This window comes from Aeromonas salmonicida (assembly GCF_028355655.1).
Classification (GTDB): domain Bacteria; phylum Pseudomonadota; class Gammaproteobacteria; order Enterobacterales; family Aeromonadaceae; genus Aeromonas; species Aeromonas salmonicida.
Window position 1 is genome coordinate 2,602,912 of the sequence record NZ_CP110645.1, and the last position, 115,343, is coordinate 2,718,254.

90 protein-coding genes, 1 tRNA gene and 1 pseudogene (1 of these 92 running past the window's edge) are annotated in these 115,343 nt (G+C 59.1%); 54 read left to right on the top strand and 38 right to left on the bottom strand.

The window, feature by feature from the left end; genetic code table 11:
* Nucleotides 1-39: 39 nt before the first annotated feature.
* Complete coding sequence (locus ONZ54_RS12420) at nt 40-1,443, top strand: DEAD/DEAH box helicase (RefSeq protein WP_271786300.1); 1,404 nt, start codon at nt 40-42, stop codon at nt 1,441-1,443.
* A gap of 69 nt (nt 1,444-1,512) precedes the next feature.
* On the opposite strand, the gene ONZ54_RS12425 is transcribed toward ONZ54_RS12420, so the two are convergent.
* The 4 genes from ONZ54_RS12425 to ONZ54_RS12440 all read right to left on the bottom strand — a co-directional run bounded on the left by ONZ54_RS12425 (nt 1,513) and on the right by ONZ54_RS12440 (nt 3,688).
* A complete protein-coding gene (locus ONZ54_RS12425) occupies nt 1,513-1,959 on the bottom strand; it encodes an acetyltransferase (protein ID WP_271786301.1) in 447 nt (148 codons plus the stop codon).
* Nucleotides 1,960-1,991: 32 nt separating this feature from the next.
* Nucleotides 1,992-2,324 carry a GNAT family N-acetyltransferase gene (locus tag ONZ54_RS12430; protein ID WP_271786302.1) on the bottom strand — a complete coding sequence of 111 codons (333 nt, stop codon included), beginning with the start codon at nt 2,322-2,324 and terminating at the stop codon, nt 1,992-1,994.
* A 46-nt stretch (nt 2,325-2,370) separates the two neighbouring features.
* The gene (locus ONZ54_RS12435) at nt 2,371-2,703 is read right to left on the bottom strand and encodes a YnfA family protein (RefSeq protein ID WP_059167499.1); all 333 of its coding nucleotides are present in this window, start codon (nt 2,701-2,703) and stop codon (nt 2,371-2,373) included.
* A gap of 139 nt (nt 2,704-2,842) precedes the next feature.
* Nucleotides 2,843-3,688, bottom strand: coding sequence for a DUF5718 family protein (locus tag ONZ54_RS12440; protein WP_271786303.1), 846 nt, complete (start codon nt 3,686-3,688; stop codon nt 2,843-2,845).
* Nucleotides 3,689-4,086: 398 nt separating this feature from the next.
* Here ONZ54_RS12440 and cyaB point away from each other — a divergent pair, with 398 nt between their 5' ends.
* The 5 genes from cyaB (at nt 4,087) to ONZ54_RS12465 (ending at nt 7,579) form a co-directional block, all read left to right on the top strand.
* Nucleotides 4,087-4,662, top strand: coding sequence for a class IV adenylate cyclase (gene cyaB / locus ONZ54_RS12445; RefSeq protein ID WP_271786304.1), 576 nt, complete (start codon nt 4,087-4,089; stop codon nt 4,660-4,662).
* Nucleotides 4,659-5,051, top strand: coding sequence for an NUDIX hydrolase (locus tag ONZ54_RS12450; RefSeq protein ID WP_005311066.1), 393 nt, complete (start codon nt 4,659-4,661; stop codon nt 5,049-5,051). The genes cyaB and ONZ54_RS12450 overlap by 4 nt, the downstream gene beginning before the upstream one ends.
* A 196-nt stretch (nt 5,052-5,247) precedes the next feature.
* The gene (locus ONZ54_RS12455) at nt 5,248-5,754 is read left to right on the top strand and encodes a GNAT family N-acetyltransferase (protein ID WP_271786305.1); all 507 of its coding nucleotides are present in this window, start codon (nt 5,248-5,250) and stop codon (nt 5,752-5,754) included.
* Nucleotides 5,755-6,001: 247 nt separating this feature from the next.
* Nucleotides 6,002-7,120: a glycerol dehydrogenase gene (locus ONZ54_RS12460; protein WP_131730623.1), complete on the top strand. Its 1,119-nt coding sequence runs from the start codon at nt 6,002-6,004 to the stop codon at nt 7,118-7,120.
* 117 nt (nt 7,121-7,237) lie between these two features.
* Nucleotides 7,238-7,579, top strand: coding sequence for an antibiotic biosynthesis monooxygenase family protein (locus tag ONZ54_RS12465; protein WP_271786306.1), 342 nt, complete (start codon nt 7,238-7,240; stop codon nt 7,577-7,579).
* 24 nt (nt 7,580-7,603) lie between these two features.
* Here ONZ54_RS12465 and pdxY read toward each other — a convergent pair whose 3' ends face one another.
* The 3 genes from pdxY to ONZ54_RS12480 all read right to left on the bottom strand — a co-directional run bounded on the left by pdxY (nt 7,604) and on the right by ONZ54_RS12480 (nt 10,242).
* Nucleotides 7,604-8,467 (bottom strand): pyridoxal kinase PdxY, encoded by an 864-nt coding sequence (pdxY, locus tag ONZ54_RS12470; RefSeq protein ID WP_058394442.1) that lies wholly within the window; start codon nt 8,465-8,467, stop codon nt 7,604-7,606.
* Nucleotides 8,468-8,844: 377 nt separating this feature from the next.
* Nucleotides 8,845-9,600 (bottom strand): DUF429 domain-containing protein, encoded by a 756-nt coding sequence (locus ONZ54_RS12475; RefSeq protein ID WP_271786307.1) that lies wholly within the window; start codon nt 9,598-9,600, stop codon nt 8,845-8,847.
* A gap of 78 nt (nt 9,601-9,678) precedes the next feature.
* Nucleotides 9,679-10,242 carry a VC2662 family protein gene (locus tag ONZ54_RS12480; protein WP_271786308.1) on the bottom strand — a complete coding sequence of 188 codons (564 nt, stop codon included), beginning with the start codon at nt 10,240-10,242 and terminating at the stop codon, nt 9,679-9,681.
* Nucleotides 10,243-10,559: 317 nt separating this feature from the next.
* Here ONZ54_RS12480 and ONZ54_RS12485 point away from each other — a divergent pair, with 317 nt between their 5' ends.
* The 4 genes from ONZ54_RS12485 to ybcJ all read left to right on the top strand — a co-directional run bounded on the left by ONZ54_RS12485 (nt 10,560) and on the right by ybcJ (nt 13,598).
* Entirely contained in the window at nt 10,560-10,910 is a 351-nt protein-coding gene (locus ONZ54_RS12485) for a phasin family protein (protein ID WP_021138288.1), read from the top strand.
* A 93-nt stretch (nt 10,911-11,003) separates the two neighbouring features.
* Nucleotides 11,004-12,788, top strand: a complete 1,785-nt coding sequence (locus ONZ54_RS12490; protein ID WP_271786309.1) for a class I poly(R)-hydroxyalkanoic acid synthase — start codon at nt 11,004-11,006, stop codon at nt 12,786-12,788.
* On the top strand, nt 12,785-13,189 hold the full coding sequence (locus ONZ54_RS12495; protein ID WP_058394446.1) for a MaoC family dehydratase: 405 nt from the start codon (nt 12,785-12,787) through the stop codon (nt 13,187-13,189). The genes ONZ54_RS12490 and ONZ54_RS12495 overlap by 4 nt, the downstream gene beginning before the upstream one ends.
* Nucleotides 13,190-13,364: 175 nt before the next feature.
* Entirely contained in the window at nt 13,365-13,598 is a 234-nt protein-coding gene (ybcJ, locus tag ONZ54_RS12500; protein ID WP_010674882.1) for a ribosome-associated protein YbcJ, read from the top strand.
* 145 nt (nt 13,599-13,743) lie between these two features.
* Here ybcJ and ONZ54_RS12505 read toward each other — a convergent pair whose 3' ends face one another.
* The 4 genes from ONZ54_RS12505 to ONZ54_RS12520 all read right to left on the bottom strand — a co-directional run bounded on the left by ONZ54_RS12505 (nt 13,744) and on the right by ONZ54_RS12520 (nt 20,881).
* Complete coding sequence (locus ONZ54_RS12505; protein ID WP_271786310.1) at nt 13,744-14,217, bottom strand: DUF4442 domain-containing protein; 474 nt, start codon at nt 14,215-14,217, stop codon at nt 13,744-13,746.
* A 156-nt stretch (nt 14,218-14,373) separates the two neighbouring features.
* Complete coding sequence (locus ONZ54_RS12510) at nt 14,374-16,125, bottom strand: ABC transporter transmembrane domain-containing protein (RefSeq protein ID WP_265430997.1); 1,752 nt, start codon at nt 16,123-16,125, stop codon at nt 14,374-14,376.
* Nucleotides 16,126-16,201: 76 nt separating this feature from the next.
* Nucleotides 16,202-17,938 carry an ABC transporter transmembrane domain-containing protein gene (locus tag ONZ54_RS12515; RefSeq protein ID WP_271786311.1) on the bottom strand — a complete coding sequence of 579 codons (1,737 nt, stop codon included), beginning with the start codon at nt 17,936-17,938 and terminating at the stop codon, nt 16,202-16,204.
* 141 nt (nt 17,939-18,079) lie between these two features.
* Complete coding sequence (locus tag ONZ54_RS12520; protein WP_058394450.1) at nt 18,080-20,881, bottom strand: response regulator; 2,802 nt, start codon at nt 20,879-20,881, stop codon at nt 18,080-18,082.
* A gap of 141 nt (nt 20,882-21,022) precedes the next feature.
* Between ONZ54_RS12520 and trxC the strand changes: the two genes are divergently transcribed.
* Together trxC and ONZ54_RS12530 are read left to right on the top strand one after the other, a co-directional pair.
* Complete coding sequence (gene trxC, locus ONZ54_RS12525; protein ID WP_271786312.1) at nt 21,023-21,451, top strand: thioredoxin TrxC; 429 nt, start codon at nt 21,023-21,025, stop codon at nt 21,449-21,451.
* A gap of 164 nt (nt 21,452-21,615) precedes the next feature.
* Complete coding sequence (locus ONZ54_RS12530; protein ID WP_271786313.1) at nt 21,616-23,001, top strand: SLC13 family permease; 1,386 nt, start codon at nt 21,616-21,618, stop codon at nt 22,999-23,001.
* A gap of 63 nt (nt 23,002-23,064) precedes the next feature.
* Here the strand turns inward: ONZ54_RS12530 and ONZ54_RS12535 are convergent, their stop codons facing one another.
* Together ONZ54_RS12535 and ONZ54_RS12540 are read right to left on the bottom strand one after the other, a co-directional pair.
* On the bottom strand, nt 23,065-25,542 hold the full coding sequence (locus tag ONZ54_RS12535; RefSeq protein WP_058394452.1) for a glycogen/starch/alpha-glucan phosphorylase: 2,478 nt from the start codon (nt 25,540-25,542) through the stop codon (nt 23,065-23,067).
* A gap of 387 nt (nt 25,543-25,929) precedes the next feature.
* Nucleotides 25,930-26,127 (bottom strand): DUF4250 domain-containing protein, encoded by a 198-nt coding sequence (locus ONZ54_RS12540; protein WP_005311031.1) that lies wholly within the window; start codon nt 26,125-26,127, stop codon nt 25,930-25,932.
* Nucleotides 26,128-26,359: 232 nt separating this feature from the next.
* Between ONZ54_RS12540 and ONZ54_RS12545 the strand changes: the two genes are divergently transcribed.
* Nucleotides 26,360-26,851, top strand: coding sequence for a cell division inhibitor SulA (locus ONZ54_RS12545; protein WP_005311027.1), 492 nt, complete (start codon nt 26,360-26,362; stop codon nt 26,849-26,851).
* 291 nt (nt 26,852-27,142) lie between these two features.
* Here the strand turns inward: ONZ54_RS12545 and ONZ54_RS12550 are convergent, their stop codons facing one another.
* The gene (locus tag ONZ54_RS12550) at nt 27,143-28,666 is read right to left on the bottom strand and encodes a fumarate hydratase (RefSeq protein ID WP_005311025.1); all 1,524 of its coding nucleotides are present in this window, start codon (nt 28,664-28,666) and stop codon (nt 27,143-27,145) included.
* Between the two features lie 295 nt (nt 28,667-28,961).
* Between ONZ54_RS12550 and pabB the strand changes: the two genes are divergently transcribed.
* The 3 genes from pabB to ONZ54_RS12565 all read left to right on the top strand — a co-directional run bounded on the left by pabB (nt 28,962) and on the right by ONZ54_RS12565 (nt 32,431).
* On the top strand, nt 28,962-30,254 hold the full coding sequence (pabB, locus tag ONZ54_RS12555) for an aminodeoxychorismate synthase component I (protein ID WP_271788282.1): 1,293 nt from the start codon (nt 28,962-28,964) through the stop codon (nt 30,252-30,254).
* A 95-nt stretch (nt 30,255-30,349) separates the two neighbouring features.
* Nucleotides 30,350-30,916: a CoA pyrophosphatase gene (locus ONZ54_RS12560; protein ID WP_271786314.1), complete on the top strand. Its 567-nt coding sequence runs from the start codon at nt 30,350-30,352 to the stop codon at nt 30,914-30,916.
* A gap of 216 nt (nt 30,917-31,132) precedes the next feature.
* Nucleotides 31,133-32,431, top strand: coding sequence for a serine/threonine transporter (locus ONZ54_RS12565; protein WP_271786315.1), 1,299 nt, complete (start codon nt 31,133-31,135; stop codon nt 32,429-32,431).
* Nucleotides 32,432-32,946: 515 nt separating this feature from the next.
* On the opposite strand, the gene sstT is transcribed toward ONZ54_RS12565, so the two are convergent.
* Nucleotides 32,947-34,197 carry a serine/threonine transporter SstT gene (gene sstT / locus ONZ54_RS12570; protein WP_271786316.1) on the bottom strand — a complete coding sequence of 417 codons (1,251 nt, stop codon included), beginning with the start codon at nt 34,195-34,197 and terminating at the stop codon, nt 32,947-32,949.
* Between the two features lie 338 nt (nt 34,198-34,535).
* On the opposite strand from sstT, the gene ONZ54_RS12575 reads away from it, so the two are divergent.
* The 4 genes from ONZ54_RS12575 (at nt 34,536) to ONZ54_RS12590 (ending at nt 41,778) form a co-directional block, all read left to right on the top strand.
* Nucleotides 34,536-36,461, top strand: coding sequence for a RecQ family ATP-dependent DNA helicase (locus tag ONZ54_RS12575; RefSeq protein WP_271786317.1), 1,926 nt, complete (start codon nt 34,536-34,538; stop codon nt 36,459-36,461).
* Between the two features lie 569 nt (nt 36,462-37,030).
* Nucleotides 37,031-38,953, top strand: coding sequence for a PrkA family serine protein kinase (locus ONZ54_RS12580; RefSeq protein ID WP_021138270.1), 1,923 nt, complete (start codon nt 37,031-37,033; stop codon nt 38,951-38,953).
* Nucleotides 38,954-38,978: 25 nt separating this feature from the next.
* Nucleotides 38,979-40,250, top strand: coding sequence for a YeaH/YhbH family protein (locus tag ONZ54_RS12585; protein ID WP_271786318.1), 1,272 nt, complete (start codon nt 38,979-38,981; stop codon nt 40,248-40,250).
* Between the two features lie 10 nt (nt 40,251-40,260).
* Complete coding sequence (locus ONZ54_RS12590; RefSeq protein ID WP_005311011.1) at nt 40,261-41,778, top strand: SpoVR family protein; 1,518 nt, start codon at nt 40,261-40,263, stop codon at nt 41,776-41,778.
* A gap of 58 nt (nt 41,779-41,836) precedes the next feature.
* Here ONZ54_RS12590 and fadR read toward each other — a convergent pair whose 3' ends face one another.
* The gene (gene fadR / locus ONZ54_RS12595; protein WP_042869993.1) at nt 41,837-42,550 is read right to left on the bottom strand and encodes a fatty acid metabolism transcriptional regulator FadR; all 714 of its coding nucleotides are present in this window, start codon (nt 42,548-42,550) and stop codon (nt 41,837-41,839) included.
* A 333-nt stretch (nt 42,551-42,883) separates the two neighbouring features.
* Here fadR and nhaB point away from each other — a divergent pair, with 333 nt between their 5' ends.
* Together nhaB and dsbB are read left to right on the top strand one after the other, a co-directional pair.
* Complete coding sequence (gene nhaB / locus ONZ54_RS12600) at nt 42,884-44,464, top strand: Na(+)/H(+) antiporter NhaB (protein WP_005310998.1); 1,581 nt, start codon at nt 42,884-42,886, stop codon at nt 44,462-44,464.
* A 392-nt stretch (nt 44,465-44,856) separates the two neighbouring features.
* Nucleotides 44,857-45,378: a disulfide bond formation protein DsbB gene (gene dsbB / locus ONZ54_RS12605; RefSeq protein ID WP_125599965.1), complete on the top strand. Its 522-nt coding sequence runs from the start codon at nt 44,857-44,859 to the stop codon at nt 45,376-45,378.
* A gap of 207 nt (nt 45,379-45,585) precedes the next feature.
* Here dsbB and ONZ54_RS12610 read toward each other — a convergent pair whose 3' ends face one another.
* The 3 genes from ONZ54_RS12610 to uvrB all read right to left on the bottom strand — a co-directional run bounded on the left by ONZ54_RS12610 (nt 45,586) and on the right by uvrB (nt 48,693).
* Nucleotides 45,586-46,239 carry a DedA family protein gene (locus ONZ54_RS12610; protein ID WP_005310994.1) on the bottom strand — a complete coding sequence of 218 codons (654 nt, stop codon included), beginning with the start codon at nt 46,237-46,239 and terminating at the stop codon, nt 45,586-45,588.
* A gap of 175 nt (nt 46,240-46,414) precedes the next feature.
* Nucleotides 46,415-46,639, bottom strand: coding sequence for a YkvA family protein (locus ONZ54_RS12615; protein WP_271788283.1), 225 nt, complete (start codon nt 46,637-46,639; stop codon nt 46,415-46,417).
* A 41-nt stretch (nt 46,640-46,680) separates the two neighbouring features.
* Nucleotides 46,681-48,693, bottom strand: coding sequence for an excinuclease ABC subunit UvrB (gene uvrB / locus ONZ54_RS12620; RefSeq protein WP_125606855.1), 2,013 nt, complete (start codon nt 48,691-48,693; stop codon nt 46,681-46,683).
* 133 nt (nt 48,694-48,826) lie between these two features.
* Between uvrB and ONZ54_RS12625 the strand changes: the two genes are divergently transcribed.
* The 6 genes from ONZ54_RS12625 to ONZ54_RS12650 all read left to right on the top strand — a co-directional run bounded on the left by ONZ54_RS12625 (nt 48,827) and on the right by ONZ54_RS12650 (nt 56,425).
* Nucleotides 48,827-48,902: transfer RNA gene (locus tag ONZ54_RS12625), tRNA-Asn, on the top strand.
* Nucleotides 48,903-49,675: 773 nt separating this feature from the next.
* Nucleotides 49,676-51,361: an aspartate:alanine antiporter gene (locus tag ONZ54_RS12630; protein ID WP_011898784.1), complete on the top strand. Its 1,686-nt coding sequence runs from the start codon at nt 49,676-49,678 to the stop codon at nt 51,359-51,361.
* Between the two features lie 293 nt (nt 51,362-51,654).
* On the top strand, nt 51,655-53,172 hold the full coding sequence (locus ONZ54_RS12635; protein ID WP_058394465.1) for an MltF family protein: 1,518 nt from the start codon (nt 51,655-51,657) through the stop codon (nt 53,170-53,172).
* Between the two features lie 241 nt (nt 53,173-53,413).
* Entirely contained in the window at nt 53,414-54,379 is a 966-nt protein-coding gene (locus ONZ54_RS12640) for a tripartite tricarboxylate transporter substrate binding protein (RefSeq protein WP_265430991.1), read from the top strand.
* A gap of 42 nt (nt 54,380-54,421) precedes the next feature.
* Nucleotides 54,422-54,883, top strand: a complete 462-nt coding sequence (locus tag ONZ54_RS12645) for a tripartite tricarboxylate transporter TctB family protein (RefSeq protein WP_058394467.1) — start codon at nt 54,422-54,424, stop codon at nt 54,881-54,883.
* Between the two features lie 9 nt (nt 54,884-54,892).
* Nucleotides 54,893-56,425 carry a tripartite tricarboxylate transporter permease gene (locus ONZ54_RS12650; protein WP_271786319.1) on the top strand — a complete coding sequence of 511 codons (1,533 nt, stop codon included), beginning with the start codon at nt 54,893-54,895 and terminating at the stop codon, nt 56,423-56,425.
* An 82-nt stretch (nt 56,426-56,507) separates the two neighbouring features.
* On the opposite strand, the gene ONZ54_RS12655 is transcribed toward ONZ54_RS12650, so the two are convergent.
* The 4 genes from ONZ54_RS12655 to ONZ54_RS12670 form a co-directional block, all read right to left on the bottom strand.
* The gene (locus tag ONZ54_RS12655; protein ID WP_059167529.1) at nt 56,508-57,188 is read right to left on the bottom strand and encodes a response regulator; all 681 of its coding nucleotides are present in this window, start codon (nt 57,186-57,188) and stop codon (nt 56,508-56,510) included.
* Nucleotides 57,189-58,772 carry an ATP-binding protein gene (locus ONZ54_RS12660; RefSeq protein WP_271786320.1) on the bottom strand — a complete coding sequence of 528 codons (1,584 nt, stop codon included), beginning with the start codon at nt 58,770-58,772 and terminating at the stop codon, nt 57,189-57,191.
* The gene (locus ONZ54_RS12665; RefSeq protein WP_271786321.1) at nt 58,769-59,980 is read right to left on the bottom strand and encodes an ROK family transcriptional regulator; all 1,212 of its coding nucleotides are present in this window, start codon (nt 59,978-59,980) and stop codon (nt 58,769-58,771) included. Before ONZ54_RS12665 ends, ONZ54_RS12660 begins: the two co-directional genes overlap by 4 nt.
* Nucleotides 59,981-60,085: 105 nt before the next feature.
* The gene (locus ONZ54_RS12670) at nt 60,086-61,753 is read right to left on the bottom strand and encodes a methyl-accepting chemotaxis protein (protein WP_058394472.1); all 1,668 of its coding nucleotides are present in this window, start codon (nt 61,751-61,753) and stop codon (nt 60,086-60,088) included.
* A 130-nt stretch (nt 61,754-61,883) separates the two neighbouring features.
* Here ONZ54_RS12670 and ONZ54_RS12675 point away from each other — a divergent pair, with 130 nt between their 5' ends.
* From ONZ54_RS12675 to pbpG, 13 genes are all read left to right on the top strand, one after another.
* The gene (locus tag ONZ54_RS12675; protein ID WP_081100689.1) at nt 61,884-62,339 is read left to right on the top strand and encodes a YchJ family protein; all 456 of its coding nucleotides are present in this window, start codon (nt 61,884-61,886) and stop codon (nt 62,337-62,339) included.
* Nucleotides 62,340-62,549: 210 nt separating this feature from the next.
* On the top strand, nt 62,550-64,244 hold the full coding sequence (gene glpA / locus ONZ54_RS12680) for an anaerobic glycerol-3-phosphate dehydrogenase subunit A (RefSeq protein ID WP_271786322.1): 1,695 nt from the start codon (nt 62,550-62,552) through the stop codon (nt 64,242-64,244).
* Nucleotides 64,241-65,521: a glycerol-3-phosphate dehydrogenase subunit GlpB gene (gene glpB / locus ONZ54_RS12685; RefSeq protein WP_271786323.1), complete on the top strand. Its 1,281-nt coding sequence runs from the start codon at nt 64,241-64,243 to the stop codon at nt 65,519-65,521. The genes glpA and glpB overlap by 4 nt, the downstream gene beginning before the upstream one ends.
* Nucleotides 65,522-65,572: 51 nt before the next feature.
* A complete protein-coding gene (gene glpC / locus ONZ54_RS12690; protein WP_219590861.1) occupies nt 65,573-66,775 on the top strand; it encodes an anaerobic glycerol-3-phosphate dehydrogenase subunit GlpC in 1,203 nt (400 codons plus the stop codon).
* A gap of 680 nt (nt 66,776-67,455) precedes the next feature.
* Nucleotides 67,456-68,898 (top strand): ammonia-forming nitrite reductase cytochrome c552 subunit, encoded by a 1,443-nt coding sequence (nrfA, locus tag ONZ54_RS12695; protein WP_271786324.1) that lies wholly within the window; start codon nt 67,456-67,458, stop codon nt 68,896-68,898.
* 53 nt (nt 68,899-68,951) lie between these two features.
* The gene (gene nrfB / locus ONZ54_RS12700; protein WP_271786325.1) at nt 68,952-69,548 is read left to right on the top strand and encodes a cytochrome c nitrite reductase pentaheme subunit; all 597 of its coding nucleotides are present in this window, start codon (nt 68,952-68,954) and stop codon (nt 69,546-69,548) included.
* On the top strand, nt 69,545-70,237 hold the full coding sequence (locus ONZ54_RS12705; protein ID WP_271786326.1) for a 4Fe-4S dicluster domain-containing protein: 693 nt from the start codon (nt 69,545-69,547) through the stop codon (nt 70,235-70,237). The genes nrfB and ONZ54_RS12705 overlap by 4 nt, the downstream gene beginning before the upstream one ends.
* 36 nt (nt 70,238-70,273) lie before the next feature.
* Nucleotides 70,274-71,224, top strand: coding sequence for a cytochrome c nitrite reductase subunit NrfD (nrfD, locus tag ONZ54_RS12710; protein ID WP_271786327.1), 951 nt, complete (start codon nt 70,274-70,276; stop codon nt 71,222-71,224).
* Nucleotides 71,225-71,490: 266 nt separating this feature from the next.
* Nucleotides 71,491-73,440 carry a heme lyase NrfEFG subunit NrfE gene (nrfE, locus tag ONZ54_RS12715; RefSeq protein WP_271786328.1) on the top strand — a complete coding sequence of 650 codons (1,950 nt, stop codon included), beginning with the start codon at nt 71,491-71,493 and terminating at the stop codon, nt 73,438-73,440.
* A complete protein-coding gene (locus ONZ54_RS12720; protein WP_271786329.1) occupies nt 73,437-74,006 on the top strand; it encodes a DsbE family thiol:disulfide interchange protein in 570 nt (189 codons plus the stop codon). Before nrfE ends, ONZ54_RS12720 begins: the two co-directional genes overlap by 4 nt.
* Nucleotides 74,003-75,193 carry a heme lyase NrfEFG subunit NrfF gene (nrfF, locus tag ONZ54_RS12725; protein ID WP_271786330.1) on the top strand — a complete coding sequence of 397 codons (1,191 nt, stop codon included), beginning with the start codon at nt 74,003-74,005 and terminating at the stop codon, nt 75,191-75,193. The genes ONZ54_RS12720 and nrfF overlap by 4 nt, the downstream gene beginning before the upstream one ends.
* 123 nt (nt 75,194-75,316) lie before the next feature.
* A complete protein-coding gene (locus ONZ54_RS12730; protein WP_271786331.1) occupies nt 75,317-75,802 on the top strand; it encodes an NUDIX hydrolase in 486 nt (161 codons plus the stop codon).
* Nucleotides 75,803-76,230: 428 nt separating this feature from the next.
* The gene (gene pbpG / locus ONZ54_RS12735) at nt 76,231-77,151 is read left to right on the top strand and encodes a D-alanyl-D-alanine endopeptidase (protein ID WP_005310945.1); all 921 of its coding nucleotides are present in this window, start codon (nt 76,231-76,233) and stop codon (nt 77,149-77,151) included.
* Between the two features lie 98 nt (nt 77,152-77,249).
* On the opposite strand, the gene ONZ54_RS12740 is transcribed toward pbpG, so the two are convergent.
* Nucleotides 77,250-78,635, bottom strand: coding sequence for a tryptophanase (locus ONZ54_RS12740; protein ID WP_271786332.1), 1,386 nt, complete (start codon nt 78,633-78,635; stop codon nt 77,250-77,252).
* A 454-nt stretch (nt 78,636-79,089) separates the two neighbouring features.
* On the opposite strand from ONZ54_RS12740, the gene ONZ54_RS12745 reads away from it, so the two are divergent.
* The 3 genes from ONZ54_RS12745 (at nt 79,090) to ONZ54_RS12755 (ending at nt 82,157) form a co-directional block, all read left to right on the top strand.
* Nucleotides 79,090-79,233, top strand: a complete 144-nt coding sequence (locus ONZ54_RS12745; RefSeq protein WP_017412211.1) for a DUF2256 domain-containing protein — start codon at nt 79,090-79,092, stop codon at nt 79,231-79,233.
* On the top strand, nt 79,233-80,753 hold the full coding sequence (locus ONZ54_RS12750) for a cryptochrome/photolyase family protein (protein ID WP_271786333.1): 1,521 nt from the start codon (nt 79,233-79,235) through the stop codon (nt 80,751-80,753). Before ONZ54_RS12745 ends, ONZ54_RS12750 begins: the two co-directional genes overlap by 1 nt.
* 150 nt (nt 80,754-80,903) lie before the next feature.
* Nucleotides 80,904-82,157: a D-amino acid dehydrogenase gene (locus ONZ54_RS12755; RefSeq protein WP_271786334.1), complete on the top strand. Its 1,254-nt coding sequence runs from the start codon at nt 80,904-80,906 to the stop codon at nt 82,155-82,157.
* A gap of 79 nt (nt 82,158-82,236) precedes the next feature.
* Here the strand turns inward: ONZ54_RS12755 and ONZ54_RS12760 are convergent, their stop codons facing one another.
* Complete coding sequence (locus ONZ54_RS12760; protein ID WP_034523459.1) at nt 82,237-82,917, bottom strand: TetR/AcrR family transcriptional regulator; 681 nt, start codon at nt 82,915-82,917, stop codon at nt 82,237-82,239.
* A gap of 179 nt (nt 82,918-83,096) precedes the next feature.
* Between ONZ54_RS12760 and ONZ54_RS12765 the strand changes: the two genes are divergently transcribed.
* Nucleotides 83,097-85,028 (top strand): amidohydrolase, encoded by a 1,932-nt coding sequence (locus ONZ54_RS12765; RefSeq protein WP_271786335.1) that lies wholly within the window; start codon nt 83,097-83,099, stop codon nt 85,026-85,028.
* A gap of 215 nt (nt 85,029-85,243) precedes the next feature.
* A complete protein-coding gene (locus tag ONZ54_RS12770) occupies nt 85,244-86,410 on the top strand; it encodes a glycosyltransferase family 9 protein (protein WP_271786336.1) in 1,167 nt (388 codons plus the stop codon).
* Between the two features lie 65 nt (nt 86,411-86,475).
* Here ONZ54_RS12770 and ONZ54_RS12775 read toward each other — a convergent pair whose 3' ends face one another.
* Nucleotides 86,476-87,225, bottom strand: a complete 750-nt coding sequence (locus tag ONZ54_RS12775; RefSeq protein WP_416995499.1) for a substrate-binding periplasmic protein — start codon at nt 87,223-87,225, stop codon at nt 86,476-86,478.
* Nucleotides 87,226-87,393: 168 nt separating this feature from the next.
* Nucleotides 87,394-89,658, bottom strand: a complete 2,265-nt coding sequence (gene metE, locus ONZ54_RS12780; RefSeq protein ID WP_271786338.1) for a 5-methyltetrahydropteroyltriglutamate--homocysteine S-methyltransferase — start codon at nt 89,656-89,658, stop codon at nt 87,394-87,396.
* Between the two features lie 230 nt (nt 89,659-89,888).
* Between metE and ONZ54_RS12785 the strand changes: the two genes are divergently transcribed.
* Nucleotides 89,889-90,809, top strand: coding sequence for a LysR substrate-binding domain-containing protein (locus tag ONZ54_RS12785; RefSeq protein WP_271786339.1), 921 nt, complete (start codon nt 89,889-89,891; stop codon nt 90,807-90,809).
* A gap of 47 nt (nt 90,810-90,856) precedes the next feature.
* Here the strand turns inward: ONZ54_RS12785 and ONZ54_RS12790 are convergent, their stop codons facing one another.
* From ONZ54_RS12790 to ONZ54_RS12800, 3 genes are all read right to left on the bottom strand, one after another.
* Nucleotides 90,857-91,627, bottom strand: a complete 771-nt coding sequence (locus tag ONZ54_RS12790; protein WP_271788284.1) for a siderophore ferric iron reductase — start codon at nt 91,625-91,627, stop codon at nt 90,857-90,859.
* Between the two features lie 89 nt (nt 91,628-91,716).
* The gene (locus ONZ54_RS12795) at nt 91,717-93,852 is read right to left on the bottom strand and encodes a TonB-dependent siderophore receptor (RefSeq protein WP_271786340.1); all 2,136 of its coding nucleotides are present in this window, start codon (nt 93,850-93,852) and stop codon (nt 91,717-91,719) included.
* Nucleotides 93,853-94,146: 294 nt separating this feature from the next.
* Nucleotides 94,147-95,052: an AraC family transcriptional regulator gene (locus tag ONZ54_RS12800; protein ID WP_271786341.1), complete on the bottom strand. Its 906-nt coding sequence runs from the start codon at nt 95,050-95,052 to the stop codon at nt 94,147-94,149.
* A gap of 291 nt (nt 95,053-95,343) precedes the next feature.
* Between ONZ54_RS12800 and ONZ54_RS12805 the strand changes: the two genes are divergently transcribed.
* On the top strand, nt 95,344-96,084 hold the full coding sequence (locus ONZ54_RS12805) for an SDR family oxidoreductase (RefSeq protein WP_042869918.1): 741 nt from the start codon (nt 95,344-95,346) through the stop codon (nt 96,082-96,084).
* Between the two features lie 85 nt (nt 96,085-96,169).
* On the opposite strand, the gene ONZ54_RS12810 is transcribed toward ONZ54_RS12805, so the two are convergent.
* Nucleotides 96,170-97,075 carry a LysR family transcriptional regulator gene (locus ONZ54_RS12810; protein WP_271786342.1) on the bottom strand — a complete coding sequence of 302 codons (906 nt, stop codon included), beginning with the start codon at nt 97,073-97,075 and terminating at the stop codon, nt 96,170-96,172.
* 101 nt (nt 97,076-97,176) lie between these two features.
* Here ONZ54_RS12810 and ONZ54_RS12815 point away from each other — a divergent pair, with 101 nt between their 5' ends.
* From ONZ54_RS12815 to ONZ54_RS12825, 3 genes are all read left to right on the top strand, one after another.
* Entirely contained in the window at nt 97,177-97,815 is a 639-nt protein-coding gene (locus ONZ54_RS12815) for an NAD(P)-dependent oxidoreductase (protein WP_271786343.1), read from the top strand.
* 385 nt (nt 97,816-98,200) lie between these two features.
* Nucleotides 98,201-99,271 (top strand): isopenicillin N synthase family dioxygenase, encoded by a 1,071-nt coding sequence (locus tag ONZ54_RS12820; protein WP_271786344.1) that lies wholly within the window; start codon nt 98,201-98,203, stop codon nt 99,269-99,271.
* Nucleotides 99,272-99,367: 96 nt separating this feature from the next.
* Nucleotides 99,368-100,531: a trans-sulfuration enzyme family protein gene (locus tag ONZ54_RS12825; RefSeq protein ID WP_125729496.1), complete on the top strand. Its 1,164-nt coding sequence runs from the start codon at nt 99,368-99,370 to the stop codon at nt 100,529-100,531.
* 139 nt (nt 100,532-100,670) lie between these two features.
* Here the strand turns inward: ONZ54_RS12825 and ONZ54_RS12830 are convergent, their stop codons facing one another.
* Together ONZ54_RS12830 and asd are read right to left on the bottom strand one after the other, a co-directional pair.
* A complete protein-coding gene (locus ONZ54_RS12830) occupies nt 100,671-103,451 on the bottom strand; it encodes a M16 family metallopeptidase (protein WP_271786345.1) in 2,781 nt (926 codons plus the stop codon).
* Nucleotides 103,452-104,056: 605 nt separating this feature from the next.
* Complete coding sequence (gene asd, locus ONZ54_RS12835) at nt 104,057-105,172, bottom strand: aspartate-semialdehyde dehydrogenase (protein ID WP_125602200.1); 1,116 nt, start codon at nt 105,170-105,172, stop codon at nt 104,057-104,059.
* Nucleotides 105,173-105,536: 364 nt separating this feature from the next.
* On the opposite strand from asd, the gene ycaO reads away from it, so the two are divergent.
* The 3 genes from ycaO (at nt 105,537) to pflB (ending at nt 110,855) form a co-directional block, all read left to right on the top strand.
* Nucleotides 105,537-107,297 carry a 30S ribosomal protein S12 methylthiotransferase accessory factor YcaO gene (ycaO, locus tag ONZ54_RS12840; protein ID WP_271786346.1) on the top strand — a complete coding sequence of 587 codons (1,761 nt, stop codon included), beginning with the start codon at nt 105,537-105,539 and terminating at the stop codon, nt 107,295-107,297.
* Nucleotides 107,298-107,678: 381 nt separating this feature from the next.
* The gene (gene focA / locus ONZ54_RS12845; protein ID WP_271786347.1) at nt 107,679-108,527 is read left to right on the top strand and encodes a formate transporter FocA; all 849 of its coding nucleotides are present in this window, start codon (nt 107,679-107,681) and stop codon (nt 108,525-108,527) included.
* Nucleotides 108,528-108,572: 45 nt separating this feature from the next.
* Entirely contained in the window at nt 108,573-110,855 is a 2,283-nt protein-coding gene (gene pflB / locus ONZ54_RS12850) for a formate C-acetyltransferase (RefSeq protein ID WP_005310911.1), read from the top strand.
* 402 nt (nt 110,856-111,257) lie between these two features.
* Here pflB and ONZ54_RS12855 read toward each other — a convergent pair whose 3' ends face one another.
* From ONZ54_RS12855 to sucC, 5 genes and pseudogenes are all read right to left on the bottom strand, one after another.
* On the bottom strand, nt 111,258-111,695 hold the full coding sequence (locus ONZ54_RS12855) for a YcgN family cysteine cluster protein (RefSeq protein ID WP_005310910.1): 438 nt from the start codon (nt 111,693-111,695) through the stop codon (nt 111,258-111,260).
* Nucleotides 111,696-111,912: 217 nt separating this feature from the next.
* A pseudogene (locus ONZ54_RS12860) lies at nt 111,913-112,074 on the bottom strand (alpha-amylase family glycosyl hydrolase); the annotation flags it as partial.
* A gap of 297 nt (nt 112,075-112,371) precedes the next feature.
* Complete coding sequence (locus ONZ54_RS12865; RefSeq protein ID WP_271786349.1) at nt 112,372-113,295, bottom strand: hypothetical protein; 924 nt, start codon at nt 113,293-113,295, stop codon at nt 112,372-112,374.
* A 361-nt stretch (nt 113,296-113,656) separates the two neighbouring features.
* Nucleotides 113,657-114,529, bottom strand: coding sequence for a succinate--CoA ligase subunit alpha (gene sucD, locus ONZ54_RS12870; RefSeq protein ID WP_005310908.1), 873 nt, complete (start codon nt 114,527-114,529; stop codon nt 113,657-113,659).
* Nucleotides 114,529-115,343: the 3' portion of an ADP-forming succinate--CoA ligase subunit beta gene (gene sucC, locus ONZ54_RS12875; protein ID WP_021140443.1), read on the bottom strand. It continues 352 nt past the right edge of the window; 815 of the gene's 1,167 nt are visible here — the last part of the coding sequence; the start codon falls outside the window, past its right edge; it ends in the stop codon at nt 114,529-114,531. Before sucC ends, sucD begins: the two co-directional genes overlap by 1 nt.

A 115,343-nucleotide genomic window follows, 5' to 3' on the forward strand; every position in this document is an offset into this window, starting at 1 on the left:
CGTTGAGCCCAAGGCTCACCTCAGGAGTCTCTCTCGAACATGTCATTTAACGAACTGGGTCTGTCACCGCACATTCTGCGGGCCGTCAAGGAATTGGGTTACGAACAGCCAACCCCCATCCAGCAGCAAGCCATTCCGGCTGTGCTGGCAGGCCAGGATGTGCTGGGCGGCGCCCAGACAGGCACAGGTAAAACGGCCGGTTTCACCCTGCCCATGTTGCACCGTCTGATGGCCAACCATGGCCGTGGTGGCCGTCGTCAGGTACGCGCCCTGGTGCTGACCCCGACCCGTGAACTGGCCGCCCAGGTGGGCGAGAGCATCATCAAGTACGCTCATCACCTGCCGTTTCGCACCCTGATCGCCTATGGCGGCGTCAGCATCAAGCCCAACCTGGAGGCCATCAAGCTCGGCGTCGACATCCTGGTCGCGACCCCGGGCCGCCTGCTGGATCTGCTGACCCAGCGCGCCCTCACCCTGACCGAGCTGGAAGTGCTGGTGCTGGATGAGGCGGATCGCATGCTCGACATGGGCTTCATCACCGACATTCGCCGCATCATGAAGGCGCTGCCGGAAGAGCGGCAGACCCTGCTGTTCTCTGCCACCTTCTCCAACGAGATCAAGGAGCTGGCCGACGATCTGCTGAAGAGCCCGACCCTGATCGAGGTGAGCCCGAGCAACAGCACCGCCGAGCAGGTCAACCAGCGCATCATCAAGGTCGACCGCGAGCGCAAGCGCGAGCTGCTCTCCCACATGATCGGCCGCAATAACTGGCAACGGGTGCTGGTGTTCGTACGCACCAAGCAGATCGCCGACCGCCTCGCCCACCAGATGGAAAAAGACGGTCTCAATACCGTCGCCATCCACGGAGACAAGAGCCAGGGTGCCCGCAACCGAGCGCTGGCGGATTTTCGGGAAGGCAAGGTACGGGTGCTGGTCGCCACCGACATCGCCGCCCGTGGTCTCGATATCGATCAGCTGCCCCATGTGATCAACTTCGAGCTGCCCCAGGTGGCCGAGGATTATATCCACCGCATCGGTCGTACCGGCCGTGCTGGTCGTGGCGGCGAAGCCATCTCCCTGGTCAGCCAGGATGAACAGGATCAGCTCAAGGCCATCGAGTCCCTGATCGGCCTCAGCATACCGAGCGAGATCCTGGCCGGTTATGAGCCAAGCGGCAAACCGACTCGCCAGACCCTGCCGGGCAGCAAGCCGGTACAAAACCCGCCGCGAGATCGCGGCCATGCCAACGCCAAGCACAATGCCAAGGCACCCGCCAAGGGCAAAGGCAAGCCGGGAGCCGGCAAGCCCAAAGCCGATGGCAACAAGCAACCGGCGCCGGCGCGCCAGAAGGATCGCGGTGGCGTGGACGCAGGGCTCACCCCGATGCGCCGCCTGCCCCGGGCCCAGCGCGATAGCTATCAGGACAACTCCAACGAGGAGTAAGGCCGGCCATGAGCTGCCCGCACTGAAAAATAAAAAACCGCCTCGGCGGTTTTTTATTTGCGGGATAGATCACACCTTTTCGAAATCCGCCAGCACCATATGCAACAGCGGATAGGGTTTGCCCTGGCCATCCAGTGGCGAGCGCCCCGTCACGGCGAACCCCATGCGCTGGTAGAAGCCGAGCGCCTGTACATTCTGCTCGTTGACGTCCACCCTGGTTGCCCCTTGGCGGCTGATGGCATGGGCCACCAGCAGGCGTCCGATGCCACGGCCTCTTGCTTCGGGTGCGAGAAACAGCATCTCGATATTGCCATCGTGCACGCCGCAAAAACCGGTGATACCTGTGTCGTCCCTGGCACAGACCAGATCGACGGCCGCGAAATAGTGCTCCAGGATCAGCGGCTTGAGGGCATCTATCTCCTCCTCTGGCAGAAAGTGGTGAGTGGCGCGTACCGAGGCTTCCCAGAGGCTGATCAGGGTCGCGTGATCCCGCGTCTTTGCTTGTTCAATCTTCATGACATGACTCTTGTTGTGTGGCGCGAACAGCCTTACCGGAGAGGCTCGGCTGTGCCTTTGGCATCCACTTGCTTGATGACGAATCCCTTCTCGATGCCGGCCTTGAAACCCAGCTTTTCATACAGGCGGTGGGCCGCCTCACGCCCCTCCCCCGACAGCAGCATCACCTTGTAGCAATCCTGTTGGCAGGTGGCGGCAAGCTGTCCATCCACCTCGGCGACGATAAGCCGCACATGGGATTGGGCCAGCAAGGTGGCGAGGGCCGCCTCGGCTTCAACCAGCGGCGGATCATGGGGCCTCAGCTCCCTATAAAGGGTCAGCAAACCCGCTACGTCTTGTTCATTGCACGTTCTGATCACCACCATGGGGGTCCTCCTGATCTTGTTCCCGATGCAGCGTCACCCATGGGCCCTAAGCCGGCCTTGGTGCAAACATGATGATGGCCATGCCGAGCAGCGCCACCAGCGAACCCACCAGATCCCAGAGTGTGGGTCTGATACCGTCCACCAGCCAGAGCCAGAGGATGGCGACAAAGATATAGACGCCACCATAGGCGGCATAGACACGGCCGGCAGCGGTCGGATGCAGTGAAAGCAGCCAGGCAAACAGCACCAGACTCAAACCCGCTGGCAGCAGCAGCCAGACACTTCGGCCCTGTGTCAGCCAGAGATAGGGCAGATAGCAGCCGACGATTTCGGCCACCGCAGTGATCAGAAACAGCCCGATCGTTTTGAGTTCTACCATGATGTGTCTCTATTGCCCTTGCTAAACAGGCTGAATGTTAAAATAAATCATCAGGTTATGTAAGCACAGCGAAAAAAGACGGGATTGGAATGGCAAGAAGGCGAGCCTTCCCCCGCGAGCACGGGGGAAGGTGGTGGTATTAGCGGGTTTTGACCGCTTGCAGCAGGGCTGACACATCCGGCCCGAACTGGCGGGTGCGAATGGCCTCGCGGATATCACTTTCGCTATAACGGCTGGCCGGATAGACCAGCACACAGGACGTATCGCCGGGCTTGAGGAAGTGGGTCTCACCAAACGGGGTATAACGGGTGGCGCCTATGCTGATCAGTGCATGTGAGGGGTGCCCAGCCTGGGCCAGCAGCCCCTGAATATGCTCTGCCGGGCCCTCATCCTGCTGATGGTTGAACTTGTCGATGGCCCAGTCCAGCAGCTGTCGATGAAAATAGCTGTAATCAACGGCGGCGCTGTCTACCCCGTAAACGTGCAGCTCGCCATTGCGCTCCAGATAGCAGGCGATGCGATAGTCATCAAGCTCGCAACCCGCGGTAAAACCACTGAGTGGCAGCAGATTGTCTGCCAGCCCCTTGCTCTCTTCCCCCCAGTTTTTCTTCTCGCTGATCTTCTTGGCATTGGGACGACGAATGGAGCAGTCGTTATAGGCCCCAAAGGCGCGAGGATGGATGGCCACCACCTGGGTACCTGCGTACTCCAGCTCGCACCAGAGCGCCACTTCCGGCTCGATCTGCACCTTCTCGTCACCGCTGACCGCCGCCTCTGGCAGCAAGATCGCCTTCTCGCTCAGGGGGAAGACGCCGAGCTGACCCGGGTGACTCGGTACATAGAAGGGAAACAGCGCCTTGGGCGCTGTGGTATCACGCACCACCACAGCCACGAAATCCGAGGCTTCTCCAGCTTGCTCCAGGTGGCCGGCAAAGTTGCCCGCCACCCCGAGTCCGATAAATTTGCTCTCTGCTGTCACTTGCATCTGATCACCTGCATCTTGCCAAAGCTGGGGCAGCCGATCCACCAAACGGGATCCGCTACCACGAAAGTGGCAAGGATTAAACCACAGGGGCCCGCCCCCGCCCAGCCCTGGCGCCCCATCCTGTGCGCCAGACCGAACTTTTCGGCATCCGCTGGCGCGTCTATGGGCAGAGGCTCACGGTCAGTTGACTACCCCTTGCTTCACGCGGACCAGGGTCATGGATCAACAATTAATGAACTCTGCTGATCAACTTTTGATACAGGGAGAGAGTTCACTGGGAGTAGCCTACGGCGAGAAACCGATCGTTTCCACAGTCTGCACGGCTGCCCCTTGGGCCTGCCGGTCAACTTTGCTAGGCTGCCTGCCATGCAAATCCGCACACTCAAGGATGCCAGCCAATGTCATCACAGCACTTTCAGGGCCGCTATGAAGTCGAATTCAAATATCGACTGGATGACAGACCCGCCTTCATCTCCACGCTCAAGACGCTGGATCCGGAAGTCATGCTGGAAAACAATCTGGAACAGGACAGCTACTTCGACACACCGGAACCAACCCTGGCCACAGAGGGCAAGAGCCTGGTGATCCGTACCATGCAGCCTTCCGGCATAAAGCTCTGGATCGTCAAGGGGCCCGAGCGGGATCGCTGCGAGGCGGTCAATATCACGGACGCCGACAAGGCTGCGAGCATGCTGCAGACCCTGGGTTATCAGCAGGTGCTGGCCATCAGCAAGCGGCGCAGCATCTACTTCGTTGGCCCCTTCCACGTCACGCTGGATCACTTGGACGGGCTCGGCGACTTTGCCGAGCTGGCCATCATGACCGATGACGAGACCTTGCTGCCCAGCTATCGCCAGCAGTTGCAGGATTTAGCCACACGGCTCGGCCTCTCCTCCAGGCAACTCGAAACCCGCTCCTATCGCACCCTGTGCGAGCAGAGCCTCACCCTCAACTCAGAGAGACTGCCCTCATGATCGACAAACTCGCCTGGCTGACCTTCAAGGATCAGCAACTGCTCTGCGCCCGTTCCCACGGCAAGGCCATCTACTACATTCCCGGCGGAAAACGCGAGGCGGGAGAGAGCGATGAAGCGGCGCTGATGCGAGAAATCGAAGAGGAGCTGAGCGTGACCCTGCAAGCTGACACCTTGCGCCTTGCCTGCGAATTCAGCGCCCAGGCCGATGGCAAGCCTGAAGGCGTGCAGGTCCGATTGCGCTGTTACACCGGCGAGGCCAGCGGTACACCTGTTGCCTCGGCCGAGATCGCCGAACTGCGCTGGCTCGATAGCCGCCACCTCGAACAGATTTCCCCCGTGTCCCGCCTGCTGTTCGCCTGGCTGGCAGAGCAAAACCTTATCCGCTAAGACGTGCGGCTGATGAACCCGTGGTGGGGCTGATGGACAAGCGTGATCCTGCGCACCCTGCAGAGGTGCCCGACTTGAAATCGGCATCAGAAAAGGCGAGTCTGACCAGCCATGCTGATGACACTGGATTGTATCTGTGCATTCAGCCGCAGCGGGCCAGACCCGCTGTCGCGACCACGTTTGACAAGGACTCTCGATGGACATAGTTGAGGTTGATACCACCCTGGGCATCAAGCCTGCGCTCATCACCCTGCTGCAAGACAGCGTGGCCAATGGCGCCTCGGTGGGATTTTTGCCGCCACTGACAGAAGAGCAGGGACTGGGATACTGGCAAGGGATCGAGACTGAGCTGGCAGCGGGCAGACGTCGGCTTTGGGTTGCCTTCGAGCAGCACCACCTGGTCGGGGCCCTGCAACTGGCGCTTTGCACCAAGGCAAATGGCCGCCACCGGGCCGAGGTAGAAAAACTGATGGTGCACAGCCACGCCCGTGGCAAGGGCGTCGGCCGCGCCCTGATGGCCGCCATGGAGCAAGGCGCCCGGGATAAGGGACGCACCCTGCTGGTGCTCGATACCCGGGTCGGCGACGTGGCATCCAACCTCTATCGCCAGCTCGGTTATCAGGAAGTTGGCCAGATCCCGGACTTTGCCCGCAATGCCGACGGTACCCTGGCCGCCACCCTCTTCTTCTACAAGCAGCTCTGATGAATGCCCTCCGGGAAAGCAATGCGCCCACTCTTTCCCCGGAGGGCGCATTGTGCTGCGGCGTTGCGCGCTTGTTCAAGCAGGGCACGCCCCTTTGCAAAAAACAATCAAAAACTCCAGTTGATTAATTTTGACAAGGAGCCTGCGCCATTACCCCTTCACCTGATGGCGAGCGAGGCGTATGGTGTGGCAGGAAGACCCGTTTGCATACCTAACGGGTGTCACTCACTGCCTTGAGGAATCCTGCATGCCTATTCTGCCTCGTACCGTCACCTCCCCCAAAAAGTTCATCATAGGTCACGACCTTCTGCCTCAACTCCATGATCATGTGAAAGATTTTGGCGACAACGCCCTGCTCGTCAGCGATGAGTTCATCCTGGAGCGGGTGCGCGAAGAGGCGCTGGCCGGTCTGCTGCAAGCGGGCTTGAAAGGACGGGTCGAGAAGTTCAACTACGAATGCACCGATATCGAGATCCGTCGCCTCTGCGATCTCGCCGAACAGCAGGGCGCCAACGTGATCGTCGGTATCGGCGGCGGCAAGACCCTGGATGTGGCCAAGGCGGTTGCCTTCTACCTGCGCCGTCCCGTTGTGCTGTTCCCCACCATTGCCTCCACCGATGCGCCCTGTACAGCGCTGGCGGTGATTTACAATCAGGCGGGCGAGTTCGAGCGCTACCTGTTCCTCCCCCAGAACCCGGACGTGGTGATCGCCGATACCGCCATCATAGCGGCGGCCCCTGCCCGCTTCTTCGCCGCTGGCGTGGGGGATGCCCTGGCCACCTATTTCGAGGCCCGCGCCTGCTATCGGGCCGATGGCATCAACTTGGTGGGCAAGCGCCCCTCCCGTACCGGACTTGGCCTGGCAAAGCTCTGCTATGAGCTGCTGGGGGAAAACATAGAAATGGCGATGGATGCCATTCACCATCATGTCACCACACCGGCGCTCGAGCAGATCATTGAAGCCACCATCTACCTGAGCGGCGTCGGCGCCGAGGCCGGTGGTCTGGCGGCGGCCCATGCGGTCAACAACGGCATGTCGGTAGTACCTGACTTGCACCGTGCACAGCACGGGGAGAAGGTGGTATTCGGTCTGCTGACCCAGCTGGTGCTGGAGCGCGCCCCCCAGACCGAGGTCGATGAGGTAATGCGCATCATCCAGGTTGCCGGTCTGCCCATGACCTTGCAGGAGATGGGGCTGACCCGTTTCATCGAGAGCGAGTGGCGCAAGGTGGCAGCGCTTGCCTGCGATCCCCTCGACACCATGGTCAATATGCCGATGGCCGTGAGCGAGCAGGATGTTTACAACGCCATGATAGCGGCCAACGCCATGGCCGAGCGCTATCGGGCCCGTTATCCGCGGGATTGATCCGGGATAAAACCCCTTGATGATCGCCCACGAACAAGGCCAGCCTGACGGCTGGCCTTGTCTGTTGTGGCCTGAACTGCTGAAATGGCGCTTCCCCCGTCAAGACAAGGAGTCATCATGATATTGGAAGTCGCCCATCTGCAGGTTGTCCCGGGTCAGGCCGCCGCCTTCGAACAGGCCTTTGGGCAAGCCCAGACCATCATCAGTGCCATGCCAGGGTACGCCGGGCACCAGTTGCAGCGCTCGCTGACCGATCCTCACCGTTATCTGTTGCTGGTCAGCTGGCAGCGGCTCGAAGATCACACCCAGGGCTTTCGCGGCTCCGCTCAGTACCAGCAATGGAAGGCACTGCTGCACCACTTCTACGACCCCTTCCCCACAGTGGAACACTATCAAGGAGTGGAACACTGTCAGGCAGTCGCGTTGGGAGTGAACACGGCGGCCCTGCCTGCCGTGTGATCATGGGCTCGAAGACCTGGATGCTCAGGCCAACCGCTCGGCGCGCACCTTGATCACTGGCTCGGCAAACGCATCCTGGGCTGAAATCAGTTGCAGTTCGTAAGCCTCTGCCTGCCAGGTGTGCAGCATCACAGTATCCACCGCCGCATTGGTTCGCTCGAAGGCAGTCACGGCATCGTAGCCGGTCTGCAGATTGGCCAGCATCAGAGCACTGATAAGATCCCCTACCCCCACTGGTTGGCGGGCAAACGCATAGAGCGGACGGGCGATCAGATAGTCGCCCTCGGGGGTGGCCAGCAGCATCTCGAAACGACCCGACTCCTGTGCGGCACGCCCCAGATGCTTGACCAGTACCATCTTGACCCCCTTGGCCAGCAGCTGATGGGCAGCCACCCGGGTCTGGGCCAGATCCGCCAGGTGGGTGTCACACAGTGTTTCCAGCTCCAGCAGGTTGGGTGCCATGATGTCGGCCACCGGCAGCGCCTGCTCGGTGAGAAAACGGGTGACGCCGGGGGCGACTATGCACCCCTTCTCCGGGTGCCCCATGACGGGATCGCAGAAATAGATCGCATTGGGATTGGCGGCCTTGACCGCGGCCACCACCGCCAGGATCTCGTCCCCCTGCTCGGCCGAGCCGAGATAACCGCTCAACACGGCGTCACACTGGCACAGCACCTCGATATCACTCAACCCCTTTACCAGGGCGCTGATGTGACCGGCAGGCATCGCCATCCCCTGCCAGCCCGCCGCGTACTGGGTGTGGTTGGAGAATTGCACCGTGTTGACGGGCCACACCTCCATGCCGAGACGGCGCATGGGAAACACGGCGGCACTGTTACCGGCACAGCCAAACACCACGTGGGACTGGATAGAGAGAATCCGTTTCATCGACATCACCGCAGAGAAGATCAGGGAAAGGCGCAATATATCGGATGAGGAGATTGCACTTCTACTTTTGTGCGGCACAAACCGCTATTTAGCCCTGGAAATCACCATCAAACGGTGAATTTGTCATCACAATCCCACCCCATGCCCTGTTAGTGCCGTTTTTGCCCTGCCAGACCAGGGGCGGTTCCACCTGGCTTGACCGAGCTTCACAGGGTGATTCCATGCTTTTGTTTGATGGCATATGAGAGCAATAAACCAGCATCTGGTCTGGCTGCGTGATGGCACTGAGGAAAGCAGAGAAAAACCCGGGTGCCCTGTATCACACCCTGCAGAAAAGGAGCAGAACAAGGCCGAGAGGTCAGTACTCGGCCCTGCTTTCAAGGGCGTGCGAAGTGATAGACCCAGCCTTCATCCAGTACCATGTCGGCGGGCGCTTGTATCAGGGGTGGCAGCAGAGACACAGTCCCCTTGGCGGCGTATTGCAACGCCATCAGGGCGCAGATGGCGGCGTCGTAGCGATCCGTGCCCGTCACCAACGCTGCAGGCAGATGGGGTTGCAGCTCTGCCCTGACAGCGGATGCCTTGCCACCCACTTTGGCCAAAGCGGGATAGACCTCCAGCACGGCGCGATCGGCCTGAGACTGCAGCTTGGGTACGAGTTGCAGATCCCCCAGCCGGGGCAGCATGGAGAGCGCCAGCGTGGCGTTGTTGCCGAGCCGGTCGAAGGTCGCAGAGAGGGGCTTCTTACCATATTGCCGGTGCAGCCAGCGCTCGCAATCGCGATAGGCATAAGGGTTGTCAATTTCGCGCTGGGGCACGGCGCACTCGGTCGCCCTCCCCGCCAGCAGATCGCCCAGGGCCCGTGGAAAGGCGAGCGGCGCATCGATACCCAGCGCCAGCTGCGGGCAAGCCAGCACCTGCATCAGATTCATCTCATCTTGCAGCGCCGGTCGCAGCAGGGCATCCAGATCCGGCGCCACCCGCGAACTCAGCCGGAACAGGGGCGACACACCAAACCAGTGCAGGCGCTGCTCGCGCGCCTGCCAGCCCACCACGGCCACCGCCTGGGCATTGCCCTGCCAGCCTCTCACATCCCAGCCGATGCCGATGGCATCCATGTGTTCCATTGTCATGCCCGTGTCACCTCTGCGCGCTATCAATGGAGCACAGGGTAATGGCTGCGCCTCCTAAAGCAAGGCCGGGAGCTGGCCTTAGAAAGATTTCTTGAAATTGATCAGCGGCAGTATGGGGAAAATACCGTTCTCGGCGTAGTTGGCAAGGCCTATCTGCAGCCCGTCCAGATGCTTGGTGGCATTGATGAAACCCAACTGAAAGGTGGTGCGTTCGGCATAGTTGACGAACCCGACGTTGGCCAGAGCATTGCCCTTGGCGATGTTGACGGCGCCCCAGTTCAGGCCCTGCACATTGTTGGTCAGGTTGACGAAGCCAAGGTTCACCCCCTTGTCCTGTCCCTCGTGCCAGTTGACGGCATTGATGGCCACCCCATTGAACTGGTGGCGCACCCGTCCGGCGCCGAGGAAGACGCCAAGCTGCAGGCCGCTGAACTGATCCACATCGGAGAGGGCCAAGATGGGCAGATCTATCCCTTTTACCTGACCGGTGCGGCCATAGAGAAAGGAGGCTCTGGCGCCTTCGACCTGATGGGAGGCAGGCAGATTGACACCGGGCAGCGAGACCTGGATCGGGGGGCTGGCATGGGAGACAGCGCTCAGGGCCAAAGAGCCACAGGCAAGCAAGAGGTGGGCAGGTTTCATCGGGGCTTTCCTTGACGGTCAGAGAGTGGCGCCAGCCTATCAGTACTGGCAGGAAGGAACGAGACCGGGCAGGCGTGGCTGCGTCATTCCCCGTCTGAATTCACTCGGCCACCTGGCCAGACCAGAATCAAAAATTAAGCAAAAATTAACATTTATATTATTTACATCAAGCCTCATTTGGTAACACAATGCTCAAACGTGCGTTTGAACAGAGCAAACGACACGCAACGACTTCAGGATGTAGTCGAACGGATGTAACCAAAGAATGGGCCTGTCGGCCTTTTGCAATACCCTGCTGTCAACCACGGAGACGCGCGATGAATATGGACGTAATCAAGACCTTTACCGAGCAGATGCAAGGCTTTGCTGCCCCCCTCACCCGTTACAACCAGCTGCTGGCCAGCAATATTGAACAACTGACCCGGTTGCAGCTGGCTTCCGCCAATGCCTATGCCGAACTGGGATTGAGCCAGTTGCAGGCGGTTGGCAAGGTGCAGGATGCCCAGAGCCTGGCGGCCCTCGGCACTGTGCAGCTGGAAACAGCAAGCCAGCTCTCCCGCCAGATGCTGGATGACATCCAGAAGCTCAATGCGCTGGGTCTGCAGTTCAAGGAAGAGCTGGATACCCTGGCGGCCGACGGCATCAAAAAGAGCACGGGCAAGGCCTGATATCCCCCTGGCTGCCCAATCCGGGCAGCCACATCTCCCCATGACCCGACACAACAGGCTCGCCCTGTCACGGGTGTGGGTGAAGGAGAGAACATGAGCCAATCATCTTACGGCCCGCTGTTCGAGGCCCTGGCCCACTATAACGACAAGTTGCTGGACATGGCCAAGGCACAGACAGAGCGCACGGCGCAGGCGCTGTTGCAGACCAATCTGGACGATCTGGGCCAGGTACTGGAACAGGGCACTCAGCAACCCTGGCAACTGATCAATGCCCAGATGAACTGGTGGCAGGATCAGCTCAAGCTGATGCAGCATACCCTGCTCAAAAGCGCAGGCCAGGAGAGCGAGCCGGTGATCACACCGGAGCGCAGCGATCGCCGCTTCAAGGACGACGCCTGGCGTGACCAGCCCCTTTATGACTACCTCAAGCAATCCTATCTGCTGACCGCCAAACACCTGCTGGCCTCGGTAGATGCGCTGGAAGGGGTTCCCCAGAAGAGCCGGGAGCGACTGCGCTTTTTTACCCGCCAATACCTCAATGCCATGGCGCCCAGCAACTTTCTGGCCACCAACCCCGAGCTGCTCAGGCTCACTCTGGAATCCGACGGCCAGAATCTGGTGCGCGGACTGGCCCTGCTGGCCGAGGATCTGGAGCGCAGCGCTGATCAGCTCAACATCCGCCTGACTGACGAGTCCGCCTTCGAACTTGGGCGGGATCTGGCCTTGACGCCGGGCCGGGTGGTGCAACGCACCGAGCTCTACGAGCTTATCCAGTACAGCCCGACCACGGAAACCGTGGCCAGGACGCCGGTGCTGATAGTGCCGCCCTTCATCAACAAGTACTACATCATGGACATGCGGCCCCAGAACTCTCTGGTCGCCTGGCTGGTCGCCCAGGGCCAGACGGTATTCATGATCTCCTGGCGCAACCCTGGGGTGGAGCAGGCCAATGTCGATCTCGACGACTATGTGGTCGATGGGGTGATCGCCGCGCTGGACGGCGTGGAAGCAGCCACCGGCGAGCGTGAGGTACACGGTATCGGTTACTGCATCGGCGGTACCGCCCTGTCGCTCGCCATGGGCTGGCTGACGGCGCGGCGCCAGAAACAGCGGGTGCGCTCCGCCACCCTGTTCACCACACTGCTCGATTTCTCCCAACCGGGGGAGCTTGGCATCTTCATCCACGAGCCCATCATAGCGGCGCTGGAGGCCCAGAATGAGGCCAAGGGCATCATGGATGGACGCCAGCTGGCGGTCTCCTTCAGCCTGCTGCGGGAAAACAGCCTCTACTGGAACTACTACATCGATAGCTACCTCAAGGGCCAGAGCCCGGTGGCGTTCGATCTGCTGCACTGGAACAGCGACAGCACCAACGTGGCGGGCAAGACCCACAACAGTCTGCTGCGCCGTCTCTATCTGGAGAACCAGCTGGTGAAGGGGGAGCTCAAGATCCGCAACACCCGCATCGATCTGGCCAAGGTGAAGACCCCTGTGCTGCTGGTCTCGGCCATGGACGATCACATCGCCCTCTGGCAGGGCACCTGGCAGGGCATGAAGCTGTTTGGCGGCGAGCAGCGCTTCATCCTGGCTGAATCGGGCCACATTGCCGGCATCATCAACCCGCCAGCGGCCAACAAGTACGGCTTCTGGCACAGCGATGCGAGCAGTGACACCCCGGACGCCTGGCTTGAGCAGGCAACCCATCAAAGCGGCTCCTGGTGGCCCGAGATGGCAGCCTTCATCAAGGGGCGTGAAGAGGAGGCCACGTCCGTACCCGCCCGCATCCCGAGCGAGGGACTGGAGGCGGCCCCCGGCGGTTATGTCAAGGTGCGGCTTAACCCTGTCTTTGCCAACACCCCGGAGGAGGAGCCCGCATGAACACACTCCCCCTTGAAATTGGGCAAAAAGCCAGCCTGACCAAACGGTTCGGCGCAGCCGAAGTCGAGGACTTCGCCGGCTTGTCGGAGGATTTCAATCCCCTGCACCTGGACTCGGCTTTTGCCGCTACCACGCCATTCGAGCGCCCCATAGTGCACGGCATGCTGTTGGCGAGCCTCTTCTCCGGGCTGCTGGGCCAGAAGTTACCGGGCAAGGGCGCCGTCTATCTGGGGCAGAGCCTCTCCTTCAAGCAGCCGGTGTTTGTGGGGGATGAGGTGACGGCCGAGGTGGAGATCATTGCCATGCGCAGTGACAAGCCCATCATCACCCTGGCTACCCGTATCCTTGCTGCTGGCGGCGCCCTCGCCGTGACCGGAGAAGCCGTGGTGAAGGTGGGCTGACATCAATACTTGCACTCCCTGAGTCAGCCCGGCACCCGCCGGGCTGACCCTTGTCGTTCACACTGTCACGCTGCTTTTATGATGCCTTCTCTACCCCGCCCTTTCATTGCTGGCCTGAACTGCCTAAAATACTCGCCCTGCTGTTTCAGCCATTCATCCATCTAGAGGATTTCCCATGGAGACGTTTCTGCTCGAAGGTCACCCCTTCGTTGCCTTGTGTGACCTGATCAAGCATCAGGGTTGGGCCGATTGTGGCGGCGCCGCCAAGGCGCTGGTCGCCGAGGGCCTAGTGGAAGTGGACGGTCAGGTCGAGACCCGCAAGCGCTGCAAGATAGTGGCCGAGCAGGTGGTCAACTTCAACGGCATGAAGGTCGTGGTAAAAGAAGGCGTGAGCCCTGAGATCCTCTGATCCCCGCAAGCACTACCAGCAGATCAGAAAAATGACCTAGTCAGTGGCAGGCATCCGCGACATGACAGTCGTGATGCAAGCGGAAGCGAGCCAGAAGACCGGCCGCTTCCCTCCTGCCTGGAGGTGCAAGTGAGCCGGTTGCTGACTAGCTGGCCTTGATCGACAAGGTCAGCACAAAGCGCGCCATCGCCTCATTCCCATTCAGTGACGGGCAAGTCGCCACCACCTGGATGGGACGATTGACTCTCTGCCCCGTCGCCAATGATTCGTCGATCATGGCATCTATCTCTTCCCCGGCGGCGCAATCAAACTGCACATCCGCCTCGGGCCGCTTCAGAAACTCCCCCTGTACATCTTTAAAAGCAAAATGTACCTTCTTGCCTCTCGTCCGTCCCTTCTCCATTACCAGCAATCCCCCCACCAGATCGGCACCGGTCGCCAGGGCGCCGAAATACATGCTGCCCAGATGGTTGCGAGTACGCCAGCCAAGGGGAATGCGAATGCGCAGTGCCTTCGCATCCATCCGTTCGATCACGGGGGCACAAAAGCCGATAACGGGAATGTAGCGCCAGGCAAACAGCCGGAGCGCCAGATTGGCTTTGAAACGTTGCAGGTCCATATGCAAACTGATCCGATGAGTTAATGTAAACGGCATGTTGCCATGCAACCACCCTGCTCTACAAGGTTGCCGATCACGCTTCTGCTGCTTGTCGGTGAACACAAAAAAAAGAGGGAACCCTCGGGCTCCCTCTCTTTTTTACAACGGGCCTGGCGATCAGGCCCGTTTCTCTTCCAGCCAGGCCCCCTGACTCTGCATCTCGAACAGCTGGGCGTAGTGTCCTCCCTGCGTCATCAGCTCACCGTGGGTGCCCCGCTCATTTACCTGACCGCGGGAAAGCAGCAGGATCTCGTCGGCATCGACTATGGTCGAGAGCCGGTGAGCGATGGCGATGGTGGTGCGGCCACGGCGGGCTGCTGCCAGCGCCGTGGAGAGCGCCAGCTCGGTCTGGGAATCCACGCTGGCGGTGGCTTCATCCAGGATGAGGATGCGCGGATCCCCCACCAGGGCGCGGGCGAAGGAGAGCAACTGCCGCTGACCGGCGGAGAGGTTCTTGCCCCCCTCCTCCATCAGGGTACTCAGCCCATCCGGCAGGCTCAGCACGAAGTCTGCCAGCTGTACCTCGGTCAATGCCTGCCAGAGGCGGGCCTCGTCGATGCCGTCACGGCCGAGCCGCAGGTTTTCCGCCAAAGTCCCAACGAAGATAAAGGGATCCTGCTGCACCAGACCTATGCTGCGGCGCACCGCCGCCAGCGACAGTTCAGCCATGGGGTGATCATCGAAACGGATAGTGCCCTGATCCAGCGGATAAAACCCCATCAACAGGCTGATGATGGTGGACTTGCCACTACCGGTGTGACCCACCAGCGCCAGCATCTGGCCAGGGCGAGCGGCAAAGCTCACCTCCCGCAGCACCTGCTGCTGGCCATCGTAGGAGAAGCTCACCTTGTCGAAGCTGACCCGCCCCTGCAACGCAGGACTCTCGCCTTGCGTGCTCTCACGGGACTCATCGAGCAGGGCAAATACCCGCTCCCCGGCCACCATGGCCTGTTGCAGCTGGTTGAGCTGGTTGGTCATCTCGATGAGCGGCTCTATCATGCGCCCCAGATAGCTGATGAAGGCATAGAGTACCCCCACCTGGATGGCACCACCGGCACTCAAGCCCTCGCGGGCAAACAGGGCCAACAGGCCGATCAACACCATCATGTAGAAGAGGTCGATAAGGGGGCGCAGCAGTATGCCGTTGATCTTGAGGCTCTTGAGGCGCGCCGACCAGTGCTGCTGATTCACCTCGGCAAAAGCATTGGCAAAGTGGCGCTCCTGTACCATGGCCTGAATGACCGGCATTCCCTGCAGCGACTCATTGAGGCGGCTGTTGATATCGGAGAGCAGGCTGCGGGTCGCCCGTACCACGGGCACGCTCAATTTCTGGTAGAGCCACATCACAGCCGCCACTGCCGGCAGCAAGCAGGCGCACACCAGCATCAACCGCACATCCAGCAGGGCCATGGAGATAAGGATGCCGCACAGCAGCACCACTTTTTGTACCAGCAGGCCGATCACCTGCACATAGAGGTTCATGATGGCCTCTGTGTCGTTGGTGATGCGGGAAATAAGCGAGCCGGAGCGATGTTGGTCAAAGTAGCGGGCCGGCAGCCGGATGGCGGTGGCAAACACTTGCTCGCGCAAGGTCTGCACCACAGCCTGGGCGATGCGGTTGAAACGCAGGGATTGCAGATAGAAACCCGCCGCCGAGAGCACTTGCAGGCCAAGATACCCAGCCGCGATGGCAGCAATGGGAGGCCACACCAGCTGACGCGGTGCCAGATAGTCATCGATAAAGAGCTTGATGAGCAGAGGGCCGGCCACTTCGGCGCCGGTGGCCAGCAGCAGGCAGATCCCCGCCTGAACCAGCCAGCGAGGATAACGGGCGCAATAAGCGAGCAGGCGTTTGATCGTTGGATTCACAGCGTCTCCCCACATCTTGTTCCAGAAGCGAGTAACGGGCGCAACCAGGCAGTCAGTCGCCATTCAATGGTCGGGTTCACAAACTCTCCTCTACATCTTGTTCCAGTCGCTGGTAACGAACCATGTCTGCATACCAGCCGTTGTGGGCCATCAGGGCGCCATGGCGGCCCCGCTCGCTGATGTAGCCCTGCTCCAGCACCAGGATTTCGTCGGCCTGCTCCACTGCCGTCATGCGATGGCTGACCAGGATCAGCGTGCGTCTATGGGCCTTGAGCGCTTGCAGTATCTGCTGCTCGGTATGAGCATCCACCGCCGACAAGGCATCATCCAGCACCAGGATAGGCGCCGCCAACAGCAGGGCGCGGGCAATGGAAAGTCGCTGTTTCTGACCACCGGAGAGGGTCACCCCCTTCTCCCCCACTTCGGTCTCATAGCCCTTGGGGAAGCGGCAGATGTCATCGTGCACACAGGCGATGCGCGCCACCCGCTCTATCTCCTCCTGGCTGGCATCGGGCCTGCCAAGGGCGATGTTGGCCGCTATGGTGGTGGAAAACAAAAACGGCTCCTGGGGCACATAGGCAAACTGGCCGCGCAGATCGCCAAGGGCTAGCTGCGCTATGGGCACGGCGCCCATGGTGAGCTCACCAGACGTGGGATTGGCAAGGCGCATCAACAGCTTGAGCAGCGAGCTCTTGCCAGCCCCGGTGCGCCCGACGATCCCCAGCATGCCGCCGCTGTGGAGGGTGAAATCGATACTGCGCAGCAAGGTGCGCTGATCCAGCTGATAGCTCACCCCCTTGGCCTTGATCGGGAAGGGAGAGACAAACGCCGCCGGCTCCGTCGGATCTTCGATGTCGCTGCGCTCGGCCAGCATGCTCTCGATGCGTGAATAGGCGGCGCTGCCCCGCTCTATGATGTTGAACAGCCAGGCGATGGCAAACATGGGCCAGATGAGCTGACCCAGATACATGGTGAAACTGGTGAGCTCCCCCAGCGTCAGCTCGTCACGCACCACCAGCACGCTGCCACCGGCAACGGCGAGAAAGTAGGAGCAACCGATACAGAGGTAGATGACGGGGTCGAACTTGGCATCAATGCGGGCCACCGCCATGTTGCACGCCCCCGCCTGTCGGGTCAGTTCGGCAAAGCCCTTGTCTTCCAGGGATTCAACCGCATAAGACTTGAGCACCCGCACGCCGGAGAGTGCCTCCTGGGTCTTGTTGTTGAGACGGGAGAAGGCTCCCTGCACCGCCTTGAACTCCTTGTAGATCTGAGTACCGAAGCGGTTCATGAAGAATGCCATCACAGGCAGGGGCAGCAGGGAGAGCAGGGTCAGCTGCCAGGAGTACTGGCTGCACATGATGGAGAGCACCAGCACCCCGACTATGATGGAGTCCACCAGGGTCAGCACCCCTTCCCCGGCTGTCATCTCCACCGCCTGGATATCGTTGGTGGCGTGAGCCATCAAATCGCCGGTGCGGTGGCGCTGGTAAAAATCGGGGCTCATGCGGGTGAAGTGGCTGAACAGTCGGTTGCGCAGCACATAGGCAAGCCGGTAGGAGGCACCAAACAACATGACCCGCCATACGTAGCGCAGCAGATAAATGAGCAGACCGAGCACAAACAGCCCCGCCAGATAGCCCATCAGGGTGTCGTTGTCGAGAGAACCTTTGGCGATGCCATCCACCACCCAACCCACCACTTTGGGCGGGATCACGGTCAACAGTGCCACCATCATCAGCAAGGAGATGGCGATCAGATAACGCCGCCACTGCTCCTTGAAGAACCAGCCTAGCCTTGAGAATACGCTCACGTAGATATCCTTTGTCGCGGCCAGCCCAAGGCTGCCGCCCGTCACGGGGAAACGTAATGCAATCGCCCCCAGAAGGGGGCGATACGAGAGGGTCATGATAGCCTGAAGTGGCTGGCTTGAGAATTATTGCTATTTGTCTCCCTACAATAAGCGATCATCTCGCTGCCCCACGGGGCTGTATGGTGATTCATGCTGCTCTCCGGTCAGCAGAAAGTGAGACACCTCCTCCCGGGTCTGGCTGAATACCTGTTGCAACTGCTCCAGATCCGGCTCGGTCAACTCCTCTTGCTGGCGCAGTCGCCACTCCAAATCACCGGCCATGATCTGCAGGCGAGCAGCGGAGATATTGGCTGACACCCCCTTCAGGGTATGCAACAGACGACAGGCCACTTCGGGTTGCTGGCGACGCAAGGCGGAGCGGATCTCCCACAGATCATCCTTGTGCTCGGACATGAACAGCTTGAACAAGATCTGCAGCGCCTCCTTGTCTTGCTCCAGCCGTTTGAGGGCATCTTCCAGATCCAGTACTCCCATCAGATCAGGGGGTTTCACCTCCAGCGGGATCCGGCGCTCGCCGCTGGCGCTCTTCACCCACTGTAACAGGTTGTTGTAGAGATCCAGCTTGCTGACCGGCTTGGTGACATACCCGTTCATACCGACACCGAGGCAACGCTCCCTGTCACCGGGCATGGCGCTGGCAGTCAGCGCTATGATGGGCACGTCATGCTTGTCGACCATCTTGCGGATCTGGCGGGTCGCATCCAACCCATCGAGTACCGGCATCTGCAAATCCATCAGGATGACGTCAAAAGGCTGCTCGGCTACCCGTTCGACCGCCTCACGCCCGTTACCTACCACGGTTACCACGGCATCGATCCGGCGCAGATACTCGATGATGAGTTGCTGGTTGACTCTGTTGTCCTCCGCCAGCAAGACCCGGACACCTTGCAGCAGCTCACGAAAGTGCTGCTGATCGCCCTGGGCTTCGGCCTGGCGGACCTGATGATCATGGGAGCTGCCATTGAGCAGCTCATCCACCTTGGCCAGCAGGGAATTCTCGGTCATGGGCTTGGGCAGAAAATGGGTCAGGCCCATGCTCTCCATCCGCCCGTGCAGCCCCTCCTTGGCCCAGGCACTGGTCATCAGAATAGGCAGTCGCCGCCACTGGCTGTGCTGGTACATTTCGAGGGCCAGATCCAGGCCATCCTCCTGCCCCATGCGCCAGTCCAGAATGGCCAGCCGGATATTCTGCCCCTCTTCCCGCAATAACTGACGCGCCCGGGAGAGGCTGTTGACAGCCACGACCCGGACACCGGCCCGGCCGAGAATATCCTTGGCCAAGTCCAGCACCAGCTCATTGTCATCCATCACCAGAATGAGCGGCTGATGCTCGAAAAAGACCCGGCGGCCCGATACCCCGTACACCGCCTTGGTCATGGGGATCTCGAACTGGAACACAGAGCCGGACCCCGGCTTGCTCTGCACAGTGATCCGCCCGCCCATCAGTTCGACCAGACGCTGGGAGATATTGAGGCCAAGACCTGAGCCACCATATTTGCGGGTGTTGCCCGCCTCCAGCTGGGTGAAAGGCTGGAACAGCTGGTCCTGCTTATCCTCGGCGATGCCAATCCCGGTATCCCGCACGCTGAAACGCACCCGCATGGGATGCTGGTTGACCAGGGTGATGGCCACTTCCACCTCGCCCCGCTCGGTAAACTTGATGGCGTTGTTGACCAGATTGACCAGTACCTGGCCCAGGCGCAGCGGATCGCCGCGCAGGAAATCGGGCACGGCCGGGGACTTGTTGATGATGACCTCGACCTGCTTGCGCTCGGCCAGATCGGCAAACATGCCGGCAAGCGAATCTATCTGCTCGCTCAAGTCAAAATCGATCTCTTCCAGGGTCAGCTTGCCTGACTCCACCTTGGTCAGATCCAGAATGTCGTTGATAAGCAGCAGCAAGGTATCTGACGAAGACTTTATCTTGCTGAGGTAATCCCGCTGCTGCTGATCCAGCTCGGTTTGCAGCGCCAGGGAACTGAAACCTATGATGGCATTCATGGGAGTGCGGATCTCGTGGCTCATGTTGGCCAGAAAATCGCTTTTTGCCTGCGCCAGCAAGCCGGTCTGGCGTGACAACTCGCTCAACTTCTGGTTGCGACGCCACAGGGTCACCGCCACCAGCGCGAAGCAGACCATGGCACCCGCGAGCACCATCAGGTAGAAACGGCTCTTGAGGGAGGAGGCTTGCTCCATTTTGCTTTGTTTCCAGACCGACAAGCCATCCAGCTCATGCATGTCGATAACCTGGTTGCGCAACACATGGTAATCCACCACCTGGCGGCTGACGTCCTCGCTCAACTGGGCAAGCCCGGCCACCTGGGGATACTCGGGATAGGCGGTCTTGAGTCGTTGCTGCAGCGCTTGCAATTGCCGTTGCTCACCCCTGTCCCAGCTGCGCTTGAGGTAGTGGCTAAGCTGCGCCAGCTCGACCAGATCAATGGCCAGCGCAGAGCTGGCAGGCAGGGTCGCCAGCAAGGCATTGAGCTGCTTCTGAAAAGGCTGCTCTATATACTGGATGGCCATCTCCATGGAGTAGAGCTTGGCCAGGTCCAGCAGGTAGCTGTCGATATCGTGCAGCAGGGATTGGGAGTTGGGACTATCGGCCGTATCCGGATCGTTGCGCACCTGGCGCACGAAACTGTCCAGGTTGCTCGACAACTGGTTGAGGCGCTGCTGTACATTGCCATCATTGGCTTTCTCGCGTCCCAGCAGATAAATAGTGTCGGTATTGACCCGATTGAGGATCAATTCCGCTGCCACACTCAGCTCGGAGGCCTTGTGTTGCTGGCTGAGCAGTTGCCAGCAATAGCCGGCAAACGCCAGCAGCGCGACGATGATTAGGCTCAGGACAACACGATTGACCCTTGTCACATTATTCATCCCGTCTCGATTCTCATGTCATGACCGTGTATCCGCTAACGGACCACTGGCTGTGAAAGATAACTGACTGCTATGTTACCGTTACTCTGCCCTGTCAGTGCAATAAAGATGTTGCAGGGCTTATGCTTACAGGAATCAATTATGTCATTTATCACTACCTATTGTAGTCATTGCTTCACCAGAAACCGCCTGCCCGCCGAAAAAATGGATTCAAACGCGAAATGTGGTCGTTGCAAGTCCTCGCTTTTTGGTATCACACCTGTCATCGGCCGTGAGGATCAATTCGATATTCTTATCCAATCCGATCTTCCGGTCGTGGTGGACTTCTGGGCCAGCTGGTGCGGACCATGCCTACAATTTTCACCAATTTTTCAACAGGTTGCCAGCGAACTTGAGCCCCACTTCCGCTTTGTCAAAGTCGACACGGAACAACAAGCTGCCATCGCAGCCCGTTACGCCATCCGCAGCATTCCCACCCTGATGATATTCAAACAGGGCAAGATGGTGGCACAACGCAGCGGCTCTCTGCCCAAAAGCCTGTTCAAGGAGTGGGTTGCCTCTGTGGCATAGCCTCAATTGATAAATAATTGTTTAATTTTTGTTTTTCAAGTGTTTCGCACTGCTTTGAGTCTGTGAGTCCCGGCATGGTTTGACGACTTCCCCCTGTTTCAAACAGGGGAATAATTGTAATCTCGGCAACACAACAACAACCATAAATTAACCGAGAGAACACTATGCACACATCGGCTGTACCCTCTACTACCCCATCTCGCTGGCTGGACATCAAATCCGGGATTGTCATCCTGGATGTGTTGTTGCTCTGTGCCATGCTGGCCTGGCTGCCGTTTGATCCCATGGTCAACAAAGGGCTGGGGATCCTGGTCTTCATCGCCATTCTCTGGCTGACCGAAGCCCTGCACGTCACCATCACGGCCCTGCTGGTACCTCTGCTGGCCACAGTGCTCGGGGTGCTTGACATGAGCAAATCCCTCACCGATTTTGCCAACCCTATTCTGTTCCTGTTTTTTGGTGGTTTCGCCCTCGCAGCCGCCCTCTCCAAACAGGGATTGGATACCCTGATGGCAGGCAAGGTGATGCACCTGGCCAACGGTCATCTGGGCTGGGGGATAATATTGCTGTTTACCATCACGGCGGCCATGTCCATGTGGATCAGCAATACCGCCACCACCGCCATGATGCTGCCGCTGGCCATCGGTATGCTGGCACGGCTCGACAGCAAGAAGGAACGGGCCACCTTCGTCTTCGTACTGTTGGGTATCGCCTATAGCGCCAGCATTGGTGGCATCGGCACCCTGGTCGGCAGTCCACCCAATGCCATCGCTGCCGCCCAGATGGGGATTGGCTTCACCGACTGGATGAAGTTTGGTGTGCCTGTGGTGCTGATCCTGATGCCTTGTGGCATTGCCTTGCTCTATCTGGTGACCCGTCCGCAGCTCAACCACAGGGTCGAGATCCAGGATGTCACCATCAACTGGACCCGCGAGCGCAAGGTAACACTGGCTATCTTCCTGACCACAGTCGTACTCTGGATCGGCTCGCAACCCATCTCCAGTGCCTTGGGCGGCATTCCTCAGCTTGATACCCTGATCGCCATGGGTGCCATCATCGCCATCGCTGTCAGCCGTGTCGCCAGCTGGGATGACATAAATCAGAACACCGACTGGGGCGTGCTGATGTTGTTTGGCGGCGGTCTGACCCTGAGTGCCATCCTCAAGGTGACCGGTACCAGCGCCTTCCTGGCCAGCCACCTGTCAGCCGTATTGGCCGATGCCAATATCTTCATCATCTTGTTGATGCTGGCGGCATTCGTGATATTCCTGACCGAACTGGTCTCCAACACTGCCACCGCAGCCCTGCTCATCCCGCTGTTTGCCGGGGTGGCTGAAGCGCTGGGCGTATCCCCCATCGTCATGGCGGTGCTGATCGCCATAGGTGCCTCCTGCGCTTTCATGCTGCCGGTCGCCACCCCACCCAATGCCATCGTCTTCGCCAGTGGTCATATCCGCCAGAAAGAGATGATGAAAGCCGGTATGGCACTGAACGTCGTGTTCACCGTGCTGCTGGCAGGGCTTGCCTACTTTGTCGGGGACATTCTCTGATCCCCAAATGCCCTGAAACAAAAAGCCCTCGCATTGCGAGGGCTTTTTCATATCAAGAGGTTATCAACCTTGTACGTTGCAGCTCGTCAGATTCCAGATCCGATCCACGTAGTCCTGGATGGAACGGTCCGAGTTGAACTTGCCCATGGTAGCCGAGTTGATGATGGCCTTCTTCGCCCACAGCGCTGGATCCCGGTACCAGGTATCGATGAGCTTGTGCGCATCGGAGTAGGAAGCAAAATCGGCCAAGGTCAGGTAGGGATCGCCCCCTTCCAACAAGGAGCGCTTGATGGAGGCCAGCTCGCCAGGACGGCCCGGCGTGAAGTAATCAGTGTCGAACCAATCCAGCACGGCCTTGAGCTCGGAGTTGGCATAGTAGAAGTCGTACGGGTTGTAGCCGCGCGCCTTCAGAGACTTCACCTCGTCCACGTTCAGACCGAAGATGGCGCAGTTTTCGGCACCCGCCTCTTCCGCGATCTCGATATTGGCCCCATCCAGCGTGCCTATGGTGATGGCGCCGTTCAGTGCCATCTTCATGTTGCCGGTACCGGAGGCTTCGTAACCTGCAGTGGAGATCTGCTCGGAGACATCGGCCGCCGGGATCAGCTTCTCGGCCAGACTCACGCGGTAGTTCGGCATGAACACCACTTTCAGCTTGCCCTGGATGCGAGCATCGTTGTTGACCCGCTCCGCCAGCTTGTTGATGGCGTAGATGATGTCCTTGGCCAGCTTGTAACCGGGCGCCGCCTTGGAGCCGAAGATGAACACGCGCGGGTGCATGTCATAGTCAGGATTCGCCAGCAGACGACGGTAGAGCGCCATGATATGGATGAGGTTCAGCTGTTGGCGCTTGTACTCGTGCAGACGCTTGATCTGGACGTCGAAGATCGCCTCGGCACTCACATCGATGCCGGTTTCGGCCTTGATGACCTTGACCAGTTTCTCCTTGTTATGACGCTTGATGGTCATGAACTGCTGCTGGAATGCCTTGTCATCGGCAAACTTGGTGACGGCGCGCAGCTTGTCGAGCTGCAGCGGCCACTCTTTGCCCACCACTTCGTTATAGAGCTCGGCCAGCTCCGGGTTGCAGGCCAGCAGCCAGCGACGGGGCGTCACGCCGTTGGTGACGTTGCACATCTTCTCTGGCCACAGCTCGGCGAACTCGGGGAAGAGATCCTCTTTCACCAGCTTGGAGTGGATCTCGGCCACGCCGTTCACCTTGGACGAACCGATCACGCACAGGTTGCCCATGCGCACCTTGCGTACATCCCCTTCTTCAATGATGGAGAGTTTGGCCTTGATGGCATCGTTACCTGGCCACTTGGGTTCGACCAGATCGCTCAGGAAGCGGGCGTTGATCTCGTAAATGACTTCCAGGTGACGGGGCAGCACCTTCTCAAACAGGCTGACGGACCACTTCTCCAGCGCTTCCGGCAACAGTGTGTGGTTGGTGTAGGAGAAGACCCGATAGCAGATAGCCCAGGCGGCATCCCAGTTCAAGTCTTCCTCATCCACCAGCACCCGCATCAGCTCGGGGATAGCCACGGTCGGGTGAGTATCGTTGAGCTGAATGGCAATTTGCGCGGCAAAATTGCTGAAGTCGCTGCCATGCACCCGCTTGTAGCGGCGCATGATGTCCTTGATGGAGCAGGCACAGAAGAAGTACTGCTGGATCAGGCGCAGCTCTTTGCCCGCATCTGTTTCATCATTCGGGTAGAGCACCTTGGAGATGGTTTCGGCCTGGGCTTTTTCAGCCTGGGAATCGATGTAACCACCGGCATTGAACACGTCCCAGTCGAAAAACTCGGAGGCGCGGGATTCCCACAGACGCAGGATATTGACGGTGTGACCGCCAAAGCCCACCACAGGGATATCCCAAGGCACCCCTTTGATCTTGCGACCTGCGTGCCATACCTTCTTCAGGCCACCCTTGTCGCCGAACACGGTTTCCACATAGCCGTAGAGCGGGATCTCCTGCACGGATTCCGGGCGGCAGATCTCCCAGGGATTGCCATATTCACGCCAGGAGTCCGGGCGTTCGATCTGACGACCATCCTGGATCTCCTGACGGAACAGGCCGTGCTCGTAATGGATGCCATAACCGACAGCCGGGTAATTCAGGGTGGCAAGGGAGTCGATGAAGCAAGCAGCCAGGCGGCCAAGGCCACCGTTGCCGAGCGCCATGTCCGGCTCTTGTTCACACAAATCGGTCAGTTCCAGACCGAGTTCACCCAACGCCTCTTCACACACTTTGTACAGGGAGAGGTTGTGCAGGTTGTTGGAGGTCAAACGCCCCATCAGGAATTCAGCAGAGAGATAATGAATCGCACGAGTATCTTTCTTGAAATGAGTCTGCTGAGTACGGGTCAGGCGCTCGTACACCTGTTCATTGACGGCGGCTGCGGTCGCTTTCCACCACGCTTCTGGCGAGGCTTTCTGTTCGCTTGTACCCAAGGTAGAACGCAGGTGACGCACGATACTCGCCTTGAGCTGATCTTTATCCAGTTGGAGATCCTGGTCTGTCTTCTTCTTGGTAGCCATAAACCATTTCCTTCGTTACAGAATAATAAAATTGTTATCCCATCAGGGACCGGTGCTGTTGTTATCTCAGAATATGTTCCGGCGTGGGCATACTAGCTAAAGCCGATGGTTTAAAAGTTAACGCAAGTCACACTTTAACGTATAAAAATGACAGTTCAAGCTTGAAAACCCTTTCCTGAAACTTATTAATCAGGAACATTCATTTCATTTAAAATCAGTAAGTTAACAAATAAATGCAAATATAAATCCGTGAATAGGTTTTCAATCATTGCCAAGTACTGAAAATCCATGAAAATAACTGAAAATTCAGCGTACATTGAAAACGATTTCAATGTGCGCTGTTCATAAAGCATGATTGGCTCCCCGATGATGACGATCGACTCCCCTTCAACCATGGGCCTTGAACTGATTGCTCATGGGGTCGTAGTGATAGCCTATCTGCATTAACCGGGTCGCCAGTTGATCCTCCGTCATGTCGTAATAAGCCAGTAGTTCCTCCAGGCCATCACACTCCAGCCGCAACTTCTCATTGATGATCCCGAGCAGGATATTGGCATCCAGCCGTTGCAAGGTACTGACGTCCATCTTCATCTCTCCTCTTCATCCAGATACTGTATAACCATGGGCGCCACCTCCCTCTTTGTCCATAGCCTAAAAAACAAGCACCCTGGTAAAAATAAAATATCTTTTACAATCAATGATATGAGTTCATACCCTGCCAGCTTGATCACATTTTTGGCCATAAATGGCTTGTCACTGACCTGAGTTGCAACTACTGTATACACATACAGCATGGTTATCCATACAGGACAAACATATGAGCCAGCCCATGAGTCACCTCCCTTTCGCCGCGTCTGTCAGCATGAGCAATCCCTGGCCAACCCGCCATCAAAGCAAGGTGGAAGAAGCGTGCCACACCGCACCTGCCAGCGATGAGCGGCCATTGCTCGACGAGCTGGTGAGACTGAGCCATGGTGACACGGGCTGGATCCTGCTGATTGCCCCGCCAGGCCTGCCAGTGGCCAAACAGCTGCAGGCTCAGGGGATCAACCCCGCTCGGGTGCTGGTGGTGCACAGCCCCAAGATCAAGAACTGGCAGCTAATGCTGGAGCAGAGTCTGGGCAATGGTCACTGCGCAGCAGTCTTGACCTGGCTGCCTGCACAGGTTTCGCTGGATCGCGTCAAGCTGAGCAAACTGGGGCAACGCTTCGGGGTGCTGACCCGCTTTTTCGAGCCTGCAGGAAAACTACTGCCCGTGCACAGCGGCCCGCTGGCCTACGGCGGACAGGATGTCTATCTCAACCACTGATGGTCCAGAACAGCCTGGAGACTCGAAATCGCCGTGAAGAAATGGAACAAGGGGAGAAGGGATCAGGCAAGAGCGCAAGAAAAGGGCCCTAGAAGAGTGATCAAGCAGAAGTGACCCGTCTGGTCTGTGCACCTGCGCCAGTACCAATGCCAACCTGCGGGACGATAGAAAAAGGCGACCCTAAGGTCGCCTTTTTACGCTGTCACCCAATGTCACAGACGGCCTGGTCGTTTGCTCGTGCCACCCCACAGGAATGATGCGAATATCCTTGGCCCTGGCTCAACACGACGATCAGGAGAGCTTGCCATCCAGCTCGGCAATCTTGGCCGACCAGTAGGCCGGGCCTGTTTCGTGGATATTGTTGCCTTGAGAATCGACAGCCACCGTCACTGGCATATCCTCCACCTCGAACTCGTAGATGGCTTCCATACCCAAGTCGGCAAAAGCCACCACCCGCGACTTCTTGATCGCCTTGGCGACCAGGTAGGCTGCGCCCCCTACGGCCATCAGATAAACGGCTTTATGCTGCTTGATACTCTCGACAGTTTTGGGGCCACGCTCTGACTTGCCGATCATGCCGATGAGACCGGTTTCCCCCAGCATCATGTCGGTGAACTTGTCCATTCGGGTGGACGTCGTGGGGCCGGCAGGGCCAACCACTTCGTCACGAACTGCATCGACCGGACCAACGTAATAGATGAAACGGTTGGTGAAATCTACCCCTTCCGGCAGACCCTCGCCATTTTTCAACATGTCGGCAATGCGCTTGTGGGCTGCATCGCGACCGGTAAGGATCTTGCCGGAGAGGAGTACTGTGTCGCCGCTCTTCCAGCTGGCAAGCTCCGCCTTGGTGATACCGTCAACATTGACACGGCGCACATTGGCCCCGGCTTCGCGGGTGATCTCCGGCCAATCGGCCAGTTTCGGCGGGGTCAACTCGGCCGGCCCCGAGCCATCCAGCTCGAAGTGGACATGGCGGGTGGCCGCACAGTTGGGGATCATCACCACCGGCTTGGAGGCGGCATGGGTCGGGGCACTCTTGACCTTCACGTCCAGCACTGTGGTGAGGCCGCCCAGACCCTGGGCACCGATCCCGAGCTTGTTGACCTTGTCATAGAGTTCGACCCGCAGCTTCTCTTCGGTGGTCTTGGGACCACGGGCGATCAGCTCCTGAATGTCGATGTGCTCCATCAAGGCTTCCTTGGCCAGCACGGCCGCCTTCTCGGCGGTGCCACCAATGCCGATGCCCAGCATGCCGGGCGGGCACCAGCCGGCGCCCATGGTCGGCACTGTTTTCAGTACCCACTCGACGACATCATCGGATGGGTTGAGCATCACCATCTTGGATTTGTTCTCGGAGCCGCCGCCCTTGGCCGCTATGCTCACTTCCACCTTGTTGCCCGGGATCATGTCGATATGCACGACAGCAGGGGCGTTATCCTTGGTGTTCTTGCGGCTGCCGGCCGGGTCGGCCAGCACGGAGGCGCGCAGCGGGTTGTCCGGATTGGTGTAGGCACGGCGCGTCCCCTCATCCACCATCTCCTGCACCGTCATGTCGCTGTCCCACTGCACCTGCATGCCTATCTTGACGAAGCAGGTAACGATACCGGTATCCTGGCACAGGGGACGATGCCCTTCGGCTGACATGCGGGAGTTGATCAGGATCTGGGCCAGGGCATCCTTGGCGGCCGGGTTGACCTCACGGTCATAGGCAGCCTTGGCAGCATGGACGAAATCAAGGGGGTGATAGTAGGAGATGTACTGCAGGGCGTCGGCGACGGAATCGATAAAATCCTGTTTTTTAATGATGCTCATATCATCCTCACTGGTCCTTGTCTCCGTCGTGGTGGCAGAGCAAGGGCTTCCATATGAGCCGTGCTTCGGTGTCATAATGTCAGGCAATATGCCTGTCGGCCCGATAGACAACGGCGTGTTTGTTCTAAAAATTCCGATGCCTATGATACGCTTGCCCCCCCATACCGGCTAGGGAGCAGGGTGCAAACTGTTGCCTGTGTAACAAAAAATGAAACCAAGTCTTCATATCCACCACTTTGATCACCAGACAGCGCTGCATGCGTTGTTTGCCCGTCTGCATCATCAGCCCTGGGCCATGTTGCTCGAATCGGCCGGCCCGCTGGGAGCGGACAACCGCTTTGACATCATCAGCGCCGACCCGCTGGCAACCCTGCAGACAGAGGGACCACTGACCTGGATAACCCGGGGCGAACAGTGTCTGTCATTTGACACGGATCCCCTGACCCTGCTGGCACAATGGCAACGGGATCTGCTGGGTGAGAAAGCACCGCACTGTGACGAATTGCCCTTTATTGGCGGCGCCCTCGGGCTGTTTGGCTATGATCTTGGCCGTTGCTTCGAGCGATTGCCGACACTGGCCGCACAGGATGTGTCAGTCCCGGACATGGCAGTCGGCATCTATGACTGGGCCCTGCTGCGCAACGTAGCAAGCGGCGCCTGGCAGCTGGTGCATTGGGGCGATGAAGCAGGCCTCCATCGCCGACTGCAGTGGCTGGCCGCGCAGCACGAGATGCCAACACCGCCATTCGCCCTGCAGAGCGAGTGGCGCAGCAACATGAGCCGCGCCGAGTACGGCGAGAAATTTGCGCGGGTACAGGCTTACCTGAGTGCCGGGGACTGTTATCAAATCAACCTGACCCAGCGCTTCAGCGCCGCCTATTGCGGCGAGGAATGGCAGGCTTATCAGGTGTTGTCCCGCGCCAACCGGGCTCCGTTTTCGGCCTTTGTTCGCCTGCCACAGAGCGCCATTCTAAGCCTCTCCCCCGAGCGGTTTCTGCTGCTTGATGATCGCCATATCGAAACCAAGCCCATCAAGGGTACCCGCCCCCGACTCGCCGATCCGCAGCAAGATCAGGCCAGCGCCCTCGAACTGGCTGGCGCCGACAAGGACAGATCAGAGAATCTGATGATCGTGGATCTGCTGCGCAACGATATCGGCAGGGTGAGCCGTCCTGGCTCCGTCAGCGTGCCCAGCCTGTTTGCCGTGGAGTCGTTCCCGGCGGTGCATCATCTGGTGTCCACCATCCACGGCGAGCTGGATAACCGCTGGCAGGCGGTGGATCTGCTGCGCGCCTGTTTCCCGGGCGGTTCCATCACCGGCGCCCCCAAGATCAGGGCCATGGAGATCATTGAGGAACTGGAGCCCCAGCGCCGCAACGCTTACTGTGGCAGCATCGGCTATCTGAGCCAGCATGGTCGGATGGACACCAGCATCTGCATTCGCACTCTGATTGCGGCAGACGGCCAACTACACTGCTGGGCCGGGGGGGGAATCATTGCCGACTCCGATGTGGACAGTGAATATCAGGAAACCTATGACAAGGTGGCCCGCATACTGCCGTTGCTGGAGACGCTGAAAAGCCGATAAGTTGAGAAGTTGAGAAGTTGACAGAATGGATAACGGAGTGACCATGAAAGAGACCCAAGCGCAGGATTGAAAGACGATTCGAGAGAATAAACAAGATGGACCGCGCCGAACTGCTGACCCGCTTTTTACTGCAACGCCCTGCCCCCGCCCATCGACTGACGGTGGCAGGGCTCAAACCTGCCGCCGTCTTGCTGCCGCTGGTTGAGCGGGCCGACGGCTTGCAACTGCTGCTGACCCGCCGCAGCGTACACCTGCGTCATCACGCGGGACAGATTAGCTTTCCTGGCGGGCGGCAAGATCCGGACGATCACAACCTGATCCACACGGCATTGCGGGAAACCTGGGAAGAGCTGGGCATCATACCGGCTCAGGTCCAGATCATCGGTACCCTGGCCCCGCTCAACACCATTTCCCAATACGATGTGCTACCCGTGCTGGGGCTGGTTGCCGCCGATTATCAACTCACCTTGAGCCAGGATGAAGTGGCTCAGGCCTTTGAAGTACCACTCCATCATCTGCTGGACCCACGCCACCACATAGCCCTGACCATTCCAAGGGCCGATCAGCTACACACCATCTACTGGATACCTTGGCAGGATCACTTCATCTGGGGGGCGACTGCCAGCATGATCCGCCAGCTATCTCGCCAACTTGCCACGTAACATTTTGCAAACATATTCCAGTGCAATATTTGCGCGTTAACAATAAACTAACGTATAGGTTTATAAAAAAAAATTGATTTTTTATTCTTTCGATCACATTTCCATAAAAGAGTGAGGGTTTATCCCTCACAAAGGTGAATTTGATCAACATTTTTGATTAGAAAAACCGTATCCTTGCGCCGACTCAACAAAAAACACACATTCGGGGTGAGACACATGTCTAATACAGTCATAGGCGCACAGGAAGTTGCAGCCTCACAGGCGCAAGGAACGAGCTCAATCCAATCTCGCGGTTGGAGCAAACAAGACACTAGCTGGGTTATCAGCCTGTTCGGCACTGCCGTCGGCGCGGGTATCCTGTTCCTGCCCATCAACGCTGGCATGGGTGGCTTCTGGCCACTGGTGGTCATGGCGCTGCTGGTCGGCCCCATGACCTATCTGGCCCACCGTGGCCTCGCCCGTTTTGTACTTTCGTCCAAGCAACCCAATGCCGACATCACACAAGTGGTGGAAGAGCATTTCGGGGTGGGCGCCGGTAAATTAATCACCCTGCTCTACTTCTTTGCCATCTACCCCATAGTGCTGATCTACGGTGTCGGTATCACCAACACGGTCGAAAGCTTCATGGTCAACCAGTTGCAGATGGCTGCGCCACCACGCTGGCTCCTCTCCATCGTGCTGATCATGGGCATGATGTCGGTGATGCTGGCGGGCGAGAAGCTGATGCTGAAGGTCACCGAGTTCCTGGTCTACCCGCTCATCGCCATCCTGGTAGGTATCTCCTTCTACCTGATCCCCGACTGGACTGGCGCCGCCCTCTCCCAGGTGCCGTCTGCCAAGGATTTCGCCACTACCTTGTGGCTGACAATCCCGGTACTGGTGTTCTCCTTCAACCACAGCCCGGCCATCTCCAGCTTCTCTCTGGCCCAGCGTCGTGATCATGGCGATCATGCCGTCGAGAAGTCCGATGCCATTCTCAAGCGCACTGCCACCATACTGCTGGGCTTCGTGATGTTCTTCGTCTTCTCCTGTGTCATGAGCCTGACCCCGGAACAACTGACTGAAGCCAAGTCACAGAATATTGCCGTGCTCTCTTATCTGGCAAACCAGCATGCAAGCCCCATCATTTCCTACTTCGGTCCGCTGGTTGCATTCGTCGCCATCGTATCCTCCTTCTTTGGTCACTATCTGGGTGCCCGTGAAGGTCTGAAAGGGATGATCGTCCAGAACATGCGCAAATCCGGCAAAGAGCCGAACCACAAGAAGGTTGAGATCTTCATCATCGCCTTCTTCATCCTCACCCTGTGGGGCACGGCCATCGCCAACCCCTCCATCTTGGGCATGATTGAATCTCTTGGTGGCCCCATCATCGCCACCATCCTCTTCATCATGCCGATGTACGCCATCAAACGCGTACCAGCCATGGCAAAATACCAGGGACACATCAGCAACGCGTTTGTTGCTCTGATGGGTACCATTGCCATCTCCGCCATCCTTTACCAGCTGTTTGGCTAATCACCAGACCATAACGGCAAAGCAAATGCCCGCCAGTGATGGCGGGCATTTTTTATGCACAAATAACCCATTCCTGTAATGCTAAACTGCACTCTTCAGTGGCAATGGCGCGACAATGCCGTCATCCACGAGCGCACCAGGTCCAGCCTTTGACGATACGAACCTGGCTCAGTCAGGGCGCCTTCGAGAAGCATGGCTCGGCCCAGCTCACAGAATTGACAGGCTGGCCCGCAGCGAGCCTATCTCCTGAATGCCACAGCCCCACACTTTGTTCCTTTCATGACAGGATCCTGGTTGTCGTATGCTGGCCGGACATAGATAAGCAGCTGACAGACAGTCCATCCGGCGGGTATGTCTGTTAGCAAACTGGCCCCTATTTACGCCATGATCTTCAGCCCACACGCATCCCTCCAATTGAAGGGATCTCACATCCTGATGCACTCGGCCATCGATAACGCACATAAAAAAAACGCCCTCACAAGAGGGCGTTTTCAATGGTTTGATGAAGCTGGCTATCAAGCTTCGCGGCTTGGCAGCGGCACGGCATCCAGCAGGGTTTCATCTTCGGCCATACAGGCGGCTGCGGTGAACAGCACGTCGGTGGAGCTGTTGAGAGCTGTCTCGGCAGAATCTTGCAACACACCTATGATGAAGCCCACAGCGACTACCTGCATGGCGATGTCGTTGCCGATGCCAAACAGGCTGCACGCCAGCGGGATCAGCAGCAGGGAGCCACCTGCCACACCGGAAGCGCCGCAGGCACTGATGGTGGCGACCACGGAGAGCAGCACGGCGGTGGCCAGATCCACTTCCATCCCCAAGGTGTGTACCGCCGCCATGGAGAGCACGGTAATGGTGATGGCGGCGCCCGCCATGTTGATGGTGGCACCCAGCGGAATGGAGACCGCATAGGTGTCTTCCGGCAGGCGCAGTTTTTCACACAGGGTCATGTTGACCGGAATGTTGGCGGCGGAGCTGCGGGTGAAGAAGGCGGTCACGCCGCTCTCTTTCAGGCAGGTCAGCACCAGTGGATAAGGGTTGCGTCGGATCTTCCAGAACACGATGAGCGGATTGACCACGAAAGCGATAAACAGCATGCAGCCGATCAGCACCACCAGTAGATGAGCATAACCAAACAGCGCATCGAAGCCGGTCTCGGCCAGGGTGGACGCCACCAGCCCCAGGATACCGAGCGGCGCGCAGCGGATCACCGCCTTGACGATGGTGGAGACGCCGTGGGAGAGATCGGTGATCAGAGCCTTGCTGCTGTCATTGGCGTGGCGCATGGCGATGCCAAGACCGATGGCCCAGGCCAGGATACCGATATAGTTCGCATCCATCAGCGCCTTGACCGGGTTGGTCACCACGTTGAAGAGCAGGGTCTGCAGCACCTCTGTGATGCCGCCCGGCGGGGTGATCTCGGCGCTGCTTGCCACCAGATGCAGGTTGGAGGGGAACAGGAAGCTGGCCACGACGGCAACCGCAGCAGCTAGGAAAGTGCCCAGCAGGTAGAGCAGCAGGATCGGCTTCATGTTGCTCTTCTGGCCCTGCTTGTGGCCGATGATCGCTGCCATTACCAGTACAAAGACCAGCAGTGGAGCAACCGCCTTCAAGGCACCGACGAACAGGCTGCCAAGCAGACCCGCCGCTTTGGCCCATTCCGGCATGAACATGGCAAGGAGGATACCGAATACCAGACCGACCAGGATCTGGCTTACCAGACTGGTGCTGTTGACCAGTCTCATGAGGGGGTGTTGTTGTGTCATCAAATAGTCCCTGAGCACCGAAGTGCGTGAATCATTAGTCCTGTTGGCAACCACTACACCAGGCGACACCCATGTCACAGGCTGGCGTCGTCTGCCCCGGCAAGCCTTCTATTGAGCCAGTCCGGAAACACACGGGGTTACGGACAAGGAATATCCCATCTGCAATCGCTTTTTTCCACATAATCACTGAAAAATATCCGGTTTACCTCACAAAAAGACTACAACAATGCGATAACACAATATCAACAGCGCCCAAATGGACGCTGTTTTCCTCTGAAGGGCCGTTCAGGCACTCCCGAGCGGTGGTATTATGGTGGTTTTGCGCTGGAGTCCCTGCCATGATCTCATCCCTGTTGACCCGCCACTTCGGCTTCGACCAGTTAAGGCCCGGTCAGGAGGCGGTGATCAGCCGGTTGCTGGCGGGCCAGAGTGCGGCTGCCATCTTCCCCACCGGCTCCGGCAAATCCCTCTGTTATCAGCTGCCTGCCCTCGCCCTGCCCCATCTGACCCTGGTGATTTCCCCCCTGATCGCGCTGATGCACGACCAGCTCGCTTTTCTCCACAGCAAAGGGATTGCCGCGGCTACCCTGGATTCGAGCCAGACACCGGAGGAGAGTCGCCGCGTGATGCAGCAGGCCAGTGACGGTCAGCTCAAGATCCTGATGATCTCGGTGGAGCGGCTCAAGAACGAGCGCTTTCGCCGCTTCATCCAGCAAGTGCCGCTGTCGATGCTGGTGGTGGATGAAGCGCACTGCATCTCGGAGTGGGGCCACAACTTTCGACCCGACTACCTCAAGCTGCCGGCTTATCGCCGCGAGCTGAAGATCCCTCAGGTATTGCTGCTGACCGCGACCGCCACCCCGGCTGTCATGGCCGACATGCAGGCCAAATTCGGCATCGAGGATGAGGGGCTGATCGTCACCGGCTTCTATCGCGCCAACCTGGATCTGGCGGTCGTGCCACTGCCTGCCGAGGCGCGTGATAACTGGCTGCAAGCAGAAGTACGACGAGAGCCCACTGCCCCCACCATCATCTATGTCACCTTGCAGCACACCGCGCAGCATTGTGCCGATCTGCTGCAACGAGCGGGGATCAGGGCGCGTGCCTATCATGCCGGGCTCGACTCGGCCCTGCGCAGCCAGATCCAGCATGACTTCATGGCTGGCAAGGTGGATTGCATCGTGGCCACCATCGCCTTTGGCATGGGGATCGACAAGGCCGATATTCGCCGGGTCATTCACTACGATCTGCCCAAATCCATCGAAAACTACAGTCAGGAGATCGGCCGTGCCGGGCGGGATGGGCTCCCTTCCCACTGCATAGTGCTGGCCAATCGCGCCCAGCTCCCCGTGCTGGAGAATTTCGTGTACGGGGATACGCCCGATCGCGCCGCCATAGTGGCGCTGCTCGAGATCCTGTCGCAAAGTGGCAACGAGTGGGAGTTTGGTCTGCTGCGTCTCTCCAACGACACCAACATCCGCCAGTTGCCGCTCAAGACCCTGCTGGTCTATCTGGAAATGGCAGGTGTCATCATGCCAGCCTACAGCTACTTCGCCGAATATCGCTTCAAGTTCGTGCTGGACAAGGCCGAGATCCTGACCCGTTTCAATCCCGACCGACGCCAGTTTCTGGAGCAGCTGTTTGCCTGTGCACCGCAGGCCCGCAGCTGGTGCACCATGGACTTTGATGCCCTCTGGCAGGGTTATCAGGGGGAACGGCACCGTGCGGCAGCAGCCCTGGATTATCTGCTACAACAAGGCTGGATAGAGCTGGAGAGCAAGCAGATGACCGATGTCTATCGGGTGCTGCGTCAAGATGTTGATATCAATGCATTGGCAGACGAGCTCTATGCCCTGTTCGAGAAGAAGGAGCTGAGTGAACTGGCCCGGTTGCAGGCCTTGCTGGCCTTTTTTACATCAAGCCACTGCCTGAGTCAGGAGCTGGCCCGATATTTTGCCGACGAGCAGGCACCCAGCAAATGCGGGCACTGCTCCGTCTGCCGTGGCGAGGTTGCCGTACTGCCGCCATTGCCAACCCTCACCCTGCCCAATGAAAACGGGTTGCGTGCCTGGTGCGATCCCCTGATAGCCTTGTGCCACACCCGCCATCCTCGCATTCTGACCCGTTTTCTGTGCGGTATCGCCACGCCATTGACCACCCAGGTCAAGGCAAAAAGCCTGGCTGGATTTGGCCAGCTGGCGGCGCATCCATTCGCCGAGGTGCTGGCAGCGGTATCACGGTTCTACCCCATCCCTGACAGTTGATCATGCCAGTGCACATCTACAACCCGCTGAAAAAAATAAGACCCTCGCATATGCGAGGGTCAAGCCAACGGAAACGTGCTTAAACAGAGCTTTGTATCAGTAGCCATCACTCTCTTGCTAAAGCGATGGCTGCCGACACAGGGCCAATCTAGAGCAGCAAAAATGTAACGTCAATGTGAAAATTAGAGCTTAAACACCAAACAAGCATCGTTCCGCTGACGCAAACGTAATAACCATTTCCATTCGCTTTTCCTCCTTCCCTTGCCCCGTCTGTGTTACAGCCAACTGACCCGAACAATGCGTTGTCCTTTCCATTTTCTGGCAAACATTTATTTTTTATCTCTTTGACATTTACCTCACTATCGTGGCAAAAATAATTTAACAGTCAGTAACATAGGTGTGTCACTGATTGCGCCTTCCCGCATCAGGATCGGGAAGTACCCTTGCAAATTTAAACCAATAGATGGTGATGGATTACTGGGGGCTGTTGACTAGGATTAATGAGGTAAACAGAACAAAAGTAGTGATCCACTCTTTTCAGGGTAAGCGACTATAACGAGGGCAAAGTTATGGGCATCTTCGAGCATTATCAACAGCGATACGAGAAAGCCAGGGAAGAGGAGTACAGTATCCAGGAGTTTCTGGATATGTGTAAGCAGGACAAAGCCTGCTACGCCTCCGCTGCCGAACGCTTGCTGGTCGCCATCGGCGAGCCGGAAATGATCGATACCTCGGTCAATCCCAGACTCAGTCGCCTTTTTTCCAACCGCGTCGTTGCGCGCTATCCCGCCTTCAAAGATTTCTACGGCATGGAAGAGGCCATCGAGCAGATCGTCTCCTACCTCAAGCACTCGGCCCAGGGGCTGGAAGAGAAGAAGCAGATCCTCTATCTGCTGGGACCGGTTGGCGGCGGCAAATCCTCTCTGGCGGAGAAGCTCAAATCCTTGATGCAAAAAGTGCCGGTCTATCGCATCAAGGGCTCACCGGTCAATGACCACCCCTTCTGTCTGTTCGACATCGAAGAGGATGGCGAGCTGCTAGAAAAAGAGTACGGCATTCCACGCCGCTACCTGCGACCCATCATGTCACCCTGGGTGGCCAAGCGACTGCACGAGTTCGGTGGCGACATTTCCAAGTTCAAGGTAGAGAAGGTCAACCCATCCATCCTCGATCAGATTGCCATCGCCAAGACAGAACCGGGTGATGACAACAACCAAGATATCTCCTCTCTAGTCGGCAAGGTCGACATCCGCATGCTTGAGCATTATGCCCAGGATGATGCAGATGCTTACTCCTACTCAGGTGCGCTGTGCAAGGCGAACCAGGGGATCATGGAGTTCGTGGAGATGTTCAAAGCCCCCATCAAGGTGCTGCATCCTCTGCTGACCGCGACCCAGGAAGGGAACTACAACGGCACAGAGGGGCTCTCCGCCCTGCCCTTCGACGGCATATTGCTGGCTCACTCCAACGAATCAGAGTGGCAGCAGTTCCGTAACAACAAGAACAACGAAGCCTTCCTCGACCGGGTTTACATCGTCAAGGTGCCTTACTGCCTGCGCGTCTCGGAAGAGGTGAAGATATACGAAAAACTGCTGATCAACAGCGAACTGACCGACGCCAAATGTGCCCCGGGCACACTGGAGCTGCTGGGTCAGTTCTCCGTCCTCTCTCGACTGAAAGAGCCGGAAAACTCTAGCCTCTACTCCAAGATGCGGGTCTACGATGGCGAGAGCCTGAAAGACACGGATCCCAAGGCCAAGAGCTATCAGGAGTACCGTGACTACGCCGGTGTGGATGAGGGTATGAATGGTCTCTCCACCCGTTTTGCGTTCAAGATCCTCTCTCGCGTTTTCAACTTCGACCACGCGGAAGTGGCGGCCAACCCGGTACACCTTTTCTATGTGCTGGAGCAGCAGATAGAGCGCGAACAGTTCCCGCAGGAGCTGCACGATCGCTACCTTGAGTTCATCAAGGGTTATCTGACTCCGCGCTATGTGGAGTTCATCGGTAAGGAGATCCAGACCGCCTACCTCGAATCCTATTCGGAGTACGGCCAGAATATCTTCGATCGCTACGTCACCTATGCCGACTTCTGGATCCAGGATCAGGAGTACCGTGACCCCGAGACCGGCCAGCTGTTTGACCGCGCGTCGCTCAACAGCGAGCTGGAGAAGATTGAAAAACCCGCAGGGATCAGCAACCCGAAAGATTTCCGCAACGAAATCGTCAACTTCGTGCTGCGAGCCCGGGCCAACAATGCAGGCCGTAACCCCAACTGGACCAGTTACGAGAAGCTGCGCACCGTGATCGAGAAGAAGATGTTCTCCAACACGGAAGAGCTGCTGCCGGTTATCTCCTTCAACAGCAAAACCTCGGCTGAGGAGCAGAAGAAGCACGATAACTTTGTCGAACGGATGATGGAGAAAGGCTACACCCGCAAACAGGTGCGACTGCTCTCCGAATGGTATCTCAGGGTACGCAAGTCATCCTGACCCTGCCGTGGTTCAAGGGGGAGTTATGGCGCATTTTATCGACCGCAGGCTCAACGGCAAAAACAAAAGCGCTGTCAATCGGCAGCGCTTCATCCGCCGCTACAAGAAGCAAATAAAACAAGCGGTCTCGGATGCTGTCTCCAAGCGCAGCATTCAGGACGTGGACAAGGGCGAGAGCATCAGCATACCGACCAAGGATATAGGCGAACCCCATTTCCATCAGGGGCAAGGTGGTAAGCGGGAAATGGTGCATCCCGGCAATGACCAGTTCGTCTCCGGTGACAAGATTGACCGTCCCAAAGGAGGGGGCGGTGGTCAGGGGGCGGGCGAAGGTCAGGCATCCAATCAGGGGGAAGGCGAAGATGACTTCGTGTTCCAGATCTCCAAGGATGAGTATCTGGATCTGCTGTTTGAAGATCTGGAGCTGCCCCGCTTGCAGAAAACCCAGCTCAACCAGTTAATGGAGATGAAGACCTACCGGGCGGGTTACACCTCCAACGGGGTGCCAGCCAATATCAACGTGGTGCGTTCTCTGCAAAACTCGCTGGCGCGGCGTATGGCACTGCAAGCCGGCAAGAAACGCCAGTTGCATGAACTGGAAGAGAGGATGGCTCTGCTGGCAACCGATCCCAACGAGCATTTCACCGAAATCGCCCTGCTTGAGAAGGAGATCCGAGAGCTGAAACGGCGGATCTCAGCTGTGCCCTTCATCGACACCTTCGATCTCAAGTTCAACAACTTTGTCAAACGGCCCGTGCCGTCCAGCCAGGCGGTGATGTTCTGCCTGATGGACGTGTCGGGTTCCATGGATCAGGCCACCAAGGAGATGGCAAAGCGCTTCTATATCCTGCTCTACCTGTTCCTGAGCCGGACCTACAAGAACGTAGAAGTGGTCTACATTCGCCATCACACCCAGGCCAAGGAAGTGGACGAGCACGAGTTTTTCTACTCCCAGGAGACCGGCGGCACCATAGTCTCCAGCGCACTCAAGATGATGAACGACATCATCAACGAGCGTTACCCGGCTAACCAGTGGAACATCTATGCGGCGCAAGCGTCCGATGGTGACAACTGGGCTGATGATTCGCCGCAATGCCGGGAGATCCTGACCCGGGATATCATGCCGCGGGTGCGGTACTACTCCTATATAGAGATCACCACCCGCGCCCACCAGACCCTGTGGCACGAGTACGAGTCGGTGGCCAGCCAGTTCCCTCACTTCGCGATGGAGCACATTCGCAAGGTTGAGGATATTTATCCGGTATTCCGGGAGCTGTTCAAGAAGCAAGCGGCGTGAGGGAGATCATATGGTAGAAACCGCAAGAAAAATACCGCCACTGGACGATGGCCCGGATTGGAACTTCGATCTGCTGGAGACTTATCATCAGGAGATAGCCCGGGTCGCCAGGTTTTATCGACTGGATACCTACCCCAATCAGATCGAGGTGATCACCGCCGAGCAGATGATGGATGCCTACTCCAGTGTCGGTATGCCCATCGGCTATCAACACTGGTCATTTGGCAAACGCTTCATCCACACCGAGCGCAACTACAAGCGCGGTCAGATGGGACTGGCCTATGAGATCGTCATCAACTCGGATCCCTGCATCGCTTACCTGATGGAGGAGAACACGATGCCGATGCAGGCGCTGGTCATGGCGCACGCCTGTTATGGTCACAACTCTTTTTTCAAAAACAACTATCTGTTCAAAACCTGGACCGATGCCTCCTCCATCATCGACTATCTGCTGTTTGCCAAGAACTACATCACAGAGTGCGAAGAGAAACACGGCATCGATGCGGTGGAAAAGTTGATCGACTCCTGTCATGCCCTGATGAACTTCGGAGTGGACCGTTACAAGCGGCCCCAGAAGATCTCGCTGGCAGAGGAGAAGCGCCGCCAGAAGGCACGGGAAGATTATCTGCAGACTCAGGTGAACGAGCTGTGGCGCACCCTGCCCAAGCAGCACAAGGCCTCCGGCGTTGAAGACAGACGCTACCCGGCCGAGCCCCAGGAGAACATTCTCTACTTCATCGAGAAGAATGCCCCTCTGCTCGAACCCTGGCAGCGCGAGATAGTGCGTATAGTGCGCAAGATCAGTCAGTACTTCTACCCGCAGAAACAGACTCAGGTGATGAATGAAGGCTGGGCCACCTTCTGGCACTACACCATCCTCAACCACCTGTATGACGAGGGCAAGATCAGCGATCGTTTCATGATAGAGGTGCTGCACAGCCACACCAACGTGGTGTACCAGCCCCCCTACAACAGCCGCTACTACTCGGGGATCAACCCCTACGCCCTTGGCTTTGCCATGTTCACCGATCTGCGCCGCATCTGTGAAAACCCGACCGAGGAGGACAGATACTGGTTCCCCGATTATGCCGGCACCAACTGGGTCGATACCCTGCATTTTGCCATGCAGAACTTCAAGGACGAGAGCTTCATCAGTCAGTTCCTCAGTCCCAAGGTGATGCGGGAAATGAAGCTGTTTGCCATCGACGATGATGACTTGAAGAATTATCTCAAGGTATCTGCCATTCACAATGAGGAGGGTTATCGGCTGGTACGCAATACCCTGTCAGCTCAATACAACTTGAGCAACCTGGAGCCCAATATTCAGGTCTATAACGTAGCGGTGAAGGGAGATCGCTCATTGACCCTGCGCTATGTGCCGCACAACCGGATCCCTCTTGGGGATTCACGCCACGAGGTGCTCAAGCATCTGCACCAGCTGTGGGGATTTGATGTGGTACTGGAGCAGGATAACGGCGACTTGCCTGCCGACATTATCGGTCGCTGTCCTGATAAAAAACCGCTCTGAGGCCACTTTCCACCATAAAAAAACGCGCCATCTGGCGCGTTTTTTTATGCATCAACAATCAGTTGTCACACAGATTGCTCGGCATATCCTGACGCAGACGGGTCCACAGCTTGCCAGACTCGATACCGTACTGACGTACTGTCATGAACACGGCTTCATGATTCTTGGTCTCGGCCAGCCCCAGCAAGGTCTTGTAGTAGGCATCCGCCGTTTCACGAGCTTGCTTGTCAGAGAAGTAGTAACGCCCGACCCGGCTATACAATCCCTTGAAACCATTGAGGATGAGGGCATAGATGGGATTGCCGGAGGCAAAGGAGAGCTGGTGATGCAGACGATAATCAAACTCCGCGTACGCTTCTGGGGTGCTATCTACCGCATTGGCACCGCGCAGTATCTCTGCGGCTTGCTCCGGATTATTGCGGATAGCGCCACGTATGAAGATGGTGCAGATATTGGTGCGGGCCGACAGCAGCTGGGCCACCAGATCCGGTACTTTGTCCTGATCCAGGCGGGCCAGGGTTTCCAGGATGTTGAGACCCGAGGTCTCCCAGAAATTGTTTACCTTGGTCGGCTTGCCATGTTGGATGGTGAGCCAGCCATCACGGGCCAGACGCTGAAGCACTTCGCGCAAGGTAGTACGAGTCACCCCGATAAGCTCGGACAGCTCACGCTCGGCCGGCAGTATGGATCCTGGAGGAAAGCGATTGTTCCAGATGGACTCGATGATGTATTCCTCGGCAAACCCTGCAGGGCTCTGCGCTTTTATGACCATGTAGTGACTCTGTTGTAGTGCGTAAAAAGGCCCACGAATAATAGCAAAGCAGGAAAGGCTGGCAAGCAGAAGGTCAGTCCTCTGCTCACATAAGTAGAACCTGATGTTAAATAAATGTATTAAATATCGAGATGGGTGCCAACCAGCCCCACTGTCTGTAGATAAAACAGACATTATCTTGGGCAAGGGGCACTATGTTATTTATAGTTAAAGCTCTTTTTGATTAAAATCATGAAGAATCAATCTGATATGGGACAGCATCCGGATGTTTGGGTCGAGCTAGCCTCGACTGCATAGACGCAGAAATCAACAACAAAACAGAGACCCATTATTATGCCAATCAGCTTAGGGAACGCATTTGCCAAGAACTTTTTGGGTAATGCGCCAAAGTGGTACAAGAGCGCAATTCTGTTATTTCTGGTGATCAATCCGATCGCCTTTTATCTCGATCCCTTTGCTGCCGGTTGGCTGCTGGTCGTCGAATTCATCTTCACCCTGGCCATGGCGCTCAAATGCTATCCGTTGCAACCTGGTGGCCTGCTGGCCATTGAAGCAGTGCTCATTGGCATGACTTCCGCAGAACAAGTCAAACATGAACTGGTAGCCAACATTGAAGTGCTGCTGCTGCTGGTGTTTATGGTGGCAGGTATTTACTTCATGAAGCAGTTGCTGCTCTATGTGTTTACCAAACTGCTGATCCGGATCCACTCCAAGACCTTGCTATCTCTGGCATTCTGCCTGGTGTCTGCCTTTCTGTCAGCCTTCCTCGACGCCCTGACCGTGATCGCGGTAGTGATCAGTGTGGCGACCGGTTTCTATGCCATCTACCACAAGGTCTCCTCCGGCAAGGAGTTTGGCCATCAACATGATCACACCGACGATCACTCTGTTCACGAACTCAGTCGCCAACACCTGGACGATTTTCGCGCTTTCCTGCGCAGCTTGATGATGCATGCCGCCATCGGAACGGCGCTGGGAGGTGTCTGCACTCTGGTGGGTGAGCCACAAAACCTGATCATTGGTGAGCAGGCCGGTTGGAGCTTCGGCGAGTTTGCCATTCGCATGGCACCAGTGACCATCCCCGTTTTCATCTGTGGCTTGCTCACCTGTATTCTGGTGGAAAAGTGCCGCTGGTTTGGCTATGGCGCAAAGTTGCCGGATGCCGTGCGTCACATCATGGAAGATTACAACCGTTACGAGGAAGCCGGGCGCTCCCCGCAGGACAAGGCCAAGCTGATCGTGCAGGCAGTGATAGCCATCTGGTTGATCTTGGGTCTCGCCATGCACCTTGCGGCCGTGGGGTTGATCGGGCTGTCGGTCATAGTGCTGGCTACCTCGTTGACCGGCATCAACGACGAACACTCTCTGGGCAAGGCCTTTCAGGAAGCTCTGCCCTTCACTGCCCTGCTTGCCGTCTTCTTCAGTGTGGTCGCCGTGATCATCGATCAACAGTTGTTCCGGCCCGTGATCCAGTGGGTACTGGCTGCAGAACCGGATGATCAACTCGCCCTCTTCTATCTGGCAAACGGCCTGCTCTCCATGGTCAGTGACAACGTCTTCGTCGGCACTGTCTACATCAACGAGGTGAAAACAGCACTGCTCAACAATGCCATTAATCGCGAACAGTTCGATCTGTTGGCGGTCGCCATCAATACCGGCACCAACCTGCCCTCGGTCGCCACCCCGAATGGCCAGGCGGCTTTCCTGTTTATGCTCACCTCGGCGCTGGCCCCCCTGTTGCGGCTCTCCTATGGTCGTATGGTGTGGATGGCGCTGCCTTACACCCTGGTGCTGGGTCTGGTCGGTTTCTTCTCGGTAGAGCTGCTGCTCGGTCCTGCCACCGAGTGGTTTTATCAGGCCGGGTGGCTTCTGCCTCACAGCGGTGCCCCCGCTGTATTGCCTGCTCTGCACTAAAGACCAAGGGCCCCGCAGGGGCCCTTTCTTTTAGCTATTCCCAATTATCTGTTGTATGGGGCACCGCATACAAACAATGCCTTATATTCCCCCTCTTTCAGTAACGTTCCAGCATCCTGCGCTAATCCAGACAATTTCTCAGGCCATGGGTGCCACTACATAGCATCACTCCATCCGTGCTTTCAACTGACGGTGCTACTTGTTCACATGTTGGATCTGGTATCCGCTCAACTTGACGGTTAGGCACGGTCTTCAAAGCAATTACCTACCCCAGGATGGGCCTTACAACAAACAATGGATTCGTCTCACCATGCGGGATTGGGACAGCACCTTTCTTTTTATCCCCTGCTCTGCTCTAATTCAGCCACTGTTTTTTCTGTGAGATCAACCAGATGATTGAGTTCCTGCGTCGTATTGCCGCCCATCGACTGGCATGGGGTCTGCTTGCCGCGTCCGCTTTGTTCCTTGAGTTGAGTGCCCTCTTCTTCCAATATGTGCTGGGTCTGCACCCATGTGTCATGTGTGTGTACGAGCGCCTCGCCATCCTGGGGGTGCTCTCGGCAGGATTGCTCGGCATGATAGCGCCAGAGAAGTGGTATCTCCGCTGGAGTGCCCTCTTGCTCTGGGGCTACAGTGCCTTCCGTGGCCTTCAGCTGGCACTGAAGCACGTGGATTATCAGATGAATCCTTCCCCATTCAACGTCTGCAGCCCTTTTGCCGACTTCCCCAGCTGGGCTCCTCTCGATCAGTGGCTGCCCTGGCTATTCTTTCCGGATGGAGATTGCAGCGAGATCAGCTGGCAATTCCTGAGCTTCTCCATGCCTCAGTGGCTTGTCGCCATCTTCGCCGCCTACCTGCTGGTGTTTGTGGTCGTGACCATCGGCAATCTGGTCAAGGGACGGTGCTGCAGCTAATGCAGAGTAACAAGCATAAAAAAGGAGCCATTGGCTCCCTTTTTTATGGGGCTGAATACCATCTTTTCCGCCTGCCTCTGGCGTTTGTGATCCTGGCTATCAGCAACCGGCTCAGGGGGCACCCATGCGGCTGAACCAGTGTATACACAGTAAAAATGGGAGCCAGTGGCTCCCATTTCCATGACCTGCTCGTCAGCGACGCGCCGATCAGGATGCGGCCTTGCTGGCGTGCATCCTGGCCCTTGCCATGCCGATGACCATGGGCAACAGTGAAATAAAGATGATGCCGAAAATGAGCAGCGTAAAGTTTTGACGCACCACGGGCAAGTTGCCAAAGAAGTGGCCGGCATACACGAAGGAAATAACCCACAGCAGCCCCCCCACCAGGTTGAATACCAGGAAGCGCGGATAGGTCATGGCACCCATGCCTGCAACGAAGGGAGCAAAGGTGCGCACGATTGGCAGGAAACGGGTGATGATAATGGTCTTGCCACCATGGCGGTCGTAAAAAGCGTGAGTCTTGTCCAGATAATCCCGACGGAAGATTTTGGATTCAGGGTTGCGGAACAGCTGCTCGCCGAAGAAGTGGCCAATGGTGTAGTTGACCACGTTGCCCAGCACGGCAGCGATGATCAGCAGGGCCGCCAGGGTATGAACATCCAGCACACTGCCCACTGTGAGGGCACCGGCAGCAAACAGCAGTGAGTCACCCGGCAGGAAGGGAGTGACCACAAGCCCTGTCTCGCAGAAGATGATCAGGAACAGGATGGCATAAACCCAGACGCCATAGTTTTCAAAAAGTTCTCTCAAATGCACGTCAACGTGCAGAATAAAGTCAATCGCAAACAGGATCAGATCCATTTTTTCATACTCATGAAGTGAACGGCGTGGAGTCTACGCCAATGCATTCAGGGTCACAATCTTCCCATAGAGCTCTTTTTAATCAACGAAAGGCGAAACTCAATCGATTCCCTTTTTATCCGAAAAATCATAAATAACCAACACCTGTTCACCCCTGATTAAGGGGGAAACTGATTCAGTCTCGTTTATCCAGTGTCAGCCTGACATGTTCGGGCAGGCACTTCTCCCATCCCCACAATAAAAGCAGCAGCAGGGTCAGGTCATCACACCAGCCAAGCAGGGGGACCACATCGGGGATGAGATCTACCGGGCTGAGGCCATACAGCAGTATGAGGATCACCAGCCCCTTGGCCCACCAGGGAGTGGCAGGATGGCGGAAGTCCTGATAGAGACGGCGCATGCGCCGCCAGATGAGCCAGCGTTTGCCGTTCGGCTTATTGTTCAACTCTCGATCAACTCGTGGCGCAGCCGCTGGATCTGGTCTCGCAGCGCGGCTGCCTGCTCGAACTCCAGATCCCGCGCGTGCTGGAACATCTGCTCTTCCATCCGCTTGATCTCTTTGGCTATCTCGCTGGCGGAGCGAACATGGTACTCCCCTTGTGGCTCGGCTGCCTTGCGACCTCCCCTGCCCGCCTTGCCTGCACTACGGCTGCCTCCCATGTCCATCACATCCCCCACCGACTTGTTGAGCCCTTTGGGGGTGATGCCGTGTTCGAGGTTGTGAGCATGCTGCAGGGTCCGACGGCGCTCCGTCTCCTCGATGGCCACCCTCATGGAGTTGGTGATGGAATCCCCGTACAGGATCACCTTGCCGTTGAGGTTGCGGGCGGCGCGGCCAATGGTCTGAATGAGGGAGCGAGTGGAGCGCAGGAAGCCCTCTTTGTCCGCATCCAGGATGGCCACCAGAGAGACCTCCGGCATGTCGAGCCCCTCTCGCAGCAGGTTGATACCCACCAGCACGTCAAACTTGCCGAGGCGCAGATCGCGAATGATCTCCACCCGCTCTACGGTATCGATATCCGAGTGCAGGTAGCGCACTCTAACGTCATGATCCGCCAGATATTCGGTCAAATCCTCCGACATCCGCTTGGTGAGGGTCGTCACCAGCACCCGCTCCTCCACCGCGACCCGCAGCCGGATCTCGGAGAGCAGATCGTCCACCTGGGTGGTCACCGGGCGCACCTCTATCTCGGGATCGAGCAAACCGGTCGGGCGCACTACCTGCTGCACCACGTCATCGCCGGATTTACCCAGCTCGTAGGGACCAGGGGTAGCCGAGACAAACACCGTCTGCGGCATCAGGGCCTCGAACTCATCGAACTTGAGGGGCCGGTTGTCGAGTGCCGAGGGCAGACGAAAGCCGTACTCCACCAGCGTCTCCTTGCGGGATCTGTCCCCTTTGAACATGGCGCCGATCTGCGGCACCGTCACGTGGGATTCGTCGATGATGAGCAGGCCATCCCCTGGCAGGTAGTCAAACAGGGTGGGCGGCGGCTCCCCCGGTGCACGACCGGAGAGGTAGCGGCTGTAGTTCTCGATACCGGAGCAGTAGCCCAGCTCTTGCATCATCTCCATGTCGAACTGGGTGCGCTGGCTGATGCGCTGCTCCTCCACCAGCTTGTTGAGAGACAGCAGCTGTTCCCGGCGGCTTTTCAACTCCTCCTTTATATGCTCAATGGCACCCAGAATGGTTTCGCGCGGGGTGGCATAATGGGTCTTGGGATAGATGGTGTAGCGCACCACCGTCTGTTCGATGGCACCGGTCAGGGGATCGAATTGGGAGAGCCGCTCCACCTCTTCATCAAACAGCTCCACGCGCAGCGCCAGCTTGTCCGACTCGGCGGGGTAGATGTCGATCACCTCTCCCCTCACCCGAAAGGTACCGCGCTGGAATGCCATGTCATTGCGGGTGTATTGCAGCTCGGCGAGACGACGCAATATATCCCGCTGGTTGATCACGTCCCCGACTTTGAGGTGCAGCATCATGCTGAGGTAAGCCTGGGGGTCCCCCAGACCATAGATGGCCGACACGGACGCGACTATGATGACGTCACGCCGCTCCAGTAGCGCCTTGGTGGCCGACAACCGCATCTGCTCGATGTGATCGTTGATGGAAGCATCCTTCTCGATGAAGGTGTCCGTGGTCGGTACATAAGCCTCGGGCTGGTAGTAGTCGTAATAGGAGACGAAATACTCCACCGCATTCTCGGGGAAAAACTCCTTCATCTCGCCATAGAGCTGGGCAGCCAGCGTCTTGTTGGGGGCCATGATCATGGTGGGGCGGTTCAGGGTCGCGATCACGTTGGCCATGGTGAAGGTCTTGCCCGAACCTGTCACCCCGAGCAGGGTCTGATGGGCCAGGCCGGATTCGATGCCATCAAGCAGACGGGCGATCGCCTCTGGCTGATCCCCTGCAGGTTGAAACTGGCTGGCCAACTGAAATAACTTGCTCATGACGACTCCCGGCAAAAAACGGCAAGGAAGAAGTGTACTCCGAGTTGGGGTGGCCTGGGTATCCACTCTCCTGCCCAAGCGGCTATTGACCTCAAAAAGCGACCTCTGTATGATGCCCCTCCTTGCCTGATGTTCCCCCGTAGTTCAGTCGGTAGAACGGCGGACTGTTAATCCGTATGTCACTGGTTCAAGTCCAGTCGGGGGAGCCAATTCCTCACCATCTCGGTGCAAGTTATCCACTTTAGTGCTTTCCTCTGCCGATTTTAATGCACAAGCCGCTCACTGCGGTGACATCCCCCATTTTTCTCCCTTTCCATGCCAGCAGCGTTTTGTTCTGTTGCGTCTAACTATCTGATTTTTATAGAAACATTTTTATTCCGGTATTTTTTGAACAGCCCTTGCAACCCAGTATTGGCGCGGCCTGTAGCCTGATTGCCAAGTTTCACACACAGGGTTATCCACAGAATCTGTGGGTAAGTCAGTCAAACCCAGTCACTGCCTAGCTTGGCAGGCCATTGCCATCGACCGGCTCCGATTTCTCTTCCCAACCTCATTTTCTGCTGTTTTTGAGTGCCCCCCCAAATGGGTCGAAACACCGGCCATCAGATGCCTTTTCCAGATATCTTTTCGCTATCCCGCGAGCAGTGGGTCAGCATCCGTACCTGCCCCTTGAACCGGTTCCTGGCTCAACCCCCGCTCTTCAGTCAGATATGCTGAAAAACAGCGAAACGACTCTTCCAAACAGCAGGGAATAAATTTTCAAGCCGGTCATGCGGACAAGGATCACAGATAGCAGGAATCACTAATTGACAGCGGGGCTGACAGCGCGAAATAGAGCGGATCTTCCTGGTTGCCCCGTGTTTTCCCTCAACCAAGGGGCAGCAAGGCAGCTTGCTACCGATTAATCCTCCTTTGGCGCTTCTTTATTGGTAAGGGATCCGGCACAATATCGGCCCCACTTTTTTCCTCGGTTTTTCCGGGCATGACCATAGATTTCGTGACACTGTTACATCAAAGCGACTCCCTGCTGCTGTTCGTGGTACTGGCCTTCGGCCTGTTGCTCGGCAAAGTCAGGCTCGGCAATTTCCAGATTGGCAACACCATAGGCGTGCTGTTTACCGCCCTGCTGTTCGGCCAGATGGGTTTCGAGTTCACCGCCACCACGGAGAACGTCGGCTTCATGCTGTTCATTTTCTGCGTGGGGATAGAAGCGGGGCCGCACTTTTTCAGCGTCTTCCTGCGGGACGGCATTCACTACATCACCCTCACTCTGGTGATCCTGCTGACGGCGCTGCTGCTGACAGTGGGGCTGGCCAAGTTCTTCAACCTGGGGCCAGGCATGGCCGCTGGGATCCTGGCGGGCTCGCTCACCTCAACCCCGGCCTTGGTTGGTGCGCAGGATGCCCTGCGCAGCGGACTGCTCAACCTGCCTCACAAGACAGACATGCAGTCCGTGCTCGACAACATGGGCATTGGCTATGCGCTGACCTATCTGGTCGGTTTGGTAGGCCTGATGCTGGTGGTGCGCTACCTGCCTTCACTGGCTAGGCTGGATTTGAGCACAGAAGCGCAGAAGATCGCCCGTGAACGTGGACTGTCGGACAACGAAAGCCGTAAAACCTACCTCCCCATCATCCGCGCCTATCGGGTCGGCCCCGAGCTAGCAGCCTGGATTGGTGGTCGTACCCTGCGGGAAACCGGTATCTATCCCCACACCGGCTGCTATGTGGAGCGGATCCGCCGCAACGGCATACTGGCAAGCCCGGATGGTGATGCCGTCATCCAGGAAGGGGACGAGATCGCCCTGGTAGGCTATCCGGAAAGCCACGAGAAACTCGACGTCAATTACCGCAACGGTAAAGAGGTGTTCGACCGTAACCTGCTAGATCTTCAAATAGTTACCGAAGAGATAGTGGTGAAAAACGATGGGGTAGTCGGGCGCCATCTGGTGGAGCTCAACCTCACCGAGAAAGGCTGCTTCCTCAACCGGGTGGTACGGTCCCAGATAGAGATGCCGTTTGATCGCAACATCATGCTGCAAAAGGGTGACGTGCTGCAGATCAGCGGCGAGAAGCAGCGGGTCAAGCTGCTGGCCAACAAGATCGGCTTTATCAGTATCCACAGCCAGACCACGGATCTGGTCGCCTTCACCACCTTCTTCGTGCTGGGCCTGCTGATTGGCTCCGTCTCCCTGGTATTCGGCCAGCTCGAGTTTGGTCTGGGCAACGCCGTCGGCCTGCTGCTGGCAGGGATCCTGATGGGCTACCTGCGCGCCAACCACCCCACAGTCGGCTATGTGCCGCCCGGGGCATTGCGTCTGGCCAAGGATCTGGGGCTTGCCGTCTTCATGGTGAGCACGGGTCTGAAAGCCGGTGGCGGCATTCTGGATCACCTGAGCCAGGTCGGTGCCGTGGTGCTCTTCTCCGGCATGCTGGTGACCACCTTGCCGGTACTGGTGGGCTATCTGTTCGGGGTCTGGGTGTTGAAGATGAACCCGGCACTGCTGCTGGGCGCCATCACGGGTGCCCGCACCTGCGCCCCGGCCATGGACGTGGTGAACGAAGCGGCCAACAGCTCCATTCCGGCGCTTGGTTATGCGGGCACCTATGCGGTTGCCAACGTCATGTTGACCCTGGCGGGGTCCTTCATCATCGGCTTCTGGTTCTAACGCCACATCGGATTTGCTGCAATAGAAGGGGAGCCGTTATGGCTCCCCTTCTATATTTCAATTTCACGGCTTCCCCATTCCCTGTCCCCTGACAGATCCCGCGACATCTCGTGCCCGCAGCCATCCGCATCACACCTCTGCCCCAACAGGTATTCTTGACTATCTCGCACGAGACGGCTGCGGCACCACAAAATAGAGCCAATGGTACTATCTGACACGTTGCACCAAACTCAATGAGCTAAGTAGCCCCTTGCCTGCCACTTACACTCAATGAAAAGAGTGAGGTACTCATCATGAAAAGGTTATGGATCATTCTGGGCTGGATGCTGTGCTGCCTGGCGCCAGCTACGGCGGCTGAACCGACGGCAGCGCCCGACGAAGTGCCGGCGTCCCTGGCATTTAGCGCAGAGGAACTGTCCCGCCCTCGGTTGGGTGACCTCGATGACATGCTGGCGCGACGTACCATCCGGGTTCTCACCACCTACAACAAGACCGGCTACTTCATCAACAAAGGGGTCCAACGGGGCGTAACCTACGATGCTTTCATGCAGGTAGAAAAACGGCTCAACGATCAGCTGCGCAAACAGAAGGCCATCAAGCGCCACCTCAAGCTGCAGTTCGTCTTCATTCCGGTTGCCCGTGAAGCCCTGCTGCAAGCCCTGATCGACGGCAAAGGTGACATAGCGGCAGCCAACCTCACCATCACGGATCAGCGCAAAAGACAGGGCGTGGCGTTTACCAATCCCTTATTGGAAAACGTGCGGGAACTGCTGATCTCGGGGCCTCACTCACCCAGGGTGGAGAGTGTCGCCGAACTCGGCGGCCAAACTGTCCATGTGCGCCCCTCTTCAAGTTACTTCGAGAGCCTCATCGCCTATAACCAGGCCCGCAAAGCCGCGGGAGAGCCGCTCATCGACATCAAGCCGGCACCGGAATCTCTGGAAGATGAGGACCTGGTGGAGATGGTCAATGCTGGCCTGCTGCCCTTCATCGTCATGGATGAGCACAAGGCTCGTTTCTGGAAGAAGATTTTTCCCGCCATCCAGATCCACGAACAACCCGCATTCCGTGAAGGGGGGGTCATCGCCTGGGCAGTACGCAAAGAGAGTCCCAAGTTGCTCGCCATGCTCAACGAGCAGATAGCAGCCCAGCGGGGCAAGGCCACAGGAGAGGACATCCTGGCCCGTTACCTCAAGCAGAACAAATTCGTCAAGAGCGCTGCCGCCGAGACTGAGCGCAAGAAATTCCTGCAGCTGGTAGATCTGTTTCGCCAGTACGGCGATCGTTTCGATGTGGACTGGCTGCTGATCGCGGCTCAGGGCTATCAGGAGTCGGCACTCAACCACAAGGCGCGCAGCCCGGTCGGCGCCATCGGCATCATGCAGATCATGCCCGCCACCGGCAAAGGTCTGAAGGTAGGCGACATTCGCCAGCTCGAACCCAACATCCACGGTGGCGTCAAATACATGCGCTGGATGATCGATCACTACTACGCCGACGAGCCCATGACGGCCCTCGACAAGGCCTTGTTTTCATTTGCTTCCTACAATGCCGGCCCTGCACGGGTGGCACGACTGCGGACAGAGGCCAAGAAACGGGGACTGGATCCCAACATCTGGTTTCATAACGTCGAGTATGTGGCGGCCGAGAAAATAGGGCCAGAAACAGTGACCTACGTGGGCAACATCTACAAGTACTACATCGCCTACAAGCTGGTGATGGAGCAGTTGCAGCTCAAACAGCAGGCCACTGAAACCATCAAACAGCAGGAGACCATCGGTAACAAGGTTTCCTCCGCGACAAAAACATAGCGGCGACCAAGCCGCGGCCAGCACGAACCAGGCTCCCCACTTTTCACATGGGGAGCCTGATGTTTTTTTACCTCCAGCTTCTTGCCAACGCGACATCAAGCCATCTTTCAGCAACAAAACGTCTGCTCATGACCAAAATGCACAAAATGACCAGAACAGCCTTAATAGCCATTACGGCCAGATTGTTCTCCAACCAGATACGATTAATTAACCTCTTTGCAACAACCACAAGGAGTACATCATGTTGCAAGGAACCCTCAAGCGCACCCTGCTCTGCTGCCTGCTTGGCGCCAGCCTCGGCGTACAGGCTAAAATAGATGAAATCCACTTTCTGATCCCGGGCGGTGCCGGCGGTGGTTGGGACAACACGGCCCGGGGTACCGGCGAGGCACTGACCAAGTCCGGCCTCATCACCACCGCCTCCTATCAGAACATCTCGGCCGGTGGTGGCGCCAAGGCCATCGCCCACCTGATCGAGACCTCGGCCCAGTCCGACAAGACGCTGATGGTCAACTCCACCCCCATCATCGTCAAATCCCTCTCCAAGGAGTTGCCGCAGTCCTTCCGGGATCTCACGCCGGTCGCCGCCATTATTGCCGATTATCAGGCACTGGCCGTACCGCTGGACTCGCCCTATCAGAACTGGTCCCAACTGTTGGCGGCCTATGAAGCCAACCCTGCCAAGGTGAAGATAGCCGGCGGATCCGCCCGTGGCAGCCTGGATCACCTGGTGGCGGCCATGACCTTCAAGAATGGAGGGGCAGATGCCAGCAAGCTGCGCTATGTGGCCTATGATGCGGGCGGCAGCGCCATGGCGGCAGTGCTGGCGGGAGAGACACAGGTGCTCTCCACCGGTTTTGGCGAAGCAATGGAGGCGGTCAAATCCGGCCAGATGCGGATCCTCGGTGTCACGGCACCCGAGCGGATGCCGGATGCCAGCCAGATCCCGACCTTTAGTGAGCAAGGCAATCCGACTGTCTTTGCCAACTGGCGTGGCTACTTTGCCTCCCCCACTGTCAGTGCGCAAAAATCCGCCGAGTTTGCCGCCCTGCTCAAGCAGATGTATGACAAGCCGGAGTGGGAAGTGGTCCGCGCCCGCAACAGCTGGACCAATCTCTACCAGTCCGGTCCCGAATTCACCGCCTTTCTCAACAGCCAGGAGCAGCAAATCGGCAGCCTGATGCGTGAGCTCGGCTTCATCAAATAATCCCTCAGTGGCGGGCGAGGCCCGCCCATTGGAGTCACCGTTATGCACATGACCAAGGAGCGGCTCGGGGGGCTGCTGTTTTTGCTGCTCTCCCTCGCCTATGGCTATCACGCCACCCTGATCCCCGGTTATCCCGGGGACGAGTATGAACCCTTTACCGCCAGCACCTTGCCCTATGCCCTGTCAGGCGTCGGCGCCCTGCTCTCCCTGCTGCTGATCTGTTTCCCTGGCGGAGAGAGACTGCATAAAGAAGCCGGTAACTGGCGGCTGGTATTTGCCTTGCTGCTGCTGATGCTGATCTATGGGGTGGCCCTCGGCTGGCTCGGCTTTGTCATCGCCACCACCCTGTTCCTCATCGGCGGGATCCGCTTGATGGGCGAGCGGAGCCTCTCCTTCGCCTGCAAGGTGAGTGCGCCCTTCACCCTCATTTTCTGGGCTCTGTTGACCAAGGTGCTCAATGTCTACCTCGAACCGGGTCGGCTGTTCACCTACTTGCTGGGATAAGGAAATCACATGTTAGACGGAATCTTGCAAGGCCTGGGCACCGCCATGATGCCCATCAACATCTTCATGGTGATAGTAGGCTGCTTCGTCGGCACCTTCATCGGCATGCTGCCGGGGCTGGGCCCGGTCACCGCCATCGCCCTGATGATCCCCATCACCTACGGGCTGGATCCGGCCTCCGGCATCATCTTGATGGCCGGGGTCTACTACGGCTCCATGTTCGGGGGCTCCACCTCCTCCATTCTGATCAACACACCGGGTTGCTCGGCCAGCATGATCACCGCCATCGACGGCTATCCCCTGGCCTGCAAGGGCCAGGCCGGCAAGGCGCTGGCCATCGCGGCCTACGCCTCCTTCACCGGCGGCACTCTGTCGGCCATCTTCCTGATGGTGGCGGCTCCGCTGCTCGCCAAGGTCTCCCTCTCCTTCCAGTCGGCGGACTACTTCGCCCTCATGGTACTGGGACTCTCTGCCGTGGCCGCCTTCGCCGGCAAGGGACAGGTACTCAAGGCGCTGATCATGGCGCTGTTTGGCATCATGCTCTCTACCGTCGGCATCGATCGCAGCGTCGGGGTGGACAGATTCACCTTCGGCCTGCCGGACTTGCGCGATGGCTTTTCCTTCCTGCTGCTGGCCATGGCCACCTTCGCCCTGGCAGAGATCCTGATGACGGTACTGCGCCCGGGCAAAGATTCCCGTGACGAGGAGGCGAACAAGATCCAGCAACTCGGATCTCTCAAGCTGAGCAAGGCAGAAGTAAAAGAGATAGCCCCACCCATAGTGCGCTCCTCTGTGCTGGGTTTTCTCATCGGCGTGCTGCCGGGTGCCGGCGCCACCATCGCCTCTTTCATGGCCTATGGTGCCGAGCGAAATTTCTCTCGCAAAGCGAAGCGGGATGAGTTCGGCAAGGGCAGCCTGACCGGCATTGCCGCGCCGGAAGCGGCCAACAATGCGGCTTCCAGTGGTGCCTTCGTGCCCCTGCTGACTCTGGGGATCCCGGGCTCGGGCACCACGGCACTGATGCTGGGGGCGCTCATCGCCTATGGCATTCAGCCGGGCCCTCGCCTCTTCATGGAGCACCCGGACGTCTTCTGGTCGGTGATCATCTCCATGTATCTGGGCAACGTGGTGTTGCTGATCCTCAACCTGCCGCTCATTCCCTATCTGGCCAAGATCCTGCAAGTACCGCGTCCCGTGCTCATTCCCATGGTATTGCTGTTCTCGCTGATCGGGGTCTACCTGGTCTCGTTCAACACCATGGACATCTATGTGATGGTGCTGGTGGCGCTGATCGCCATCGGCCTGCGCCTGCTGGACTTCCCCATGGCTCCCATGCTGCTCGGTTTCATTCTGGGGGGCATGCTGGAGGACAACCTGCGCCGGGCTCTGGTCATCAACGACGGTTCACTAAGCTTCCTGTGGGAGCGACCCATCACCCTCGGCTTCACGCTGGTCACCCTGGTGATGCTGCTGTTGCCGGTCTGGCAGTGGTGGCAGGCTCGCAGGGCGCCAGTGGAAACGCTGCACTCGGAGCTGACCTGATCCCCATGAGCTTGCAATGTAAAAGAGCGCCCAAAGGCGCTCTTTTTATGACATCAAAGATGATGTGTAGCATGCTGATGCGTCAGTGTTGGCGCTTTTGTATTGCCTGATAGCGGCGCTCCGGCCGCCCGACAGTGCCGTATTCCAGCTCAGGGCTCGCCAGCTGCTGGCCCACCAGAAACTCCAGATAACGGCGCGCCGTGGTGCGGCTCACCCCCACCCGGTTGCCTATCTCCTCGGCACTGGCTCCCACCCCCGTCAGCGCCGCCAATACCCGTTGCAGCGTAAGCGCGTCTATCCCTTTGGGCAGGCCGCCGGCCGCCACCTGCTGCAGCGGAGTACCGAACAGGGCATCCACCGCCTGCTGATCGATGTCAGCCAGCGCCGCCAGCGCGGCACGGCTCTGGCAATAGTTGTCGAGGGTATCCCGCAATCGTTCGAACACCACAGGTTTGAGGATGAAATCCACCACCCCGAGCCGCATCGCCTCCTGCAAGGCGGTCGCCTCCCGCGCGGCAGTGAGCAGGATGACATCCAGGCAGGCCCCGGCCTGACGCAGTTCACGCAGCAGGGCAAAACCCTCTCCGTCGGGCAACCACACATCCAGCAACACCAGATCGGGTTTGAGGATGCCAATCTGCTCTCTGGCATCAAACAGGGTGAGCGCCACCCCCAGCACCTCGAAGCCCGCCAGCCGCTGAACGAAGCGGCGGTGGATCTCGGCGATGGCCGGATCATCTTCGACGATCAGGATCTTGATCACTCACACCTCCTTGGGAATGTAACAGACGACGCAACTTCCCTGCGCCGTGGCTTCTATGGTGATGGTCCCCTGCAGGGCATCCAGCGTCTTGCGCACCAGAGCAAGGCCGATACCGTGACCGGGCTCGACCTTGCTGCTGACCCCGCGCTCGAACAACCTGTCTGCCAGGGCAGGATCTATGCCGCCGGCTCCGTCCTCCACCTCCAGGATGAGATCCTGGCCGAGATCGCTCAACGAGACCCGGATCGGCTGGTAAGGCGCACCGTGGCGACGGGTCGCCTCAAAGGCATTCTCGATGAGATTGCCCAGCAGTGTCACCAGCTGGGAACCGCTCACACGAAGGGGAATGTCGTGCAGACGAGAGTCTGGGTCCACCACCAACACCAGCCCCAGCTCGTGGGCCCTGTGATACTTGCCAAGCAACAGCCCTGCCACCTTTGGCTTGGCAATGGCTCCCATCAAAAAGCTGAGCAAGGTTTGTTCGGTAGCAGCTTCCCGTCCGATGAAGGCGAGCGCCTCCTGGGTAGCACCCAGTTCTATCATGCCGGCTATGGTGCCGAGCTGGTTGTTGTGTTCGTGGGTCTGTACCCGTAGCAGGTCACTGTATGCCTGTACCTGGGAGAGCTGGGCACTGAGTTCGGCCAGCTCATCCTTGCGGCGAAAGCTCGATACGGCGCCGATCAGCTTGCCGTCCCGCACCAACGGCAGCCGGTTGACGATGAGCTGCTGGCCGTTGAGCACTATCTCTTCATCAAACTGGGGGCGCGGATCCTGAATGAGAGAGAGCATGCGGCTTTCAGGCAACAGTTGGGTGACGGGTTGGCCGAGGGCCGCCCTCGCCGCCTGCTCATCGAGGCGCAGCAGCCGGATGCCATTCGGGTTGAGGGAGGTAAGCCTGCCTTGCTCATCTATGGTGAGGATCCCCTCGCGTACGGTACGCAGGGTGCAATCCAGCTCGGCATAGAGGCGCCCGATCTGCTCGGGTTCGAACCCCAGGATGGCCCGCTTGTAGCGCCGCGCCAGCCAGGCGGCAGCGGCGCTGTTGAGCAAGACGATAAGCAGGGTCATCGCCAGACCAAAGCGCAGAAAATCCTGTAGATCTGCGTCTATGTCGCGCACCAGATAACCGACCGACACCACGCCGATGACCTGTCCCATCTCGTTGCGGATCGGCCCCTTGCCGCGCACCGAGACACCGAGCGACCCCTGGGCACGGGAAATATAGGCTTCTCCTTGCAGGGCTCGGGCAGGATCGTCCCCCACCATGGGCTGGCCGATGCGATCCGCATTGGGGTGCACCAGCCGCCGCGCCTTGCTGTCACCAATGACGATGTAACTGGCACCGACTTCGGCGCGGATCCGCTCAACCAGCACATTGAGCCGGGCTGTGTCCCCCCGCTTCACACCGGCAATGACACCCGGCTCACGGGCCACCAGCCGCGCCACGTCAAGGGCCTGATCGCCTACCTCCTGGTAGCGCTGCTCGGAAACGTAGTAGTAACTGGCCCCGCTCAGCAACACCAGTTGCAGCAGACTGACCAGACAGAGCATGAGCAGGAAGCGTCCTTGCAACCCGAGTGTCATGCCTCCTTGTCGCCTCGCAACAAGTCGAGCAGCAGGCTGCCATCGCGCAGTGCCTTGTGCACCTGTACCGAGGTGGGCTTGGTGGGATCTTCGTAGAAATGGGTGGATTCGATCTGCAGCCGCACCAGGTATTCGGCCGGCAACTGGCTGGCCAGAGACTGGTGCAGCATGGGGAACAGCAGCCGATCGGCGCGGGTTATTTCCCCCCCCAGCAGCAGCTTGCCCGGATTGAGCAGACAGATGAGGTTGGATAGCACCCGGGAGAGACGACCGGCCGCCTGATGGAGAATGTCCTGACACAGGCTGTTGCCCGCCAACGCCAGCTCGCACAACTCGCGGATGGTGACACTCTCCGGCAAATCATACTCCTGCATACGCTCGCGCAGATCCCGGTATTGTGCCTCCAGCGCCTGATTGGTCACCAGGGTACAGGCGCAGCCAAAGCCGCCGCAGTAGCAGCGCTGGCCGTAGGGTTCGAGCTGCAGGTGGCTGAGATCGCCGAGCAGGGCTGACTCGCTCTCGATGAGCTGACCGTTGACCACCATGCCGACACCTATGTCGTTGTGGACGAACACCAGCACAGCATCGGCACAATTTTTGGCGGCACCCCACTCGCGCTCGGCCTGGATCCAGGTGCGCACATCGCCACTGACCAGCACGGATACCTCGAACGCCTGTTGCAGGGTCGGACCAAGTGGCCAGTTGCGCAGATCATAGAAGGGGAAATGTTTCACCATGCCGGAGTGACGCTCCACCTGCCCGGGCAGACAGAGGGCGATACAGGCAAGGCGCAACGCCTTCTTTGGCAGGAAACCCTCAATGGCTCGCACCAGACTGGCCAGCAGATCGGCACGTTCCGCTTCGCTGAAAGTATGACGATGACGGGCGAGAGAACGACCGGCCAAATCGAACAGGGCCATGTCCACATAGCCACGGCCGAGGCGCATGGAGAGAAACTGGAAGCGGCGTTCGTTGATGCGCAGCAGGGTCTGACGGCGACCACGCCCCACCGAGCTTTCGCCACAGGTCACCACCAGACCGCCATCAAGCAGTTCACGAGTGATCTTGGTGATGCTGGCCGGAGAGAGGCCGGTCAAACGGGACAGATCGGTACGGGACAGCTCCTTGTGCTCCTCCAGGCTGGCGTAGACCAGGCCATAGTTGAGCTGACGGATCAAATCGATACTGCCTTTCACGATCTCATTCATAGGGTACGGGTTAACGAAAGGAACGGATGGCGGCAATTTTCCCACATTCTCTGCCGATCCCCAAATTTGCCGTCTGGAAATGACGTCCAGACGGCAAAAATGCGATCAATAACGGAATTGGGAGACGAGTTTACGCAATTTGTCACCCGTGCTGGCCAGGTCGCGGGTGGTGCTGTTGGACTCCACAGCCGCATCGGTCAGCTCGCTGACGATCTGCTGGATGGCCACCAGGTTCTTGTTGATCTCCTCCGACACCGCATGCTGCTCCTCGGCGGCGGTGGCAATCTGGATATTCATGTCGTTGATGGTGCTGACCGCCATCACCATGCTGTCGAGTGAGGTGGCGATATGGCTTGCCTCCTGTACCGTCTCCTGGCTGCGCTCCTCGCTGGCCTGCATCACGTCTACCGCCTGTTTGACGCCACTTTGCAGCCGTTGAAGCATCTCGTTGATCTCCTTGGTGCTCTGCTGGGTTCGGCCCGCCAGGGAGCGCACTTCGTCCGCAACGACCGCAAAGCCGCGCCCCTGCTCACCAGCCCGGGCTGCTTCGATGGCGGCGTTGAGCGCCAGCAGGTTGGTCTGCTCTGCAATGCCGCGAATGACCTCCACCACAGAGCCAATCTTGCCGGTTTCATGGGCCAGCTGCTCGATGACCCCGGAGGCGGTATGCACCTCCCCCACCAGCCGGTTGATGCTGTTGATGGCGGTGCCCACCACGCCACGGGCAGCGTCGGACTCCCGTGCCGCATCGCTGGTGGCCGTCGCCGCGTTGGAGGCACTGGCCGCCACTTCCTGCGCGGTGGAGCTCATCTCGGTCACGGCGGTGACCACCTGATCCGTCTCTCTGCTGTGGCCCTGCATCTGATGATCATAGTGTTCGCTCAAGCTGTGCAACTTCTCCACGGCACTGAACAGATGGTTGCTGGTTTCCCCCACCTGGCTCACCACCGACTGGATCCGCTCGACAAAGCGGTTGAACGCCGTGGCCAGCTGGCCAATTTCATCATTGCTCTGCACCTTGAGGCGCTGGGTCAAATCCCCCTCACCGTCTGCGATGTCATTAAGTGCCTGAACTGCATCTGCCAGCGGCCGGGTAACCCGGTTGCCTATCACCACTGTCGCCACCAGGGTGATGCCCAGTATCACCAGGATCAGCAGCACACTGCTCTGCAGGGAGTCGTGCATGTTGTTCTCGCGCTCGGTGCGCAGCGCCGCCAGCTCGTTGTCGATGTCGTCGATATAAAAGCCGGTGCCGATAATCCACTCATATTTGTCGAGCACCAGGTTGAAGGAAAGCTTGGGCGCATCCCGCCCGATAGAAGGCTTGGCGGTCCAGTATTCGGAGAAACCATCTCCCTGACGGGCGGCTTTGACGATCTCCTGGATAAGCAGCTTGCCCTTGGCATCCTTGTCCTGCCAACGGTTCTTGCCCTCCATCTCGGGACGGGTCGGCAACAAGACGGTATTGCCCTGAAAGTCGTAAACGAAGAAATAGCCATCGCTGCTGTAGCGCAGCGGCCGCAATATTTCGGCTACCTGCTTGCGCACTTCCGGGGTATCTGGCTGGTTGTAGACAGTGTCGACAGCCGTCTTGGCGAGCATCAGATAGCTGCTGAGCAGCGCCTTGCGCTCCTTGATCGCATTCTCCCGCGCAACGATCAGATCGGCTTCGAGATCGCTCTTGGAGATCATGTAATTGCTGAGGTTGACGACCAGAGCCATCAGGAGCACGGGGACGGCTCCCAACAACAGAATTTTCTGTTTTAGCGTCATTTTTCACATCCTTGCTGCTGTTTTTATTGGTGTTCCGTTCCTACCTGACCAGTATAGGACGCTGGTCGACGTGGACCCGCTTTCGCTACAATCCCCGCACCTTTATCTATCGACCCTGATGGGCTGACACATGAACAAATGTCCTTGTGGTTCCACTCTTTCTCTCGAACTGTGCTGTGGATCACTGCACCAGGGGGCCGAGGCCCGCACACCGGAGCAGCTGATGCGCTCCCGTTACAGTGCCTTCGTGCTGGGGCTGGGCGACTATCTGGTACACAGCTGGCACCCTGATCATCTGGGTGGGTTGACGGCAGATCAACTCTCCCAGACCGACACCCGCTGGGACGGGTTGGATATCCTCGCCGCTCAGGGTGGTCCGCTGGACGACACCGGCATGGTGGAATTCAAGGCCTGGTTCCGGGAGGGAGATGAACGCCACTGCCTGCATGAGCGTTCCCGCTTCGTGCGCCATCAGGGGCGCTGGGTCTATGCCGATGGCGAGCAGGATCCGGCACCGCTGCAGGCAGGGCGCAACGACCCCTGCCCCTGTGGCAGCGGCAAAAAGTTCAAGAAGTGCTGCGGTTAAAGGCTCGACCATCACGCTTTTGGGGCGCTCGGCGCCCTTTTTCTTTGTTCGCCGGTGACGCCTGCGGCTGTCTCTTGTGACTCCCGTCACATAATGCTCATATCCTTGTCATTTATGCGCGTTTACGAACATTAATTTGGCCCATATCAAACATTTCATCCCATGAGTAAGGGACACTGTTCCCATCTGGAAAAGATGAGACGGGCAAGAATGAAAAGAATAACCACACAAGTCGTCATCATAGGGGGTGGCGCAACCGGAGCCGGCATCATGCGCGATTGCGCACTGCGCGGCATCGACTGCATCCTGCTGGAGCGCGATGACATCGCCGCCGGCACCACGGGCCGCAACCACGGTTTGCTCCACTCGGGCGCCCGCTATGCGGTGACGGATCCGGAATCCGCCCGCGAGTGCATTCAGGAAAACCGCATCCTCAAGCGGATCGCCAGCCACTGCGTCGAGGACACGGGCGGTCTCTTCGTCACCCTGCCGGAAGATGACATACATTTTCAAAAAACCTTTATGGATGCCTGCGCCCTGGCGGGTATAGATACACGCCAGCTGGATCCGGCCGATGCGCTGCGCCTCGAGCCCAACGTCAACCCGGCCCTGATAGGGGCTATTCAAGTACCGGACGGCACTGTGGATCCTTTCCGCCTCGCCGCCGCCAACGTACTGGATGCCAAGGAACACGGCGCGCGCATTTTCACCCACAGCAAGGTGCTGGGGCTGCTGCGCAATCAGGACAGGGTCTATGGCGTCAAGGCCATCAACACCCGCACCGGTGAAGCCTTCGAAGTGGAGGCCCAGGAGGTGGTGAACGCTGCCGGGATCTGGGGCCAGCAAATTTGCGAATACGCCGATCTCGGCATCCGCATGTTCCCGGCCAAGGGTTCGTTGCTCATCATGGATTACCGCATCAACCAGATGGTGCTCAACCGCGCTCGCAAACCGGCGGATGCGGATATTCTGGTGCCAGGCGATACCATCTCCCTCATCGGCACCACCTCAAGCCGCATCGACTATCACAAGATTGATCAGCTCACCGTGGATCCGGACGAGGTGGAGGTGCTGCTGCGTGAGGGGATCAAGCTCGCCCCCATCATGGCCCGCACCCGTCTGCTGCGCGCCTACGCCGGGGTTCGCCCCCTGGTGGCGGTGGATGGCGACGATACCGGCCGCAACATCAGCCGCGGTATAGTGCTGCTGGATCACGCCGAGCGCGACGGGCTTCAGGGCTTCAACACCATCACCGGTGGCAAGCTGATGACCTACCGGCTGATGGCCGAGTGGGCCACCGACCTTATCGCCAGGAAGATAGGCAACACCAAGCCGTGCCGCACCGCCGAACTCAGCCTGCCCGGCTCGCGGGATCCGGAGAAAGTCTCCGCCCCCGGTCTGTCGGCCCCGGCAGAAGGCTCGGCCCAGTATCGCCACGGCGAGCGGGTCATCGCCTTCTTTCGCGACAACCCCAAGGCCAACGCCCTGATCTGCGAATGCGAGATGGTGACGGCCGGTGAAATCGAATACGCCCTGCGGGAGCTGGACGTGGACAACCTGGTGGACCTGCGCCGCCGCACGCGCCTCGGCATGGGCCCCTGTCAGGGAGAGCTGTGCGCCTACCGGGCCGCCGGCCTGATGCAGGAGTATGGCAAGGCCGATGGCCGCGAGGCCTGCGTCATGTTGCGCCAGTTCCTGGAGGAGCGTTACAAGGGTACCCGCCCCGTGCTGTGGGGTGATGCCCTGCGGGAAGCGGAGTTTACCTACTGGATCTACGAAGGGCTGTTTGGTCTGGGAGAGTGGACGGCGCCCCATCTGGTGGCCGAGCCCCCCTTTCCCCTCGACCCTGTGACCAGGACAGAGGATCACAACCAGGCCCCATTGACTCAAGGAGTGCAGTCATGAAATTCGACAGTATCGTGATAGGTGGCGGCATGGCGGGTCTCTCGGCGGCGCTGCGCCTCGCCGAAGCGGGTCAGAAGACACTGCTGATGGCCTCTGGCCAGAGTGCCCTGCACTTCTCTTCCGGCTCCATCGACCTGCTGGAGAGCGAGGGGGATCCCCGCGCCGCCCTGCCCGCCTTCATGGCGGAGCACCCGGATCACCCTTACAGCAAAGTAGGCCTGACCAACATAGAGGCGAGCCTTGCGGATCTGCAGCGCCACTGCCACGAGCAGGGGCTGCCCCTGTTTCGCCAGGAGACCAACCACCAGCGGCTGACCCCCATCGGCACCCTGAAATCCACCTGGCTGTCGCCCCACACCTGCGCCTGCCAGACGGATGCGCCGGCTCCCGATGCCATCTTGCTGGCGACCCTGGAAGGGTTTCGCGACTTTCACCCGGCGCTCGCGGCCGCCAATCTGGCGACCCATCCGCGCTTCGCCCACTGTCGCATCATGACAGGGGAAATTCGCCTGCCCCAGCTCGCCGAGTTCAGCCGCAATCCCCACGAGTTTCGCTCCGCCGACATAGCCCGCCTGTTTGACAAACAAAAGGGCGACCAGCCCGATCTGCTGGCAGATCTGGCCCGCGAGATCTGCCGCATGGTGCACGAGAGCAGCGATCCTGGCTGCCGCCATGTGGTGCTGCCCGCCTGCCTGTCACTGGGGCTGGTCGGCCCCCGTCTGGCGGAACTGGAAAAACGCACCGGCTGCACCATCAAGGAGGTGGCGACCATGCCGCCGTCACTCATCGGCATGCGGATGCAAGAGGCGCTCAAGCGTCGCTTCCAGGCCCTGGGTGGTACCTTCCTCACCAGCGAGCGAGTGCTTGGCGCCCGTTACGAGGGGGACAAGGTGCTCGGTGTGCACAGCCAGAACGGCGACGATCAGCTGTTTGAAGCAGATCATTTCGTGCTCGCCTCCGGCAGCTTCTTCAGCCGCGGCCTCGAATCCCGTCTGCGCGGTATTCGCGAGCCCATCTTCGACGCCGATGTGCTGAGTCTGGAGGAGCGCGATGCCTGGGCCGGTCGCCGCCTGTTCGACCACCACCCCTTCATGGGCTTCGGGGTCAAGACCGACGACATGCTCAGAGTGATGCGCGGCGGCAAACCGCTCACCAACCTCTATGGCGCGGGCAGCGTGCTGGCTCACTATGACCCCATCAAAGAGGGCTCCGGATCCGGCGTCGCCGTTGCCACCGGCTGGCAAGCCGCCGGCCATATTCTGGGCGCGGCCCAATGATTACTTCGTCCCATATCCCGTGTCTTCATCATCGCCGGGAGGAGAACTGATATGCTACTGGATCACGCCAACCAAACTTTCGATCAGTGCATCAAATGCACCGTCTGCACCGCCTACTGCCCTGTGGCCAAGGCCAACCCTGCCTACCCCGGCCCCAAACAGGCGGGCCCGGATGGCGAGCGGCTGCGGATCAAGAGCCCGGAGCTGTTCGACAGCGCCCTCAAATACTGTACCAACTGCAAGCGCTGTGAAGTCGCCTGCCCAAGCGGCGTGCGCATCGGCGACATCATCGCCAAGGCCAAAGACAAATACAGCGGCTTCAAACCCGGGATCCGCGAGTTCGTGCTCTCCCACACCGACCTGATGGGCAGCATGTCCACCCTGATGGCCCCCGTGGTCAACTTCACCACCGGCCTCAAGCCCATGAAGCTGGTGCTGGACAAGGCGCTGGGGGTATCCTCCCACCGTGACCTGCCCAAATATTCCCAGGGCACCTTCCGCGGCTGGTACAAGAAGCAGAAGGCCACACAGGCCCAATATGAGCGCCAGATCGCCTACTTCCACGGCTGCTACGTCAACTACAACCACCCGCAGCTCGGCAAAGAGCTGGTGCAGGTGCTCAACGCCATGAACATAGGCGTGCAACTGCTGGAGCGGGAGAAGTGCTGCGGCGTACCGCTGATTGCCAACGGCTTCATGGACAAGGCCAAGCAGCAGGCGGCCTTCAACATCAAGCAGCTTGAGAACACGCTGCTGGGCAACGAGATGCCGCTCTTGGCCACCTCCTCCACCTGCGGTTTCACCCTGCGGGACGAATACCCCCACCTGCTGGAGCAGGACAATCACAAGGTGCGGGATCGCATCTCACTGGTGACCCGCTTCCTGTGGAACGAGTTTTACAAGGGCAACAAACCGGCCATGAAGCCGCTGGACCTGCACATCGCCTACCACACCCCCTGCCACATGGAGAAGATGGGCGGCGTCATCTATACCCTCGAATTGCTGCGCGCCATTCCCGGGGTCAAGGTGACGGTACTGGAGTCCCAGTGCTGCGGCATCGCCGGCACCTATGGCTTCAAGTCCGAGAACTACGAGACCAGCCAGGCCATAGGTGAAGGGTTGTTTGATCAGATAAACCGCCTCAAGCCTGATCTGGTCATCACCGACTGCGAGACCTGCAAGTGGCAGATCGAGATGAGCACAGAGTTTCGCTGTGAACATCCCATCCACTTGCTTGCCCAGGCGCTGGCATAAGGAACCACAGTGGGGGATGCAACACGCTGATGGATACAGAGATGAGCACTCCGATTTCCCGCTGTGAACATCCCGTCCATCTGCTGGCCCAAGCCCTGGTCTGATCACAGATCACCCAGACAGACTCGCAACGAGCCGGCCCATGCCGGCTCTTTCATTTCAGCAAGTCCATCAAACGTACCCGGTGCGAATAAACTGCCGCGAATGACAGGCAGAGGCAAGATGATTGAATCTGGTTCTCCTGTGCCTCTCACGGGTTCAAAATCCACCCAAATACAGAATAAATATTCACCTGCCAATTTGTACCCATAAATAGATAAGTCACATGCTCGATTTCAAGCCAACCCTTGCCACATCAGGCATACCAACCAACATTGCCAACAGGGCGCAACGACATGCTGGCAAAGCGCGTCAATAAGTTGAGTTTTCTCATTATTTAACCGGGATCTCATTTCCGGCACTTGCTCCCCCAGGCAATTGATCTAGCGCAAGCTCAGTCCTGATAAATCATCATCCATTTTACCCATTTGGTAATATCCAACCCGAGCAATCGCATAATTACATGGGTTTTATTCACTAATAACAATTAATCGGCCTGCCTGCTCCTGCCTAGTGCGGGGGCTGATGCCCAAATCCAGGATGGAACGGTCAGGCTTGGCAATGAGATCGATTCGGGAGTGATGATCGTGAGTTCACACAACAGACTGACCAGACTGGGCCTCGCCGCCCTGCTGCTTACCACCTGCTTTGGCGCCAGCGGCTTGGCACAGGCCGATGAGGCCAACTCCAAGGGCAAGATAGAGGCACGCAGCGAGCTGTTCGCCAAGGATCACGTCGACCAGTTCAGCAGCTGGAAAGACACCAGCGAGAGCGCGACGCGCACCGACGCCCTGGCCGAAGATCCGCAGATGGTGGTGCTCTGGGGGGGTTATCCCTTCTCCAAGGATTACAACAAGCCCCGCGGCCATTTCTATGCCCTGACCGACGTACGGGAAACCCTGCGCACCGGTGCTCCCAAGACCGCCGAGGATGGCCCCCTGCCCATGGCCTGCTGGAGCTGCAAAGGCCCGGATGTGGCCCGCGTCATCGATGAAAAAGGCGAAGATGGCTACTTCAAGGGCATGTGGGCCAAGGGTGGCCCGGAAATAGTCAACACCATAGGCTGCGCCGACTGCCACGACACGGCGTCGAAAGAGTTCAAGGAGGGCAAACCCGCCCTGCACCTCTCCCGTCCCTATGCCGACCGCGCCATGACCGCCATCGGCAAGCCGTTCAAGGAGCAGGGACGGTTCGATCAGCAATCCCAGGTGTGTGGCCAGTGCCACGTGGAGTACTACTTCAGCGGCCCCACCAAGGCGGTGAAATTTCCCTGGGACAAGGGCACCACGGTTGAGCAGATGGAGCAGTACTACGACGAGATCGGTTTCGCCGACTGGACCCACGCCCTCTCCAAGACCCCCATGCTCAAGGCCCAGCACCCTGAATACGAGACCTGGCGCGCCGGCATTCACGGCCAGAACAACGTCGCCTGTGTCGACTGCCACATGCCCAAGGTGCAAAACGAGCAGGGCAAGGTCTACACGGATCACAAGGTCGGCAACCCCTTCGATCGCTTCGAGCAGACCTGCCACAACTGCCACACCCAGAGCAAGGAGATGCTGCAAGGCATAGTCCAGCAGCGCAAGGATGCGGTGACCGAGATCAAGTTGAAGGTCGAGAAGCAGCTGGTGCACGCCCACTTCGAGGCCAAGGCGGCCTGGGATGCAGGCGCCACCGAGGCGCAGATGAAAGACATACTGCAAGACATCCGTCACGCCCAATGGCGCTGGGACTTCTCCATCGCTTCCCACGGGGTGCAGATGCACGCCCCGGAAGTGGCACTGCGCATGCTGGGCACAGCTCTGGATAAAGCCGCCGATGCCCGCACCAAGCTGGCACGCCTCTTGGCGACCAAAGGGATAAGCCACGAGATCGCCCTGCCGGACATCTCCACCAAGGAGAAGGCGCAAGCCGCTCTTGGCATGGACATGAAACAGATGAACTCAGACAAGGCCCAGTTCCTCAAGACCATAGTTCCCGCCTGGGATGCCGAGGCCAAGGCGGCCGGACGGCTGGCACAGTAACGGCGACTACGGGCCCGGCCCCAAGTCGGGCCCGCAGCTGATGGAGGCTTCCTATGGGTGATTTAACAATGGATTTTTTACGACTGATGCTGATGGCAGCCATGCTGCTCACCAGCCTGCAGGGACAGGCGGGCGACGCCGCGAGCGCGCCCGCCGCCATGCCCGCGACGCATGAAGTGGAATTTTTACGCAGCCCCGACAAGGCCTGCACCGACTGCCACAAAGAGCAGGCAAGCGGCATGCACGGCAAACATGGCCAGGCAACCAACCCCAACAACCTGGCGCCGGTCACCTGCACCAACTGCCACGGCCAGCCCTCCCCCCAGCACAGGGAAGGGGTCAAGGACGTGATGCGCTTCAGTGACAGCTTCAACGACAAGCAGAGCGATGAGGCTTACCCCATCGCCGAGCAGAACGGGGTCTGCATGAGCTGCCACGAACCCAAGCCATTGCGCGAGGCGCTTTGGGCCCACGACGTGCACGCCACCAGGCTCACCTGCACCAGCTGTCATGCACTGCACCCGGCCAAGGAGCCCATGGTGGGCATACCGGAAAAAACCCGCATCAAGCTCTGCGTCGATTGCCACAGCAAGCAGCATGAGGCCAAGGCAACCGCTCAGCAGGCGAGCGTGAGCAAGGAGGCACCATGAGCTGCTCTCGTCGTGACTTTGTGGCAGGCATGAGCGCGGGGGCGCTGATCATGATGACGGGGACTGTTCGTGCCAACACCCGCGCCGGGGCAGCCATCCTAGCCCACAGCCAGACCATAGACGGGGTGCGCTACGGCATGATCCATGACGAGGCTGCCTGCATCGGCTGTACCGCCTGCATGGATGCCTGCCGGGAGGTGAATCAGGTGCCGGAAGGGGTCTCGCGGCTCGAGATCATCCGCTCCGGCCCAATAGGCACCTTCCCCGATGCCAAGTACCACTTCTTTCGCAAGTCCTGCCAGCACTGCGACAACGCACCCTGCGTGCATGTCTGCCCGACCGGCGCCTCCCATATCAGAGCGGAAGATGGCATCGTCGATGTGGACCCGGACCTCTGTGTCGGCTGCATGTATTGTCTGGCCGCCTGCCCCTATCAGGTACGTTTCATCAACCCTGTGACCAAGGTCGCCGACAAGTGTGATTTTTGCCGCAAGACCAAACTGGCCCAGGGCAAGGAGCCGGCCTGCGTGGCCTCCTGCCCCACCAGGGCGTTGGTGTTCGGCAATCTGGATGATCCGGACAGCCCCATCGCCAAACGACTGGTGAAAGAGACCACTTATCGCTACAAGCAGGCGCTCGGCACCTCGCCCAAGATGTACCGTGTGCCCAAAGGGGAGATAACGTCATGACCATGCAAGCGGCAGTAACCCAGGGAGGGAATGACCATGTGGCATGACGCATTTCATTTTCCTTCCCTTGTCTGGGACTGGCCCATCGCCATCTATCTCTTTCTGCTCGGCATCTCCGCCGGGGCCACCAGCCTCTCGGTGTTGTTGCGCCGCAAAGGGGCTGGCAGCGAGAGCGGCATCATCAAGGCGACCGCCATTCTGGCACCGTTAAGCGTGATATTGGGGCTCTTGATCCTCATCTTCCACCTGGCCCGTCCCTGGACCTTCTGGAAGCTGATGTTCCACTACCAGTTCGACTCAGTGATGTCGATGGGGGTCATGCTGTTTCAGGTCTATATGGCGGTGCTGTTCGCCTGGCTGGCGGTGGTATTTCGCACCGAGATCGAGACCCTTCGCAGCCAGTTGCTGAAAGAGAAGTTCGCCTTTGTGGATAGCGCGATAGCCCTGCTGGCCAGATTCGAACGTCTGCTGGCGCCGCTGCTGTTGCTGCTGGCCGTGCTGCTCGGCGCCTACACCGGCTTTTTGCTCTCGGCGCTCAAGACCTATCCGCTGCTCAACAACCCTGTGCTGCCGGTGCTATTTCTGGTCTCCGGCATCAGCTCAGGCATCGCCTCCACCATCTTGCTGGCGGTCACTCTGTTCAAGGAGAACCATCACAGCCAGGGGGTGAGCTTCGTGCACCGCTTCGAGCGGCCGGTGCTGGCGGTGGAGGTGTTGCTGCTGGTCTGCTTCTTTACCGGCCTCTATTTCGGTGGCGGCCAGAAAGAGGTGGCCATGTGGGCCGCCATCGGCAGCGGCTTCTGGGCCCAGGTGTTCTGGCTTGGCGTGGTGGGTATCGGCATGCTGCTGCCCCAGTTGCTCTCACTGCTACCAGCACAAATGCGCCAGCGCAACGGTCATCTGGTGCTGGTGTGCAGCCTGACCCTGATGGGCATACTGCTGCTGCGCTACTTCGTGCTCTATGCAGGTCAAATGACTGTTGTATAAGGGGAGATACATGATGGGTAGCAAAAGCGACCATACGACGTCAGCTTGTAGCATGACCCTGATGGGCAGGTTGCTGGCTGATGCTGCGTCATCCTCGTATGCCGGCCAGATGACGGTGGTATGAGAAACTGATCGCAAGCGCCAGCTGCCTTGGGCGACTGGCGCTTGTTTGTTGCTGGATGTTTGAATCTTCTGGTCATGCCCCAACGCCCGCCTGCTGCGGACGCTGGGGCATAACAGGAACCCATGATGGAACCGGAGGTTGTGTGCTGGCGGAGTTCGGCTATCTCTCACTGTTGCTGGCAACGGCGCTCTCTCTAGTGCAAGGCACCCTGCCATGGCTGGGCCTGAGGCTGGCATCGCCCCCTCTGCTGGGCTGTGCCAAGTCGCTGGCACTGCTCAATGCTGCCCTGCTGGGGGCTGCCCTGCTGCTGCTCGCCAGCTGCTTTGCCCGGGATGATTTTACCGTCAGCTATGTGGCCCAGCACGCCAACAGCGCCCTGCCCATGGGCTTCAAGCTGGCGGCGGTCTGGGGCGGCCATGAAGGCTCCATGCTCTTCTTCGTGTTTGCGCTGGCGCTCTGGGGCGCCCTGGTGGCGCTCTGCTCGCAGCAGGTCGACTCGCTGATCCGTGCCCGGGTGCTCGCCATCATGGGGCTGATAGTGGGGCTGTTTGGACTCTATACACTTGTCTTCTCCAGCCCGTTTGACCGGCAGTTCCCTGGGCCCCTGGAGGGACGCGATCTCAATCCCATGTTGCAGGACATCGGCCTCATCATTCACCCGCCCCTGCTCTATCTCGGTTACGTGGGCTTTGCGGTCAACTTCGCCTTCGCCATGGCGGCGCTACACTCGGGCAGGCTGGACGGCGCCGTGGCCCACTGGAGCAGACCCTGGGCACTGGGCTCCTGGGTGTTTCTCACCGCCGGTATCCTGCTCGGCTCCTGGTGGGCCTATTATGAGCTCGGCTGGGGTGGCTGGTGGTTCTGGGATCCGGTGGAAAACGCCTCCCTGCTGCCCTGGCTGCTCGGCACCGCCCTGCTGCATGCCCTCATCGTCTGCGAGAAGCGCGGCGCTTACGGCCACGGCGTGCTGCTGCTCTCCATCTTCACCTTCGCCCTGAGCCTGCTCGGCACCTTCGTGGTGCGCTCCGGCGTGCTCACCTCGGTGCACGCCTTCGCGGTGGATCCCAATCGCGGCCTCACCCTCTTGCTGCTGCTCGGTCTGCTATTAACCACGGCGCTCACCCTGTTTGCGCTGCGGGCCGATACCCGCGCCCCCTACGCCCGCTTCGGCTTCTGGTCAAAAGAGGGACTCTTGGGCGCCGCCATCCTGCTGCTCAGCGTGGCCTGCGCCTGCGTGTTGCTCGGCACCTTCTACCCCATGGTGTTCCAGTCCCTGCACCTGGGCTCTCTCTCGGTCGGTGCGCCTTATTTCAACGCTGTTTTCGTACCCCTGGCCCTGGCCCTGATGGCACTGATGACCCAGATCCCGCGCCTGCGCTGGCAATGTCTTGCGGCCAGCCCCTCCATCAAACGGATAGTGCCGCCTCTGCTAGGTCTGCTCGGGGGCGGCCTGCTTAGCCTGGGGTATCGCGATCTTGGCGCCCTCAGTTGGGTTGGCCTTGTCGCCAACGTGCTGAGTCTCTGGCTGGTGGCAAGCCTGCTGCTCAATTTCTCATTCAAGACCCATGGCCTGAGTGCCAACCGGCTGGGGAGTTTGCTCGCCCACCTGGGAGTCGCCATATGTGCCCTTGGCATCAATCAGGTGAGCCACTACAGCCAGGAGGGGGGCACAGTATTAAAAGCGGGCAGCCCCTACCAGCTTGGCGCCTATACCTTTCGCTATGAGGGGAGCGAGCCCATGCTCGGCCCCAACTACACAGCCGAGCGCATTACGCTGAGCGTGCACAAAGGCGCCAAGGAGGTGGCGCGGCTGATGCCGGAGCGGCGCCACTACAGCGTGCGCACCATGAACATGAATGAACCGGGCATCGCGTGGGGGCTGTTTGGGGATCTCTACGTGGTGCTCGGCGAGAAGATGGGGCCGGACGCCTACGCCATGCGCCTTCACTACAAGCCACTGGTGCGCTGGATCTGGCTGGGGGGAATGCTGATGATGACGGGGGGAGCACTGCGTTTGCTGGGGCGCAAGCCGTTGCTGGCATCCCGTCCAGCCAAGATCCCGCAGCCCCTGCGCGAACAGGAGGCACCATGAGCCCGCGCCTGCGCCTTTTTATCCCCTTGCTGCTGACCCTGGGCCTCGGCACCCTGCTTTGGCTGGGGCTTGCCAACAATCCCTACCGCCAGGACGAGGCGACCCTGGGGCGTACCCTGCCCCAGTGGCAGAGCGAAAACCTGCTGGATGGGGGGCTTGTCCACACCGACCAGCTCAAGGGTAAGCCCTTTGTGCTCAACGTCTGGGCCAGCTGGTGCCCCAACTGCCGCGCCGAGCACCCGCTGCTCGCCGAGCTGGCCAGCACGGTTCCCCTCTATGGGCTCAACTACAGAGACAAGCACGAAGCGGCACGCGCCTGGCTTGGTGAAGCAGGCAACCCCTATCGCACCGTACTGGTGGATCCGGACGGCAAGCTGGCGCTGGAGCTCGGCGTCTACGGCACGCCGGAGACCTATCTGTTTGCCGCCGATGGCACCCTGCTCAGCCGCCACACGGGCGAGCTGACAGCCGATATCTGGCAGCGCCAGTTTGCGCCAAAGCTCAAGGCCGCCCGCGCCACGACCCTGACATCCTCAACGACCACCCGGCAGGAGGGCAAACCATGAAGACCCCTGTCATCCTCTGCACCCTGCTGCTTGTACTCGGTATGAGCGTGGGCGCCCTGGCCAGCGGGGTCGATACCTATCAGTTCCAGCACCCGGAGCGACAGAGCCGCGCCCAGGATCTCGCACGCACCCTGCGCTGCCCCCAATGCCAGAACCAGAACCTGGTGGAGTCCAACTCCCCCATCGCCCGGGATCTGCGGCTCGAGGTCTACCGCTGGGTGGACGAGGGGCAGAGCGACGAGCAGGTGATCGCCCGCATGACCAGCCGATTTGGCGACTTCGTGCGCTACGATCCCCCCTTCAAGGCCAGCACCCTGCTGCTCTGGGCTGGTCCCCTCCTGCTGCTGGGACTGGCGCTGACCACTCTGGGACGCCGTCTGAAGGCCAAAGGGGATCAGGCCGTCCCGCTCAACGGCTCTGCCAGCAGGCAAGCGGCCAACCCGCGCAGTGAGTTGAATCGCCTGATCATGCTCAGGGAGCAGACCTGTTTCCCCCCAGAACATCCCCTCTATCAGGAGCTGACCGCAGCCAATCTTGACAATGCCACGCCGGCGGCGGAACTGGCCCTGCGCGAGCGGCTGACCCACGGGTCTTGCAACTCCGGCAGCCACACGCAGCACAAGGGCATCCTTCTGCTGCTAGGAATCGTGATGGTCGGCGGGCTCGCCGCCTTTTATGCCGGCAGCGGCCGCTATCAGGCATGGCAGGCTTATCAGTCACGCCCCGATCCGCTGGCGGGGCTGAGTCCGCGAGATCTGCAGGACAAGGAGCTGGGGGATCTGCATCAAACCCTGCTGCGCAACCCGCAAGACCTCGACAGCTGGGCGGCACTGGGGCAGCTCTATCTCTATCGGGATGAATACGACAACGCCTGGCTTGCCTATCAGCGCCTCGCCCTGCTTGAAGGGGGCGCCAGTGCCGCCACCCTGGCCGCCCAGGCGACTGTGCGCTACTACCAGGCAGGCCAGCAGATCACCCCAGAGGCGCGCCACTTGCTCGATAGCGCCCTCAAGCAGGATAAAGGGGAAGTGAGCGCCCTGATGCTGCTCGCCTCCGATCACTTCCTGCACGGCCGCTACCGCCAGGCCATCGACCTGTGGCAACAATTGCTGGATAGCGAGCGTCCCCGTATCAACCGTGCGGCGCTAATTGAGGCGATCCAGACGGCGAGAATAATGGGGGGCTGACGGGTTGGAGGAGCCATCCTTCACCCTGTTGTCCAGGCCAATATCAACAGGAAATGGCTTGCCATCACGCCAATCCAGGACAAACAATACGAGCCCCTTTATTCCACCGCCGGAGCCTTCCCCATGATCCCTATCCGCTGTCACGCCGTCTCCGGTGTGGTGTTATCGGAAATCGATGGCCAGGCCAAAATACTGCTGATGAAGCGGGTCAAGGGCGGCTTCTGGTGCCATGTGGCGGGCACGGTTGAGGCGGGTGAAACCGGCTGGCAGACCATTATTCGTGAGATGGGTGAAGAGACAGGCATCATTCGCGAGATGGGTGAAGAGACAGGCATCGCCGTCACAGAGCTATACAGCGGCGAATACCTTGAGCAGTTTTACGAATCGGCCTCGAATACCGTGATGGTGGTGCCGGTCTTTGTGGTCTATTGCCCACCCAATCAAGCGGTCACCCTCAACGACGAGCACACCGAATATCGCTGGTGTTCGCTCACCGAAGCCAAGGCGCTGGTGAGCTTTCCCGGGCAGAAGGCGCTCTATGACCACATCTGGCACTATTTTGTCGAAAACAGCCCCTCGGCACTGATGCAAGTGACTATCCCTTCGTAACCGCAGAGGGGGCTCTTCTCGTCTGCGCCATCACACAACTCCGACGATGAGATACCGCCCCTCTCCGAGTAGCGGCCTGTCTGTTGAGCGTTGCCCGCTGGTACCGTTTTACCCGGCGCCAGGGTGATAAACAGGCTGTCGGGAGCGACAGCCCCCTCCAGGGCACAAAAAAGTGGTAACGAATGGCCATAACAGGCATATAGTGCGCCACCATAGCGCGTCACAATGACAGCGGGTTCTGACGACCATCAGACCCATACATGACTCGATATTTCATGAAACTGGTCGCCATATAGCCCCGAACGTGGGTATATCAAGGCGCAAGGCCCCATAAAAATGAAATATCGGGCCGTTAAACGTTGTGAAGCGTCAATTACCGTCATATAACTAGCCAAATACCCCTGTCAGTCGTACGGAAGCGTCAAATCATGATTATTCGCCCTTTTCTTACCCTGTTGCTCGGTGCCTTCCTCGTTCCCGTCAGCATGGAGAGCGTCCAGGCCAACCCGTTTTCAGCAGCATCTCCCTCCCCCAATCGCTTTCTCGAACAACGCAGCGATCTGGCCCTGAGTTCGGCCTCCTTCGTGGTCGCCAACCCGCGCACCGGCGAGGTGCTCTCCGAGCGCAACGCCAACCGTGTGATGCCGATTGCCTCCATCACCAAATTGATGACGGCGCTGGTAGTGCTCGATGCCAATCAGCGTCTCTCCGAGACGCTCACCGTTACCATGGCCGACGTAGATCGCCTCAAAGGCACGGGTTCACGGTTGGCGGTAGGTTCACGCCTCAGCCGCGCCGACATGCTGCATATCGCCTTGATGTCGTCGGAAAACCGCGCCGCCTCGGCCCTGGCAAGACACTACCCGGGAGGACAACGCGCCTTTATCGAAGCGATGAATGCCAAGGCCAGCATGCTTGGCATGTGGAGCACCCAGTTTGCAGACAGCACTGGCCTCAATCCGCGCAATGTCTCCAGCGCCCATGATCTGGCCAAGCTGGTAGCGGCCGCTTCGGCCTACCCGCTGATCCGGCAATACTCCGCCACAGAGCAGCGTATGGTACGCAATGGCAAGCGCCAGCTGCACTATCTCAACTCCAACCGACTGGTGCGCGAAGGCAGCTGGCTGGTCACCCTCTCCAAGACGGGCTACATCCGCGAGGCGGGTCGCTGTCTGGTGATGGCAACCCAGATCAACCGCGAACCGGTGATCCTGGTGCTGCTCAATGCCGATACCCCCAATGCCAGGGTGGCGGATGCCAAGCGTATCAAGTCCTGGCTGGAGAGCTCGGGTCGCACCAGCCTGACGGCTCAATCCAGCCCCCAGACCAAGTTGTTCAGCAGCCAGTAATCCGCATCCATCCCACAATGTAAAAAGCCCCCGCACCACTGGTGCGGGGGCTTTGCTGTTGGCGTGGCCAATGGTGCCGGTCAAGAAACCGGCCCTGTTTAGACCGGCTTGAGCCGGGCTGTGAAGTGGCGCAGCAGCGGCGGTTCATAGTCGAAGGTGAGACCGCGGATCTCGCTGGCCCTCGTCTTGACCGCAATGAGGCAATCAGCCACATAGTCCATGTGATCCCGGGTATAGACCCGGCGCGGAATGGTGAGACGCAATAGCTCGAAGTCCGCCGCCTCCTGCTTGCCGGTGGCCGGATCGCGCCCCAGCAGCAGTGAGCCTATCTCCACCCCTCGCACGCCCCCTTCCAGATAAAGCGCGCAGGCCAGGGCATGAGCCGGGAACTGCTCCCCCGGTATATGGGGCAGCAGCTTCTTGGCATCCACAAAGACCGCATGACCGCCGGTTGGCGTCTGGATGGGGATGCTCGCCTCGGCCAGCCGCTCGCCGAGATAAGCCACCTGACCGATGCGATAGGTCAGATACTCCTCGTCCATCCCTTCTCGCAGGCCGATGGCCAGCGCCGCCATGTCACGGCCGGCAAGACCGCCGTAGGTAACGAACCCCTCCATCGCCACGCAGCGCACCTGCACCGAGCGGAACAGGTCGAGATCCTCCTTGAAGCAGCAAAGACCGCCGATATTGACCAGTCCGTCCTTCTTGGCCGACATGGTGAACATGTCCCCCAGGTCAAACATCTGGCGCACTATCTCCTTGATGCTGCTCTTGGCGTAATCCGGGTCGCGCTCCTTGATAAACCAGGCGTTTTCGGCAAAGCGGGCAGCATCGATCACCACAGGAATATGGTGACGACGTGCAAGCTCGGAAACAGCCTGCATATTGCCCATGGAGACCGGCTGACCGCCAGCACTGTTGCAGGTGACAGTGATGATGACAGCGGCCACGTTGTCGGCCCCCAGCGTCTCTATGGTGTCGGTCAGGCGACCGAGATCGAAATCCCCCTTCCAGGCATAAGGCGCAGTGGTGTCGAGGGCCTTTGGTGTGAGCAGGTTGATGGCCCGCGCGCCCGCCAACTCTACATGGGCCTTGGTGGTGTCGAAGTGGTAGTTGGAGATGAAGACCGGAGTCTTGCCCTTGCAACGCTTGACCAGCTCGGGAAAGAGGATCTGCTCGGCCCCTCGCCCCTGGTGGGTGGGCATCACATGCTGGTAGCCAAACAACTCGCGCACTGTACGCTCCAGCTCGACGAAGTTGCGGCTGCCCGCATAGGCTTCATCCCCCATCATGATGCCGGCCCACTGGCGATCGGACATGGCGCCCGTGCCGCTGTCGGTCAGCAGATCGATATAGACATCTTCGGCCAGCAGCAGGAAGGGATTCCAGCCAGCGGCCTCAAGGGATGCGCGGCGCTCGGCGCCAGTGGTCTGTTTGATGGGCTCGACCATCTTGATACGAAAGGGTTCGGGTATACGACGCATATAATACTCCTCACCGGCGCGAGGCCAGTGTTGCAGACACATTGAAGTTCAAGAGGTTGTCAGAGGCGAGCTGCGCTCGCGCCAGGCATGGCAGGGTGTCAGCGGTGAGGAAAATCGAAGGTGAGAATGGGATCTCGGGTATACCAGTGGGCGAGCAGGCAAGCTGCCCGGGGCCTAGCAGTCATGACAGGCATCACTCCCCTCCGTATTGGTTGCAAACTGTGTCGGTGGCAAACCATCTTGATTGCCAAGCAGTGCTGCCAACTGGCAGCCTCGCCACGTTAACGGCTGGTTAACCCGCAGACAACTAGTACGCTGACGCGCTGTGCGCCTGCTCACAAAGTACGCATGCGTGCGGCAAGCCAGGGTTGTAGATGATCCGCCCGCCCTCCTTGTTCGTTAAGCTCCCTACGCGCATCCCATATCAGTCATTACCCAAGGCCCGGAAGCCATCATGCATCGCAAACCCCATCTGCCCGAGAAAATATGCCCCGTCTGCCTGCGGCCCTTCGCCTGGCGACGCAAGTGGGCCCGCAACTGGCAGGAGGTTCGCTATTGCAGCGAGCGCTGCCGCCACCAGAAAGGAGCCAGGACCTGATGGAACTGCGTTTTATCCTCGGCGATCAACTCAACGCCAGTCACAGCTGGTTTCGTACCCCTAATCCCGACGTCTGCTATCTGCTGGCGGAGCTGCGCCAGGAGACCGACTACTGCCGCCACCATCGTCAGAAGGTGCTGGCCTTTTTCGCCGCCATGCGCGCCTTCGCCGCGGCCCTCACCAAGGCGGGTCACGGAGTCTGCTATCTCACCCTGGATGAAACCAGGCACTGGCCGAACCTGCCGGCCCTGCTCGATGCCCAGATTATCCACCACCAGGCCAGCCGCTTTGCCTGGCAGAGCCCGGATGAGTGGCGCCTCGCCAGCCAGTTGCAAGCATGGGCAGCGGGCCTCGCCATCCCTGCCACTGAGGTGGAGAGCGAACATTTTCTCACCCCCCGCGATGGCTGGCAGCGCTACCCCCACAGCCGGATGGAGTTTTTCTACCGCGCTCTGCGCAAGCAATATGGTGTGTTGCTCGATGAAGGGGGCAAGCCCCTTGGCGGGCGCTGGAACTTTGACAGCGAAAACCGGGCCAAACTGCCCGAGCGCCAGCCCATCCCGGCCCCGCTCTTGTTTGCCAACGATGTGCAGGATATCGATGCCATGCTATTGCATCACGGGGTGAACACATTGGGCTCGGCCGATGCCGGCGCCCTCCCCTGGCCCATCACCCGACGCCAGAGCCGCGAACTGCTCGATCACTTTCTGACCCACTGCCTGCCCCACTTTGGCCGCTATCAGGATGCCCTGAGCGAGCGGGGCTGGAGCCTGTTTCATAGCCGCTTGTCGTTCTCCCTGAACAGCAAGATGCTCCATCCCCTCGAGGTGATCCGTGCGGCCGAAACCCACTGGCAGGCCAATCAGGCCACCATTTCGCTGGCACAGGTCGAAGGGTTTATCCGCCAGATCCTCGGCTGGCGCGAGTTTGTCCGCGCCCTCTACTGGGAGCGGATGCCCGAGTTTGGCGACACCAATTTTCTGGCCGCCAGCCGGCCACTGCCCGCCTACTTCTGGAGCGGAGAAACCCGCATGGCTTGCGTGGGGCACGCTATCCGGCAATCTCTGGAGCACGGCTACGCCCATCATATCCAGCGGCTCATGGTGACAGGCAACTTTGCCCTGCTGGCGGGGATCAATCCGGACGAGGTCGATGAGTGGTATTTGGGGATCTACGTGGATGCCATCGAGTGGGTGGAGCTGCCCAACACCCGAGGCATGAGCCAGTTTGCCGATGGCGGCCTGATGGGCAGCAAACCCTACGCCAGCAGCGGCGCTTATCTGGATCGGATGGGTCACTACTGCAAAGGGTGTCACTATGACGTCAAGGCCCGCAGCGGTGACACCAGTTGCCCGTTCAACAGCCTCTACTGGCACTTTTTATGGCGCAATCGGGACAAGCTTGGCAACAATCCTCGCCTCGCTCTCCCTTATGCCAACTGGGATGGTCAAACGGAAGTGCAGCAGCAGGCAACCCTGACAACCGCGGCCCATCATCTGATCCATATCGAGCAGCTTTGATGCCACAGTTAATGCCATCAAACCAGCCAATTCCGACATTGAAAACCAGTTAAATAATTGTAACTAGATGTATATTCCGATTATATCTATACCAGTTGAATATCCTGTGGCGGCTGATTATGGTGATGGCCCCAGTCAAGGAGAGACAAGATGGACATAGTGGTACTCGGTGGTGGCGTGGTCGGTGTGACCAGCGCCTGGTATCTGGCCAAAGCGGGCCACAAGGTGACCCTGCTGGAGCGACGGGACGGGGTGGCGCTGGAGACCAGCCATGCCAACGCCGGCCAGATCTCCCCCGGCTATGCGGCACCCTGGGCGGCGCCCGGCATTCCCCTCAAGGCCGCCAAATGGCTGCTGCAAAAACATGCGCCTTTCACGGTGCGCCCGACCTCGGATCCTTTCCAGCTGCGCTGGATGCTGAAGATGTTCGCCAACTGCACCCCGGCGGCCTATGCCACCAACAAGGGACGCATGGTGCGCCTCGCCGAATACAGCCGCGACTGCATGAAGACGCTGCGAGACGAGCTGGCACTGGACTACGAAGGACGCCAGCTCGGCACCTTGCAACTGTTTCGCAGTCAGGCCCAGCTCGATGCCAGCAAACGGGATATCGAGGTGCTGGAAGAGTATGGCGTCCCCTATCAGTCCCTCGATGCCGATGGTTGTGAAGGGGTTGAACCGGCATTGGCACGGGTACGTGGCAAGATAGTGGGCGGTCTGCGCCTGCCGGGAGATGAAACCGGCGACTGTTTCCGCTTCACCAAGGCACTGGCCGCCGAGGCGCAAAAACTCGGGGTGGAATTTGTCTTCAACTGCGCCATCGACGAGATTGAGCTCTCTTTGGGGCGCGCCGTGGCGGTGCGGGCCGGTGAGCAGCGTTTCAAGGCCGATGCCATCGTCTGCGCGCTGGGCAGCTATGCTACCGGCTTCCTTCGTCCGCTTGGGATCGATCTGCCTGTCTACCCGGTCAAAGGTTACTCCCTGACCCTGCCCATGACAGATGCCGATGCGGCGCCCCGCAGTACAGTGCTGGATGAAACCTACAAGGTGGCCATCACCCGCTTTAACGAGCGGATCCGGGTCGGTGGCATGGCGGAGCTGTCGGGATTCAACCTGGCACTCAATCCCAAGCGTTACGACACCCTGGCCATGGTGGTGGGGGATCTTTTCCCCGAAGGGGGCGATATCAGCCGCGCCGAGTTCTGGACCGGACTGAGACCCATGACACCGGACGGCACTCCCCTGGTGGGGCCAAGCCCGGTACCCGGACTCTGGCTCAACACAGGCCACGGCACCCTGGGCTGGACCATGGCAGCCGGCTCGGGTCAGCTGCTGAGCGATCTGATCAGCGGCAGCTCGACGGCCATCAGCGACGAGGGGCTGACCCTGGCCCGCTACGGGTAAGCCTGCGTCCGTCACGACCGTCGGCCAGACACACAAAAGAGGGAGTGCATGGGCACTCCCTCTTTTCACTTAGCCACTATCAGTCAGCAGCCTTGACCATCAAACCCGGCATGGCCTGCCACACCCTGGCGGGGTCTGGCTCGGCAATGGCCGTCGCCACCAGCTGTTCCAGCCACTGGCGATGCAATAGCCACATCTGCGGCCCCTCTCTGCCCTGCTCCTTGGCACACTGCTTCACCACATCTGCCGTCCGGTAGAGGTATCGCACCAGAGCGGTCAATTCAGGCTCGGGCCAACGGCAACCGAAATGGCGCAGCCGCTCGGACCAGAATGCCACCTGACCTCGTTCATGCTCACACTCCAGCTCATGCAGTGCCGGCACCAGGTCCATCGCCTGCCACAAGGCACCATAGCCGACGAAGCGGGTATCCAGCTCATCCAGCGCCTGATCCAGCAGTTGCAAGGTTTGTGGCCAGCTGCTGGCCTCCTGGCGGATCACTTCCTGCGCCGCGCATACGGCCGCCAGCCAGTCCATGGCCAACCGGCAGATGATGGCCTCCTTGTTGGGAAAGAGATGATAGAGCGACTTGATCCCTACCCCGGCTCGCGCCGCTATGGCGTTGGTATTGATTGCCAGAAATCCCTGCTCCTGCAACAGCGCCAGAGTGGCCTGCTCTATCCGGGTCACCGTCTCCTGACTGCGCTGCTGCCTGGGCTGGCGCCGCATACAGAGATCGGTGGGCAATGGCGGTTCTGACATGAGTACTCCCTCACCTTGGTCACCAAGCATGGTTTTATAACTGCATGATGAAACAAGGAAAATATAAGTCAAAAAGAATATTTTCAGTAATTGCTGGCATTTATCCCGGAAGCTGCAATAAACAGAGGTGCTCATATTTGCAGTAAAAACTGCATTCTAACCAGGGAGAGCAATCGCATATGGATGGCAAGCAACAAGGTTTTACACTGAGCGCGGCGCTGCTGCTGATGGCCGGACTGCTGACCGGCTGCAACCAGGAGAGCACAGACCCAACAGCGCAACGAACCCTCTATCTCAACGGCAAGATCCACACTCAGGATGAGCAACGCAGAGTCGCCGAGGCCATGGTAGTTGCCGATGGCAAGTTTCTCTATGTGGGCACACTTCAAGGGGCCAAGGCCTATCAGACGGTCGGCAGTCAGTCGGTGGATCTGAAAGGCCGGATGGTATTGCCCGGTCTGCACGACAACCATATCCATCTGCTCGGCACAGTGGCACTGGACATGTGCGATCTCGATGGTCAGAGCGTCACGCTGGATCAGCTGGCGGACAAGATAAAAACATGTCTGCCCCGTTATGCCCCCGGCAAGGGAAGCTGGCTGGTGGTCAATCAGTGGTCGCCCTACGATGGCAATACGCCGACGGCGACCCATGCCACCCTGCTGGCCGCGCTGGATGTCGCGGCGCCAGACAATCCGGTGGTGCTCTTTGGGGTCGATGGTCATGCCAGTGCCTACAACTCGCAAGCGCTGGCCAGTGCGCAGGATCAGGATGGCAATACAGTGGGTTTCAACGATGTGACCCTGGCACCGGGGGGCGTGTTTGCACATTTTCAACCCTACGTTGACCTGACCAGTGGCGTGATCAGGGAGGGGGCTCGCAGCGCCATTCCGGTGCCGGAAACCACGGTGCTCAACGCCAGCGATGAACAGGCGGCGGCAGAGTATGACAAGATATTGCCTGCGGTCTCTTCCTTGATGGCTTCCCGTGGCATAACCGGGATCCAGGATGCCTGCGCCACCGATTTCATCCGCCAGCGCCTGCTCAACATGCAGAAGCGTGGATTGCTGCACATGCGCGTCACTGCCGCCACCTGTTTTCACCAGGATGACTACAGCGGCAAGCTGGATATTGCCGGCCACCTCGCCAAGGCCAGCCAGGTCAGGAGCGCCTTTGCCGACAATCCGCTGATCAAGGCCGATGCCGTGAAGATCTTCCTCGATGGCGTGCTGGAAGGAGATCCCTTCACCACACCGCCCTTTCTGCCCAATGCAGGCATGCTTGAAAACTATCAGCACCCCCATCTGACCATGGATCTTGCCACCGAGCAGGTGACCATCACCGCCAACAGCGAGGATGCTGGCAGCAATGGCATCGTCAATTACCGGGATGCCGACCTCAAGGACTATGTCACCGCCCTCGATAACGCGGGTTTCAGCATTCATATGCACAGCATCGGCGATCGCAGCACCCGGGTCGGACTGGATGCCTTGCAGGCCGCCCGTACCAGCAATGGTGACAAGGGGATCCCCCATACCCTGGCCCATCTGCAGATTGTCCACCCTGACGATCAGAAAAGGCTGGGGGAGCTGGGGCTGTATCTCACCTTCACCTACGCCTGGACCACGCCCCAGATAGCCTATGACATGCTGGTCACCCCCTTCATCCACCCGAGCAGAGCAGGACAATCCTTGAACGAGGCACTGTATGACCCCCTCGGCTACCTGCACGATGCGCTCTATCCGGTCGAGAATGCTCGCAAGGCGGGCGCCATCCTGGTGGCAGGCAGCGATGCACCTGTGGACAGCCGGGACCCCCGCCCCTTTGTCAACATGGCAGCCGGGATCGCCAAAGCGGCGGGCGATGGCGAGGATTACCGCCCCCATCAGCGCACCTCCCTCGCCGAAATACTGGCGGCCTATACCATCAATGGGGCCAAGGCAGTACGCCAGCAAGCCGTCACAGGATCCATCGAGACAGGCAAGTCCGCCGATTTCATCGTGCTGGACAGGGATCTGTTCGCCCTGGTCGAGGCCGGAACACCGGCCAAGATAGCCGAGACCGAGGTCGAGCTGACTGTCTTCAAGGGGGAAACCGTCTACTCTCGCTGAGCCATCAAGACCCCTGCCGTGAACCATGCAGGCGGCAGGCCTTTCCAACGCCAGAAAGCAGGAGCAGCCCAGGCTGCTCTTTTTATTGCGTCAGATGAACGTCTTTTTGGCTCGCGAGATACCGCCCTTTTTCTTCCTCTTTTCCTCCTCTCTTAACACTGGCTTAAGGATCCCCTGTCACCTTGCAGCCATTGTCATGAACGGAGCCACCCTGTATGAGCACCCTCAGAAATGCCCTGCGTCGTTTCGACGGTCAGCGCCGTTGCTGGACGGCCGGGCTTGAGCGATCCCTCCTCGCCTGGCTTGCCAGACGAGGCAAGCTGCCGGCCTCAAACCAGCCACCCCAACGGATCCTCATCATCCGCAGCACCAACCGGATCGGCAACAATCTGTTCCTGCTGCCGTTTTTGCAACAGGTACGCCGCGCCCATCCTTTTGCCGAGATAGAACTGGTGTGCAGCGGTGGACAACTGCTTCCCTTGCTTGGCGACAAGCAGTTGCAGCGCATCCATCAGATCAGGTTGCAGGGCAAGCACCTTATCCCGGCACTGCCCCGGTTGTGGCATCTGCGTCGCCAACACTATGACAGTGTCTATGTGCCCTTTGCCTCCAGCACGGATCACCTGATCGCCGCCTGGGTACGGGCCAGCGAGAAGGTGGGTTTTGACGATGCCAGGGGCGATGTGCTGTTTGACCGGCTGATCGCGCCCGACACTCACTGCCACTACGCTCACCAACCGCTGCAGCTGCTGGGCATGCACGCCAGCCAGGCCGATCAGATTGAACTGGGTAGCCAGCTACATGCCGCCTGCCCCCACCTGACCGCGCTGGCACAGGCTCATCCCGGCCGCCCCCTCATCGGCTTTTTCACCGGCGCACGCAAGGGCAAGGGGCTCTCCCTTCCCCAATGGCAGCGGCTGCTCGGGGATCTGCGCCACCACAGCCCGGATGCCCTGCTGATCCAGCTCACGGATCCTGCCTCCCCTCTACCCCAGCTTGGCGACATGCAGGTATCCCTTCACACCTTAAGCGAACTGACCCGCTTCACCGGCGGCCTCACCCTCTTTGTCAGCTGCGACACTGGCCCCCTTCATCTGGCTGCCGCCAGCGGTGTGCCCTGCCTCGGGCTCTTTACCCAGACAGATCCCGCGCGCTACGGCTGCCTCGGGGTCCAGCACCGCAACCTGGTCGTCAACGATCGTAACGCCATTGCCCTCGATGCCCACTGGCTTGCCGAGACGCTGGCGCGCCAGCAAACACCCAGGGAGCGGCAAGCCCCTCTCTCCCACGTGCAGTACCAGCAAGCATCCAGGGCTCTCTTGCTGGACGGTACCGGGTTGCCCCTTGGCGTTAAAACGGGCGGCCAACGCCAGCCGTTTTAACGCTAGGACCCAGAGAACATGAAGAGAAACAATGACTCGGCGGGGTATCCCCCCGCTATGATGCCTTATCGATAGCGGGCTTCGATGAGGGCCAGCTGGCCACTCTGGCGCAGCATGACCAGGACGCGGGAGAACTCGGCGGCCCGGCGGTGGAAAGGAGACGTGTTGGCGATGCAGAGGGTCAGCGGGGTCAATCCCAGCTGGAGCGGCACCTCGACTATCTGTCCGGTCAGCCCCAGCTGGCTGAGCTTGAAGTTGGCCACTATGGAGTCGGTGAACATCAGATCGCCCCGACCGGCCGAGAGCATCTTGAAGACGTTATCCACATTCATGGTCAGATGGACCTTGAATCCCGCCAGATTCTCCTTGCCCCAGCCATTGCCGATATAGTCGAGAATGGTAAACCCCTTGAGATCGGCCAGGGATTTTGCCTGCTGGATCTGCGCCATCCCGGGGTGTCCTGCCTGGGTGAACACCGTCAGTGCAGAGAAGGCGACCGGCTCTTCGACTATCCGGGTATAACCCCGTCGCTCCAGGGTCGGCACAGTGACAAAGCCGTCGGCCTGGCCGGAACGCACCCGCTTCTGGGCCCGCAGCCAGGGATACCCCTCGTGGCTCACCTTGATATCCAGTTCGCTGGCAACCCTGTCCATCACATCCACCATGATGCCCCGCATCTTGCCCTGCTCGTCCCGCCAGGAGTAGGGGGCAAAATCATCGAAATAGACCATTTTGAGCACAGGAACAGGCGCTGCCAGCGGGCAGGTCGTCAGCAACAGCGCCCATAGACTCCCGATCCAGACTCCTGGTTTCATCTTTTCCAGCCCCATCGACATCAGCCTGACCTGAGCCTAGTGCAAGCAGGCCGGGTGCGGGCAAGCGGCAACAAAAACAGAGGGAAGGCTTGCGCCTTCCCTCTTTCGTTATGCCCGTTCTCTTTTGTTATGTGCAGCGCTGTTCTTTGGTCTGCACGCTTGCCGGGATCAGGCCAGCTCGGTCCGCAGCGCCTTGGTGGCATTGACCATTACCTTGAGTGCGGCTTCCGTCTCTTCCCAGCCCCGGGTCTTGAGGCCGCAATCCGGGTTGACCCAGAGCCGATCGGCCGGGATCTGCTTGGCTGCCTTGCGGATCAGATCCTCAATCCAGCCCTGGCTCGGCACGTTCGGCGAGTGGATGTCATACACGCCAGGACCGATCTCGTTGGGGTAGTTGAAGCGCTCGAACGCTTCAAGCAACTGCATCTGGCTGCGGCTGGTCTCTATGGTGATCACGTCCGCATCCAGCGCCGCCACCGCCTCTATGATGAGGTTGAAGTCGCTATAACACATGTGGGTGTGGATCTGGGTGCTGTCCACCACCGGGCTTGCGCTCAGGCGGAAGGCGCGCACCGCCCAGTCCAGATATGCCTGGTGATCCTGCTTGCGCAGGGGCAGCCCTTCACGGATCGCAGGCTCGTCGATCTGGATGATCTTGATACCGGCGGCTTCCAGATCCGCCACCTCGTCACGAATGGCCAGGCCAATTTGCAGGGCGGACTGCTCGCGGCTCACGTCTTCCCGCGGGAAGGACCAGCAGAGAATGGTCACGGGCCCGGTCAGCATCCCCTTGACCGGCTTGTCGGTCAGGCTCTGGGCAAACTTGGTCCATTCGAGGGTCATGGGGGTCGGGCGGTCGATATCCGTGGTGATCACCGGCGGCTTGACGCAGCGGGAGCCATAGCTCTGTACCCAGCCGAAGCGGGTGATGGCAAAGCCGTCCAGCAGCTCGCCGAAATACTCCACCATGTCGTTGCGCTCGGCCTCGCCATGCACCAGCACGTCCAGCCCGATGGCTTCCTGGCGCTCGATCGCATCCTTGATCTGGGCCTGAATGCCCGCCTCGTAAGCACTGTCGTCGATACGACCGGCCCGCCACTCCTGACGCAGCCCCCGAATTTCCGAGGTCTGCGGGAATGAGCCAATGGTGGTGGTAGGCAGCAGCGGCAGCTTGAGATCATTGCGCTGCGCCTGCGCCCTCACCGGATAGGCGCTCTGGCGGTCGAAATCGCTGTTGGTCAGGCTGGCCAGACGGGACTGCACCGCTTTCTTGTGTACCCGGCTGTCGGACTCCCGATCCACGATGGGCTGACTGTAAGCGGTGATCTTGTCCAGATCCCCTCCGTCCAGGTAGTCGGAGAGCAGCCCCAGCTCGTAGCACTTTTGCAGGGCGAAGGCGAACCAGCTGCGGGTCTGGGGATCCAGCTCGTGCTCCAGGGTCAAGTCCACCGGGCTGTGCAGCAGGGAACAGGAAGAGGCAACCCAGAGCCGCTCGCCGAGCTTCTCTTTCAGTGCTTTCAGGGTCGGTGCCAGCTTGGCCAGGTTGGCACGCCAGACGTTGCGACCATTGACCACCCCGGCCGAGAGGACCCACTGGGCCGGCAAGTGCGGGACCAGGGTCTCCAGCTGCTCGGGGGCGGCCACCAGATCCAGGTGCAGACCATCCACCTTCAGGCTGGTGATGATGTCGCGCTGATGGGCCACTGAGCCGAAATAGGTGGTGAGCAGCAGCTTGCAGGGGCCGCTCAGGCGCTCATAGGCGTTGAGGTAGGCAAGACGCCACTCGTCCGGCAGGTCCAGCGCCAGGGCCGGCTCTTCGATCTGCACCCACTCCACCCCTTGCGCGGCCAGCTTGGCCAGTATCTCCTGATAGACGATCAGCAGGCGGTCAAGCAGTTCAAGGCGAGAGAAGCCGCTCTCTTTCTCCTTGCCAAGCCAGAGGTAGGAGACGGGCCCCAGCAGCACGGCCTTGACCGGCAGCCCCAGCGCCTTGGCCTCTTCCACTTCGTCAAACAGTTGGCTCCAGCCCAGCTTGAAGCGCTGATCACGGCTGAACTCGGGCACCAGGTAGTGGTAGTTGGTATTGAACCACTTGGTCATCTCGGCGGCGGCGGCAGACGGGCCGGTCGGCGCACGGCCACGGGCCACCCGGAACAGGGTGTCGAGATCGGTATCCCCATGGCGGTGGCGGGCAGGCACGGCGTCCACCAGCAAACTGGTGCCGAGCACTTGGTCGTACCAGGCAAAATCCCCCACCGGCAACAGGTTGACCCCGGCGGTGCGCTGGGCCTGCCAGTGGCGCTCACGCAGGCTCTTGCCCACAGCGACCAGCTCTGCCTGAGTGGTCTCGCCACGCCAGTAGGATTCGAGGGCAAATTTCAGCTCGCGCTTGGCGCCGATACGGGGGAAGCCCAGTGTGTGTGCTCGTGTCATAGGTCCAATTCCTTATGCTCATTCATCTGATGGGAAACTGGATGATTTGGCCATCCAGATGTTTACACATCCAAAATGACAAGATAAGGTGGCCTTGGCTATTGAATACTCTTCAACTGGCTCTCAAATAATCCGCAACTAACGTGCAAGAGCGTCTTCAACGGACATGTAAGAGAGCGTTCAACGGATATGCAAGAACGCCTTCAACTGATGCAACAAGGAGCCACGTCATGGCAGTGCCAAGCAATTCAGGCCTGGAAATCAAACATTTGAGAACCCTGACCGCATTGGCCGAGCAAGGGTCGCTGGCCGGCGCGGCGCAGAGCCTGAATCTGACCCAGTCGGCCCTCTCCCATCAGCTCAAAGAGCTGGAAACCCGTCTTGGCCTGGAGCTTTTTCTTCGCAAGAGCCGCCCTCTGGTGCTGACGGCGGCGGGCCAGCAGTTGCTGGCTCTGGCCCGCCAGGTGCTGCCCGCCCTGGCACAGACCGAGAAACAGCTGCAGGCCCTGCACAGCGGTGACGCGGGCCGGTTGCATCTGGCGCTGGACTGCCACAGCTGCATTCAGTGGCTGCTGCCGCTCTTGCCCGATTTTCGTCGCCAGTGGCCCGGGGTGGATCTGGAGGTGGAATCGGTGCCCGGCTTTGATGCAATCAATGCCCTGCTCGGCGGTCAGCTCGACTTGCTGCTCACCTCGGACGTACAGGCCCGCGGGGATCTCCACTTCGAGCCGCTGTTCGCCTTCGATCTCACCCTGGTGATGGCGCCGGATCACCCTCTATGCCACCAGGGCCGGATCACCCCGGAGGATCTCAAGCAGGAGGTGCTGCTGGTCTACCCGGTGGAGCGGGCCCGCATGGACGTGTTCAGCCGCTTCCTGCAACCGGCCGGTGTCGAGCCCGCCCGCTGCAAGCTGGTGGACAATACCTCCGTCATGCTGCAGATGGCCGCCGCCGGGCTCGGGGTCGCTGCCCTGCCGCGCTGGGCCAGCGAGGAGTTTGTGCGTCAGGGACTGCTTGAAACCAGGCCACTCGGCAACGGTGTGCGCCGCCATATGTATGGGGCCGTGCGCGCCGCCGACAAGGACCAGCCCTGTTTGCAGAGCCTGTTCGAGCGCATTCGCAGCAAGATGGGTGAGCAGAAAGAGGCGTAAAAAGCCGCCCTTGGGGCGGCTTGCGATGAGTCGGGGAGCCAGTGCCCTCAGGGGTCGTCCTGGCAGTGGGTGGCGCCATGTCGCCTCGGGCAGTTGGCGCAGAGCTCGCCATCGCGGCGCTTGTAGTGCAGGCAGCAGCGCTGGCGCACATAACCGGGGGACAGCGTATCGGCCGGGATCGATGCTGGACGCCACCCCGCCAGATGCTCGGCTGGCAGGCCACAGGCGGCGAGCCAGCGCGGCGCATGTTCGCTCACCTGCTCACGGCTGACATGGGTGAAAAAGTCGGGCACCCGCACCAGGGCCGCCAGCAGATCATCGGCCAGCAGCGGGCGCACGAAACCCGGTCTGAGTCGCTGCACCCCGCCCAGCAGCGCGAACAGCGCCTGCCAGTGGGCTTGCAGCCGCTCGCCAGCCACCTTGATCAACAGACTGACGTCTCCCTTGATCATGGGGTCGGCCGGCAGGGTAAAACCGGATACTACGCCATCCTGATAGTCCTGCCCCATGCGATCGACGGCGGGGACGGCGCCCAACCGATAAACAACCGCCATGGTCAGATAGAGGGATTGCCAGCAGAGCATGCCCCAGCTGCGGGTCAGCCAGTAGGCCGGCCCCGCCTCAGGGTGCGCCAGCCGCCAGTGATCATATAGCGCCGCCGCCACCTCGGCCGGGGTTGAATGGGGGGGAGCCGCCAGCAGATGAGGCCTGCCCCCCACTCCCGCCAGCCGCCCCCTGAGCGAAGGAATAACCCCGGCCGCGACGGCAAACAGGGCACCATGATCCGCAAGCGCACTAGCCTGTGTATCCGTGGTCAGTTCCTCAAGCCCACCGGCCCCTGTGAACTGGCGATTATCGCTGACTACCAGTGGTGCAGCGGGCCCCGGGACTGGCCCGGGGCGCAAGGTCAGAATACGTATTTGAGTCGCGCCTCCACATTGCGCTCTGCCCCGAACCAGCAGTTGTTCTGGTCATAGCAGGAGTAGTAGGCCTTGTTAAAGAGGTTGCTGGCACTCACCGAGGCCTCCACCCCCTTCAGAAGCTGGCTGAGTTGGGCCAGATCGTAGGACGCCGCCATGTCCATCAGGAGGTAATCCGGTACCCTGTCCGTGTTGGCGGCATCAAGCTGGGCCTCCCCCACGTAACGCAGACCGGCCCCCAGCCGTAAACCGTTATCCAGCTGATAGTTGCTCCAGAAGGATGCCATCTGTTTGGGCACCCAGACCGGGGTCTTGCCCTGCAGGCTGGTGGTATCGCGGGTGATCTCCATGTCCTGGCGGGTATAACTCAGCGCCAGATCCAGCCGGCTGGTGAGATCGACTCGCCCCTCCAGCTCGACGCCCCTGGAGACCATCTCTCCGGTCTGCTGCTTGGGCCCATAGACGTTGTCCGGATCTGTCACCAGCGCATTTTGCTTGGTGATGTGGAAGACCGAGGCGGTAAAGGTCTTGCTCATGTCCTCGGAAAGATACTTGAGCCCCCCCTCCCACTGATGGCCTGTGGCAGGGTCAAAAACCTTGCCGCTCTTGTCCGCCCCCGCTACCGGCTCGAAGCTCTCGGCATAGCTCACATAGGGGGAGAAGCCGCCATCCAGTTCATAGAGAGCCCCGAGACGGAAGGAGAGGTTGTCCTGATCAATCTGGGCCAGGGTGTTGCTCGCCGCCCCCTGATAGAGGGTCTGGCTGTCGGTGTCCATCCGGTAGCTGTCATAGCGGGCACCGCCTATGGCCACCAGCCGATCCAGACGCACCTGATCCTGCAGATAGACGCCGGTCTGGGACTGGCGAATGGTCTTGCTGTCCTGATAGTTGAAGGTGAGCGCCCCCGGCACTATCTGGCTGTGGTTTGGGTTGAAGATGTCGATGGCGGGGGCGGAATAGTCCAGCGTATCCCGGTAGAGCACCCGCGCATCCAGATACTGGTAATCGACTCCGAGCAACAGGTTGTGCCGGGCGCTGCCGGTCATCACCTTGCCCGCCAGCTGGTTGTCGATGACAAAGCCTCTGGAGTCTTCATCGGTCAGATAGGCGTTGCGGGCCAGAGTACGGTGGTCCGCCGCCAGCGCTGCGTTATAGGTGTTCTGCTGGTTGGCCGAGGCGTCCATGTAGCGGGCGTTTTGCAGCAGTTGCCAGTTGTCGTTGAAGTCGTGGCTCAGCTTGTAGCCAAGCAGGGTCACCTCCCGGCTGTAGTGGTTCCAGTTCTCGTCGCCGAGGAAGCTGTCACTGCCAAGCTGGCCCAGGGGATTGGACTTGACCGAGCCGCTGGCCGGCACCGTGGTGTAGATGCCCGCCTGCGGATCCTTCTGGTAGTAGAGGTTCAGGTTGAGCAGGGTACGATCACTCAACTGCCAGTCCAGCGATGGCGCGAACACATAGCGCTCCTCCTGTGAATTCACCGCCTGCCCCTCCTTCTGGCGGGCCAGTCCCACCACACGATAGGCAAGTTGCTCATTGATGGCGCCCGTGCTGTCGAGGGTCAGCTCCTTGAGGGTGCCGGTGCCCGTCGCCACGCTGACGCTGTGCCTGCTCTCCCGCTGGGGCCGCTTGGCAATGAGGTTGACCATACCACCCGGCGGCATGCTGCCGTAGAGCACCGAGGTCGGCCCCTTGAACACCTCCAGCTGCTCGATGGCCACCGGATCTATCTGGGGTTGCAGGTTCCAGTCGTTGTATTGCAGCAAGAGGCCGTCGTAGAAGTTCTGGTAGTTGTCAAAGCCACGAATATTGAACAGGTCCAGCCGGTTGACCGCCCCGCCGCGCAGCTCGGTATTGACGCCGGGCACGTAGCGCAGCGCCTCGCTCACCGAGCTCACACCACGCTGCTCCAGGGTCTCGCCGTCCACCACCGAGATGGCCTGGGGCGTCTCCATGGGGTCGAGCCGGGTCTTGGTCGCCGTGTTGCGATAGGTCTGGCCCAGTACCGTCAGGGTTTCATCGGCCACCGCGTCTTGCGCATTGGACGTGGGTGCGGCCGGCACTGGGCCGGCCAACAGGGCGGAGATGGTCGCGGCGACCAGGGTCAAAGGGGGGTGAGTGGCGTACATCTTATCCTCGAATGCAATGATTGAATGGTAACAAATCTCATTTGCATTTTATTGGGTCAATTTGCCCTTAAATTAACAATTTGGGGCATGTTGGCAGGAAAAACGGCAAAAGAGGGACAAGGCAAGCCCCATACGACGACCTGCCATGTCGATGGAAAAAAGCATTGAATTCAAATGGCTATCTTTTCTGAGGGAAGGCTGTGATGAGATGGCGGTCAATGGCGGGACGTCCCCCTGCGTGATGCAGGCCAAGGGATGGGCACCCTGCCGCTAAACGGCTAACGGGGTTCAGCCCTAGCGGGGCGCGATGGGCAACCAGTACTCCATGCGGGCATAAGGCTGTTGGCCATCGAAGTCGGGGGTGTAACGCTCCAGCTCGAAACCATCCAGCCCCCGATAACCCGAGGTTGGCAGCCAGTGCAGGATAAACCAGTTGAGGGTCTGCCCCAGCTGGCTGATGGGGCCGACGTGGGTAAGCACGGCGTACTCCTGGGGCGGGATGGCCAGACGAGCCAGCCCGCTCGGCGGCTCTCTCCCCTCCTCTGCCGCCACGCCCGCCCAGTAGGCCAGCTGCTCCCCCGCCCCTGACACATCTACCACGCCGATCAGATCGCAGGCCCTGTCCAGGCCGCCAGCACTGCGCAAGGCACGCCAGATGGCGGGCACCGTCTGCTGAAAATCGGGCGAGCTGGCAAAGAGCCCGCGGATCAGTCCCTTGACCCCCTGCAGCATGAAACCCGGCTGGCTCTCGACCCTTACCTGCACCAGTCGGGGAGTATTGGCAAGCGGCATAGGCGCTCGCACCAGCGGGGTGCGCAACCCCAGCCGCAGACCACGTTTGCGATAGGCCAGCGGCGAGCAGCCGAACTGCTGCTTGAAGGCACGGCTGAAGCTCACCTCGGAACCAAATCCGTAGTTCAGCGCCAGATCCAGCACCCGCTGGCGGCTCGTGAGCAGCGCCTCCGCCGCCAGACTCAGCTTGAGCTCGCGCACATAGTGGGCCACCGTCTGCCCTGTCTCGTGCAGGAAGACCCGCTGCAACTGCCAGCGCGACCAGCAGCTCTGCTCGGCCAGCTGCTCCAGCGACAATGGCTGATCCAGATGCCCGTGGATGTAGTCGAGCACCCGCTCGATGCGGGTGAAATGGGCGCTCGCCTGTGGCGCAGGGCCAGGGGATCCGAGGGGGAAGGTCGGTGTCATTGAGTGGTCGGGATCGCTGCCAGCAGAGGGGCACGCTCGCCCAAGTGGCCACATTAAACATGGCCGCTGCCCCGGCGGCAAGTGGTCTGCGGCCACCGGCGAACAGCGCACGCCCTGTTTGTGGCTCAACCCCGCGCTCTCACCTATGCCTTCAACGAGGCCGTCAAGCCAGGTTGTCAGACTGTCACAAAAGTGACGCGTTTCCCTGTCAGATTGTTTGAAAACAAATATATCAATTAGATTTGAAAGCCCATAAAGTCCTCGTTCGAATCTTTTTCAGGGAGAGCCAAGATGAAAAAAATTGCCTTGATCACCGGAGCCCGTGGCGGCATCGGATCCGCCATCACCACTGCCTTGCTGGCTCAGGGGTATCGCATCATCGCCACCCACTCCAGCGGCAACAGTGCGGCGGCCCACGACTGGTACGGGGAGCAGGGCTATCGACCGGATCAGGTGCGGCTGCTGCCGCTGGACGTGGCCGACACCGCCATGTGCCGTGAAACCCTGGGTCGCCTGTTGCAAGACGAGGGCCGGGTGGACGTGCTGGTCAACAACGCAGGCATCACCCGGGATGGCGCCTTCAAGCGCATGGCGCCAGAGCAGTGGTTCGAGGTGATCCACACCAATCTGTGCAGCCTCTACAACGTGACCCAGCCGCTGTTCGACGCCATGTGCGAGCAGCGCGATGCCCGCATCATCAACATCTCCTCGGTCAACGGCCAGAAGGGACAGTTCGGTCAGGTCAACTACTCGGCGGCCAAGGCGGGCATGCTGGGCTTTACCAAGGCGCTGGCGGCGGAAGGAGCCCGCTTCGGAGTCACGGTCAACGCCATCGCCCCCGGTTACACAGCCACCCCCATGGTGGAGGCGATCCGCAGCGATATCCTCGACAGCATCAAGGCCGACATTCCCATGCGTCGCCTCGCCAAGCCGGAGGAGATCGCCGCTGCCGTGGCCTTCCTCGCAAGCGAAGCGGGCGCCTATATCACGGGGGAAACCCTGGCCATCAACGGCGGCCTCTATATGAAATAGCGCCGGGATCAAGGCGAATGACAGAGGGCAGCCAACAGGCTGCCCTCTGTGTTTGCAAGTCGGGACGAGATAGTTACCACCCGGCTCAGGGGCGCGCCGGCACGGCCCCCGGAGGCTCGGCGAAGTGGCTGCGCAGGGCCGTGATCACCCGCCGCACCTTCTCCGGGATCTCCCGCTGCGGGGTGATGGCATGGATCTCCATGGGCGGCACCCGAAAGCCCGGCAGCAGCTCCAGCAGCCGACCCTGGGCGAGATCCTCGGCGATTTCCCCCTCGGGTTGTAGCGAGACCCCCTGCCCCGCCAGGGTGAACTGGCGCAGCGGCAGCACGTTGTTGCACACCACCCTGGGCTTGGGTTTGACCTTGTGACCCTGTCCCTTGTCGTCGAAGAAGGTCAGGCCCCCGCTCAGCATGTCCGCCGCCAGCCAGTCGTGTTCAAGCAGATCTGCCGGACTGCGCGGGGTGCCCTTGCGCGCCAGATAGGCGGGCGAGGCACACAGCAGCATACGGGTCTGGCCCAGCTTGCGCGCCACCAGGCTGGAGTCGGACAGGGTACCGACCCGTAGCGCCACGTCGATGCGCTCGGCGATGAGATCCCGCTTCTCGTCGTCGGCGATGATCTGGATGCACAGGCCGGGATGGGCCTGCAACAGGGGCGACAAGGCCCGCGCCAGCGGCTGGCCCGCCATCCCCACGGGCGCAGTGATCCGCACCTCGCCGAGCAGGCTGTCGCGCACCTCGGAGAGGCGCAGCTCGGTCTGGTTCAGCGTCTGTTGCAGCGACTGGCACCCCTGCCACACCACTTCCCCCGCCTCGGTCAGGTTGAGGCGACGGGTGGAACGGTGCAGCAGGGTGAGGCCGAGCAGGCTCTCCAGCTGGCTGATATGCTGACTGACGGCGGAGGGGGTCATGCCAAGGGCCTTGGCGGCACCCGTCATGCTGCCCGCCTCTACCACGGCGGCGAAGATGGCGTAACGTCTGAGCTGTTCCATTATTAAATCCAGCTTACAAGTGAATCAATTTTATAGTCGATTATTAAATCACATTTGGCGGAGTAGGATAGCCCCATTCCAACAGTGAAGGAGAATCACCCATGAAAATTGCCCTGATCGGTGCCAGCGGTTTTGTCGGTACAGCCATCCTCAATGAAGCCGTCAGCCGCGGCCATCACGTCACCGCCATCGTCCGCGATGTCAGCAAAGTCGCTGCCCACCCGCAGGTCACCGCCGTGGCGGTAGATGCCCAGAACCCACAGGCACTGGCCGAGGTGCTCAAGGGGCACGACAGGGTGATCAGCGCCTACAACCCGGGCTGGACCGCACCGGACATCTACGACCAGTACCTCAAAGGGGCCAAAGCCATAGTCGCGGCGGCCGTGACCGCCCCCAGCTGGTTGCTGGTGGTCGGTGGTGCCGGCAGTCTGGAAGTCGCCCCCGGCGTACAGCTGGTGGATACCCCGGACTTCCCGGCCGAGTGGAAACAGGGCGCACTGGCGGCCCGCGACGGTCTCACCGCCCTGCGCCGTGAAACCACCCTCGACTGGCGTTTCGTCTCCCCACCCGTGTTCCTCGAACCCGGCGACAAGCGCGGTGGCTATCACCTCGGTGGCGATCAGGTGCTCTTTAGCGGTGACAAGCCTGCCGGGATCACGGTCGGCGATCTGGCCGATGGCGTGCTGAACGAGGTGGAAAAACCGGCCCACCTGCGCCAACGCTTTACTCTGGGCTACTGAGTGGGCAACTGAGCACCCTCACCGATCAGGCCATTGCCTGATCCCTGCTCAAAGCACACAACAAGAAGGGAGGCATCAGCCTCCCTTCTTGTTTCTCGTCTCCGATAGCCGGGGGCCTGCTGCGCTGATGGGACAGTCGGAACACAGCCCCGTTAACCGCTCAATAAACACCCACTCGAATGGACATCGAATTCTATTTCGATTTTTGTATATAACTAAGAATAATTTGTTGTTTCCGTCTTATAACGCCGAACAGTAGCATCACCCTCAATCCAAATGGCGCCATCTTTACCGGTCGGCCCGGTGTGTCACCACCGACCCGCGCTGTCATGTTTGCACTGAGTCGTCGGGAAAGCCCCGGTACTCAGAAAATGAGGAGGTGCACATGGAACATTCACCACTGCCGATCATCGCTCTTGCCGCCCTTGGTGGCGACCCCGAGGCTCGTCGCCAGATGCTGGCCAAGCTTGGCCGGGCGGCCCGCGACATCGGCTTTTTCTATCTGACAGGCCATGGCCTGAGCGAGACTCAGCAGAAAGAGACCCTGGCGCTGGCGGCCCGTTTCTTCGCCCTGCCGGAGCAGGAAAAACGGGCAGTGCAGATGGTACACTCCCCCCATTTTCGCGGTTACAACCAGGTGGGCGCCGAACTCACCCGCCAACGGCCGGACCGGCGCGAGCAGTTCGACATCATGAATGAGGCACCTGCGCTGGCAGAGGACGAGATCCATGCCCCCTGGCAGCGGCTGATAGGCCCCAACCAGTGGCCTGCCGCCCTGCCCGAGATGAAAGCGCAGCTGCTGGCCTGGCAGGAACGGCTGAGCGACATCACCCTCACCCTGCTCGACGCCTTCGCCGAGGTGCTGGCGCAGCCGCAAGGAGTGTTCGATGCCAGCATTCGCGGCAAGCCCTACCAGCACATGAAGCTCATCCACTATCCGGGGCGCGAAGCAGGTAGCAGCAGCCAGGGAGTGGGCGCCCACAAGGATCCCGGCTACCTGACCCTGGTGATGCAGGACGATCACTCCGGGCTTGAGGTGGAGACGGCGGCGGGCTGGACCCCGGCGCCGCCCCTGCCGGGGGCCCTGGTGGTCAACATCGGCGAGTTGCTTGAGCTGGCTTCCAACGGCTACCTCAAGGCCACCCTGCACCGGGTGGTGAGCCCGCCGCCGGGGGTATCGCGCCTCTCCTGCGCCTTCTTTATGGCGGCGCGGCTCGATGCCACAGTGCCGCTGTTGACCCTGTCGCCGAGTCTGGCGGCGCAGGCGCAAGGCCCCGAGAGCGACCCCGCCAACCCGCTCTTCTATCAGGTGGGGGAAAACGTGCTGAAAGGACGGTTGCGCTCTCACCCGGATGTGGCGGCGCGCCACTATACCGCCGACCCGGCTTCGGCCAACGAACAGATGGCCGGCGGACAAACGACAAGCAGCGAGCGGCGCGAACCGCAGCCAGCCTGACTCTGCCATACCTATTAAACGGGGGACGCCGCGGCGTCCCGCCACCCGGATGACACAAGCAGTTAAGCCACAGCCTGGCAATGACGGAGTAATAGAATGAAATTCAAGACAATGAGCGTGCACAGCGGCCAACGGATCGATCCCCAGACCGGCGCCCTCACCACCCCCCTCTACCAGAGCAGCACCTTCAGCTACTTCAATGCCCAGGCGGGCAAGGAGCGTTTCGCGGGTCAGGCCCCCGGCTTCATCTATAGCCGCTTTGGCAATCCCACCACAGCCGAGCTGGAGCAAAAACTGGCAGCCCTTGAGGGCGCCGACGAGGCGCTGGTGGTGGCAAGCGGCATGGCGGCGGTGAGCGCCATCATGTATGCCCTGGCCGACAGCGGCGATGAGGTGGCCTACATAGGTCCGCTCTACGGCGGCACAGATGCCTTCTTGAAGCAAACCTTCAGCCGCGCCGGCATCAAGGTGACCGCCTACGAGAGCGATCAGGATCTGCTGGCCAACATTCGTCCCGCCACCAAGGTGGTACTCTTCGAAACCCTGACCAACCCCACCCTCAAGGTGGTGGATCCACGCATCGTGGTGCAGGCGGCCCGCAAGGTGGGCGCCATCAGCGTGTGTGACAACACCTTCCTCACCCCCTATCTGTTGCGCCCGCTCGAGCTTGGTATCGACATAGTGATGCACAGCGGCACCAAATATCTGGGCGGCCACGGCGACATCATCGCCGGGGTAGTGGCCGGCTCCCACGCGCTGATGAAATCCATCCGCACAGTGGCGCTCAAGCACATCGGCTCCCCCATAGGCCCGCAGGAGGCTTACCTGCTGCAGCGCGGAGTCAAGACCCTGCCCCTGCGCATGGATGCCCACCTGCACAACGCGCAGAAAGTGGCCGACTTCCTGGCCGCTCACCCGGCAGTGAAGAAGGTGATCTACCCGGGCCTTGCCAACCACCCGGGCCACGATGCCCTCGGCGCCTTCTCCAGCGGCTTTGGCGGCATGATCAGTATCGAGCTGGAAGGGGGCTTTGCGCGCTGCGCCACCCTGCTCGACAACCTGCAACTGTTCGTGCAGGCGGTGAGCCTCGGCGATCTCGAGAGCCTGGCCTGCCATCCGGCCAGCACCACTCACGCCGCCATGGACGAAGCGAGCCGTCTCGCCGCCGGGGTGAATGACGATCTCATCCGCTTCAGCATTGGCGTGGAGGACGCCGACGATCTGATCGCCGATCTGGCGGCGGCGCTGGCCCTCGTCTGACGGACAAAGGCTAGCTTTTACGGCTGGCAGACAATCTGACGTACAAAGAGCCCGCCCCATCGCTGTGATGGGGCGGGCTCTTTTATGGCTGCCTGACCTGCCGGCACGAGGTGATGGCTTGGCGAACCAACAGTGGATGTCAGAAACCGAGCGCCACCCTCTGCACCGGCCAGCCCAAGGTCGCGAGTTCAGGGGCCAGTATCTTGGCATCCCCCACGACCACTATCACCATGTCATCGGGATCGAGCCAGCGCCGGGCAAGGTCTCTCAGGGTCAACGCCGACAGCTGGCTGACCGCCTGCACCCGCTGCTCCACGTAATTTTGCGGCCACTTATCCAGCAAGATGGGCAACATGTAATCCACCTCCTGGGGCAGTGTCTCGTAATCCAGCGCCTGGCGGTTGAGCACACCTTCACGCAGGGTTCGCACCTCCAGCCGGGTGGGGCCCTGCCGCTGGTATTTATCGAGCTCCTGCAAGATCTGCTGCAAGGCGGCCCGGGTGACGTCGGTGCGCACACTGCTCTCCAGCAAGAAATGACCCGCCTTGCTGTTGCCATTGAATGAGGGGTGGATGCCATAGGTATACCCCAGCTCTTCCCGCAGCCGAATATGAAGACGATCCGTCAAGGAAGCATTCATCAACCGGGCCAGAAACTGCTCACCAACCGCATCGCTCGCCATGGCACGACGGCCCATGCGAACAAGGCTCTGGCTGGCACCGGGATTGTCCACCAGATAGATGGCGCGTCTGGCCTGCTGGCCGGTAAACCCGAGAGGCTGCAAAGTGGGCGACTGCCCCTCTGGCTCAACCAGAAAAGAGAGTGCACTCATCACCTTCTCCTGCGCCAGATCGCCGCTCACTACGACCCGGGCCTCACCGCTGCGATACACGGAGTGATAGAAGGCTCGCACGTCATCCAGGGTCAGCGTCTGCCACTGGGCCTGCGGATCCGGCACCCTGGCCAGTCCGTCGATCAGCGCATAAAACTGCTGGTCGGCCTGCCACTGCGGATCCCTTGCCTGTTGTTTCAGCCATTGCCGGGTCTCGAGCTTGATGCGCTGGAAGTCCGTCGGGCGCAAGGCCGGCTGAAGCAGCAGCTCCCGCACCAGGGCCAGCGTCTCGTCAAAGTGGGAGGTCACGCCCTGTATCCAGACAGTGCTGTGGCTACCGTCATGACCAAAACTGAGTCTGGCGCCCAACTGACGCACTCGCTCCTCAATGGAGGCAAGCTGCCAACGCTCACTGCCCTGAAAGAGCATGCCGGCTGTCAGCTCCGCCAGTCCGGCCTTGCCATCCGGCTCGGCCCTGCGTCCGCCGGGCCAATGTATGCTCATGGCAAAGGCCGGCACCTCGTCGCTGTAGTGGCCGAGCAGTGAGACCCTATCCCCCAGGCTCGCTTGCCACAGAGTCGGTATGGGCACCGCCAGAGCCCCGCCACTTGCGGGCATCTTGCGCCTGTCGAGAGTTTCTTCGACAAGACGAGGGGCCAGCCGGGTGTGGGACAAGGTCGGTGGCAAGGGGGGCGGCTCGACAAAATTGGCCGGGCCTGCCTGCCATTCGAGGTGATCCCCGGGCACTACGCTCAGCACCACCCTGGGTTTTTGCAGTACATAACGTTGCAGCACCCGCTGCAGATCGGCGGGGGTTACCCTGGCTATTCGCTCGAGATAGCGATGAAAATAATTGGGATCCTGAAACAGGCTATGCCCGGTGCTCAACTGCTCGGCCTTGCCGGCCACGCTGTCGAGCGACCAGATGAGATCGGCACGCAAGGCATTGGCCGAGTGGTCGATCTGGGCTTTGGAGGCCCCATCCCGAGCAAAATGGGCGATGACATTGTCTATTTCGTTCTTGATGGGCCCAAGCTCCGCCCCCTGCGCCAGATTGGGGATCGCCCTGATCACCAGCATGCAGGCGAGCACACCGCACTCATGGTTGGCAAAGACAGATACCAGCTTGCCACTTTGTTGCAGCTGCTGTTGCAGCACGCCACTGGCTGAGCCACCCAATTGGTCGGCCAGCAGGTCCAGGGCTTCAAAGCCGGGTTCCCGGGCAGAGACGGTGGGATAGGCCAGCACCAGCATGGGCTCAGTGACCTGATCAACCAGAGTGCGGTAGCGGCTCTTTTTCAGGGCAACAGGCCTGGTCACTGAACGGGACAGCTTGGGGCCTGCAGGCAGGGTGCCGAAATACCGTTCGACCCAGGCCAGGGTTTGCGCCGGCTGGATATCGCCACCTATCACCAGAGTGGCGTTGTTGGGGCCATACCAGCGCAGGAAGAACTGGCGTACATCCTCCAGAGTGAGACGATCCAGATCCTCGACTCGCCCGAATGGCGTATTGAAGTAGGGGTGATTGGGTGGATAAAGGGTCCGATTCAGCACCTCAGGCACCCGACCATAGGCTGGCCCGTCGACAAACTCGGCGCGCTCGTTTTTGGCGACGTCACGCTTGGCATCAAACTTCTGCTGATAGAGGTTATCTAGCAGAAATCCCATCCGATCCGACTCCAGCCAGAGCACTTTTTCCAACTGGTTGGCCGGCACCGTCTGGTAATAGCGGGTCTGATCCCGCGTCGTCAGCCCGTTGATGCCACGCCCCCCCACCTGTTGCAACAGACGGGTATGCCCCAGCTTCCCCACGTGGGCTGAGCCCTGAAACATCATGTGTTCAAAGAGGTGAGCCATACCGGACTGGCCCGGCGCCTCTTCGGCCAACCCGACCCGATAATTCATCTCTACATAGACTAGAGGATCGGAGTGATCCGGCGTCAGGATCACCGTCAGGCCATTATCCAGCCGATATTGCTGATAAGGGACGATCAGCGGATTGCTGCCCTTTTTCTGCTCCTTGACCAGCTCTGGGCCAGCCAGGGCAACAACACTGAAGAAATACAATACACTCCACACGACTCTCATGTTATGTCCCAATTCTCAAGCCTGAACATTATTATTGTTTTCTGTTGTTGCACTTATTTCATATTCATATCAGTCGCCAGCTGCGCCGCAATTTATCTGCTTATCCGCAGTGATATCTGGCCATGGTGCCTGATCAGCACGCCCTCGCCTCACTGACAGCCACATGGATGCATAGTTTCGTGGTGACATATCGGCATACAGGCGGGCACGAGGGGCCAAGGCCGCCAGTGTAATCAATCGGAGTCTTGAGGGATATCCTGCGGGCGCCTTCATTTGTAACAAACCATAAGATAACAAGGGCCGTAGCTTAATAGCGGCCAGCCCGTCCATTATTTCAAATAAAGATGAATCATCCCTGCTTTCGGCAACTCAGGCCGTGAACGGATACTGCATGAAAATAGTGAAACATGGCTATTGAGCCAGAGAAAAATAATGGGTTGCGAAGTGATGCTACCCGTTCACTTAATAACAAAACTGTCGGTGTCAATACAAAGGGCAACACAGCCGACATAGCCCTGGCTGGCACACAGCGTAGATATCAAAAAGAGGCAAAAAAACAGGGGGCCTGAGCCCCCTGTCCTTTCGTTATCCATTGTCTATCAACTTCAGCCACGGGCTAGCAGTATGTTGAGCATGCGGCGCAGGGGCTCGGCGGCGCCCCACAGCAGCTGGTCACCCACGGTGAAGGCGGCCAGGTATTCCGGGCCCATGTTGAGCTTGCGCAGACGCCCGACCGGAATGCTGAGGGTACCGGTGACGGCGGCCGGTGTCAGCTCGCGGGCGGTGATGTCGCGATCGTTGGGGATCACTTTCACCCAGTCATTGTGGGCAGCCAGCAGGGCTTCGATCTCCGCCAGCGGCACGTCTTTTTTGAGTTTGATGGTAAAGGCCTGGCTGTGGCAACGCAGGGCACCGATCCGCACGCACAGACCATCCACCGGAATGGCGGCATCTTCGATCCCCAGGATCTTGTTGGTCTCGGCCTGGCCCTTCCACTCTTCGCGGCTCTGGCCGTTGTCGAGCTTGGTGTCAATCCAGGGGATGAGGCCACCGGCCAGCGGCACGCCGAAGTTGTCCACCGGCAAGGTGCCGGAGCGGGTCTTCTCGGTGATCTTGCGCTCTATGTCGAGGATGGCAGAGGCGGGATCCGCCAGCTCCACCGCCACTTCGTCGCGCAGCAGGCCCATCTGGGTGACCAGCTCGCGCATGTGACGCGCGCCACCGCCCGATGCAGCCTGATAGGTCGCCACACTGACCCACTCCACCAGATCGGCCTTGAACAGGCCACCCAGGGCCAGCAGCATCAGACTGACGGTGCAGTTGCCGCCGACGAAGGTCTTGAGCCCCTTGTCCAGCGCCTGTTCGATGACGTCACCGTTGACCGGATCCAGTATGATGACGGCGTCTTTTTCCATCCGCAGGGAGGAGGCGGCGTCAATCCAGTAACCTTGCCAGCCAGCAGCCTTCAGGCGGGGATAGACATCCTTGGTGTAGTCGCCGCCTTGCGCCGTGATGATGATATCCTGCTTGGCCAGCGCCGCGATATCGAAGGCATCCTGCAAGGTACCGGCATCCACACCGAAGTTGGGGGCGGCCTCACCGGCCTGGGAGGTGGTGAAGAAGGTGGGTTGAATACGGGCAAAATCCTTCTCTTCCTGCATCCGGCTCATCAATACCGAGCCCACCATGCCACGCCAACCGACCAAACCTACTTTTTTCATAATGTCCTACCCTGGATAGCTGTTATAGAAACTGTGTATTGAAACCCGTAACCCCTTGTCCGACGCGGGCCGTTCACAAGTAGATTACAAAATACGTGTTGCGAAAAATGCGTCTGTCCACATTACGGATTGTGACGGCAGGTGCAAGTCGAATTGCGCAATATTCTGTGCCGTTCGCTGCAATATCCGCCAGCCCGCCGCTGCCTTGGCCGCCAAGCGGGTATCCCCCAGCTTCTTGCGCAAGGTTGGCGCGGGATCAACACAGGGGCTCCCGGGTTCCAATCCTGTTTTTTGCCTGCCAAACGGGCTGACCCCTGCTATTATCTGCGGCCAAACATGAGCCAATAAAAATCAGGATATTGTGATGACCGACCACACTTTTATTCCCGGCAAGGACGCGGCACTGGAAGACTCCATCGACCGTTTCCAGACCAAGCTGCAAGCCCTGGGGTTTGATATTGAAGAGGCCTCCTGGCTCAACCCTGTGCCCAATGTCTGGTCCGTGCACATCCGGGACAAGGAGTGCGCCCTCTGTTTCACCAACGGCAAGGGTGCCAGCAAGAAGGCGGCTCTCGCCTCCGCCCTTGGCGAATATTTCGAACGCCTCTCCACCAACTACTTCTTCGCCGACTTCTATCTGGGCGAGCAGGTGGCGAACGGTGATTTCGTTCACTACCCGAACGAGAAGTGGTTCCCCATCGAGGGTGACCAGTTCCCGGCCGGTCTGCTCGACCCCTTCACCCGCAAGTTCTACAACCCGGACGGTGAAGTCACAGCCGACATGCTGGTGGATCTGCAGTCAAACAACGAGGAGCGCGGCATCGTCGCCCTGCCCTTCGAGCGTCAGTCTGACCACGAGACCGTCTATATCCCGATGAACATCATCGGCAACCTCTATGTCTCCAACGGCATGAGCGCCGGCAACACCCGCACCGAGGCCCGCACTCAGGCACTCTCCGAGGTGTTCGAGCGCCACGTGAAGAACAAGATCATCGCCGAGGCCCTGAGCCTGCCACTGATCCCGGACGAGGTGATTGCCCGTTACCCCGGGATTGCCGCCTCCATCGCCGCGCTCGAAGCCGAAGGTTTCCCCATCTACAGCTTCGATGCCTCCCTGGGCGGCCGTTATCCGGTCATCTGCGTGGTGCTGCTCAATCCGAGCAATGGCACCTGCTTTGCCTCCTTCGGCGCCCACCCGCGCTTCGAAGTGGCCTTCGAGCGAACCGTCACCGAGCTGCTGCAAGGCCGTGGTTTGAAGGATCTGGACGTGTTCGTGCCGCCGTCATTCGACAATGAGCAGGTGGCGGATCACCATAATCTGGAAACCCACTTCATCGACTCCTCCGGCCTCATCAGCTGGGATCTGTTCAAGCAGGATACGGACTTCGAGTTTGCTGACTGGGATTTCCGCGGCACCTCCCAGGAGGAGTTCGACCACCTGATCGGCATCTTCCACGAGCTGGAGCAGCCGGTCTACATCGCCGACTATGAGCATCTGGGCGTCTACGCCTGCCGCATCCTGGTGCCGGGCATGTCCGACATCTACCCGGCCGAAGACTTGCTGCTGGCCAACAACAACATGGGTGCCAACCTGCGGGAAGTGATCCTGGCACTGCCGTCCCTGGAGTGGGATGCAGAGCAGTACATGGCGTTGTTCGATCAACTGGATGAAGAAGGGCATGACGAGCGTACCCGGGTGCGTGAGCTGCTCGGCATCGCCGCCGCCAAGGGCACAGCCCTGCACACCCTGCGGGTGGGTGAGCTCAAAGCCATGCTGGCGCTGGCCGCCGGTGAGCTGGAGACGGCGCTGGATCTCATTGACTGGACCATGGAGTTCAACCAGTCCGTGTTCCCGGCTGATCGCGCCAACTATTACCGTGCGCTACGCGCCTGTGTCGAGCTGTTCATCGACGAGGAGCGTGATCCTGAGCAGTACCGCGCCGTCTTTACCCGCATGTACGGGGAAGAGACCCTGGCCCATGCCTGGGCCAACGCCCGCGGTGAAGCCCGCTTCCACGGACTGGAGGCGGCGGATCTGTCGCTCGCCCAGTTCCCGCTGCACCAGAAGCTGCTGGCCGCTTACGAGAAACTGCAAAAAGCCAAACGAGCCCATAGCTGGGCCTGATGTGATAGTCTGTTGAAGGGGCCTTGATGGCCCCTTCTGTTATATGGCGTCCTGGCGAGGGGTTTGTTATTCAAAGATGAAATAAAAAACAAAAAATACCCCTAAGGGGATTGGCAGCCAAGGGGGCATGATGCGGAACGGATGCAAAGATGCCTTGCCAGTGCCTGTTTTATGGCTTGACAAAGAAATTCTTTAAAATCATTGCATTAAAAAAGCACCATTTCTGTTTCAGCTGAAACCTGGTGTAAAGAACGGCTTCCAGAGGACTCAAATATTTGTAGTAAAATTACATTCACAATCTGCAATTCTTGATCGGAGTCAATTTTGACGATCTGGCCCTTTGTTATGATTTCCACAGGCAAAACAGCAGGTACATGAGAATTGAAAGCAGAATCTCCCTTTGATTGTCTCAAGCCAGAAGCCATCGCAGCATTGGCAGAAGACATCACCTATGCCAAGGCTACCAAGCCTGCACACAAGGTCATCCCCCTTGCCATCACAGCAGGCGCTTTCATCGCCATCGCGTTTGTCTTTTTCATCACTGTCACCACGGGTGCCGGCGATGTGGCCTGGGGCCTCAGCAAACTGGTCGGCGGCCTCTGTTTCTCCCTCGGTCTTATTCTGTGTGTGCAGCTCGGCGCCGAGCTGTTCACCTCCACGACCCTGACGCTGGTGGCCAAGGCCGCCAACCGCATCACCTGGGGTCAACTGCTCAAGAACTGGGGGCTGGTCTACTTCGGCAACCTCATCGGCGGTCTCATCATAGTCGCGCTCATCATCATGTCGGCCGAGTACACGGCGGCAAATGGCCAATGGGGCCTCAATGCCCTGAAAGTGGCTCAGCACAAGATCCACCACACCTTCTTCGAGGCCCTCGCCCTCGGTATTCTCTGCAACCTCATGGTGTGTCTCGCCGTGTGGATGGCCTTCGGTGCCCGCAGTGCAACCGACAAGGTGATGGTCATGCTGCTCCCGGTGGCCATGTTCGTGGCATCCGGTTTCGAGCACAGCATCGCAAACATGTTTATGATCCCGGTCGGTATCGCTATCCATAGCGTCGCAGGCCCGGAATTTTGGCAGGCCATCGGCCAGGATCCGGCAACCTTTGCCGATCTGACCGTATCCAACTTCGTCCTACACAACCTCATTCCTGTCACCATAGGTAATATCATTGGTGGTGGCGTCATGGTTGGTCTGACTTACTGGTTTATCTTCCGTCGTCATCATTAAGGATGATTGCGGGATACTACATCAATACCGTGTGAGGTAATGAAAATGGCAGAACTTAACGAACAGTTCCAAAAAGCATGGGAAGGCTTCGCGGCCGGTGAATGGCAGACCTCTGTCAACACCCGTGACTTCATCCAGAAGAACTACACCCCGTATGAAGGTGACGAGTCCTTCCTGGCTGGCGCGACCGAAGCTACCACCAAGCTGTGGGACAAGGTCATGGAAGGCATCAAGATCGAGAACCGCACCCATGCGCCGGTCGATTTTGATACCGACCTGCCCTCCACCATTACCGCTCACGATGCCGGCTATATCGATCAGAGCCTGGAGCAAATTGTAGGTCTGCAGACCGACAAGCCGCTCAAGCGCGCCATCATCGCCAACGGCGGTATCAAGATGGTCAAGACCTCTTGCGAAGTGTACGGTCGTCAACTTGACCCCATGGTCGAGAAGATCTTCACCGAGTACCGCAAGACTCACAACCAGGGCGTGTTCGACGTTTACACCAAGGACATCCTGAACTGCCGCAAGTCCGGCGTCATCACCGGTCTGCCGGATGCCTACGGCCGTGGCCGTATCATCGGTGACTACCGTCGTGTTGCCCTGTACGGCATCGACTTCCTGATGGCCGACAAACTGGCCCAGTTCAAGTCCCTGCAAGCTGATCTGGAAAACGGCGTCAACCTGGAAGCCACCATCCGTCTGCGCGAAGAGATCTCCGAGCAGCACCGTGCCCTGGCACAGATGAAGGTCATGGCTGCCAAATACGGCTGCGATATCTCAGTACCGGCCAAGAACGCCAAAGAAGCCGTACAGTGGACCTACTTCGCCTACCTGGCGGCAGTCAAGTCCCAGAACGGTGCCGCCATGTCCTTCGGTCGTACCTCCAGCTTCCTGGACGTGTACATCGAGCGTGACCTGAAAAAAGGCGTGCTCACCGAGCAAGAAGCCCAGGAGCTGATGGACCACATGGTCATGAAGCTGCGTATGGTTCGCTTCCTGCGTACTCCCGAATACGATTCACTGTTCTCCGGCGACCCCATGTGGGCAACCGAGACCTTGGCTGGTATGGGCGTTGATGGCCGAACCCTGGTCACCAAGAACAGCTTCCGTATGCTGAACACCCTGTACACCATGGGCCCGTCCCCTGAGCCGAACCTGACCATACTGTGGTCCGAGCAGCTGCCAATCGGGTTCAAGAAGTACTGCGCCAAGGTATCTATCGAGACCTCTTCCGTTCAGTACGAGAACGACGATCTGATGCGTCCGGACTTCAACAACGATGACTATGCCATCGCTTGCTGCGTGTCCCCGATGATCGTCGGCAAACAGATGCAGTTCTTCGGTGCCCGTGCCAACCTGGCCAAGACCATGCTGTATGCAATCAACGGCGGTATGGACGAGAAACTCAAAATCCAGATCGGTCCCAAGACCGAAATGGTCAAGAGCGAGTACCTCGACTACAACGACGTGATGGATCGTCTGGATCACTTCATGGACTGGCTGGCCAAGCAGTACGTGGCTGCCCTGAACATCATCCACTACATGCACGACAAGTACAGCTACGAAGCCTCCCTGATGGCGCTGCACGACCGTGATGTCTATCGCACCATGGCTTGCGGCATCGCCGGTCTGTCTGTTGCGGCTGACTCCCTGTCTGCCATCAAGTATGCCAAGGTCAAGCCGGTTCGTGACGAAGATGGCGTTGCCATCGACTTCGAAATCGATGGCGAATACCCGCAGTTCGGTAACAACGACGCTCGCGTCGATGACATCGCCTGTGACCTGGTTGAACGCTTCATGAAGAAAATTCAGAAGCTGAACACCTACCGTGGCGCCGTGGCGACCCAGTCCGTACTGACCATCACCTCCAACGTCGTGTATGGCAAGAAGACCGGTAACACCCCGGATGGTCGTCGCTCAGGCGCGCCGTTTGGCCCGGGTGCCAACCCGATGCACGGTCGTGACCAGAAGGGTGCCGTTGCTTCCCTGACTTCCGTTGCCAAGCTGCCGTTCGCTTACGCCAAAGATGGTATCTCCTATACCTTCTCCATCGTGCCGAACGCCCTGGGTAAAGACATGGAATCCCAGAAAGCCAACCTGGCTGGCCTGATGGACGGTTACTTCCATCACGAGTCCAACCTGGAAGGTGGTCAGCACCTGAACGTTAACGTGATGAACCGTGAAATGCTGCTGGACGCTATGGAAAACCCGGAGAAATATCCGCAGTTGACCATCCGCGTATCCGGTTATGCCGTTCGCTTCAACTCTTTGACCAAAGAGCAACAGCAAGACGTCATCACCCGTACCTTCACCGCTTCTCTGTAATCGCTTATTGGTAAGCAAGAGTCGCAGTGACTAAAAACCGGCGCCCAGGCGCCGGTTTTTTTATGTCTGCTTGCCAGCAGGCATCAACGCGAAAGGGATATGGCAGCCTTCTCCCTCCACCCGGAAGTGACTGTAGTAGATTCTCCCCTCCCCCTCCTGCCCGTCTCTTCCCTCTTTTCAGTGAAGCGAAAAGCCGCAACGAGCGCCATCGACTGGCCACCAGAGCACAGGCACAGCGCACTCGGTTCCCTCTCCCGCAAGAGAGGACCAGGGTGAGGCAAAGCCTGTGTATCGCTCGCGGCAAGCCGCCAGATAGCAGCAGGGGCAGAAGAGTATGACTCCCCTGCCCCTGCGGCATATCAACAGCACTGTGGACCGGATAACGGCTTGGTCGGTCTGGGTTCAACTCGCCCAAGTGATGATGTGATCGATCCACTCACCGGCATGGGCTTCGTGTATCACCTTGCCGCGCACCGACTGTCCCGCCTGATGCATGGCGGAGCGACTGCCAGTGATCAGCGGATGCCATTCGGGCAGGGTCTGCCCCTCGGCCAGCAACCGGTAGGCACAGGTCGAGGGCAGCCAGTCATACTCGGCAATCTTGTCGAATGTGATCTGCAGGCAATCGGGCTCTTTCTGGAAGCGGTTGCCGTAATCGGAACATTGGCAGGTCTTGGTGTTGAGCAGATCGCAGGCGACGTTGGTGAACACCAGTTCGTCGGTGTCCTCATCGATCAGCTTGTTCAGGCAGCACTTGCCGCAGCCATCACACAGGGACTCCCACTCGGCAGCTGTCATCTGTTGCAGGGTCTTTTCCTGCCAAAAAGGAGTTGGCTGCATTTTCTCGACTTGCTGCATGGAGGGGCTCGCTAAATAGACCAGTAAAGCGCGTGGTTATACGCCTTATGGCCCGATTTTTCAAGGTTGGCGGTATGATTGGCGACAAGAGAAGATGACCTGCATTTATCCATTTTCGTCAGGTTTGGCATAATGAGACCCGCTGACGGTACTACGACATTCTTTTTCATTCTTCTTTTTTGGACACCCACCTTTCTAACAACTGACCCAGCTTGTCGACTACCCACTGGCGCCTGTGTTCGTAACTCTGGCCGGAATGGGCATCTTCGCCACACAAGAAGGCCCGTCGCGCGCAGCGGCTGACCACATGGTAGTAAGGCGTATCCTGCAAACTGATTTGACGTGAACGGGCAATGGTCATGGCTCATCCCCTCGACAGTGACTTATCAAGCCAAGCTCCGCATTACGCCGCTGTCAAAAAGGTGGGTGTCCCAGATTTTTGAAGGCTGGCACCTCACCCGATGAAATGGAACAGCATTAATAATGCCGTCTCGAGCATCCGATTACGCCACGCTAATCTAACCTAAAACCTGTGTTCTTCTATAAGTAAGAACAATTACTGTAAATGACTTTGGGGTTACACCCATAAAAATATTTGATAAAGTGGCCATACGTACAGAAAATTCATGTGGACTGTCAACACTCACCTGAAAGAAAGTTATTTCCTCTCAATCATCTTATTAAGTTCATCTAATTTTGTCATGGTTGCATAGAATGTTTGATATCCATGATCTTCTATCTTGCCCGTTGCCCCCCACGTTGGAACATCTCTTATACTTTTATCTACAGTGCTGAACTGACCTTCATTACTCAAGCTATTTACATAATTGAAAGCTGCCGCCAATTGTATTTTTTGTGCCTCAGACAAAGTACTTATGATGTCACTAAATTGAGTTGGCGTTAGCCCTAAGCGAGCTTGCACCGTAGCACTAATGCTTCGGGTGCTTATATACGCGATTCCTTGGGCCTGCATGACAAATGTTGCTAACTTGGTATCACTAGGTAAGTTTTTATAAATACTGCTTATATCATTTCCAACTAAAAGCTGGGATATGCGTAGACCGGATACTATTGTAATACCACTGTTCTGATAACCGCCCTGCCCACCAAAACTTCCATAGGGTTCAGCTTCGGCATCGAATCCACCACCGGCAGTACTACTCCACTGAAATATAAAAGCATTGCCATCTGACAGCTTTGATAACACTTCCTTTTGTAGCGTTTTAAACTCTAACTGTGCAGTAGAAAAACTATCAACCTCTGCTGTACACACCTCATTTTTTGCATTTTGGCAAGTAGCCTTAACAAGTAACTTGATAACTAACTCTTGTGATTTTCTTTCTAAATCAGTAATGCTAACTTTAAGAGCCTTAATTTTTTCGTCAGGATTTCCAATCACGGGATAGTCATATTCTATGACGCGCGACTTATCAGTGCTTAAACATATCATTGAATAGGGCACGCGATAACTACTCGCAACACAAGGTATTCCAACAGTATCAATAGGAAGCTGGCCATTAATTGCGAGAAAACGACTTTGAAATGGAATGTCATTAAAATAATGATGAAATGCCACCATCATTTTGAGTCGAACTAGTCAGCTTATCTACAGCACTTAGATTACTAGAGCAACCACTGATAAGTGCAGAAGAAAAGCAAATAAAAAACACGCATTTTGAAGTCATCATACTCACCACCCTTCATGGTACTGATATCTACATCACTTATAATCCATGAAAATATAGCTAGCCATACAGTATGTGCAAATTTTATTTTGATAGCTGTATCGTTTACATCATGTGCTTCGATTCATCGCCCGAAGATCTGGGCACATCGCCCTCTTTGAGCTAAGAGTTGTACTGAATGAGATGACACATAACGTTTAAACCCCATAAAAAATACCGCCCTAAGGCGGCATTTTTTATCAGAGATAACGGGCTAACTTACCAGCCGGTTACTTCACGCAGGGCTTTGCCGATATCGGCCAGGGAGCGCACGGTTTTCACGCCGGCATCTTCCAGGGCGGCAAATTTCTCTGCTGCCGTGCCCTTGCCACCGGCGATGATGGCGCCCGCATGACCCATGCGCTTGCCAGCCGGGGCGGTGACGCCTGCTATGTAGGAAACCACTGGCTTGGTGACGTGGGCCTTGATGTAGGCCGCCGCTTCTTCCTCAGCGCTGCCGCCGATCTCGCCGATCATTACAATTGCTTCGGTCTTGGGATCGTTCTGGAACATCTCCAGGATGTCGATGAAGTTGGAGCCCGGGATAGGGTCACCACCGATACCGACGCAGGTGGACTGGCCGAAGCCCTCGTCTGTGGTCTGCTTGACCGCTTCATAGGTAAGGGTGCCGGAGCGGGAGACGATGCCCACCTTGCCCGGCTTGTGGATGTGGCCCGGCATGATACCGATCTTGCACTCACCCGGGGTGATCACACCCGGGCAGTTCGGGCCTATCATGCGCACGCCGGTTTCCTGCAGCTTCACCTTGACCTCGAGCATGTCCAGGGTCGGGATGCCTTCGGTGATGGTGACGATGAGCTTGATGCCCGCATCGATGGCTTCCAGGATGGCGTCTTTGCAAAAAGGCGCAGGCACATAGATGACGGAAGCGGTGGCGCCCGTGGTTTCAACCGCATCACGCACTGTGTTGAACACCGGCAGGCCCAGGTGGGTGGTGCCACCCTTGCCTGGCGACACGCCGCCGACCATCTGGGTACCGTAGGCAATCGCCTGTTCGGAGTGGAAGGTACCCTGACCGCCGGTGAAGCCCTGGCAGATCACCTTGGTGTCTTTGTTGATCAGAACGCTCATTATTTGGCCTCCGCTGCTTTAACCACTTGCTGAGCTGCGTCAGTCAGACTCGTTGCGGCGATGATATTGAGGCCGCTGTCGGCCAGTTTACGGGCACCCAGTTCGGCATTGTTGCCTTCCAGACGCACTACCACGGGCACCTTGACCCCCACTTCCTTGACCGCGCCGATAATACCTTCCGCGATCATGTCGCAGCGCACTATGCCGCCGAAAATGTTGACCAGTACGGCCTGCACCTTGCTGTCGGAGAGGATGATCTTGAAGGCCTCGGTCACGCGCTCCTTGGTGGCGCCGCCGCCGACGTCCAGGAAGTTGGCCGGTGAGCCGCCGTGCAAGTTGACGATATCCATGGTGCCCATGGCCAGACCGGCGCCGTTGACCATGCAGCCGATGTTGCCATCGAGCGCCACATAGTTCAGCTCCCACTGGGCGGCATGCGCTTCGCGGGGGTCATCTTGTGACGGGTCGTGCATCTCGCGCAGCTTGGGCTGACGATACAGGGCGTTGGCATCGATGTTGATCTTGCCATCCAGGCAATGCAGGTTGCCCTGGGTCGTGATCACCAGCGGATTGATTTCCAGCAGGGCGAAGTCGCAATCCAGGAACATCTGACCCAGACCCATGAAGATCTTGGTGAACTGCTTGATCTGATCGCCGACCAGACCCAGCTTGAAAGCCAGCTCGCGCGCCTGATAGGCCTGCGGGCCCACCAAGGGATCGATGGCGGCTTTGTGAATGAGTTCCGGGGTTTCGTGGGCAATCTTTTCAATATCCACGCCACCTTCGGTAGAAGCCATGAAGACCACGCGACGGC

What these genes read in the sequence shown, in the direction of transcription:
- ONZ54_RS12435 (WP_059167499.1), bottom strand. Translation starts at nt 2,703, where the DNA reads ATGGTAGAACTCAAAACGATCGGGCTGTTTCTGATCACTGCGGTGGCC.
- fadR (WP_042869993.1), bottom strand. Translation starts at nt 42,550, where the DNA reads ATGGTCATAAAAGCGCAGAGCCCTGCAGGGTTTGCCGAGGAATACATC.
- asd (WP_125602200.1), bottom strand. Translation starts at nt 105,172, where the DNA reads ATGAAAAAAGTAGGTTTGGTCGGTTGGCGTGGCATGGTGGGCTCGGTA.
- ONZ54_RS12775 (WP_416995499.1), bottom strand. Translation starts at nt 87,225, where the DNA reads ATGAAACCAGGAGTCTGGATCGGGAGTCTATGGGCGCTGTTGCTGACG.
- ONZ54_RS12440 (WP_271786303.1), bottom strand. Translation starts at nt 3,688, where the DNA reads ATGCAAGTGACAGCAGAGAGCAAATTTATCGGACTCGGGGTGGCGGGC.
- uvrB (WP_125606855.1), bottom strand. Translation starts at nt 48,693, where the DNA reads ATGAGCAAGTTATTTCAGTTGGCCAGCCAGTTTCAACCTGCAGGGGAT.
- ONZ54_RS12490 (WP_271786309.1), top strand. Translation starts at nt 11,004, where the DNA reads ATGAGCCAATCATCTTACGGCCCGCTGTTCGAGGCCCTGGCCCACTAT.
- ybcJ (WP_010674882.1), top strand. Translation starts at nt 13,365, where the DNA reads ATGGAGACGTTTCTGCTCGAAGGTCACCCCTTCGTTGCCTTGTGTGAC.
- ONZ54_RS12740 (WP_271786332.1), bottom strand. Translation starts at nt 78,635, where the DNA reads ATGCGTCGTATACCCGAACCCTTTCGTATCAAGATGGTCGAGCCCATC.
- metE (WP_271786338.1), bottom strand. Translation starts at nt 89,658, where the DNA reads ATGACACGAGCACACACACTGGGCTTCCCCCGTATCGGCGCCAAGCGC.
- ONZ54_RS12760 (WP_034523459.1), bottom strand. Translation starts at nt 82,917, where the DNA reads ATGTCAGAACCGCCATTGCCCACCGATCTCTGTATGCGGCGCCAGCCC.
- ONZ54_RS12480 (WP_271786308.1), bottom strand. Translation starts at nt 10,242, where the DNA reads ATGAAACCTGCCCACCTCTTGCTTGCCTGTGGCTCTTTGGCCCTGAGC.
- ONZ54_RS12720 (WP_271786329.1), top strand. Translation starts at nt 73,437, where the DNA reads ATGAGCCCGCGCCTGCGCCTTTTTATCCCCTTGCTGCTGACCCTGGGC.
- ONZ54_RS12865 (WP_271786349.1), bottom strand. Translation starts at nt 113,295, where the DNA reads ATGATGGTGGCATTTCATCATTATTTTAATGACATTCCATTTCAAAGT.
- ONZ54_RS12450 (WP_005311066.1), top strand. Translation starts at nt 4,659, where the DNA reads ATGATCGACAAACTCGCCTGGCTGACCTTCAAGGATCAGCAACTGCTC.
- ONZ54_RS12670 (WP_058394472.1), bottom strand. Translation starts at nt 61,753, where the DNA reads ATGACGCTAAAACAGAAAATTCTGTTGTTGGGAGCCGTCCCCGTGCTC.
- ONZ54_RS12675 (WP_081100689.1), top strand. Translation starts at nt 61,884, where the DNA reads ATGAACAAATGTCCTTGTGGTTCCACTCTTTCTCTCGAACTGTGCTGT.
- ONZ54_RS12770 (WP_271786336.1), top strand. Translation starts at nt 85,244, where the DNA reads ATGAGCACCCTCAGAAATGCCCTGCGTCGTTTCGACGGTCAGCGCCGT.
- ONZ54_RS12810 (WP_271786342.1), bottom strand. Translation starts at nt 97,075, where the DNA reads ATGGAACAGCTCAGACGTTACGCCATCTTCGCCGCCGTGGTAGAGGCG.
- nrfF (WP_271786330.1), top strand. Translation starts at nt 74,003, where the DNA reads ATGAAGACCCCTGTCATCCTCTGCACCCTGCTGCTTGTACTCGGTATG.
- ONZ54_RS12455 (WP_271786305.1), top strand. Translation starts at nt 5,248, where the DNA reads ATGGACATAGTTGAGGTTGATACCACCCTGGGCATCAAGCCTGCGCTC.
- ONZ54_RS12425 (WP_271786301.1), bottom strand. Translation starts at nt 1,959, where the DNA reads ATGAAGATTGAACAAGCAAAGACGCGGGATCACGCGACCCTGATCAGC.
- ONZ54_RS12745 (WP_017412211.1), top strand. Translation starts at nt 79,090, where the DNA reads ATGCATCGCAAACCCCATCTGCCCGAGAAAATATGCCCCGTCTGCCTG.
- ONZ54_RS12615 (WP_271788283.1), bottom strand. Translation starts at nt 46,639, where the DNA reads ATGCGCCGTCTCTATCAGGACTTCCGCCATCCTGCCACTCCCTGGTGG.
- ONZ54_RS12430 (WP_271786302.1), bottom strand. Translation starts at nt 2,324, where the DNA reads ATGGTGGTGATCAGAACGTGCAATGAACAAGACGTAGCGGGTTTGCTG.
- pbpG (WP_005310945.1), top strand. Translation starts at nt 76,231, where the DNA reads ATGATTATTCGCCCTTTTCTTACCCTGTTGCTCGGTGCCTTCCTCGTT.
- ONZ54_RS12560 (WP_271786314.1), top strand. Translation starts at nt 30,350, where the DNA reads ATGGACCGCGCCGAACTGCTGACCCGCTTTTTACTGCAACGCCCTGCC.
- ONZ54_RS12730 (WP_271786331.1), top strand. Translation starts at nt 75,317, where the DNA reads ATGATCCCTATCCGCTGTCACGCCGTCTCCGGTGTGGTGTTATCGGAA.
- ONZ54_RS12475 (WP_271786307.1), bottom strand. Translation starts at nt 9,600, where the DNA reads ATGACAATGGAACACATGGATGCCATCGGCATCGGCTGGGATGTGAGA.
- cyaB (WP_271786304.1), top strand. Translation starts at nt 4,087, where the DNA reads ATGTCATCACAGCACTTTCAGGGCCGCTATGAAGTCGAATTCAAATAT.
- ONZ54_RS12635 (WP_058394465.1), top strand. Translation starts at nt 51,655, where the DNA reads ATGAAAAGGTTATGGATCATTCTGGGCTGGATGCTGTGCTGCCTGGCG.
- ONZ54_RS12565 (WP_271786315.1), top strand. Translation starts at nt 31,133, where the DNA reads ATGTCTAATACAGTCATAGGCGCACAGGAAGTTGCAGCCTCACAGGCG.
- glpB (WP_271786323.1), top strand. Translation starts at nt 64,241, where the DNA reads ATGAAATTCGACAGTATCGTGATAGGTGGCGGCATGGCGGGTCTCTCG.
- ONZ54_RS12650 (WP_271786319.1), top strand. Translation starts at nt 54,893, where the DNA reads ATGTTAGACGGAATCTTGCAAGGCCTGGGCACCGCCATGATGCCCATC.
- nhaB (WP_005310998.1), top strand. Translation starts at nt 42,884, where the DNA reads ATGCCAATCAGCTTAGGGAACGCATTTGCCAAGAACTTTTTGGGTAAT.
- ONZ54_RS12755 (WP_271786334.1), top strand. Translation starts at nt 80,904, where the DNA reads ATGGACATAGTGGTACTCGGTGGTGGCGTGGTCGGTGTGACCAGCGCC.
- ONZ54_RS12665 (WP_271786321.1), bottom strand. Translation starts at nt 59,980, where the DNA reads ATGAATGAGATCGTGAAAGGCAGTATCGATTTGATCCGTCAGCTCAAC.
- ONZ54_RS12640 (WP_265430991.1), top strand. Translation starts at nt 53,414, where the DNA reads ATGTTGCAAGGAACCCTCAAGCGCACCCTGCTCTGCTGCCTGCTTGGC.
- ONZ54_RS12800 (WP_271786341.1), bottom strand. Translation starts at nt 95,052, where the DNA reads ATGACACCGACCTTCCCCCTCGGATCCCCTGGCCCTGCGCCACAGGCG.
- ONZ54_RS12575 (WP_271786317.1), top strand. Translation starts at nt 34,536, where the DNA reads ATGATCTCATCCCTGTTGACCCGCCACTTCGGCTTCGACCAGTTAAGG.
- ONZ54_RS12705 (WP_271786326.1), top strand. Translation starts at nt 69,545, where the DNA reads ATGAGCTGCTCTCGTCGTGACTTTGTGGCAGGCATGAGCGCGGGGGCG.
- ONZ54_RS12590 (WP_005311011.1), top strand. Translation starts at nt 40,261, where the DNA reads ATGGTAGAAACCGCAAGAAAAATACCGCCACTGGACGATGGCCCGGAT.
- pabB (WP_271788282.1), top strand. Translation starts at nt 28,962, where the DNA reads ATGTTGCTCGAATCGGCCGGCCCGCTGGGAGCGGACAACCGCTTTGAC.
- ONZ54_RS12540 (WP_005311031.1), bottom strand. Translation starts at nt 26,127, where the DNA reads ATGGACGTCAGTACCTTGCAACGGCTGGATGCCAATATCCTGCTCGGG.
- ONZ54_RS12580 (WP_021138270.1), top strand. Translation starts at nt 37,031, where the DNA reads ATGGGCATCTTCGAGCATTATCAACAGCGATACGAGAAAGCCAGGGAA.
- ONZ54_RS12630 (WP_011898784.1), top strand. Translation starts at nt 49,676, where the DNA reads ATGACCATAGATTTCGTGACACTGTTACATCAAAGCGACTCCCTGCTG.
- ONZ54_RS12550 (WP_005311025.1), bottom strand. Translation starts at nt 28,666, where the DNA reads ATGAGCATCATTAAAAAACAGGATTTTATCGATTCCGTCGCCGACGCC.
- ONZ54_RS12530 (WP_271786313.1), top strand. Translation starts at nt 21,616, where the DNA reads ATGCACACATCGGCTGTACCCTCTACTACCCCATCTCGCTGGCTGGAC.
- ONZ54_RS12645 (WP_058394467.1), top strand. Translation starts at nt 54,422, where the DNA reads ATGCACATGACCAAGGAGCGGCTCGGGGGGCTGCTGTTTTTGCTGCTC.
- sucD (WP_005310908.1), bottom strand. Translation starts at nt 114,529, where the DNA reads ATGAGCGTTCTGATCAACAAAGACACCAAGGTGATCTGCCAGGGCTTC.
- glpC (WP_219590861.1), top strand. Translation starts at nt 65,573, where the DNA reads ATGCTACTGGATCACGCCAACCAAACTTTCGATCAGTGCATCAAATGC.
- pflB (WP_005310911.1), top strand. Translation starts at nt 108,573, where the DNA reads ATGGCAGAACTTAACGAACAGTTCCAAAAAGCATGGGAAGGCTTCGCG.
- trxC (WP_271786312.1), top strand. Translation starts at nt 21,023, where the DNA reads ATGTCATTTATCACTACCTATTGTAGTCATTGCTTCACCAGAAACCGC.
- ONZ54_RS12495 (WP_058394446.1), top strand. Translation starts at nt 12,785, where the DNA reads ATGAACACACTCCCCCTTGAAATTGGGCAAAAAGCCAGCCTGACCAAA.
- ONZ54_RS12460 (WP_131730623.1), top strand. Translation starts at nt 6,002, where the DNA reads ATGCCTATTCTGCCTCGTACCGTCACCTCCCCCAAAAAGTTCATCATA.
- ONZ54_RS12485 (WP_021138288.1), top strand. Translation starts at nt 10,560, where the DNA reads ATGAATATGGACGTAATCAAGACCTTTACCGAGCAGATGCAAGGCTTT.
- ONZ54_RS12420 (WP_271786300.1), top strand. Translation starts at nt 40, where the DNA reads ATGTCATTTAACGAACTGGGTCTGTCACCGCACATTCTGCGGGCCGTC.
- ONZ54_RS12465 (WP_271786306.1), top strand. Translation starts at nt 7,238, where the DNA reads ATGATATTGGAAGTCGCCCATCTGCAGGTTGTCCCGGGTCAGGCCGCC.
- ONZ54_RS12545 (WP_005311027.1), top strand. Translation starts at nt 26,360, where the DNA reads ATGAGCCAGCCCATGAGTCACCTCCCTTTCGCCGCGTCTGTCAGCATG.
- ONZ54_RS12610 (WP_005310994.1), bottom strand. Translation starts at nt 46,239, where the DNA reads ATGGATCTGATCCTGTTTGCGATTGACTTTATTCTGCACGTTGACGTG.
- nrfB (WP_271786325.1), top strand. Translation starts at nt 68,952, where the DNA reads ATGGGTGATTTAACAATGGATTTTTTACGACTGATGCTGATGGCAGCC.
- ONZ54_RS12825 (WP_125729496.1), top strand. Translation starts at nt 99,368, where the DNA reads ATGAAATTCAAGACAATGAGCGTGCACAGCGGCCAACGGATCGATCCC.
- ONZ54_RS12660 (WP_271786320.1), bottom strand. Translation starts at nt 58,772, where the DNA reads ATGACACTCGGGTTGCAAGGACGCTTCCTGCTCATGCTCTGTCTGGTC.
- ONZ54_RS12765 (WP_271786335.1), top strand. Translation starts at nt 83,097, where the DNA reads ATGGATGGCAAGCAACAAGGTTTTACACTGAGCGCGGCGCTGCTGCTG.
- ONZ54_RS12535 (WP_058394452.1), bottom strand. Translation starts at nt 25,542, where the DNA reads ATGGCTACCAAGAAGAAGACAGACCAGGATCTCCAACTGGATAAAGAT.
- ycaO (WP_271786346.1), top strand. Translation starts at nt 105,537, where the DNA reads ATGACCGACCACACTTTTATTCCCGGCAAGGACGCGGCACTGGAAGAC.
- sstT (WP_271786316.1), bottom strand. Translation starts at nt 34,197, where the DNA reads ATGACACAACAACACCCCCTCATGAGACTGGTCAACAGCACCAGTCTG.
- nrfA (WP_271786324.1), top strand. Translation starts at nt 67,456, where the DNA reads ATGATCGTGAGTTCACACAACAGACTGACCAGACTGGGCCTCGCCGCC.
- ONZ54_RS12795 (WP_271786340.1), bottom strand. Translation starts at nt 93,852, where the DNA reads ATGTACGCCACTCACCCCCCTTTGACCCTGGTCGCCGCGACCATCTCC.
- ONZ54_RS12855 (WP_005310910.1), bottom strand. Translation starts at nt 111,695, where the DNA reads ATGCAGCCAACTCCTTTTTGGCAGGAAAAGACCCTGCAACAGATGACA.
- ONZ54_RS12750 (WP_271786333.1), top strand. Translation starts at nt 79,233, where the DNA reads ATGGAACTGCGTTTTATCCTCGGCGATCAACTCAACGCCAGTCACAGC.
- dsbB (WP_125599965.1), top strand. Translation starts at nt 44,857, where the DNA reads ATGATTGAGTTCCTGCGTCGTATTGCCGCCCATCGACTGGCATGGGGT.
- ONZ54_RS12520 (WP_058394450.1), bottom strand. Translation starts at nt 20,881, where the DNA reads ATGAATAATGTGACAAGGGTCAATCGTGTTGTCCTGAGCCTAATCATC.
- glpA (WP_271786322.1), top strand. Translation starts at nt 62,550, where the DNA reads ATGAAAAGAATAACCACACAAGTCGTCATCATAGGGGGTGGCGCAACC.
- ONZ54_RS12805 (WP_042869918.1), top strand. Translation starts at nt 95,344, where the DNA reads ATGAAAAAAATTGCCTTGATCACCGGAGCCCGTGGCGGCATCGGATCC.
- ONZ54_RS12785 (WP_271786339.1), top strand. Translation starts at nt 89,889, where the DNA reads ATGGCAGTGCCAAGCAATTCAGGCCTGGAAATCAAACATTTGAGAACC.
- ONZ54_RS12830 (WP_271786345.1), bottom strand. Translation starts at nt 103,451, where the DNA reads ATGAGAGTCGTGTGGAGTGTATTGTATTTCTTCAGTGTTGTTGCCCTG.
- ONZ54_RS12815 (WP_271786343.1), top strand. Translation starts at nt 97,177, where the DNA reads ATGAAAATTGCCCTGATCGGTGCCAGCGGTTTTGTCGGTACAGCCATC.
- ONZ54_RS12585 (WP_271786318.1), top strand. Translation starts at nt 38,979, where the DNA reads ATGGCGCATTTTATCGACCGCAGGCTCAACGGCAAAAACAAAAGCGCT.
- ONZ54_RS12820 (WP_271786344.1), top strand. Translation starts at nt 98,201, where the DNA reads ATGGAACATTCACCACTGCCGATCATCGCTCTTGCCGCCCTTGGTGGC.
- ONZ54_RS12505 (WP_271786310.1), bottom strand. Translation starts at nt 14,217, where the DNA reads ATGGACCTGCAACGTTTCAAAGCCAATCTGGCGCTCCGGCTGTTTGCC.
- pdxY (WP_058394442.1), bottom strand. Translation starts at nt 8,467, where the DNA reads ATGAAACGGATTCTCTCTATCCAGTCCCACGTGGTGTTTGGCTGTGCC.
- nrfD (WP_271786327.1), top strand. Translation starts at nt 70,274, where the DNA reads ATGTGGCATGACGCATTTCATTTTCCTTCCCTTGTCTGGGACTGGCCC.